122 protein-coding genes, 4 tRNA genes and 2 pseudogenes (2 of these 128 running past the window's edge) are annotated in these 109,031 nt (G+C 63.0%); 88 read left to right on the forward strand and 40 right to left on the reverse strand.

Translation table 11 applies throughout. The features are described from left to right. On the reverse strand, positions 1-819 hold the 5' portion of the coding sequence (locus tag ACVMIM_RS19965; protein ID WP_476114086.1) for an aldo/keto reductase family oxidoreductase. It extends 54 nt beyond the left edge of the window; the window shows 819 of its 873 coding nt (coding positions 1-819); the start codon lies at positions 817-819; the stop codon falls past the left edge of the window. Positions 820-914: 95 nt separating this feature from the next. On the opposite strand from ACVMIM_RS19965, the gene ACVMIM_RS19970 reads away from it, so the two are divergent. Continuing rightward, positions 915-1,820, forward strand: coding sequence for a LysR family transcriptional regulator (locus ACVMIM_RS19970; RefSeq protein WP_476114088.1), 906 nt, complete (start codon positions 915-917; stop codon positions 1,818-1,820). An 87-nt stretch (positions 1,821-1,907) separates the two neighbouring features. Here ACVMIM_RS19970 and rpsI read toward each other — a convergent pair whose 3' ends face one another. The 5 genes from rpsI to ACVMIM_RS19995 form a co-directional block, all read right to left on the reverse strand. Next, positions 1,908-2,378, reverse strand: a complete 471-nt coding sequence (gene rpsI, locus ACVMIM_RS19975; RefSeq protein ID WP_040999876.1) for a 30S ribosomal protein S9 — start codon at positions 2,376-2,378, stop codon at positions 1,908-1,910. After that, positions 2,378-2,842 carry a 50S ribosomal protein L13 gene (gene rplM / locus ACVMIM_RS19980; protein ID WP_040983169.1) on the reverse strand — a complete coding sequence of 155 codons (465 nt, stop codon included), beginning with the start codon at positions 2,840-2,842 and terminating at the stop codon, positions 2,378-2,380. The genes rpsI and rplM overlap by 1 nt, the downstream gene beginning before the upstream one ends. A 258-nt stretch (positions 2,843-3,100) precedes the next feature. Then, positions 3,101-3,274, reverse strand: coding sequence for a hypothetical protein (locus ACVMIM_RS19985; RefSeq protein ID WP_476114090.1), 174 nt, complete (start codon positions 3,272-3,274; stop codon positions 3,101-3,103). After that, positions 3,271-3,711 carry a LysE family translocator gene (locus ACVMIM_RS19990; protein ID WP_476114092.1) on the reverse strand — a complete coding sequence of 147 codons (441 nt, stop codon included), beginning with the start codon at positions 3,709-3,711 and terminating at the stop codon, positions 3,271-3,273. Before ACVMIM_RS19990 ends, ACVMIM_RS19985 begins: the two co-directional genes overlap by 4 nt. A gap of 80 nt (positions 3,712-3,791) precedes the next feature. Further along, positions 3,792-4,256, reverse strand: coding sequence for a PaaI family thioesterase (locus ACVMIM_RS19995; protein WP_476114093.1), 465 nt, complete (start codon positions 4,254-4,256; stop codon positions 3,792-3,794). Between the two features lie 151 nt (positions 4,257-4,407). Between ACVMIM_RS19995 and ACVMIM_RS20000 the strand changes: the two genes are divergently transcribed. The 6 genes from ACVMIM_RS20000 to ACVMIM_RS20025 all read left to right on the forward strand — a co-directional run bounded on the left by ACVMIM_RS20000 (position 4,408) and on the right by ACVMIM_RS20025 (position 9,122). After that, the gene (locus ACVMIM_RS20000) at positions 4,408-5,229 is read left to right on the forward strand and encodes an enoyl-CoA hydratase (protein ID WP_476114095.1); all 822 of its coding nucleotides are present in this window, start codon (positions 4,408-4,410) and stop codon (positions 5,227-5,229) included. A 44-nt stretch (positions 5,230-5,273) separates the two neighbouring features. After that, the gene (locus tag ACVMIM_RS20005; RefSeq protein WP_476114096.1) at positions 5,274-6,050 is read left to right on the forward strand and encodes an AAA family ATPase; all 777 of its coding nucleotides are present in this window, start codon (positions 5,274-5,276) and stop codon (positions 6,048-6,050) included. Between the two features lie 10 nt (positions 6,051-6,060). After that, positions 6,061-6,816, forward strand: coding sequence for an N-acetyltransferase family protein (locus ACVMIM_RS20010; protein ID WP_476114098.1), 756 nt, complete (start codon positions 6,061-6,063; stop codon positions 6,814-6,816). Continuing rightward, on the forward strand, positions 6,813-7,334 hold the full coding sequence (locus ACVMIM_RS20015) for a CoA-binding protein (protein WP_278050797.1): 522 nt from the start codon (positions 6,813-6,815) through the stop codon (positions 7,332-7,334). The genes ACVMIM_RS20010 and ACVMIM_RS20015 overlap by 4 nt, the downstream gene beginning before the upstream one ends. Positions 7,335-7,495: 161 nt before the next feature. After that, positions 7,496-8,776, forward strand: coding sequence for an O-acetylhomoserine aminocarboxypropyltransferase (locus tag ACVMIM_RS20020; RefSeq protein ID WP_476114100.1), 1,281 nt, complete (start codon positions 7,496-7,498; stop codon positions 8,774-8,776). Between the two features lies 1 nt (position 8,777). Next, entirely contained in the window at positions 8,778-9,122 is a 345-nt protein-coding gene (locus tag ACVMIM_RS20025; RefSeq protein ID WP_476114102.1) for a cupin domain-containing protein, read from the forward strand. Between the two features lie 14 nt (positions 9,123-9,136). Here the strand turns inward: ACVMIM_RS20025 and ACVMIM_RS20030 are convergent, their stop codons facing one another. The 3 genes from ACVMIM_RS20030 to ACVMIM_RS20040 all read right to left on the reverse strand — a co-directional run bounded on the left by ACVMIM_RS20030 (position 9,137) and on the right by ACVMIM_RS20040 (position 11,943). Beyond that, positions 9,137-9,844: a transporter substrate-binding domain-containing protein gene (locus ACVMIM_RS20030; RefSeq protein WP_476114104.1), complete on the reverse strand. Its 708-nt coding sequence runs from the start codon at positions 9,842-9,844 to the stop codon at positions 9,137-9,139. After that, the gene (locus tag ACVMIM_RS20035; protein ID WP_476114105.1) at positions 9,841-11,094 is read right to left on the reverse strand and encodes a cytochrome P450; all 1,254 of its coding nucleotides are present in this window, start codon (positions 11,092-11,094) and stop codon (positions 9,841-9,843) included. The genes ACVMIM_RS20030 and ACVMIM_RS20035 overlap by 4 nt, the downstream gene beginning before the upstream one ends. Positions 11,095-11,214: 120 nt before the next feature. Continuing rightward, on the reverse strand, positions 11,215-11,943 hold the full coding sequence (locus ACVMIM_RS20040; protein ID WP_476114106.1) for a hypothetical protein: 729 nt from the start codon (positions 11,941-11,943) through the stop codon (positions 11,215-11,217). Between the two features lie 122 nt (positions 11,944-12,065). Here ACVMIM_RS20040 and ACVMIM_RS20045 point away from each other — a divergent pair, with 122 nt between their 5' ends. Further along, positions 12,066-12,398 carry a DUF6949 family protein gene (locus ACVMIM_RS20045; protein ID WP_476114107.1) on the forward strand — a complete coding sequence of 111 codons (333 nt, stop codon included), beginning with the start codon at positions 12,066-12,068 and terminating at the stop codon, positions 12,396-12,398. 19 nt (positions 12,399-12,417) lie between these two features. After that, positions 12,418-12,945, forward strand: coding sequence for a gamma carbonic anhydrase family protein (locus ACVMIM_RS20050; RefSeq protein WP_476114109.1), 528 nt, complete (start codon positions 12,418-12,420; stop codon positions 12,943-12,945). 16 nt (positions 12,946-12,961) lie between these two features. Here ACVMIM_RS20050 and ACVMIM_RS20055 read toward each other — a convergent pair whose 3' ends face one another. From ACVMIM_RS20055 to ACVMIM_RS20070, 4 genes are all read right to left on the reverse strand, one after another. Next, positions 12,962-13,522 (reverse strand): ankyrin repeat domain-containing protein, encoded by a 561-nt coding sequence (locus tag ACVMIM_RS20055; protein WP_476114110.1) that lies wholly within the window; start codon positions 13,520-13,522, stop codon positions 12,962-12,964. A gap of 247 nt (positions 13,523-13,769) precedes the next feature. Beyond that, positions 13,770-14,375, reverse strand: a complete 606-nt coding sequence (locus ACVMIM_RS20060; RefSeq protein ID WP_476114112.1) for a transglutaminase-like cysteine peptidase — start codon at positions 14,373-14,375, stop codon at positions 13,770-13,772. 242 nt (positions 14,376-14,617) lie between these two features. Then, on the reverse strand, positions 14,618-15,235 hold the full coding sequence (locus ACVMIM_RS20065; protein ID WP_040999862.1) for a PilZ domain-containing protein: 618 nt from the start codon (positions 15,233-15,235) through the stop codon (positions 14,618-14,620). A 173-nt stretch (positions 15,236-15,408) separates the two neighbouring features. After that, on the reverse strand, positions 15,409-16,047 hold the full coding sequence (locus ACVMIM_RS20070) for a PAS domain-containing protein (RefSeq protein WP_476114114.1): 639 nt from the start codon (positions 16,045-16,047) through the stop codon (positions 15,409-15,411). A 426-nt stretch (positions 16,048-16,473) separates the two neighbouring features. Between ACVMIM_RS20070 and ACVMIM_RS20075 the strand changes: the two genes are divergently transcribed. Next, entirely contained in the window at positions 16,474-17,211 is a 738-nt protein-coding gene (locus tag ACVMIM_RS20075) for a rhomboid family intramembrane serine protease (protein ID WP_476114115.1), read from the forward strand. 232 nt (positions 17,212-17,443) lie between these two features. Continuing rightward, positions 17,444-17,875 (forward strand): CBS domain-containing protein, encoded by a 432-nt coding sequence (locus tag ACVMIM_RS20080; RefSeq protein WP_476114117.1) that lies wholly within the window; start codon positions 17,444-17,446, stop codon positions 17,873-17,875. 49 nt (positions 17,876-17,924) lie between these two features. Here the strand turns inward: ACVMIM_RS20080 and ACVMIM_RS20085 are convergent, their stop codons facing one another. Further along, the gene (locus tag ACVMIM_RS20085; RefSeq protein ID WP_476114119.1) at positions 17,925-18,182 is read right to left on the reverse strand and encodes a YjhX family toxin; all 258 of its coding nucleotides are present in this window, start codon (positions 18,180-18,182) and stop codon (positions 17,925-17,927) included. A gap of 281 nt (positions 18,183-18,463) precedes the next feature. Here ACVMIM_RS20085 and gatB point away from each other — a divergent pair, with 281 nt between their 5' ends. Together gatB and ACVMIM_RS20095 are read left to right on the forward strand one after the other, a co-directional pair. After that, complete coding sequence (gene gatB, locus ACVMIM_RS20090) at positions 18,464-19,966, forward strand: Asp-tRNA(Asn)/Glu-tRNA(Gln) amidotransferase subunit GatB (RefSeq protein ID WP_476114120.1); 1,503 nt, start codon at positions 18,464-18,466, stop codon at positions 19,964-19,966. 2 nt (positions 19,967-19,968) lie between these two features. Further along, positions 19,969-20,457: an N-acetyltransferase family protein gene (locus tag ACVMIM_RS20095; protein WP_476114121.1), complete on the forward strand. Its 489-nt coding sequence runs from the start codon at positions 19,969-19,971 to the stop codon at positions 20,455-20,457. Positions 20,458-20,759: 302 nt separating this feature from the next. On the opposite strand, the gene panC is transcribed toward ACVMIM_RS20095, so the two are convergent. Both panC and panB read right to left on the reverse strand, forming a co-directional pair. Next, positions 20,760-21,611: a pantoate--beta-alanine ligase gene (gene panC, locus ACVMIM_RS20100; RefSeq protein ID WP_476114122.1), complete on the reverse strand. Its 852-nt coding sequence runs from the start codon at positions 21,609-21,611 to the stop codon at positions 20,760-20,762. Then, positions 21,608-22,447, reverse strand: coding sequence for a 3-methyl-2-oxobutanoate hydroxymethyltransferase (gene panB, locus ACVMIM_RS20105; RefSeq protein WP_476114123.1), 840 nt, complete (start codon positions 22,445-22,447; stop codon positions 21,608-21,610). The genes panC and panB overlap by 4 nt, the downstream gene beginning before the upstream one ends. A gap of 324 nt (positions 22,448-22,771) precedes the next feature. Between panB and ACVMIM_RS20110 the strand changes: the two genes are divergently transcribed. The 3 genes from ACVMIM_RS20110 (at position 22,772) to ACVMIM_RS20120 (ending at position 24,394) form a co-directional block, all read left to right on the forward strand. Next, positions 22,772-23,170 carry an NADH:ubiquinone oxidoreductase subunit NDUFA12 gene (locus ACVMIM_RS20110; RefSeq protein ID WP_040999855.1) on the forward strand — a complete coding sequence of 133 codons (399 nt, stop codon included), beginning with the start codon at positions 22,772-22,774 and terminating at the stop codon, positions 23,168-23,170. A gap of 244 nt (positions 23,171-23,414) precedes the next feature. After that, entirely contained in the window at positions 23,415-23,954 is a 540-nt protein-coding gene (locus tag ACVMIM_RS20115) for a DUF2155 domain-containing protein (RefSeq protein WP_476117307.1), read from the forward strand. A 62-nt stretch (positions 23,955-24,016) separates the two neighbouring features. Continuing rightward, positions 24,017-24,394, forward strand: a complete 378-nt coding sequence (locus ACVMIM_RS20120; RefSeq protein ID WP_476114124.1) for a hypothetical protein — start codon at positions 24,017-24,019, stop codon at positions 24,392-24,394. 9 nt (positions 24,395-24,403) lie between these two features. On the opposite strand, the gene aat is transcribed toward ACVMIM_RS20120, so the two are convergent. The 6 genes from aat to ACVMIM_RS20150 all read right to left on the reverse strand — a co-directional run bounded on the left by aat (position 24,404) and on the right by ACVMIM_RS20150 (position 29,758). Beyond that, complete coding sequence (gene aat / locus ACVMIM_RS20125; protein WP_040999852.1) at positions 24,404-25,021, reverse strand: leucyl/phenylalanyl-tRNA--protein transferase; 618 nt, start codon at positions 25,019-25,021, stop codon at positions 24,404-24,406. A gap of 12 nt (positions 25,022-25,033) precedes the next feature. After that, the gene (gene accC / locus ACVMIM_RS20130) at positions 25,034-26,377 is read right to left on the reverse strand and encodes an acetyl-CoA carboxylase biotin carboxylase subunit (RefSeq protein WP_040999851.1); all 1,344 of its coding nucleotides are present in this window, start codon (positions 26,375-26,377) and stop codon (positions 25,034-25,036) included. Positions 26,378-26,396: 19 nt separating this feature from the next. Beyond that, positions 26,397-26,867, reverse strand: coding sequence for an acetyl-CoA carboxylase biotin carboxyl carrier protein (accB, locus tag ACVMIM_RS20135; RefSeq protein ID WP_278050818.1), 471 nt, complete (start codon positions 26,865-26,867; stop codon positions 26,397-26,399). Positions 26,868-26,893: 26 nt separating this feature from the next. Next, positions 26,894-27,328, reverse strand: a complete 435-nt coding sequence (aroQ, locus tag ACVMIM_RS20140) for a type II 3-dehydroquinate dehydratase (protein ID WP_278050819.1) — start codon at positions 27,326-27,328, stop codon at positions 26,894-26,896. Positions 27,329-27,458: 130 nt separating this feature from the next. Beyond that, a complete protein-coding gene (locus tag ACVMIM_RS20145) occupies positions 27,459-28,286 on the reverse strand; it encodes a DsbA family protein (RefSeq protein WP_476114126.1) in 828 nt (275 codons plus the stop codon). A 59-nt stretch (positions 28,287-28,345) separates the two neighbouring features. After that, the gene (locus tag ACVMIM_RS20150) at positions 28,346-29,758 is read right to left on the reverse strand and encodes a M48 family metalloprotease (protein ID WP_476114127.1); all 1,413 of its coding nucleotides are present in this window, start codon (positions 29,756-29,758) and stop codon (positions 28,346-28,348) included. 184 nt (positions 29,759-29,942) lie between these two features. Between ACVMIM_RS20150 and ACVMIM_RS20155 the strand changes: the two genes are divergently transcribed. Together ACVMIM_RS20155 and ACVMIM_RS20160 are read left to right on the forward strand one after the other, a co-directional pair. Beyond that, on the forward strand, positions 29,943-31,091 hold the full coding sequence (locus tag ACVMIM_RS20155; protein ID WP_476114128.1) for a pyridoxal phosphate-dependent aminotransferase: 1,149 nt from the start codon (positions 29,943-29,945) through the stop codon (positions 31,089-31,091). Between the two features lie 5 nt (positions 31,092-31,096). Then, complete coding sequence (locus ACVMIM_RS20160) at positions 31,097-32,026, forward strand: glutaminase (protein ID WP_476114130.1); 930 nt, start codon at positions 31,097-31,099, stop codon at positions 32,024-32,026. Positions 32,027-32,271: 245 nt separating this feature from the next. Here the strand turns inward: ACVMIM_RS20160 and ACVMIM_RS20165 are convergent, their stop codons facing one another. Further along, positions 32,272-35,262 (reverse strand): Rne/Rng family ribonuclease, encoded by a 2,991-nt coding sequence (locus ACVMIM_RS20165; RefSeq protein ID WP_476114131.1) that lies wholly within the window; start codon positions 35,260-35,262, stop codon positions 32,272-32,274. Positions 35,263-35,354: 92 nt separating this feature from the next. On the opposite strand from ACVMIM_RS20165, the gene ACVMIM_RS20170 reads away from it, so the two are divergent. The 9 genes from ACVMIM_RS20170 (at position 35,355) to ACVMIM_RS20210 (ending at position 44,395) form a co-directional block, all read left to right on the forward strand. Then, positions 35,355-35,492 carry a hypothetical protein gene (locus ACVMIM_RS20170; protein ID WP_476114132.1) on the forward strand — a complete coding sequence of 46 codons (138 nt, stop codon included), beginning with the start codon at positions 35,355-35,357 and terminating at the stop codon, positions 35,490-35,492. A 415-nt stretch (positions 35,493-35,907) separates the two neighbouring features. After that, complete coding sequence (locus ACVMIM_RS20175; protein ID WP_278050827.1) at positions 35,908-37,161, forward strand: N-acetylmuramoyl-L-alanine amidase; 1,254 nt, start codon at positions 35,908-35,910, stop codon at positions 37,159-37,161. A 233-nt stretch (positions 37,162-37,394) separates the two neighbouring features. Continuing rightward, the gene (locus ACVMIM_RS20180; RefSeq protein WP_476114134.1) at positions 37,395-39,851 is read left to right on the forward strand and encodes a penicillin-binding protein 1A; all 2,457 of its coding nucleotides are present in this window, start codon (positions 37,395-37,397) and stop codon (positions 39,849-39,851) included. A 125-nt stretch (positions 39,852-39,976) separates the two neighbouring features. After that, positions 39,977-41,108 (forward strand): peptide chain release factor 2 gene (gene prfB / locus ACVMIM_RS20185; RefSeq protein WP_476114135.1). Its coding sequence is split into 2 segments (ribosomal slippage): positions 39,977-40,042 and positions 40,044-41,108, totalling 1,131 coding nucleotides; the frame shifts between segments, so codons are not numbered across the junction. 39 nt (positions 41,109-41,147) lie between these two features. Beyond that, positions 41,148-41,543: a GFA family protein gene (locus ACVMIM_RS20190; protein ID WP_476117308.1), complete on the forward strand. Its 396-nt coding sequence runs from the start codon at positions 41,148-41,150 to the stop codon at positions 41,541-41,543. Positions 41,544-41,842: 299 nt separating this feature from the next. Then, the gene (locus ACVMIM_RS20195; RefSeq protein ID WP_476114137.1) at positions 41,843-42,220 is read left to right on the forward strand and encodes a hypothetical protein; all 378 of its coding nucleotides are present in this window, start codon (positions 41,843-41,845) and stop codon (positions 42,218-42,220) included. A 154-nt stretch (positions 42,221-42,374) separates the two neighbouring features. Continuing rightward, a complete protein-coding gene (locus ACVMIM_RS20200; RefSeq protein ID WP_071036034.1) occupies positions 42,375-42,743 on the forward strand; it encodes a GFA family protein in 369 nt (122 codons plus the stop codon). A 136-nt stretch (positions 42,744-42,879) separates the two neighbouring features. Further along, a complete protein-coding gene (locus tag ACVMIM_RS20205) occupies positions 42,880-43,530 on the forward strand; it encodes a YiaD family glycine zipper/OmpA-like lipoprotein (RefSeq protein ID WP_476114139.1) in 651 nt (216 codons plus the stop codon). Positions 43,531-43,786: 256 nt separating this feature from the next. Further along, positions 43,787-44,395 carry a hypothetical protein gene (locus tag ACVMIM_RS20210; RefSeq protein WP_476114140.1) on the forward strand — a complete coding sequence of 203 codons (609 nt, stop codon included), beginning with the start codon at positions 43,787-43,789 and terminating at the stop codon, positions 44,393-44,395. 79 nt (positions 44,396-44,474) lie between these two features. On the opposite strand, the gene ACVMIM_RS20215 is transcribed toward ACVMIM_RS20210, so the two are convergent. From ACVMIM_RS20215 to ACVMIM_RS20245, 7 genes are all read right to left on the reverse strand, one after another. Then, positions 44,475-46,016 (reverse strand): DEAD/DEAH box helicase, encoded by a 1,542-nt coding sequence (locus tag ACVMIM_RS20215; RefSeq protein WP_476114142.1) that lies wholly within the window; start codon positions 46,014-46,016, stop codon positions 44,475-44,477. Between the two features lie 267 nt (positions 46,017-46,283). Then, on the reverse strand, positions 46,284-47,057 hold the full coding sequence (locus tag ACVMIM_RS20220; RefSeq protein WP_476114143.1) for an NAD kinase: 774 nt from the start codon (positions 47,055-47,057) through the stop codon (positions 46,284-46,286). A 426-nt stretch (positions 47,058-47,483) separates the two neighbouring features. Next, positions 47,484-48,242, reverse strand: coding sequence for an MBL fold metallo-hydrolase (locus tag ACVMIM_RS20225; protein ID WP_476114145.1), 759 nt, complete (start codon positions 48,240-48,242; stop codon positions 47,484-47,486). Positions 48,243-48,245: 3 nt separating this feature from the next. After that, positions 48,246-49,310, reverse strand: a complete 1,065-nt coding sequence (locus ACVMIM_RS20230) for an ABC transporter ATP-binding protein (RefSeq protein ID WP_476114146.1) — start codon at positions 49,308-49,310, stop codon at positions 48,246-48,248. Continuing rightward, positions 49,307-50,089: an ABC transporter permease gene (locus ACVMIM_RS20235; RefSeq protein ID WP_476114148.1), complete on the reverse strand. Its 783-nt coding sequence runs from the start codon at positions 50,087-50,089 to the stop codon at positions 49,307-49,309. Before ACVMIM_RS20235 ends, ACVMIM_RS20230 begins: the two co-directional genes overlap by 4 nt. 2 nt (positions 50,090-50,091) lie before the next feature. Next, positions 50,092-50,937, reverse strand: coding sequence for an ABC transporter permease (locus tag ACVMIM_RS20240; protein WP_476114150.1), 846 nt, complete (start codon positions 50,935-50,937; stop codon positions 50,092-50,094). A gap of 8 nt (positions 50,938-50,945) precedes the next feature. Further along, positions 50,946-52,028, reverse strand: a complete 1,083-nt coding sequence (locus ACVMIM_RS20245) for a polyamine ABC transporter substrate-binding protein (RefSeq protein ID WP_476114152.1) — start codon at positions 52,026-52,028, stop codon at positions 50,946-50,948. A 92-nt stretch (positions 52,029-52,120) separates the two neighbouring features. Between ACVMIM_RS20245 and ACVMIM_RS20250 the strand changes: the two genes are divergently transcribed. After that, positions 52,121-52,735, forward strand: coding sequence for a TetR/AcrR family transcriptional regulator (locus ACVMIM_RS20250; protein WP_476114154.1), 615 nt, complete (start codon positions 52,121-52,123; stop codon positions 52,733-52,735). 178 nt (positions 52,736-52,913) lie between these two features. Here the strand turns inward: ACVMIM_RS20250 and ACVMIM_RS20255 are convergent, their stop codons facing one another. From ACVMIM_RS20255 to ACVMIM_RS20265, 3 genes are all read right to left on the reverse strand, one after another. Beyond that, positions 52,914-53,423 carry a hypothetical protein gene (locus ACVMIM_RS20255; protein WP_476114155.1) on the reverse strand — a complete coding sequence of 170 codons (510 nt, stop codon included), beginning with the start codon at positions 53,421-53,423 and terminating at the stop codon, positions 52,914-52,916. 282 nt (positions 53,424-53,705) lie between these two features. Further along, positions 53,706-53,918, reverse strand: coding sequence for a hypothetical protein (locus ACVMIM_RS20260; RefSeq protein WP_476114157.1), 213 nt, complete (start codon positions 53,916-53,918; stop codon positions 53,706-53,708). A gap of 301 nt (positions 53,919-54,219) precedes the next feature. Further along, positions 54,220-54,295, reverse strand: a tRNA-Thr gene (locus ACVMIM_RS20265). A 150-nt stretch (positions 54,296-54,445) separates the two neighbouring features. On the opposite strand from ACVMIM_RS20265, the gene ACVMIM_RS20270 reads away from it, so the two are divergent. The 3 genes from ACVMIM_RS20270 to ACVMIM_RS20280 all read left to right on the forward strand — a co-directional run bounded on the left by ACVMIM_RS20270 (position 54,446) and on the right by ACVMIM_RS20280 (position 55,462). Beyond that, positions 54,446-54,613: a hypothetical protein gene (locus ACVMIM_RS20270; RefSeq protein ID WP_476114158.1), complete on the forward strand. Its 168-nt coding sequence runs from the start codon at positions 54,446-54,448 to the stop codon at positions 54,611-54,613. Between the two features lie 157 nt (positions 54,614-54,770). Further along, on the forward strand, positions 54,771-54,956 hold the full coding sequence (locus ACVMIM_RS20275) for a hypothetical protein (protein ID WP_476114160.1): 186 nt from the start codon (positions 54,771-54,773) through the stop codon (positions 54,954-54,956). A gap of 197 nt (positions 54,957-55,153) precedes the next feature. After that, entirely contained in the window at positions 55,154-55,462 is a 309-nt protein-coding gene (locus ACVMIM_RS20280; RefSeq protein ID WP_040999828.1) for a BA14K family protein, read from the forward strand. 121 nt (positions 55,463-55,583) lie between these two features. On the opposite strand, the gene ACVMIM_RS20285 is transcribed toward ACVMIM_RS20280, so the two are convergent. Then, positions 55,584-56,039 (reverse strand): hypothetical protein, encoded by a 456-nt coding sequence (locus tag ACVMIM_RS20285; protein WP_476114162.1) that lies wholly within the window; start codon positions 56,037-56,039, stop codon positions 55,584-55,586. 111 nt (positions 56,040-56,150) lie between these two features. Here ACVMIM_RS20285 and ACVMIM_RS20290 point away from each other — a divergent pair, with 111 nt between their 5' ends. Beyond that, positions 56,151-56,510: a hypothetical protein gene (locus tag ACVMIM_RS20290; RefSeq protein WP_476114163.1), complete on the forward strand. Its 360-nt coding sequence runs from the start codon at positions 56,151-56,153 to the stop codon at positions 56,508-56,510. Here ACVMIM_RS20290 and bhcR read toward each other — a convergent pair. Then, the gene (gene bhcR / locus ACVMIM_RS20295; protein WP_476114164.1) at positions 56,507-57,328 is read right to left on the reverse strand and encodes an HTH-type transcriptional regulator BhcR; all 822 of its coding nucleotides are present in this window, start codon (positions 57,326-57,328) and stop codon (positions 56,507-56,509) included. The two genes, ACVMIM_RS20290 and bhcR, sit on opposite strands and share 4 nt — an antisense overlap. A 198-nt stretch (positions 57,329-57,526) precedes the next feature. Between bhcR and gcl the strand changes: the two genes are divergently transcribed. From gcl to ACVMIM_RS20310, 3 genes are all read left to right on the forward strand, one after another. Beyond that, positions 57,527-59,308 (forward strand): glyoxylate carboligase, encoded by a 1,782-nt coding sequence (gcl, locus tag ACVMIM_RS20300; protein ID WP_476114165.1) that lies wholly within the window; start codon positions 57,527-57,529, stop codon positions 59,306-59,308. 37 nt (positions 59,309-59,345) lie between these two features. Next, positions 59,346-60,143 carry a hydroxypyruvate isomerase gene (gene hyi / locus ACVMIM_RS20305; RefSeq protein WP_476114166.1) on the forward strand — a complete coding sequence of 266 codons (798 nt, stop codon included), beginning with the start codon at positions 59,346-59,348 and terminating at the stop codon, positions 60,141-60,143. 191 nt (positions 60,144-60,334) lie between these two features. Continuing rightward, positions 60,335-61,219 (forward strand): 2-hydroxy-3-oxopropionate reductase, encoded by an 885-nt coding sequence (locus ACVMIM_RS20310; RefSeq protein WP_476114168.1) that lies wholly within the window; start codon positions 60,335-60,337, stop codon positions 61,217-61,219. Positions 61,220-61,279: 60 nt separating this feature from the next. On the opposite strand, the gene ACVMIM_RS20315 is transcribed toward ACVMIM_RS20310, so the two are convergent. After that, positions 61,280-62,143: a TrmH family RNA methyltransferase gene (locus tag ACVMIM_RS20315; protein ID WP_476114169.1), complete on the reverse strand. Its 864-nt coding sequence runs from the start codon at positions 62,141-62,143 to the stop codon at positions 61,280-61,282. Positions 62,144-62,342: 199 nt separating this feature from the next. On the opposite strand from ACVMIM_RS20315, the gene ACVMIM_RS20320 reads away from it, so the two are divergent. Both ACVMIM_RS20320 and ACVMIM_RS20325 read left to right on the forward strand, forming a co-directional pair. Continuing rightward, positions 62,343-62,427: transfer RNA gene (locus ACVMIM_RS20320), tRNA-Tyr, on the forward strand. Between the two features lie 88 nt (positions 62,428-62,515). Then, a tRNA-Gly gene (locus tag ACVMIM_RS20325) sits at positions 62,516-62,589 on the forward strand. Between the two features lie 76 nt (positions 62,590-62,665). On the opposite strand, the gene ACVMIM_RS20330 is transcribed toward ACVMIM_RS20325, so the two are convergent. Next, the gene (locus ACVMIM_RS20330; RefSeq protein WP_476114171.1) at positions 62,666-63,121 is read right to left on the reverse strand and encodes a YidB family protein; all 456 of its coding nucleotides are present in this window, start codon (positions 63,119-63,121) and stop codon (positions 62,666-62,668) included. A 131-nt stretch (positions 63,122-63,252) separates the two neighbouring features. Between ACVMIM_RS20330 and ACVMIM_RS20335 the strand changes: the two genes are divergently transcribed. Next, a complete protein-coding gene (locus ACVMIM_RS20335; RefSeq protein ID WP_040999817.1) occupies positions 63,253-63,510 on the forward strand; it encodes a GlsB/YeaQ/YmgE family stress response membrane protein in 258 nt (85 codons plus the stop codon). A gap of 71 nt (positions 63,511-63,581) precedes the next feature. On the opposite strand, the gene ACVMIM_RS20340 is transcribed toward ACVMIM_RS20335, so the two are convergent. Beyond that, positions 63,582-64,469 carry a DMT family transporter gene (locus ACVMIM_RS20340; protein ID WP_476114172.1) on the reverse strand — a complete coding sequence of 296 codons (888 nt, stop codon included), beginning with the start codon at positions 64,467-64,469 and terminating at the stop codon, positions 63,582-63,584. A gap of 227 nt (positions 64,470-64,696) precedes the next feature. Between ACVMIM_RS20340 and tuf (ACVMIM_RS20345) the strand changes: the two genes are divergently transcribed. From tuf (ACVMIM_RS20345) to ACVMIM_RS20405, 13 genes and pseudogenes are all read left to right on the forward strand, one after another. Next, the gene (gene tuf / locus ACVMIM_RS20345) at positions 64,697-65,872 is read left to right on the forward strand and encodes an elongation factor Tu (RefSeq protein ID WP_040983039.1); all 1,176 of its coding nucleotides are present in this window, start codon (positions 64,697-64,699) and stop codon (positions 65,870-65,872) included. A gap of 233 nt (positions 65,873-66,105) precedes the next feature. Continuing rightward, on the forward strand, positions 66,106-67,704 hold the full coding sequence (locus tag ACVMIM_RS20350) for a COG3904 family protein (RefSeq protein WP_476114173.1): 1,599 nt from the start codon (positions 66,106-66,108) through the stop codon (positions 67,702-67,704). A gap of 88 nt (positions 67,705-67,792) precedes the next feature. Then, positions 67,793-68,272 (forward strand): annotated as a pseudogene (locus tag ACVMIM_RS20355) (group II truncated hemoglobin); the annotation flags it as partial. 143 nt (positions 68,273-68,415) lie between these two features. Beyond that, positions 68,416-68,491, forward strand: a tRNA-Trp gene (locus ACVMIM_RS20360). A gap of 351 nt (positions 68,492-68,842) precedes the next feature. Beyond that, on the forward strand, positions 68,843-69,046 hold the full coding sequence (gene secE, locus ACVMIM_RS20365; protein ID WP_027170383.1) for a preprotein translocase subunit SecE: 204 nt from the start codon (positions 68,843-68,845) through the stop codon (positions 69,044-69,046). A gap of 27 nt (positions 69,047-69,073) precedes the next feature. Then, positions 69,074-69,601, forward strand: a complete 528-nt coding sequence (gene nusG / locus ACVMIM_RS20370; protein ID WP_041003121.1) for a transcription termination/antitermination protein NusG — start codon at positions 69,074-69,076, stop codon at positions 69,599-69,601. A gap of 163 nt (positions 69,602-69,764) precedes the next feature. Beyond that, on the forward strand, positions 69,765-70,193 hold the full coding sequence (gene rplK, locus ACVMIM_RS20375) for a 50S ribosomal protein L11 (RefSeq protein ID WP_041003120.1): 429 nt from the start codon (positions 69,765-69,767) through the stop codon (positions 70,191-70,193). Positions 70,194-70,197: 4 nt separating this feature from the next. Continuing rightward, positions 70,198-70,896 (forward strand): 50S ribosomal protein L1, encoded by a 699-nt coding sequence (gene rplA / locus ACVMIM_RS20380; RefSeq protein WP_476114176.1) that lies wholly within the window; start codon positions 70,198-70,200, stop codon positions 70,894-70,896. 388 nt (positions 70,897-71,284) lie between these two features. Then, entirely contained in the window at positions 71,285-71,803 is a 519-nt protein-coding gene (gene rplJ, locus ACVMIM_RS20385) for a 50S ribosomal protein L10 (protein ID WP_041003118.1), read from the forward strand. A 54-nt stretch (positions 71,804-71,857) separates the two neighbouring features. After that, positions 71,858-72,238 carry a 50S ribosomal protein L7/L12 gene (gene rplL, locus ACVMIM_RS20390; protein ID WP_066989581.1) on the forward strand — a complete coding sequence of 127 codons (381 nt, stop codon included), beginning with the start codon at positions 71,858-71,860 and terminating at the stop codon, positions 72,236-72,238. A gap of 269 nt (positions 72,239-72,507) precedes the next feature. Beyond that, positions 72,508-76,645: pseudogene (gene rpoB / locus ACVMIM_RS20395) on the forward strand (DNA-directed RNA polymerase subunit beta). 189 nt (positions 76,646-76,834) lie between these two features. Beyond that, positions 76,835-81,031 carry a DNA-directed RNA polymerase subunit beta' gene (gene rpoC / locus ACVMIM_RS20400; protein ID WP_278052505.1) on the forward strand — a complete coding sequence of 1,399 codons (4,197 nt, stop codon included), beginning with the start codon at positions 76,835-76,837 and terminating at the stop codon, positions 81,029-81,031. A gap of 82 nt (positions 81,032-81,113) precedes the next feature. Next, positions 81,114-81,779 carry an O-methyltransferase gene (locus tag ACVMIM_RS20405; protein WP_476114178.1) on the forward strand — a complete coding sequence of 222 codons (666 nt, stop codon included), beginning with the start codon at positions 81,114-81,116 and terminating at the stop codon, positions 81,777-81,779. A gap of 30 nt (positions 81,780-81,809) precedes the next feature. On the opposite strand, the gene ACVMIM_RS20410 is transcribed toward ACVMIM_RS20405, so the two are convergent. Next, positions 81,810-82,739 (reverse strand): Gfo/Idh/MocA family protein, encoded by a 930-nt coding sequence (locus tag ACVMIM_RS20410; RefSeq protein ID WP_476114180.1) that lies wholly within the window; start codon positions 82,737-82,739, stop codon positions 81,810-81,812. A gap of 77 nt (positions 82,740-82,816) precedes the next feature. After that, positions 82,817-83,098, reverse strand: coding sequence for a transcriptional regulator (locus ACVMIM_RS20415; RefSeq protein WP_476117309.1), 282 nt, complete (start codon positions 83,096-83,098; stop codon positions 82,817-82,819). A 461-nt stretch (positions 83,099-83,559) separates the two neighbouring features. On the opposite strand from ACVMIM_RS20415, the gene rpsL reads away from it, so the two are divergent. From rpsL to ACVMIM_RS20600, 37 genes are all read left to right on the forward strand, one after another. Further along, positions 83,560-83,931 (forward strand): 30S ribosomal protein S12, encoded by a 372-nt coding sequence (gene rpsL / locus ACVMIM_RS20420; RefSeq protein WP_006202128.1) that lies wholly within the window; start codon positions 83,560-83,562, stop codon positions 83,929-83,931. A gap of 9 nt (positions 83,932-83,940) precedes the next feature. Further along, positions 83,941-84,411, forward strand: coding sequence for a 30S ribosomal protein S7 (rpsG, locus tag ACVMIM_RS20425; RefSeq protein WP_127229703.1), 471 nt, complete (start codon positions 83,941-83,943; stop codon positions 84,409-84,411). Positions 84,412-84,438: 27 nt separating this feature from the next. Next, positions 84,439-86,529 (forward strand): elongation factor G, encoded by a 2,091-nt coding sequence (fusA, locus tag ACVMIM_RS20430; RefSeq protein WP_041003104.1) that lies wholly within the window; start codon positions 84,439-84,441, stop codon positions 86,527-86,529. A gap of 65 nt (positions 86,530-86,594) precedes the next feature. Then, positions 86,595-87,770 (forward strand): elongation factor Tu, encoded by a 1,176-nt coding sequence (gene tuf / locus ACVMIM_RS20435; RefSeq protein ID WP_040983039.1) that lies wholly within the window; start codon positions 86,595-86,597, stop codon positions 87,768-87,770. A 68-nt stretch (positions 87,771-87,838) separates the two neighbouring features. Further along, complete coding sequence (rpsJ, locus tag ACVMIM_RS20440; protein WP_006205468.1) at positions 87,839-88,147, forward strand: 30S ribosomal protein S10; 309 nt, start codon at positions 87,839-87,841, stop codon at positions 88,145-88,147. A gap of 61 nt (positions 88,148-88,208) precedes the next feature. Then, positions 88,209-88,925: a 50S ribosomal protein L3 gene (gene rplC / locus ACVMIM_RS20445; protein WP_040994615.1), complete on the forward strand. Its 717-nt coding sequence runs from the start codon at positions 88,209-88,211 to the stop codon at positions 88,923-88,925. Next, positions 88,925-89,545 (forward strand): 50S ribosomal protein L4, encoded by a 621-nt coding sequence (gene rplD, locus ACVMIM_RS20450; protein ID WP_040983035.1) that lies wholly within the window; start codon positions 88,925-88,927, stop codon positions 89,543-89,545. The genes rplC and rplD overlap by 1 nt, the downstream gene beginning before the upstream one ends. Then, on the forward strand, positions 89,542-89,835 hold the full coding sequence (locus tag ACVMIM_RS20455; RefSeq protein WP_040983033.1) for a 50S ribosomal protein L23: 294 nt from the start codon (positions 89,542-89,544) through the stop codon (positions 89,833-89,835). The genes rplD and ACVMIM_RS20455 overlap by 4 nt, the downstream gene beginning before the upstream one ends. Before the next feature lie 22 nt (positions 89,836-89,857). Next, a complete protein-coding gene (gene rplB / locus ACVMIM_RS20460) occupies positions 89,858-90,691 on the forward strand; it encodes a 50S ribosomal protein L2 (protein ID WP_040970375.1) in 834 nt (277 codons plus the stop codon). Positions 90,692-90,707: 16 nt separating this feature from the next. After that, positions 90,708-90,986, forward strand: a complete 279-nt coding sequence (gene rpsS / locus ACVMIM_RS20465; protein WP_040994617.1) for a 30S ribosomal protein S19 — start codon at positions 90,708-90,710, stop codon at positions 90,984-90,986. Positions 90,987-90,988: 2 nt separating this feature from the next. Beyond that, positions 90,989-91,378, forward strand: coding sequence for a 50S ribosomal protein L22 (gene rplV, locus ACVMIM_RS20470; RefSeq protein WP_010909277.1), 390 nt, complete (start codon positions 90,989-90,991; stop codon positions 91,376-91,378). Continuing rightward, a complete protein-coding gene (rpsC, locus tag ACVMIM_RS20475) occupies positions 91,378-92,112 on the forward strand; it encodes a 30S ribosomal protein S3 (RefSeq protein ID WP_112129139.1) in 735 nt (244 codons plus the stop codon). Before rplV ends, rpsC begins: the two co-directional genes overlap by 1 nt. 27 nt (positions 92,113-92,139) lie before the next feature. Further along, the gene (gene rplP, locus ACVMIM_RS20480; protein ID WP_040994621.1) at positions 92,140-92,553 is read left to right on the forward strand and encodes a 50S ribosomal protein L16; all 414 of its coding nucleotides are present in this window, start codon (positions 92,140-92,142) and stop codon (positions 92,551-92,553) included. Positions 92,554-92,565: 12 nt separating this feature from the next. Next, positions 92,566-92,766 carry a 50S ribosomal protein L29 gene (gene rpmC / locus ACVMIM_RS20485; protein WP_040994623.1) on the forward strand — a complete coding sequence of 67 codons (201 nt, stop codon included), beginning with the start codon at positions 92,566-92,568 and terminating at the stop codon, positions 92,764-92,766. Between the two features lie 11 nt (positions 92,767-92,777). Further along, positions 92,778-93,017: a 30S ribosomal protein S17 gene (gene rpsQ / locus ACVMIM_RS20490; RefSeq protein WP_023675136.1), complete on the forward strand. Its 240-nt coding sequence runs from the start codon at positions 92,778-92,780 to the stop codon at positions 93,015-93,017. An 82-nt stretch (positions 93,018-93,099) separates the two neighbouring features. After that, entirely contained in the window at positions 93,100-93,468 is a 369-nt protein-coding gene (gene rplN / locus ACVMIM_RS20495; protein WP_006205457.1) for a 50S ribosomal protein L14, read from the forward strand. A 12-nt stretch (positions 93,469-93,480) separates the two neighbouring features. Next, on the forward strand, positions 93,481-93,795 hold the full coding sequence (rplX, locus tag ACVMIM_RS20500; protein WP_040983021.1) for a 50S ribosomal protein L24: 315 nt from the start codon (positions 93,481-93,483) through the stop codon (positions 93,793-93,795). After that, the gene (gene rplE / locus ACVMIM_RS20505) at positions 93,788-94,366 is read left to right on the forward strand and encodes a 50S ribosomal protein L5 (protein WP_476114185.1); all 579 of its coding nucleotides are present in this window, start codon (positions 93,788-93,790) and stop codon (positions 94,364-94,366) included. The genes rplX and rplE overlap by 8 nt, the downstream gene beginning before the upstream one ends. Before the next feature lie 26 nt (positions 94,367-94,392). After that, positions 94,393-94,698 carry a 30S ribosomal protein S14 gene (gene rpsN / locus ACVMIM_RS20510; RefSeq protein ID WP_476114187.1) on the forward strand — a complete coding sequence of 102 codons (306 nt, stop codon included), beginning with the start codon at positions 94,393-94,395 and terminating at the stop codon, positions 94,696-94,698. 12 nt (positions 94,699-94,710) lie between these two features. Beyond that, the gene (gene rpsH / locus ACVMIM_RS20515; RefSeq protein WP_040994628.1) at positions 94,711-95,109 is read left to right on the forward strand and encodes a 30S ribosomal protein S8; all 399 of its coding nucleotides are present in this window, start codon (positions 94,711-94,713) and stop codon (positions 95,107-95,109) included. 89 nt (positions 95,110-95,198) lie between these two features. Further along, a complete protein-coding gene (gene rplF / locus ACVMIM_RS20520; RefSeq protein ID WP_040994630.1) occupies positions 95,199-95,732 on the forward strand; it encodes a 50S ribosomal protein L6 in 534 nt (177 codons plus the stop codon). A gap of 137 nt (positions 95,733-95,869) precedes the next feature. Continuing rightward, positions 95,870-96,229 (forward strand): 50S ribosomal protein L18, encoded by a 360-nt coding sequence (gene rplR / locus ACVMIM_RS20525; RefSeq protein ID WP_040994632.1) that lies wholly within the window; start codon positions 95,870-95,872, stop codon positions 96,227-96,229. A gap of 75 nt (positions 96,230-96,304) precedes the next feature. After that, the gene (rpsE, locus tag ACVMIM_RS20530; RefSeq protein WP_027046810.1) at positions 96,305-96,874 is read left to right on the forward strand and encodes a 30S ribosomal protein S5; all 570 of its coding nucleotides are present in this window, start codon (positions 96,305-96,307) and stop codon (positions 96,872-96,874) included. Positions 96,875-96,899: 25 nt separating this feature from the next. Next, positions 96,900-97,097: a 50S ribosomal protein L30 gene (rpmD, locus tag ACVMIM_RS20535; RefSeq protein ID WP_027170355.1), complete on the forward strand. Its 198-nt coding sequence runs from the start codon at positions 96,900-96,902 to the stop codon at positions 97,095-97,097. Between the two features lie 22 nt (positions 97,098-97,119). Next, positions 97,120-97,593 carry a 50S ribosomal protein L15 gene (gene rplO, locus ACVMIM_RS20540; protein ID WP_040994634.1) on the forward strand — a complete coding sequence of 158 codons (474 nt, stop codon included), beginning with the start codon at positions 97,120-97,122 and terminating at the stop codon, positions 97,591-97,593. Positions 97,594-97,850: 257 nt separating this feature from the next. After that, positions 97,851-99,191, forward strand: coding sequence for a preprotein translocase subunit SecY (gene secY, locus ACVMIM_RS20545; RefSeq protein WP_040994636.1), 1,341 nt, complete (start codon positions 97,851-97,853; stop codon positions 99,189-99,191). Continuing rightward, positions 99,188-99,778 carry an adenylate kinase gene (locus tag ACVMIM_RS20550; protein WP_476114190.1) on the forward strand — a complete coding sequence of 197 codons (591 nt, stop codon included), beginning with the start codon at positions 99,188-99,190 and terminating at the stop codon, positions 99,776-99,778. Before secY ends, ACVMIM_RS20550 begins: the two co-directional genes overlap by 4 nt. A 226-nt stretch (positions 99,779-100,004) precedes the next feature. Then, the gene (rpsM, locus tag ACVMIM_RS20555) at positions 100,005-100,373 is read left to right on the forward strand and encodes a 30S ribosomal protein S13 (RefSeq protein ID WP_027170351.1); all 369 of its coding nucleotides are present in this window, start codon (positions 100,005-100,007) and stop codon (positions 100,371-100,373) included. Between the two features lie 140 nt (positions 100,374-100,513). Beyond that, entirely contained in the window at positions 100,514-100,903 is a 390-nt protein-coding gene (rpsK, locus tag ACVMIM_RS20560; RefSeq protein WP_006205444.1) for a 30S ribosomal protein S11, read from the forward strand. A gap of 97 nt (positions 100,904-101,000) precedes the next feature. Continuing rightward, a complete protein-coding gene (locus ACVMIM_RS20565; protein ID WP_040994640.1) occupies positions 101,001-102,011 on the forward strand; it encodes a DNA-directed RNA polymerase subunit alpha in 1,011 nt (336 codons plus the stop codon). A 104-nt stretch (positions 102,012-102,115) separates the two neighbouring features. Further along, the gene (rplQ, locus tag ACVMIM_RS20570) at positions 102,116-102,547 is read left to right on the forward strand and encodes a 50S ribosomal protein L17 (RefSeq protein WP_040994642.1); all 432 of its coding nucleotides are present in this window, start codon (positions 102,116-102,118) and stop codon (positions 102,545-102,547) included. Between the two features lie 192 nt (positions 102,548-102,739). Further along, positions 102,740-104,227, forward strand: a complete 1,488-nt coding sequence (locus tag ACVMIM_RS20575; RefSeq protein ID WP_476114193.1) for a DegQ family serine endoprotease — start codon at positions 102,740-102,742, stop codon at positions 104,225-104,227. A gap of 47 nt (positions 104,228-104,274) precedes the next feature. Then, positions 104,275-105,585 carry a replication-associated recombination protein A gene (locus ACVMIM_RS20580; protein WP_040994649.1) on the forward strand — a complete coding sequence of 437 codons (1,311 nt, stop codon included), beginning with the start codon at positions 104,275-104,277 and terminating at the stop codon, positions 105,583-105,585. 184 nt (positions 105,586-105,769) lie between these two features. Then, positions 105,770-106,597: an aspartyl/asparaginyl beta-hydroxylase domain-containing protein gene (locus ACVMIM_RS20585; protein ID WP_040995269.1), complete on the forward strand. Its 828-nt coding sequence runs from the start codon at positions 105,770-105,772 to the stop codon at positions 106,595-106,597. A 152-nt stretch (positions 106,598-106,749) separates the two neighbouring features. Beyond that, a complete protein-coding gene (locus ACVMIM_RS20590; RefSeq protein ID WP_040994651.1) occupies positions 106,750-107,730 on the forward strand; it encodes an RluA family pseudouridine synthase in 981 nt (326 codons plus the stop codon). 45 nt (positions 107,731-107,775) lie between these two features. After that, positions 107,776-108,651, forward strand: coding sequence for a DMT family transporter (locus ACVMIM_RS20595; RefSeq protein ID WP_476117311.1), 876 nt, complete (start codon positions 107,776-107,778; stop codon positions 108,649-108,651). 115 nt (positions 108,652-108,766) lie between these two features. Further along, positions 108,767-109,031 carry the 5' portion of an ATP12 family chaperone protein gene (locus ACVMIM_RS20600; RefSeq protein ID WP_476114195.1) on the forward strand. Its footprint extends 527 nt past the window's final position, so the window shows 265 of its 792 coding nt (coding positions 1-265); its start codon is at positions 108,767-108,769; the stop codon falls past the right edge of the window.

Here is a 109,031-nt window from a genome sequence, read left to right on the forward strand (position 1 = left end):
CAGTTCCGCCGCCGCCAGGTTCTCCCGCAGATGCTCGACGGACGAGGTGCCCGGGATCAGGAGGATGTTGGGCGAGCGCTGCAGCAGCCAGGCGAGGGCCACCTGCAGCGGCGTCGCGCCGAGCCGTTCCGCGACTCTCGAGAGCGTCGACGATTGCAACGGGCTGAAGCCGCCGAGCGGGAAGAACGGCACATAGGGGATGCCGTCGCGCGCCAGTTCATCGATCAGCCGGTCGTCGTCGCGGTGCGCGAGATTATACTGGTTCTGCACGCAGACGATGTCGCAGATCTTGCGGCCTTCCGCGATCTGCGCGCGGGTGACGTTGCTCAAGCCGATATGGCGCACCAGGCCCTTGCGCTGAAGCTCGGCAAGCTTGGTGACCTGCGCCTCGATGGAGCCCTCCGCTGGACCATGAACCCCGAACATGATGCGCAGATTGACGACGTCCATCACCTCGAGGCCAAGGTTGCGAAGATTGTCGTGCACGGCCTGTTCGAGCTCATCGGCTGTGAAGGCCGGCAGCCAGGAGGCGTCTTCGCCGCGGCGGGCGCCGATCTTAGTGACGATGGTGAGGTCGTCGGGGTACGGCGCCAGCGCCTCGCGGATCAGCTTGTTGGTGACGTACGGACCGTAATAGTCGCTGGTATCGATATGGTTCACGCCTTGCGCTATCGCCTCGCGCAGCACGGCGATGGCCGCGTCATGATCTTTCGGCGGACCGAACACGCCTTTACCGGCTAGCTGCATGGCGCCGTAGCCGAGGCGACGGACCGAGCGGTCCCCAAGTTTATAAGTGCCGGATTCGTCTACGCTGGACATCGTGGTTCTCCTTCGCGTCGACGACGGGAAATAGGGCATGGCCGCTGTCCCGATAACCGGCTATATTCGGCACGGCTTGTGCGGAATTAAGGACAATGGCGACTGACCTCAACGATCTTCAGGCGTTCATGGCCGTGGCGCGCGCGGGCGGCTTTCGCGAGGGTGCCCGCGCCACCGCCGGCAGCGCCTCAGCGCTCAGCGAAGCCATCCGCCGGCTGGAAACCCAGCTCGGTGTGCGGCTCTTCAACCGCACCACGCGCAGCGTCGCTTTGACCGAGGCTGGTGCAAGCCTGCTGGCGCGGCTTGGCCCGGCGCTTGGCGAGGTCGAGGCGGCGCTCGATGTGGTGAATGGCTTTCGCGACCGGCCCGCCGGCACCTTGCGGCTCAACGTGCCGATAAGCGCCTCGCGGCTGGTGCTGCCAAGAATCGTTCCGGGATTTCTCGCGGCCTATCCCGCCATTCGCCTGGAGGTGATTGCCGAAGAGAACTTTATCGATCTGCTGGTGGCCGGCTGCGATGCCGGCATCCGCTATGACGAGCGGCTGGAGCAGGACATGATCGCCGTGCCGATCGGACCGCGCACGCAGCGCTTCACCACCTCCGCTGCGCCGGCCTACTTTGACCGTCATGGTCGGCCGGAGCATCCCCGTGACCTGCTTGGTCATGCCTGCGTGCGCGGCCGCTTCCCGAGCGGGGTCATGACGCCCTGGGAGTTCGAGCGGGACGGTGAGGTGGTGCGGGTCGATACCACGGGACCATTGGTCGTCAGTATCGGCGGAGGCGTCGATCTCGCCATCGATGCGGCGATCGCCGGCGTCGGCGTTCTCTGGCTGTTCGAGGACTGGGTGCGTCCGCATTTCGAGAGCGGCGTGCTGGAACCTGTGCTGGAGCCGTGGTGGCAGGAATTTTCCGGGCCGTTCCTCTATTATCCCGGACGCCGTCTGGTGCCGGCGCCGCTACGTGCCTTCATCGACTACATAAAAACGGCAGGGCACTGGTGACGGTAGCAAAAAGGCCGCCCGGAGGCGGCCTTCGAGATCTGCTTCTCTTGGCGCTTAGCGCTTCGAGAACTCGGCCCCAAGCGCCTATTAGCGCTTCGAGAACTGGAACGAGCGGCGGGCCTTCGCCTTGCCGTACTTCTTGCGCTCGACCACGCGGCTGTCGCGGGTCAGGAAGCCGCCCTTCTTGAGCACCGAGCGTAGGCCCGGCTCGTAGTAGGTCAGCGCCTTGGAGATGCCGTGACGAACGGCGCCCGCCTGGCCCGAGAGGCCGCCGCCGATGACGGTGGCGACGATGTCGTACTGGCCGGCGCGGTTGGCCGCGACGATTGGCTGGTTGAGGATCATCTGCAGCACCGGACGCGCGAAATAGGTCGCGAATTCCTTGTCGTTGACGGTGATCTTGCCGGAGCCCGGCTTTACCCAGACGCGCGCGATGGCGTTCTTGCGCTTGCCGGTGGCATAGGCGCGGCCCGACTTGTCGAGCTTCTGGACATGCACGGGCGCGGCCGGCTGCGCGGCGACCGTGCCGAGTTCTGCGAGCGAGGAAAGCTCAGCCATTACGAGGCCCTCTTGTTCTTGGAGTTCAGCTTGGCCACGTCGAGCGTGACGGGCTGCTGGGCGGTGTGCGGATGCTCGGCGCCGGCATAGACGCGGAGATTCTTCATCTGGCGACGGCCAAGGGGGCCGCGCGGGATCATGCGCTCGACGGCCTTCTCGACGACGCGCTCGGGAAAACGACCCTCGAGCAGTTGGCGCGCGGTGCGCTCCTTGATGCCGCCGGGATGGCCGGTGTGCCAGTAATAGACCTTGTCGGTGTACTTCTTGCCGGTGAACACCACCTTGTCGGCATTGATGACGATGACGTTGTCGCCATCATCGACATGCGGGGTGAAGGTGGGCTTGTGCTTGCCGCGCAGATGGTTGGCGATGACAGTGGCCAGACGACCGACGACGAGACCCTCGGCGTCGATCAGCACCCACTTCTTCACCACATCCGCAGGCTTCTGCGAAAAGGTAGCCATGGTTTTCTCTCAGGTTGGACCTTCCAGACCCGAAGGAAAGAAAGGCGTTTTCTTGTTGCTTGGATTGACGGGAAAGCCGGAGCCACCGCCAATAACAAAACGGCGGCCTTTGTGGGCCGCTGCTTCGGGTCGGCTTATAGGCGAGGGTGTCTGACGCGTCAAGTGTCGACCGCGGTCTTCGATCGCGAAAAACTATTTAAATACAATGGCTAACAGGAGTGGTATTATTTTACCACATATCCGACAGCTTTCTCTTGTTCACCGCCGCCCGGTCACAGCGGCCAGGAAGAGCCTGACGCCGATACCGACCATTAGGGCTCCTGTCAGCCTTTCCTGCCAAACGAGGAACGCGCCTCGGCGCGCCAGCCAGCCGCCGACCGCGCCGGAGGTCAACGCGACCGCGCTAAGAATAACCAGTCCGGTCATTTTCATGGTCGCGCCGAGAATGATGAACTGCAGCGCAGGCGAACCGTTCCAGGGGTGAACGAATTGCGGCAGCACCGCCAGCATGAAAGCGAGCGTGGTCGATTGGTGAGATTGCAAATCATGCCTTGCCGGAAAGCGGCCGGAATGCTGCTCGTCTTGGCAAAGGTAGATACACCGCCATCTTCGCCCGCCCGACGCTTCAAAAGGAATTTGATCCCGATGGCGATCAGATAGATGGCGCCGACGATCTGAAGGAAGCTGTAAAGAGATGGGGAGGATGTGATCAGCGAGGCAAGCCCCATTGCCAGCAATGGAATCTGGACGACGCCGGCCGACACGCAGCCCGCTGCCGTAGCCAAGGCGTGGCGCCAGCCTTGCCCGACGCCGCGGCTGATCACCAGCATCATGTCGGGACCGACACCGGAAAGCTGATAGGCGAGCACGGCGCCGACAAAGGCAAGGTAGGTTGTAACATCGGGCATGCCGCAGAACGAACGTGTCGACTGGGAGTTCCGGCAACACGTCAGGCCGGCTTGTCGGTTATCCGCTTCCTCGGGATCGAATAGGTGCCGGTGGCGTGCGCTACCGTTTGCCCGTCCGGCCCCGCCACGATGTCGATGTCGAACACCATCAGGCTTTTGCCAAGCTTGAGGATGCGGCAATGGCCGTCGATCGGCCCGGCCGCGGCCTTGCGCATGAAATTGATGTCGAGGTTGACCGTCACCGAAAGCGCATCCGGTCCGGCGTGGCTGAGCACGCAGACATAGCCGCCGATGTCGGCCAGCGTGAACAGCGACGGACCCGAGACCGTTCCGCCGGGGCGCAGATGCCTCTCATCGGCGTTGAGCCGCACCGTGCAACCGCCGGGAAACACCTCGATCGCCTCATAGGAGGTGAAGCTGTCGTTGAGCTGCGGATAGACCCTTGCCATCAGCGCATTGACTTCCGCCGCGTTGAGCATTGGTTTCAGATCGCTTTGGGCGGGCATGATGGCGTCCTATATGAATGGCAAGCTCCAGGCGATAGGCCTGGACCAAACGGTGCGACGGAGAAAACACGTCTCTCGGCTTTTCTTCAACCGGCAGCGTGCTAGTTCTGTTGCTCCATGCGCCGCGAGCGCTGACCCCGAAAGGTTGGACATGGCTGAAGTCGTCGCCATCAAACCCGCCGTCCCCGACGGCCCCGTTCTTGTCAGCCAGGACAAGGGCGTCCTGCGCCTCACGCTTGCCAACCCGCCGGCCAATGCGCTGTCGCTGGCGACGATGGCGGCACTGCAGGCCGAGTTCGATCGCGTCAAGACCGACAAATCCGTGCGCGTCATCATTCTGGCGGCGTCGGGAAAAGTGTTCTGTGCCGGTCACGACCTTAAGGAAATGACGGCGCATCGCGCCGACGCGGATCGCGGCAAGGCCTTCTTCGCAACGACCTTCGCGGCCTGTGCAACGTTGATGCAGACGATCGTGCGCCACCCAAAACCGGTGATCGCCGAGGTCGACGGCCTGGCGACCGCCGCCGGTCTGCAACTGGTCGCGAGCTGCGACCTTGCGATCGCCTCGCACGAGGCCACCTTCTGCACGCCGGGCGTCAATATCGGCCTGTTCTGCTCGACGCCGATGGTGGCGCTGTCGCGCAACGTCTCGCGCAAGCAGGCGATGGAAATGCTGCTTACCGGCGAGACGATCGACGCCGCGACCGCCAAGGAATTCGGTCTGGTCAACCGCATCGTGCCGCGCGAGTATCTCAATCAAGTTGTCAACAAATACGCGCAAACAATTGCTTCCAAATCCTCTTCGGTGGTCAAGACCGGTAAGGAAGCCTTCTACACCCAGGCCGAAATGGGACTCGCCGACGCCTATGCCTATACCGGCCGCGTGATGGTCGAGAACATGTTGGCGCGCGACGCTGAGGAAGGCATCGGCGCCTTTATCGGCAAACGCAAGCCGGAATGGAGCGACGAGTAGCCGGTTTGAATGGAGCCGTGCCGTTCTATCGCTGAAGGTTCGATGTGGCTGCCCGCAAGCAACTGACACGGCTCAAAGCGCCCTATCTCAAGCGCATCCTGCTTGAGCCCTCGCGCGTTGCCGACTGGGAGCAATATCCCTGGAACCTGCCGATCTTTCGCGATCGCGGGTTCGAGTTCGAATTCCCCTCGGCCATAACCATCATCGTCGGCGAGAACGGCACCGGAAAATCGACACTGCTCGAAGCCATCGGCGCGCTTGCCGGCTATGACGAGGCGGACGGCGGCAAGGGCTATATGCCGGTCGACCATTCGCGTGCCGTCGACAAGAGCGGTGCTGCACTCGGCACCACACTTCGTGCCCACTGGCTTCCCAAAGTCACCGCTGGATGGTTCGTTCGCGCCGAATCCTTCTACTCCGTGTCGCGCTATCTCGACCAAGCCGCGCTGGATGTCGGGGCGGCGCCACCGGATTTCCTGTCATGGTCGCATGGCGAAGGCTTCATCCGCTTCTTCGAGGAGCGTTGCCGCAGGCAAGGCATCTATATCCTCGACGAGCCCGAAAGCGCGCTGTCGCCGACGCGCCAGATCGAGCTGCTGAAACTGCTTCAACGCATGGAGCAATCCGGCACTGCGCAGGTGATCATGGCGACGCACTCGCCGCTGCTGATGGCTTACCCGAATGCGCGGCTATTCCGCATCAGCCGCTTCGGCCTCGACCCGATCGATTTTCAGGATACCGATCATTTTCGCATGATGCGCGACTTCTGCAGCGATCCGCAGATGTTTATGGAGGAGGCGCTGCGGGACGACGATGAGTAGCGGTGGGCGCATGAACCGGGGCGATCTCAGTTGGGAAGTGGAACAAGCCTGTCGCGAGGCATGGCCTGCCGCGCTTGAGACTGTCGCTCTCGGATGGGTGTTTCGCCGCTCAGGCGGGCGGATAAGGCGGCCGAATTCCGCCAACCCCTTGCGTGGCCGGCGCGGCGCGCCTGAGGGAGTGATCGACGCCGCCGAGGCGTTCTACGCCGGCCATGGCCAGGCCCCGCTGTTTCGCGTTCCGGACATCGCGCCTGAACTGGAACTCGAACTCGACCGTCGGGATTACGGCCGCGAAGGCGGGACGCTACACCTTCATGCCGAGATCGATGCGCTTCAGGGGCACAGCGATGACGACATCACAGTCTCGGCAGCGCCAACGGAGAATTGGTTCGAGGCGCGTTTCCGTACCGGCGGCTACGACGATGCGGAGCGCCGCATTTTTCGCCATATGACGAGCTTGATCGCGGGCGACAGGGCATTCGTGTCGTGTGAGCGTGATGGCCAAATCGCGGCCTTTGCCTTTGGCGTCATCCGCAACCGGTTGCTCGTCCTCGAGGCGGTTGAAACCGAAGCCGGATTCAGGCAGCAGGGGCTCGGCCGCAGGACGGTCGGCAGGCTGATCGGCTGGGCCAGGTGGGCGGGCGCAAAGGCCGGGTGCCTGCAGGTGGTCGCCGACAACGCGCCCGCACGCGCGCTCTACGCTTCCCTCGGCTTCAGCCGCGAGCTCTATCGCTACCATTATCGCAGGAAGACCATCGCAGCATGAATCACGACGCATACGACAACGCCTACATCGCCGGCATCCTGAATTCGGTGAGGACGATCGCCATGGTCGGCGCCTCGCCCAACGACGTGCGGCCGAGCTATTTCGTGCTGAAATACCTTTTGGCCAAAGGCTTTTCGGTGCTGCCGATCAATCCCGGTCATGCCGGTAAGCAGATCCTCGGACAGACGGTCTATGCGAGCCTCGCCGATCTGCCGCGTCCGGTGGACATGGTCGACATTTTCCGCGGCTCCGCGGCGGTGCCCGGCATCATCGACCAGGTGCTGAAGCTCGACCCGCTGCCCAAGGTCGTCTGGATGCAGCTTGGCGTGCGTCATGACGAGGCGGCTGCCCGCGCCGAGGCCGCGGGCATCAAGGTGGTGATGAACCGCTGCCCGAAGATCGAATATGGCAAGCTGTCCGGCGAGATCGGCTGGACCGGTGTCAACTCCGGCGTGCTGTCGTCGAAGAAGCCTTTGATGAGACAGGGCTTCCAGAGCTTCGGCGTGCGGCAGAAGTAGGCCTCTGGCCTGGCTTGGAAAAATTATCCGGGAAGAATTGGATTTTCCCGGCGTTGGTCGCAGATCGCGCCCCGAAAGGTATTTTTCTTCTTTGCATTCCAACTCGGGGTTCGCCAAGAATGCCCGGCGATTTTCGAAAGATCAGGAGAGGTAGGTTTTCGATGACCCGTACGCCCGGTTTCAACACTTTAGCCGTTCATGCCGGCGCAAAGCCCGATCCGGCAACCGGCGCCCGCGCCACGCCGATCTACCAGACCACCTCCTATGTCTTCGACGATGCCGACCATGCCGCCTCGCTGTTCGGGCTGAAGGCCTTCGGCAACATCTACACCCGCATCATGAACCCGACGCAGGCGGTGCTCGAGGAGCGCCTTGCCGCGCTGGAAGGCGGCACCGCCGCGCTTGCCGTCGCCTCCGGCCATGCCGCCCAGGTGCTGGTCTTCCACAATCTGATGCAGCCGGGCGACAATTTCGTCGCCGCCAACAAGCTCTATGGCGGATCGATCAACCAGTTCGGTCATGCCTTCAAGAATTTCGGCTGGGAGGTGCGCTGGGCTGATCCGATCGATCCCTCGACCTTCGAGAGCCAGATCGACGACAGGACCAAGGCAATCTTCATCGAGAGCCTTGCCAATCCCGGCGGCGTCTTCGTCGACATCGAGAAAATCGGCGACATCGCCCGCAAGCACGGCCTGCCGCTGATCGTCGACAACACGTTGGCCTCGCCCTATCTGGTGCGGCCGATCGAGCACGGCGCCGACATCGTCGTGCATTCGTTGACCAAGTTCATCGGCGGCCACGGCAATTCGATCGGCGGCGGCATTATCGATGGCGGCACCTTTGACTGGTCGAAGTCGGGCAAATATCCGATGCTGTCGGAGCCCCGTCCCGAATATGGCGGTCTCGTCCTGCACGAAACCTTCGGCAACTTCGCCTTCGCGATTGCCGCGCGCGTGCTCGGCCTGCGCGACATCGGCGCCGCGATCTCGCCCTTCAACGCCTTCCTGCTTTTGACCGGCCTGGAAACGCTGCCGCTCAGGATGCAGCGCCACTGCGACAATGCGGCGAGCGTCGCGGGCTGGCTCTCCAATCATCCCAAGGTTGCCTGGGTGAATTATCCCGGCCTTCCCGGCGACAAGAACAATGCGCTGCAGAAGAAATACTCGCCGCAGGGCGCGGGCGCCGTCTTCACCTTCGGCCTCAAAGGCGGCTACGAGGCCGGCGTCAAATTCGTCGAGGCGCTTGAGCTTTTCTCCCACCTTGCCAATGTCGGCGACACTAAGTCGCTGGTTATCCATCCGGCCTCGACCACGCACCGTCAGCTTTCCGACGAGCAGAAGGTCAAGGCCGGCGCCGGACCGGACACGGTGCGGCTGTCGATCGGCATCGAGGACGTCAACGACATCGTCGCCGATCTCGAACAGGCGCTCGGCAAGGTCTGATATGTCGGCCTTTCTTGCGATCAATATCGAAAGCGTCGAACCGGAGGCCGGCGCGCCGGCCCTGGACCGGGTAATCTCGGGCGATCCGAAATTCCGCACCTGGAATGTCGAGGAGCGCGAGGGCGGCCTTTATGCCGGTGTCTGGGAAGCGACGCCGGGCAAATGGCGCATCGTCTATGACGAATGGGAATTCTGCCACATCCTGTCCGGCGTCTCCGTGATCGCCGAGGATGGCGGCGAGGCGCGCACCGTGCGGGCCGGCGACAGCTTCGTGTTGCGGCCGGGTTTCAAGGGCACCTGGGAAGTGCTGGAGACGACCCGTAAGGAATATGTGATCAAGCTCTGACGGCTTCGGCCGGCTCATAGCAGCCTATCGATATCACCGTCGGAAAAGCCGTATTCGCTCATCATCTTCCGGTGCCAGGGACCGCCAAGCAATTCATTCAGGCACCGATCCACTTTTTGACGTAGCGCGGGATTGCTCCTGGCCAACGCGAACGCGCCAGCGGCGGGCTGCTTCTCCAATGCGGGAACCTCGACGACATCGAGCCGCTCATCGGGTCGCTGGGCAATGTAGCCACTATGCGCCATGGCGACGCTGGCATAAGCCTGCACCGTACCCTTCGCCACGGCCTCTGCTGCCTGCGCCTGCGTCGCGAATATTCTGATCCGATCGGGCGGAACGCCGTTCTGCAACGCGGTTTGATGCTGAATCTGATCCGATATCACGGCGAGTATCGCTGAAGGGTGCCGGGCAAGCGAACGGTAGCCCTTCAGCCCTAACGGATTGTCCTTGGCGACCATCAGTCCGTCAGGCAACGACCAGATCGGCCGTGTAAACTCCACGAGCCTTTTGCGCTCGTCCGAGACGAACAGACCTGTCGTCATGTCCCAGCGACCGTTGGCCACTCCCGGCAGCAGTTCGGCGAACTCAGCCTCGATCGGCGAGAAATCCTCCAGGTCGAGCATCTGGCAAATTTTCGAGGCGAGCTTTGTGTCACAGCCACCGACCCTGCCGGAAACATCGGTGAAGCAGAAGGGAGGCTCCTGCAGGAACGCGAATCTCATTTCGTGTCGCCTCGAAGGGTGACCGTCAGTCTTTCCAGCCCATGGAAATGATAGCTGTCGCGGAAGCGTGGCGCTTCCGCCAGGCGTAGATCCGGCAACCGGTCGAACAGCGTTTTCAACGACATCTGCAGCTCAAGTCGCGCCAGCGGCGCGCCGATGCAGAAATGGATGCCGGCGCCGAAGGAGACGTTCTTCTGGTCCGTGCGGGCGGGATTGAACGTGCCGGGCTCGGCAAAGGCCAAGGGATCGTGGTTGGCCATGCCGAGCAGCAACGCGACCATCTCTCCGGGTTTGACGAGTATGCCCGGCGAAACCTCGATCTCCTCATAGGCATAGCGCAAGAACATATGCAGCGGCGCATCGTAGCGCAGGCATTCCTCGACCGCCGCGACATTTTTCTCCGGGGTTTCGAAGAAGCGGCGCGCATCGCCGCCTTGCGCGAGAATCGAGCGCACCGCATTGCCGGTCTGGTGCACGGTCGCCTCATGGCCGGCATTGAGGAGCAGGATGGCCGATGACACCAGTTCGTCTTCCGAAAGCTTCTGGCCGTTGTCCTGGGCTTCGATCAAGAGCGACAGCAGGTCGTCGCCGGGCTTCTTGCGCCGCTCGGTCACGTAACCGCGCATAAAGGCAGCGAAATCGCGCGCGGCGCGGTTGGCCGTGTCCTCGGTCTCGCGCGTGCGGCCATGCATGTACATGGCCACCATCTGGTGCGACCAGTCGAGCAGTTGCGGCCCCATCTCCACCGGAACGCCGAGCATCTCGGCGATCATGGTGATCGGCAAGGGCGAGGCGTAGGCCGGCAGGAGGTCGACGCGGTCCGGATGGAAACGGTCGATCAGCTCGTTCGCCAAAGCCTCGATCCGTGGCCTGAGCCGCTCAACCTGGCGCGAGACGAAGGCGCGATTGACCAGCGTTCTGAGCCTCGTATGCACCGGCGGCTCGAGCTCCAGCATGGAATTGGCCTCGATGGCATCGAAGGCGACGAGATGCGAGCGGTCGTCGCCCACGCCGCGGCTGTCCGGAATGCCGGCCGGGTTCTGCCGGCCGAAGCGGCGGTCGCGCAGCAGCCGGCTGACGTCGTCGAAACCGCCAAAACACCAGAAACCATAGTCTTCCCAGAAGAACGCGTTGGCAGCGCCATGCAGGAAGGCATAGGCCTCATAAGGATTCTGCACGAAGGCGGGTTCGTGCGGATCGAGCCGCAGACGGCGGCCGGCTGAGTCGAAGTCGAGATAGGCTGGCATCATGCCTGACCATTAGCGCGCCTTGTCAGCCCGATGCCAGACCGTATCTTGGCGCCCGTCGTGCCAATACATTGAGCCAGGTAAGGAGAGAGGGCGGCGTGCACGGGGCTCCGGCGCCGCGCTTCAGCGCCCGGTGTTGAGGATGCTCGCCACTTTCGTGGCGATTGCCGCGTCGAGCGCCGGCCAGTTCGCCAGCAGCTCGCGTGGAAAACGGTAGGTCAGGCTGAGATCGTCGCCGACCTGAATATCGCGTTCGCAGGGCGCCAAAGATTCTTCCGCGCTCGGGCCGCTCAGGCAGCGGGCGACGAACGGATCCTTGCCGGGACGTTCGGCGACGGCCAGTACTTCGTTCAGATAGCCTGACTTTTCCGTGAAGGTATAAATCGTCGTGCCGCCCGGGCCGGGCTTGCCCGGCTTTTCGATCAGGGCGCTGTAGATCGGCGCGAAACGGCCGCTCATGTCGCGCGACATCATCCGCGGCTCGAACGACAGGAAGATGATCTTCCTGGTCGTCGTGTGGTTGAAGTCGTCGCGCGCGGCCGTGCTGTAGCCGTCCATCTCGGGATAGCGCAGATAGAGATCAAGCCGCGAGGCGACACCGTCGCGCCTGGCCTGGTCGAAGCGGATGAAGTTTGCCGGCACGCTGATGAGATTGTTGCCCATGACGACCTGGCGCACCGTCGTGTCATCCGTATAGCCGGCCATGGCGATCGACCGTCCAAGCCATTTGCCGCCGACGCTGATCGCCACCGAAAGCAGCGCCAGCGCCGCGAAGATGTAGAAGACCCGCTTCATCAGGGCCGAATCGACGAGCTCGAAGTCCGGGCTCTCGGCAGCCGTTGCGTCTTTCATTTGCTCTTCCCCGATCCGTCCGCCTGTCCTTCGGCGGCACAGCCGGCGCGGCATGGCTCTTGCAGCGCGTTGGCACGACTGTGCGTTTTCATGGTAAACGGTTGGTAAACATGGATCCCGTTGTGCTTGTTCTTTACGCGTTTGCGGTTGGCGTCACGGCTTGCGGACTGGCCGGCTCGGCCATGGAACTGCTGTCCGGCCGGCGCCTGGCCTTTGCCGAACCCTATGTTTCGCCGGTCCATATTCTGCGTTCGCTCGCGGCAACGGCGTGCGCCGGGCCGTTCATGCTCACCAACGAGGCCTTGGCCGCCCGCCGCGAAGGCCGCATCGGCACGATGGCGCTCTTGTCCTGCGGCTGCACGGCCATCGCCTGGGCGCTGGCGCTTGGCGTCGTGCTTATCGCCATTGCTTCCTGGGCGACCGAGAATTTAGGGTCCTTCGAATTCGCAGGTTGAGACGATTCGGAGTGGAAAAATGCCGGTCTATGCGATCGATGGGAAAGCGCCTGAGTTCGAGGACGTCGATACGAACTGGATTGCGCCGGACGCCACGCTGATCGGCAATATCCGGATCGGCCGCAATGTCGGCTTCTGGTTCGGCGTCGCCATCCGCGGCGATGGCGAACCCATTACGATCGGCGCCTACACCAATGTGCAGGAACATACAATCATGCACACCGATCCCGGCTTTCCGCTGACCATCGGCGAAGGCTGCACGATCGGCCATAGAGCGCTGCTGCATGGCTGCACGATTGGCGACAACAGCCTGATCGGCATGGGTGCCATCGTGCTGAACGGCGCCAGGATCGGCAACAATTCGCTGGTCGGCGCCGGCGCGTTGGTGACGGAAAACAAGGTTTTTCCGGACAATTCGCTGATCGTCGGCTCGCCGGCCAAGGTGATCAGGACGCTGGACGAAGCGGCGATCGAGCGGTTGCGCGTCTCGGCGGCGCACTATGTGGCCAACGCAAAACGCTTCAAGGCCAAGCTCAAGGCAGTGTGACGGCGGCGGCCAGCCATCATGCGCGGCGATTGTTCAGCGCTTCACGCAGCAGAAAGATGCCGGCTTCGAAGCCGGCCTGCTCGGCGCCATCCAGTGCCGTTTCATAATCGTCGATACGGGTTCTCAGTGACGGATCCGCGCCTGCCAGCAGCAGGAGACGGATCGCCTCGGCGTCGCGCCGGGACACTGCATAGTGCAGCGGCGTCCAGTCGTTCACGCCGCGCATATCCGGATCGGCGCCGTGCTCGAGCAGGATGTGGAGGACATCCAGCCGGTCCGGCCGCTCCGTCGACAACGCCGCAATGAGCGAAGGAAAGCCGGCAGGATCTTCATAGTTCGGATCCGACCCAGCATCGAGAAGCGCGGCGATGAACGCGGCAGGGCTCCAATAGATCGCATATTCCAGCGGATGGCCAAGGCCGAGCTCGAACGGCATTCTTTCGTCGAACCAGCGCGCAGAGCCGCCGAGCGCAACACCCAGGGCCGCGAAATCCCCGGCCTTGAAGGCCTCGTCTATAGTCTTGAAGAGCAAGTAGCGGGCGCCGCGATCCTCAGGGACTTCCAGCATCGCCTTCATCCGCAATGAACGAGCTATATTGCTCCCATCCACCTCGATCGGAAAGAGCACCTCGGCCAGCGGCGCTCGGCAGGGCGTCGGTCGTCTGTTCCCGACGGGCGCAGCCCGAAATGGCGGAGCCGGCCCCGGGGACAGGGGCCGGCTCCTAAAACCCGGTCGTTGGGGACGGGGAGGGTGGGGACTCGACCGGGCTTTCTCCCTGGGCACGTCGCGCCTCGCGGGCGACGTACCCGATCGCTTTGGCGCCTTAGCGGACGCTGGCGACCGCGTCCTCGCGGCCGTCGTTGATCGTCACCCAAACGCCCGAATTCTCCGTCGATTGACGTTTGAGATAGGTGTAGACCGTGTCGTTCCAGGCGAGCACTTTCGGCTCGAGATTGTCGAGGATGAATTCGCCGAGGCTGGTGCGCACCGTCAGCACCGCATGGCCGTCGCCATTCGGCTGGCGCACCACCGTGATCAACAGATCGCCGGCCGGCACGCCGACGGCCATCAGTTCGCGGCGCTTCTCCAGCGCATAGTCCTCGCAGTCGCCATAGCCACCGTCGGGATAGGCCCAGTATTCCTCGACGCCGTAGATTTCCATATCGGTGCGCGGCTTGACGCGGATGTTGACCGAATTGTTGACGTTGACGATCGTCGCCCACAGCTTGCGCGTCAGCTCGACCGGGGGACCTTTCGGCGTCCGCTGGTTGCATTCGGCCGGAATGCGCTGGCAGAAATCATAGTGACCGACCGGCTGGGTGGTGCGGCCACCCGTATGCATGAAAGCCGGTCCTGCGCTTGCCGTGCCCCACGCGGAAAGCTGCATCGCCATTGCTAAGAGCAACAGCTTGCCCCTCGTCATTTTCATTGTGGTAGTCTCCCCGTTTGAGGAGACTGTGCCACGTTGGGATTTATTTGACGCAAAAACCCGAAGTAGACATTGAGTAAAACGCCAGTAGAATACGCATAAAATTTGAACTATCGCGTTCGAATGCTATTCAGACTTGCGAGGTTCTGATGGCATCGGGTGGCCCTGCCTCCGGAAGGCAAAATCTCGCAACAAAAAACCGGCCGCCGAGGGCCGGTTCTCTTTGTTTGCGGGAGCTTATATCAGGATCGCGGCGCGTTGAATTCCTGGTCGAGCGTCTCCGGCCGCTGGATGACCGCGAACTCGATGGCGACGCCGTCCTCGAAATGGCGCACCACCTGGCCGCGCATCGTGCCGAGCATGACCTGGACGCCAATGGCCGGCTTGACGTCGATCTCGATCGCAGCGCCGGAGAGCGACAGGTCGATGATGCGGCACTGATACTGGCGCCCGTCGGTGAGCTGCAGGACACTCATCGGATTGCGCGGCGCCACGCGCTCGTGGCGGCGGTCCTCGGGCAGGTCGAGCTCGTGCTTGTTGGCAAGCCAGGTGAGCTGAGCGGCAAGCTTGTCCTTCTTGCGGTCGGAGGCGATGACGGTCATGGCGAAGCCGTCCTGAGACGTGCGCGTCACGATGCCCTCGACACGACCGATATGGTCGATATAGGCGATGACCTTCTCGCCCGGCTTGCCGATACGATCCGTGCGCAACGCAACGTTGCCGGGCGACATGTCGATCACCTGGCATGGATGTTCGGTGCGGTCTTCCAGCATGAAACGTCCGTAGATCTTGACGCGGACACGCTGGAAATTGCGCCGCTCAGCTCGTGACGGCGCATATTCTACCGCCGCTGACCTCATGACTGCCTACACCCCGTTGGCATTCCGCGCGACGATGCGGGGAATTTCGCTCAAAAAAGCTACAGCAAGGCAGGTTAACAAACGGAAAAAATCGCCCGCGAAAGCCCGGGTCTGGAGGCATGCGGACGCGGAAAACTAACCGCGAGGGAAGGGCAAATCCCGCGCGGCAAGGTTCACTCGTGGCGCCCGCCGTCAAGGACGACGAGATGGCGGATGCGGCGCACGCGACCAAGCGCCGAAATGGTCTCCGGAGGATCGAATTCGGCCGGAACGAGCGAGGGGACGTCGATCGCCGGACGGTTCTTCAGGAACATCGGCTCCCTGTCGGGATCTATCACCCGGATCGTATCGATGAGGGCGTCGGCGATCGGATCGGCGCCAAGCCAAAAGGGCTTGTCGGCGGTGCTGATGATGCCGAGGCAGCGCGGGTTCTCGGCGCCTCCGTCCAGCGGTAGCGCCAGGAGCTCGAACTTGTTGGAGCGGCCGTTGCGGCTGAACCCCTCATAGGTCATGAGCAGGACCGACTTCTGATCGAAAACACCTTGCGTAAGCCGCGACATTAGTCGCTGGTCCTTCTCGCGCCAGAGCGAAGGGAAGGAGAAGCCCTTGAGCTCCCGGCCATAATAGGCGCAGAGCCTTGTGCCCGCGAGCCGGAACACCGCTTCGCCGCGCGTGTCGCGCTCGAGGATGAAAGTGTCGGCCAGAAGCGACTTGATGTCGGCCGGCTCCACCTCCGATCGCTTCGGGGCGAGGCGGCCATCACGCAGCCGGTTCCAATATTGGAACAGCGCGATCGATCCTTTTTCTTTCATGTCCATTCCGCTCCGCACAATCTGTCTTTTGATGTTCCATCGGCGAACAGACAGGGCGCCCTCCGATGACCTTCATGCGGTGCGGAGCAGGATGCGTGCCAGTATCGTTAACGTTTGTTCACGCCTCGGGGTCGTTAAGGTTAACAAGTGGTTTACATTGCGCGCCACTGAGGTCTGTGGCACACCAAAACCACTCCAAAACGGTCGTCTCGCAACGATCGGCAGCACTTCAGTCACGGGTTTATGGGGAGCAGGGGGACTCGACCGGCCGTTCAGGGAAATCCTGGACGGCCTTCTTTTTGATTCGCTGCTGTTCTGATTCGCCTCTTTTTCTGCGGCCGGCTGTGGCGAATAGCCGTTTGTGATTCGAAAGGACGTGATCTACATGCTCCTCGAATCCCTCGAGTCCCGGACCTGCAAGGGTGCATGAGCGAGCCCGCAAGCCCCACTGAAAACGAACCGTTGCCGGACGGGGCTTCCGACCCGCCGCGCCGCGAACCCGTGTTCAACCTGCCGCCTGCAGTGCTGGCGGTGATCGGCATCTGCGTGGCCGTCCACCTGGTGCGTATCTATCTGTTGACCGACGACCAGGATTTTGCCCTGCTCGTCCGCGCGGCCTTCGTCCCCATTCGCTATTCAGGCCGATACGACCTTGATTTCTATGCTTTTTCGAGTCCCTTTACCTATGCCTTCCTGCATGGCGGCGTGGCGCATCTGTTGATCAACATGATCTGGCTTGCCGCTTTTGGTTCGCCTTTGGCCAATCGATTTGGCACGGTGCGCTTCGCCTTGTTCTTCGCGGCAACGAGCCTCGCTTCGGTAGCGCTCTTCTGGGCGCTGCATCCGCTTGGCGAGGTGCCACTGGTCGGTGCGTCGGGCGCGATCTCCGGCATGATGGGGGCGGCGGCGCGCTATGGCTTTCGCGTCGACCGTTCGTCAGGCGGGGCGGCCTTCACCGGCGAGCCCTTGCCGATCACGGCGGTGTTGCGCTCGCGAGGCGTCATGACCTTTCTGGGGGTCTGGATGGTCATAAATCTCGCCACGGGCCTGCTCGGCTTCGCGCCGGGGATAGAAGGCCAGATCGCTTGGGAGGCGCATATAGGCGGCTTCGTCGCCGGCTTTTTCGGGCTGCGTTTCTTCGACCGTCCGCAGGTTGCCGTCTAGAGCAATTCCAGGAAAAGTGTGAGCGGTTTTCCGTCCGGAATTGCGTAAAAACAGATAGATAGGGCGTTTCGCCGTTTCCGTGAAACGGGGAAACGCACTAGCCCTTAGGCGCACTTGAAATGCAACCAATCACGGCGCACGATGTTGCCTGAGCACCCAGTGTCTTCCAGAGGGCGCCGGGGCTGAAAGCCGGTCAGGGCGGGAGCCGGCGTCAAAGGCTGTGGAGGACGCCATGACGGTTAAGGCAATTCTTGAAAGCAAGGGCCATGACGTGTTCACGCTCGGGCCCAATGAGAAACTCAGCGAGGCCATTCGGATGCTGGCCGAGCACAGGATCGGCGCGCTCGTCATCACCAATGGCGACCGAAAGATCGTCGGCATTCTCTCCGAGCGCGATATCGTCAGGGTGGTGGCCAAGGAGGGCGCCGCCGCGCTCGACATCCCCGTGCGTTCGGCAATGACCCCGAAGGTCAAGATCTGCAACGAAAATCACACGGTCAACGAGGTCATGGAGATCATGACGAGAGGCCGCTTCCGTCATCTGCCGGTGGAGAAAAACGGCTTGCTCGACGGCATCGTCTCCATCGGCGACGTGGTCAAGCGCCGCATCGAGGAGGTCGAGCGCGAGGCCGAGGAGATCAGGGCCTACATCGCCACCGCCTGAGCAGGCGGGGGCGGGGAAACCGCCGGCTGTTTCCAGCCGGCGGCCTGCTTTATCGGTTGTCGAGCTCGGCGCGGACGAGTTGGAGCCCGCGTCGGGTGATGCGGTAAGGGCCGCCATTTATCGACGAAACTGCTTTCTTGCGCCTCAGCTTCCGAAAGAGCTCCAGGTCGAAGCCCGGATAACGCCAGCCGTCACGGGTCAGGCACTGGACCGAGGCGATCTTCCTGCTCTCGTTCTTTTCGATTTCGATACGCCCGCCCTGCGCGAGCAGGTGCAGGATGCGCTGTTCGTTGCGCGATATGTCCATTGGAGAATTCCCGGGAAAAACAACAAAGCCGCCGCCGCGACACGTCGCGGCACGGGTTTCAGTTTTTCTGCCCTGCCTCGCTCAGGAGGTCAGGGCTTCACCGGGACTGAGCGTAAGTGGACATCCACTCTCCATTGGGATGGGTGTCCTATAGGCGAACGTGGCGGAAAAGGCCAGCGTGTGGGCTTTGCGCTTGTCTCGACGGGCTGTTTGCACTAGCGAAGTTGCGCAGCGATATGTGCATTAATGCAATTCCGAGAATTCTAAGTCCGCAGGCCTCCATGAGCATCATCGACACCCGCACCCCCGACGCAAAACGTCTGATCCCCGGCGCCACCGGCGACTGGGAGGTCATCATCGGGCTCGAAGTGCATGCGCAAGTGGTCTCGGAAGCAAAACTCTTTTCCGGCGCCTCGACCTCGTTCGGCGCCGCGCCCAACGCCAATGTCAGCCTGGTCGATGCGGCGATGCCCGGAATGCTGCCGGTCATCAACGAGGAATGCGTCAAGCAGGCGATCCGTACCGGGCTTGGGCTGAAGGCCGCGATCAACCACAAGTCGGTCTTCGACCGGAAGAACTATTTCTATCCGGACTTGCCGCAGGGCTACCAGATTTCGCAATACAAGCAGCCGATCGTCGGCGAGGGCAAGGTAATCGTCTCCGTCGGGCCCGACCGCCAGGGCGAGTTCGAGGATATCGAGGTCGGCATCGAGCGCCTGCATCTGGAACAGGATGCCGGCAAGTCGATGCACGACCAGCACCCGACCATGTCCTATGTCGACCTCAACCGTTCCGGCGTGGCGCTGATGGAGATCGTCTCCAAGCCCGATATCCGCTCGGCCGACGAGGCCAAGGCCTATGTCACCAAGCTGCGCTCGATCATGCGCTATCTCGGCACCTGCGACGGCAATATGGACGAGGGCTCGCTGCGCGCCGACGTCAACGTCTCGGTGCGCCGTCCCGGAGGTCCCTTCGGCACCCGCTGCGAGATCAAGAACGTCAACTCGATCCGCTTCATCGGCCAGGCCATAGAATCCGAGGCGCGCCGGCAGATCGCCATCCTAGAGGATGGCGGCAAGATCGATCAGGAGACGCGCCTGTTCGACCCGGCGAAGGGTGAAACGCGTTCCTTGCGCTCCAAGGAAGAGGCGCATGACTATCGCTATTTTCCCGATCCGGACCTTCTGCCTCTGGAATTCGACCAGGCCTATGTCGACGCGCTCGCCAAGGACCTGCCGGAACTGCCCGACGACAAGAAGGCACGGCTGATCTCATCGCTGGGCCTGTCGGCCTATGACGCTTCGGTGCTGGTCTCGGAAAAGCCGATCGCCGACTATTTCGAGAAGGTGGCCTCCGGCCGCGACGGCAAGCTCGCGGCCAACTGGGTCATCAACGATCTGCTGGGCGCCTTGAACAAAGCCGGAAAAGACATTGAAGATGCTCCGCTTTCGCCGGAGCAGCTTGGAGCAGTCATCGACCTGATCAAGGAAGGCACCATTTCCGGAAAGATTGCCAAGGACCTGTTCGAGATCGTCTGGAATGAGGGCGGAGATCCGCGTGAGCTCGTCGAGAGCCGAGGCATGAAGCAGGTCACGGACACCGGCGCCATCGAGAAGGCCGTCGACGAGGTCATCGCCGCCAATCCCGACAAGGCCGAACAGGCGCGCGCCAAGCCGACCATGGCCGGCTGGTTCGTCGGCCAGGTGATGAAGGCGACAGGCGGCAAGGCCAACCCGCAGGCGGTGAACGACCTCGTCAAGGCAAAGCTCGGCATCGAGGGCTAGCGATGTTCGTGCGGACGGCGAGCGAACGTGATCTCGCAGCCGTCCGTGCGTTGCTGGTCGAGACTTGGCATGCCACTTACGATGCCATCTATGGGGCCGAGCGGGTTGCGGCGATCACCGACGACTGGCATTCGATCGCCTCCCTCAGGGCGCGGCTGACCCGCCCGAATTCCGAGTTCCTGGTGGCTGACGATGGCAAGCGGCTCGGCGGCATGGCGTTCGCCGCCGCCACCACCGACCCGAAGATCGTCCTTTTGAACCAGCTTTATGTGCATCCGACCTGCCAGCGGCAGGGGATTGGCCAGTCGCTGCTCGACGAAGTCGAAGCCAGTTTTCCGGAGATGGACACGCTGCGCCTCGAAGTCGAGGAAGCAAATGCCGCGACGATCGCCTTCTACGAGGCGAATGGGTTCCGCCCGGCAGGCAGGACCGCCGATTGCGGCGGTAGTTCGGGATTGCCCGCCCTCATCATGGAGAAGCGGATCCGCTAGATCGGCGGCGAGCACGGCCATTCATCGCGCGGTTTTGATTTGATCGCGCCGATCCGCGCGATCAAGGCTGCTCGTCGCCAGGGTCGGGCCCTCCACTAAGGCAGAGGCGTCGCCAGTAAATGGGGGATTGCCATGCCGAGCCTGCCGGAACTGATGCCGACCGAAGTGTCGGATGAGACTTTTGGCGGCGTGACCTATCAGTATCTCCATATGCCGTCGGAAGAGTAGACGTCGCGCGATCAGGCCGAGCGCAGCGGCGGCGCGGTTGCACCGATGCACAGCCGCCGATCGGCAAGGATCGCTCAGGCGGAGGGAATTTCCACATTGTCGATCAGCCGGGTTGTGCCGAGCCATGCCGCCGCGAGCAGGCGTCCGTCTCGGCCCCGCTGCCAGGGTTCGAGCGTGACGCTCGCGCGGGCGGCGACATAGTCGACCTTTTGGAAGCCTGCCGAGACCAGCGCCTTTGCGGCATCTTCGGTCGCGGCGGCCTCATCCGCGCCGGCTGAAAGCGCCGCCGCCGTGCGGCAGAGGACCAAATTGAGCTTGCGCGCGATCTCGAGCTCTGTCGCGCCGAGATAGGCATTGCGCGACGACATGGCGAGGCCGTGCGCATCGCGCACGGTCGGCGCGCCGATAATCTCGACCGGCAAATCGAGATCGCGGCAGAGCTGCCTGACGACGCAGAGCTGCTGGTAGTCCTTTTCGCCGAACACGGCGCAATCGGGCGCCGCCTGCAGAAAGAGCTTGGCCACTACGGTCGCGACGCCGTCGAAGAAGCTCGGCCTGAAGTCTGTTTCCAGGCCGCGGGAGGGGCCGCCGACCGAGATCTTGATGGCGAAGCCAGAGGGGTACATTTCGCTCACGTCCGGCGTGAAGGCGAGATGCGCGCCTGCATCCCGCAACCGGTCGAGATCGCGCGCTAGCTGGCGCGGGTACTTGTCGAGATCTTCCGTCGGCGCGAATTGCGTCGGATTGACGAAGATCGAGACGACGCACCGCTCGGCCCGTTCGAGCGCGATCCTGACCAGCGAGATATGGCCGTCATGCAGCGCCCCCATCGTCGGCACCATGGCGACCTTAAGGCCGGCCTGCCGCCAGTCCCGGACCTGCGCCCGAAGGGCGGCGACGCTGTCGACGACGATTGGCGCGTTCATGTCTTGTCCTTGCCGGAGGCCGCCGTGAAGACGTGATCGGGACCGGGGAAAGTGCGGCTGCGCACTTCGGCGGCGTAGCGTGCCGCCGCATCCGTTATCGCGCCGCGCAAGTTGGCGAATTCCTTGACGAATTTCGGCACACGGTCGACGGTCATGCCGACCATGTCGTCGATCACCAGGATCTGGCCGTCGCATTCGGCGCTGGCGCCGATGCCAACGGTCGGTATGGAAATGTGATGGGTCAGCTTCGCGGCCACGGGCTCCATCGTGCCCTCGATGACGACCGCAAAAGCGCCGGCTTCTTCCACCGCTTCGGCATCGCTGAACAGGGCAGCGATGTTGTCCTCCGTCCGGCCCTTGATCTTGTAGCCGCCATCCTTCTCGACCGATTGCGGCTGCAGGCCGATATGGCCGATGACCGGTATCCCTTCGGCGACGATCGCCGCGATCCGCGAAGCCATGTCGACGCCGCCTTCGAGCTTCACGGCCTGGCAGCCCGTTTCCTCGACAATGCGCTTCGCCGCCGCCACGGCCTGCGCCGGCGAGGCCTCGTAGCTGCCCGCCGGCATGTCGACCACCACGCAGGCCTTGGCCGAGCCGCGCATCACGGCCTGTCCGTGTGCGATCATCATCTCCAGCGAGGCGCCGAGCGTGGTGGCATGGCCATGCAGGACCATGGCGACGCTGTCCCCGACCAGGAGCAGGTCGACATGTGGATCGAGCAGGCGGGCGACGGGATAGGTATAGGCGGTGAGGCAGACGATCGGCACGCCGCCCTTGCGGCGGCGAATGTCTTCGGCGCTGATCCGGCTGTCGGAGGACGGATCCCGGGTCAATCGTCACCTCCCTAGAGCATGATGCCGAAAAGTGTGTAGCGGTTTTCGGACGACATCATGCTCTATCTCTTCGATTCAGACCCGGATGATTTCAGGTCGATTCGACCTGAAATCATCCGGGTCTGGGCGCGCCCGAAACGGGGCGGGCCGAGCTTTAGAAAGACAGGCAACGCTTGGCAAGCCGCGTTGCCACCGGCAGGACAACTGCATCGATTTAGCGCACGAAGCATTTGCGTTCGGCGTATGGCAAAGCCCTTGCCTTCGCGGTGACGTGACGCCATAAGCAGGGGAAAGGCAGGAGCCGCTGCCGCCGCGAGGATCTGGATGAAAACTTTCCTGCTGCAGTTTTTCACCTGGTGGAACAGCCAGACGCTCGGCACCCGCTTCCACACCTGGCGCTTCGGCAAGAGGGTGGGCGAGGACGAAGCAGGCAACGTCTATTACGAGGGCGGGGTCGATTCGGAAGGCCGCACGCGCCGCTGGGTCATCTATCGCGACTATTCGGAAGCTTCGAAGATCCCGCCCGGCTGGCATGGCTGGATCCATCACCGCGTCGACACCGCTCCCACCAGCGAGAACTACAAGCCGCGCGAATGGCAGAAGCCGCATCAGGCGAATCCGACCGGAACGCCGTCGGCCTATCGTCCGAAGGGCTCGATCCTGACCAACCAGCATCGCCCGCAGGTGACCGGCGACTACGACGCCTGGACGCCCGGATCGTAATCCGCGTCCAGGACGCCGCTTCGGTCCTTTGTCGCCACAATTGGCGTTTAGCTGCTTGCTGATAGCGCGGCCTCGATTAGCCTTGGGCATTGAAGAATCACCCGGGCGCAACCACCGGTATTTTTGCATGAGCGATCCAGAGCAATTCCAGGGAAAGTGCGCAGCGGTTAGGCCCGGTGCCTCCGCCGTGGCCTTCCGTCCGGAATTGCGTTCCCGGATTCGAAGCCATTCCTCAAGGGCGCTGATCGCGGCGATCTCTCTTCTGGTTGCTTCGACCGGCGCATTCGCCGCCGCGCAGGCGCCGGCCCCTGCGCCTGCGGTCTCCGACCGCATCACCAATCCGGTGGCCGAGTTCGCCGGCATAGACAAGATCACCGGCCGCATCATCACCTTCGACGTCTATATCGACGAGACCGTGCAGTTCGGCGCTTTGCAGGTGACGCCTCGCGTCTGCTATTCGCGGCCGGATACGGAGCAGCCGAAGACCGATTCCTTCGTCGAGGTCGACGAGATCACGCTCGACCGCAAGATCCGTCGCATCTTCACCGGCTGGATGTTTGCCGAAAGCCCCGGCCTCAACGCCGTCGAGCACGCCGTTTATGACGTCTGGCTCAAGGGCTGCAAGCAGAAGTCGGATGTGCCGCCGCCGACCGCGGCCAAGGCCGACACGGCCAAGCCGAAGGCCCAGGCGGCCAAGCCCAAGGCTGCAGCGCAACCGGCCGACGCAGCGTCGGAGCCGGCAGACGCAGCGCCGGAGCCGGACGACACGACCAACACCAACTGATCTCGGAACCTGCCCGCCCGTGAGCCGTTGCAAATCGGCGACGAGGCGAGAAGGATTCCGCGATGACCACCAAGAAGCCGATCACCGCCAACAAGCAGGAGCTTCTCGATATAGAGAAGGGCTTTTGGTCAGGCGGTTCCGCCTATTATGAAGCTAACGCCGATATGGAATGCCTGGTCGCCTTTCCGCAAATGGCCAAGGCGATGACCAATGCTGAATTGGCTGCGACGGCCAGCAAGCCCAACCGCTGGCGCGACCTCGACATCACGCTGAAGGGCATGGTCGAGCCGGGCAGCGATATCGTCATGCTGACTTACGAGGCGCGCGCAACGCGCGACAACGGCGAATCCTATGCGGCGCTCGTCAGCACCGGCTATGTCCACCGCGCCGACGGTTGGAAGATGATGTTCCATGCGCAGACGCCGATCGACGCGGCATAGGACTGATCCTCAGGGATAGAAGACAGCCTCGCCCTTCAGCGCCTCGGCGAGCATTTTCTCGTACTGGCCGCGCGGCACGTCGACGGCGCCGAAGCGCTTCAAATGCTCGGTCGTGAACTGGGTGTCGAGCAACTCGAAGCCGCGCGCCTTCAGCCGTTCGACGAGATAGTAGAGACACGTCTTCGACGCATCGGTCTCCCTGGCGAACATGCTTTCGCCGAAGAACACGCGTCCGAGCGAAACGCCATAGAGGCCGCCCACCAACCGGCCCTCACGCCACGCCTCGACCGAATGGCAATGCCCAAGTCGATACAATTCGACATAGGCTTCGCGGATCGGCGCGTTGATCCAGGTCGAGCGGCGCTCCTCGCGCCTTTCGGCGCAGCCGTCGATCGTCGCCTCGAAATCGAAATCGTAGCGGATCTCGAACGGATGCTTGCGGATCGTCTTCTTGAGGCTGCGCGGTATATGGAAACCGTCCAGCGGAATGATGCCGCGCGTTTCCGGCCGCACCCAGAACACTTCCGGGTCGTCGGCGCTCTCGGCCATCGGGAAGACGCCAGAGGCATAGGCCCGAAGCAGCAGGTCGGTCGGAATGCGATAGCCTGGCGCGTAGGGGCGGGTCATCGCATCCCCGAGCTATTCACCCTTAGCCAGGTATTTTTCCAGCCAGTGGATGTCGTAGTCGCCATTGGCGATGTCCGGGTTGCCGACAAGGTCGCGGAACAGCGGCAGCGTCGTCTTGATGCCGTCCACGACGAATTCGTCGAGCGCGCGGCGCAGCCGCATCATGCATTCGACGCGGTTGCGGCCATGCACGATCAGCTTGCCGATCAGGCTGTCGTAATAGGGCGGGATCTTATAACCGGAATAGACACCGGAATCGACGCGGACTCCGAGCCCGCCGGGCGTGTGGAAATGTGTGATCGTGCCGGGCGAGGGCGCGAAGGTGCGCGGGTCCTCGGCGTTGATGCGGCACTCGATGGCATGGCCGGTGAACTTGATTTCCTCTTGCCGGACCGACAGCCCGCCGCCCGAAGCGACACGGATCTGCTCGTGCACGAGGTCGATGCCGGTGATCGCCTCGGTCACCGGGTGCTCGACCTGCAGGCGCGTGTTCATCTCGATGAAATAGAACTCGCCATTCTCGTAGAGGAATTCGATCGTGCCGGCGCCGGAATAGCCGAGATCGGCGATCGCCTTGGCGCAGATGTCGCCGATGCGCGAACGTTCCTCGGCATTGAGCGCCGGCGAATTGGCTTCCTCCCAGACTTTCTGGTGCCGCCGCTGCAGCGAGCAGTCGCGCTCGCCGAAATGCACGCCGCGGCCGGCCCCGTCGCCGAACACCTGCACCTCGATATGGCGCGGCTTCTCCAGATATTTCTCGATGTAGACGGCGTCGTCGCCGAAGGCCGCTCCCGCTTCCGACTTGGCTGTCTGCAGCGCGACTTCGAGGTCCGCTTCGGTATGCGCCACCTTCATGCCGCGGCCGCCGCCGCCGGCCGAGGCCTTGATGATCACCGGATAGCCGATCTCGGCGGCGATGCGCTTGGCTTCCTTGTCGTCGCTGATCGCGCCGTCGGAACCGGGGACGACGGGAATGCCGAGGCGTTTTGCCGTGCGCTTGGCCTCGATCTTGTCGCCCATGATGCGGATATGGTCGCCCGACGGGCCGATGAAGGTGATGTTGTGGGCCGCCAGGATGTCGGCGAACTTGGCGTTCTCCGACAGGAAGCCGTAGCCCGGATGCACCGCGTCGGCGCCGGTGATCTCGCAGGCAGCCACGATCTGGTGGATGTTGAGATAGCTTTCGCGCGAGGGCGGCGGGCCGATGCACACGCTCTCGTCGGCAAGCCGCACATGCATGGCATCGGAATCCGCGGTGGAATGGACCACCACCGTCTGGATGCCGAGCTCCTTGCAGGCGCGCAGCACCCGGAGCGCGATTTCGCCGCGATTGGCGATGAGGATCTTCTGGAACATCTCTTGGCTGTTCCCGACTCTACTCGAGGACCACCAGCGGCATTCCATACTCGACCGGCTGAGCGTCCTCGATGAGGATCGCGGTCACCGTGCCGGCGCGCGGCGAGGGGATCTGGTTCATCGTCTTCATCGCTTCGATGATGAGCAGGGTCTGGCCTTCCTTCACCTTCTGGCCGATCTCGACGAACGGCTTGGCGTCGGGCGAGGGCGCCAGATAGGCCGTGCCGACCATCGGCGAGGGCACGGCGTTCTTCGACGGATCGGCGGGCGCCGCGGCGGCGGCCGCGGCAGGCTGAGCCGGTGCAGGCGCCGGAGCCGCAGCGACCGCGGGCAGTGGCGCTGCAACCGCGTGGACGGCCTGCGACTGGCGCGACACGCGCACCTTCAGATCGCCGAGCTCGACCTCGATCTCGGTCAGATTGGTGTCGTTCAGAATGCCCGCCAGGTCGCGGATCAGCTGCTGGTCAACACCGTTCTTTTTTATCGACATTTTCGGGCCTTCTGTTTGGGGGTCGGTCACAGGCGTGCCGCCAGTGCCTGCAGCGCGAGCGTGTAGCCGAGCGGCCCGAACCCGCAGATCATGCCGACAGCGACCGGCGCGACCATGGAGACGTGGCGGAAGGGCTCCCGCGCGTGGATGTTGGAAAGGTGGACTTCCGCGACGGGCAGCGGCGCGATAGAGCGGATGGCGTCGTGGATGGCGATCGAGGTGTGGCTGTAGGCGCCGGGATTGATGACGATTCCGGAAGCCTTGTCGCCGGCTTCCTGGATCCAGTCGACCAGATCGCCCTCATGGTTGGACTGGCGAAAATCGATCTCGAGTCCGAGCGCGGCGCCCGCCGCCTTGCAATCCTCGGCGATGGCTGCAAGCGTTTTGCCGCCATAAATTCCCGGCTCGCGCTTGCCGAGCGCATTGAGATTGGGACCGTTGAGGACGAAAATCGTTTTCAATATGGCGACCTTGTTCTACGCCGGCCCCGAGCCGGCGCACTGGCCTCTATAATGGGCATAGCCGCCCGCGAAAAGAGCGCAAGTGCGTTCTTGCGCTGTCCACAGCGGCCGGTTTTACATCCGCAAGCGCTTACAGCGCGCTCTTGGCCTGTTCGATCTTTTCCGCCAGAACCTGCTGGCCGAGCGCTCCGAAGATCACCTCGTTGCCGACCACGTAGGACGGCGTGCCGGTGATCGACAGTTTCGTCGCAAGGTCATAGGTGCGCGACAGCGTTTCGGCGATGCGCGGATCCTTCATCTTTTCACGCAGCGCAGCCTCGTCAGCGCCGAGCGAAAGCGCCACCTTGATGGCGGTCGCTTCGGTGGCGCGGCCTTGGCCACCCAGCAGCGCGGTGTGGAATTCGCCGTATTTCTCCGGATGCATCAGGTGGAACGCCATGGAAACGACGCTGGCCTTCTGCGAATCCGGGCTGAGGATCGGGAATTCCTTGAGTACGAAACGCAGGTCCGGATCGGACTTGGTCAGCGCCTGCATGTCCTCGATGGCGCGTTTGCAGAAGCCGCAATTGTAGTCGTAGAACTCGACGATCGTGACCTTGCCCTTCGGATTGCCGACGACGCCGTCGAAGGTGGAGTTGAAGATCTCGTCCTTGGCATCCTTGATGACGCCGAGTGCCGCGAGCCGCTGCTCTTCCTTCTGCTTGGCCTCGAGCGCGTCCTGCACCTCGAGCAGAACCTCCGGGTTCTTCAAGAGATAGTCGCGAATGATGCCCTCGACCTCCTTCCGATCGATCTTGGTGTCGGCGGAGCCCTTGCTATCGATGGAGGACGTGACCTGCGCCACTTGCGCGGTGTCGGCCTTCGCGGTCTGGGGGTTCCCCGCGACGAAGCCGAAGGCCAGCATGCCGAGCGCTACCGTCAGACCGCCAGCACTGCCAAGCAGGATTGCCTTGTTCATGATCGTCGATCCTTTTGCCTATCCTGGTGCGCCTTGGTCGCGGCCAGCGCCCCGGAGGTTCATTTGAGTTTGTTCGATGGCGTGTAGTTTATAATATCCTGAGCGCGGACCCAGCGGGGTTCGCCGTGCTTCAATTTCTGTTGAGCGCGCATGGCGAAGATCTTCGCGTTCTTGTAGTCGCCCGAGTAGTAATGGCCCTCGGCGGTGGCGAGATCTGCGGCCGGAACGTCGCCGAGTTCGCCATAGGCTTGCGCCAGAAAGCGATAAGCATCGGAATTCTCTCTGTCGCGCCCGACGCCGTTGTTGAGCTGGGTGACGGCCTTCTTGAGCGAATCGGGTGTGCCGACCGCCATCAGCGCCTGTCCGAGGGAGATCAACAGCAAGCCGGAGCGTGCGGGATCGAGGCTGACCGCCTTGGCATAGGCGTCCGCCGCATCCTTCGGCTTGTTGATCTTCATCAGGATGTCGCCGCGCAACTCCTGGAAATACGGGTTCTTCGGCTGTTCCTTGATCAGCGCCGCCGTCTTGGTCAGCGCCGCGCCCGGATTGCCGTAGAGATAAGTCTGCTGCGCATCGCCGTAGCGCGAGGCGAGGCTGGTCGGGTTCTTGCGCATCAGCCGCGCGACGGCCGCCTGGCCCTGCATATAGGCGGCGATCTTGATGCGCATCATGTCGTGCCGCTGCTGCAGCGCCGGCGGGTCGACAACGCTGACGAACGGACTTTGCTTGACGAGCACTTCGAGGTTGGCGATGCGCTCCTGCGGCATCGGATGGCTGATCCGATAGGGGTCGACCTGGGTGCCGGCCAGCGACAGCGCACTCTGGAAGCGGCCGAAGGTCTTAAGCATGCCCGTGCCGGACTGGCCGGTGGCGTTGAGATAGGTGATCGCCGAGCGGTCGGCGGTGATCTCTTCGGTGCGCTGATAGGCAAGGATCGAGCGCTGCGCCATCTCACCGCCGCCGGCCGCGACGCCCATGCCGGCGCCGGCAAGGCCGCGGCTGTTGGTGGTGGCCCCGGCAACCATGGCGCCGGCGCCGAGCAGCGTGGCGATGATGGCCATGGTCTTGGCCCGGTCGAGTTGGTCGCGCAGTTTCTGCTGGTGCCCGCCGGCGATATGGCCGGCCTCGTGCGCGATGACGCCGATGATCTCGTTCGGCGTCTCGGCGGTCACCAGCGCGCCGGTGTTGATGAACAGGCGCCGTCCTGTGACGAAGGCGTTGAAGCTCGAATCATTGACGAGGACGATGTCGATGCCGTCATTGGCGAGCCCCGCCGCCTTGAAGATCGGCCGGGCATAGTCGCGCACCAGCGCCTCGATTTCGGCGTCCCGCACCACCGGCACGCCTTGCGCCAAGGCGCTGACCGAGCTCGACACGGCAACGGCGGCGGCAAGCATAAGCGTCGCGAAACCGCGCGCGGTTCGGCTGAGGGAGGTCGATTCGCCAATCGATGGTCGGGGTCGGCTCAACATAGGTCCACTGGTAGACGAGCGGGCGAAAGATGAAAAGTCGGCACCGGCAACTTCCTGCGCGCTTGTGATCCCCACATCAATCGGGCATTTGTGCGGCGCTGTCCCGTAACTAGGGCAGTTCAAAGGCAAGTCTGCGCTCCTTGCATCCAGAATTCGCCGGAATAGGCAGGTTGGAAGAGGTAAAATGGTCGTTTCGCTTTCGTGCCGGGGGGAAGTCGAGCCCTTCCACGCCATGGACATCCTGGCCGAAGCCAACCGGCTGAAAGCCACCGGCGTGCCCGTCGTGTCGATGGCCGTCGGCCAGCCGTCGGATCCGGCGCCGGTCGGCGTCCGCGAGGCGGCGGCCGCGGCGCTCAGGCACGGCCGCATCGGCTACACCGACGCCTTGGGCCTTGCCGACCTGCGCAAGGCGATCGCGGCGCATTATGGCGAGCATTACGGGATCGACGTCGCGCCGTCGCGCATTGCCGTCACGACCGGTTCGTCGGCCGCCTTCAACCTCGCCTTCCTGGCCATGTTCGATCCGGGCGACCGCGTCGCCATCGCCGCGCCCGGCTATCCTGCCTACCGCAACATCATGGCCGCGCTCGGCATCGAAATCGTCGAGATCGAACTCGGCGCGGACGCCTATCTGCACGCCGAGCATCTGAAGGCCGCCCATCGCGAGAAGCCGCTGAGGGGTGTGCTGTTCGCCAGCCCCGCCAATCCGACCGGCGCGGTGATTCCGGCGGACGAGCTCGCTGCGCTGGTCAGAACGGCCGAGGAACTCGGCATCGCCGTGATCTCGGACGAGATCTATCACCGGCTGGCCTATACGGCGCCCGATCGCACCGCGCTGGCGCATGGCGCCGGCGTCACCGTGATCAACTCCTTCTCGAAATATTATTGCATGACCGGCTGGCGCATCGGCTGGATGGTGCTGCCGGAAGAACTGGTGCGGCCGATCGAGCGTGTCGCCCAGAGCCTCTACATCTCGCCGCCGGAACTGTCGCAGATCGCGGCGATCGAGGCCTTCAAGGCGACCGAGGAGTTGGAAAAGGTGAAGGCGCGTTATGCCTGGAACCGGGACCTTCTGATGAAGCGTCTGCCGGAACTCGGCTTCGCGCTCGCCGCCCCAATGGACGGCGCCTTCTACGCTTTCTGCGATATCACCCGCCACACCAATGACAGCATGGCCTTTGCACGCAAGATGTTGGCCGAAGCGCATGTCGCGGCGACGCCCGGCCGCGATTTCGACCCGCTGCAGGGCCACCGCACCATGCGCTTTTCCTATGCCGGCAGCCATGACGACATGGTCGAGGCGCTGGCGCGCATCGAACGCTGGCTGAAATAGAAGCCATGCCGGAACTCGATCAGGCACTGGCGGAAGTTGCCGCCGACATGGCGGAGCGCACCGATCGCGGCGAGGTGGCGACCTACATCCCGCAGCTCGGCAAGGTGGATCCGAAGAAATTCGGCATCGCCGCGGTGACCAATGACGGGCGGGTCCTTCTTGCCGGCGATGCCGATCAGCCCTTTTCGATCCAGAGCGTCTCGAAAGTCTTCACGCTCACGCTGGCGCTTGGCAAGGTGGGCGATGCGCTCTGGCATCGCGTCGGCCGCGAGCCGTCCGGCAATCCGTTCAATTCGATCGTCCAGCTCGAGCACGAGAACGGCATACCGCGCAATCCGTTCATCAATGCCGGCGCCATCGTCGTGTCCGACGTCCTGCTCGCCGGCCATCAGCCGCGCGAGGCGATCGGCGAAATCCTGCGCTTCATCCAGTTCCTCGCCGACGACGAGACGATCATCGTCGACCGCGAAGTGGCCGCATCCGAACGGGCCACCGGCTACCGCAACTTCGCTCTGGCCAACTACATGAAGTCTTTCGGCAATCTCCATCATGAGCCGGAGCTGGCGCTGGGTGTCTATTTCCACCATTGCGCGATCGCCATGAGCTGCCGCCAGCTCGCCATGGCCGGCCGCTTTCTGGCCAATGGCGGCAGGAACCCGGCGACAGGGCATTCTGTCGTGTCGGCCGAGCGGGCCCGCCGCATCGGCGCGCTGATGCTGACCTGCGGCCATTATGACGGTTCCGGCGATTTCGCCTTCCGCGTCGGCATTCCCGGCAAAAGCGGTGTGGGCGGCGGCATTCTCGGCATCGTGCCGGGGGTTGCTTCGCTGGCGGTGTGGTCGCCCGGCCTCAACGAGAACGGCAACTCCAAGCTCGGCTCCATCGCGCTCGAGAAGCTCGCCCGAATGATGAACTGGTCGATTTTTGCGCCTTAAAAGCAATTCCAGGAAAAGTGCGCAGCGGTTTTCCGTTCGAAATTGCGTGAACAAAAAAAACAGCAATTCCAGGAAAAGTGCGCAGCGGTTTTCCGTTCGGGGTTTCGTCAACAAAACAGCAATTCCAGGAGAAGTGCGCAGCGGCTTTCCGTCCTGCTCGGAAAGAGTTGTCGGCGAAACGAAAAATCCCGCGCCAGGCCAGGCGCGGGATTTTTTTAAAAGATCGGTCTAACAACCGGAAAGGTTTAGAAAAAACCCTTGCGCTGCCACCAGCCGGCGCGCTTCGGCTTGTCCTCGGCCTTGGCCTCGTCGGACACGTTCGAGGACACGACGGGAACAACCGGCGCGTCGATCGACTGCGGCTTGCGCCGCGTCGGATGCGCGTTGGCGGCGGGCTCCGCCTCGGCCGCCGCGGGTGCGGCAGCCGCCGGCTCCGGCTCCGGCTCGGGCTCGACTGTCACTGGCGCGGCCTGGGCTTCCGCCACAGGCTCCGACACCGTCTCGGCGACGGTTTCCTCGGCCGCCTTTTTGGCTCGTGAACGGCGCGGTTTCTTCGGCTTTTCGGCCGTCTCGGCATCTTCATTGGCGGCGGCGGGAGCGGCAGGCTGCTCGGGTGCGGCTGCAACAACCGGCTCGCCGGCGGTTTCCTCACCCTCCGCCGCTTCGTCCTCGGTGTCGCCGGCAGTCTCGCCGGCAATTGCCTCCGAAGCCTCGTCTTCACGGCGGTTGCGCTTGCCGCCGCGTTTGCCCCGCCGGCGCTTCTTGGCCGCGCCCTCCTCCGTTGTCGCTGCCACGGCCTCGCCGCCGGCGGTCACCTCCTGAGCTGCTTCTTCGGCCGCATCCGTGGCGTCACCGGTTGCTTCCCCGGTTTGGGCCGGCGCGGCTGCGACATCCGCATTGTGCTCACGGTCGCGATCCCTGCCGCCGCGCCGCCGCCGGCGCTTGCGGCGTCTGCGGCCTTCGCCATCCTCGGAGCGCTGCTGGTGCTGGCCCTGCTGCTGCGGGTGGCGCGGCTGTTCGGCCTGGACCGTAACCTCTTCTTCCTCCTCCTCGACGACGATCTCGTCCTCGGGCTCTTCCGGCTCGACATAGGCCGGCAGGCTGCGCACTTCGACAAAGCCTTCCGGCTTTTCGGCGATGGCGCCACGGAAGATCGCGTAATGCTGGGTGCCGAGCGTCTCGTCGGCCTCGATCGTGATGGTCAGGCCGAAACGGGCTTCAAGCTCCACCAGATTGGCGCGCTTGTGGTTGAGCACATAGAGCGCGGTCGCGGCCGGTGTGCGCACGATGATGTGGCTGCGGGAATCCTTGAGCAGGAATTCCTCGATCGCCCGCACCACCATCAGCGCCACGGAAGAATCGGAGCGCACGTGACCGGTACCGCCGCAATGCGGGCAGGGCTTCATGGTCGATTCCAGCACGCTGGCGCGGATGCGCTGGCGCGACATCTCCATCAGGCCGAAATGCGAGATGCGGCCGACCTGGATGCGGGCGCGATCGTTCTTGAGGTGATCCTTCAGCCGCTTCTCGACGGCGCGGTTGTTGCGGTTCTCCTCCATGTCGATGAAGTCGATGACGATGAGACCGGCAAGGTCGCGCAGTCTCAACTGGCGTGCGACTTCCTCGGCCGCTTCCAGATTGGTATGGAGCGCGGTCTCCTCGATCGAATGCTCCTTGGTGGAGCGGCCGGAGTTGACGTCGATCGAAACCAGCGCCTCGGTCTGGTTGATGATGATGTAGCCGCCGCTCTTCAGCGTCACCTGCGGCTGCAGCATGCGGTCGAGCTGCGCCTCGATGCCGTTGCGCACGAAGATGGGGGTCGTGTCGCGGTAGGGCTGAACCACCTTGGCATGGCTCGGCATCAGCATGCGCATGAAGTCCTTGGCCTCGCGATAGCCGTCCTCGCCGGAGACCAGGATCTCGTCGATATCCTTGTTGTAGAGGTCGCGCACCGAGCGCTTGATCAGGCTGCCTTCCTCATAGACCAGGGCAGGGGCGGTGGATTGCAGCGTGAGGTTGCGGACATTCTCCCACAGCCGCATCAGATATTCGTAATCGCGCTTGATCTCGGCCTTGGTGCGGCTTTCGCCGGCGGTGCGCAGGATGACGCCCATGCCCTGCGGCACTTCGAGGTCGGCCACGACCTCCTTCAGGCGCTTGCGGTCCTGCGCGTTGGTGATCTTGCGCGAGATGCCGCCGCCGCGCGCCGTGTTGGGCATCAGCACCGAATAGCGGCCGGCAAGCGAGAGATACGTGGTGAGAGCCGCGCCCTTGTTGCCGCGCTCTTCCTTGACCACCTGCACCAGAAGGATCTGCCGGCGCTTGATGACTTCCTGGATCTTGTACTGGCGACGTACCGGCTTGCGGCGGTTGCGGATCTCCTCGAGCGCGTCTTCGGCGCCGACCGATTCGACCTCGTGCTCGTCCGAATGCGAGGACGAGACATCCTCCAGCATGCCGCGATCAGTGTCGCTGGCGGCGGCTTCGCCGCTCTGCTCGGACTGATCCGTCTGCGGGACGGCTTCGGAAATCACGTCGGCGTCGACGCTCGCGGCGATCGATGTGGGCCCGCCTTCGGACGGTTTCCCGTCCTCGTCGTCGGCATCTTCGGCCGCTACGGCGTCGCCGCCAGTCTCAGCGGCAGGCCCTTCAGGCGTTTCCGGCACGGCCTCGGCGGCCTCGGAGACCATCTCGGCATTTTCCGCCCGGGCATCGCCGGTCTCGCCGCCGGCATCTTCGTTATTCACCGCCTCGGCAGCGGTTTCCTCGGCCGCTATGCCCTCAGCCGGGCTTTCCCCGCTTTCAGGGGAAGCGGCGACTTCGGCATCGTGCTTGTGCTCGCCGCGGTCGCGGTTCTTGCCGCCGCGACGCCGGTTGCGCCGGCCGCCGCGATCGCGCGCCTGCTGCTCTTCGCCGCTCTCGGCCTCCTCGTCGTCCTCGTCCTCGGCTTCCTGCGCTTCGGCGCGCAGCAGAGCCTGACGGTCGGCGACCGGGATCTGGTAATAATCGGGATGGATTTCACTGAAGGCGAGGAAACCGTGACGGTTGCCGCCATACTCGACAAAGGCTGCCTGGAGGGAAGGTTCGACGCGCGTTACGCGGGCGAGGTAGATGTTTCCTTTGAGCTGCTTCTTGTCCTGGGATTCAAAGTCAAATTCTTCGATGCGGTTACCGCGAACGACGACAACGCGTGTTTCCTCCGGGTGGGAGGCGTCTATCAGCATCTTGTTGGGCATTATCTTGTTTCCTGCCGGCAGCCGACGGCCGCAGCTGGCGTGGCAACGCCCGCCGCTGTGCGCCTGTATCTGTGTGCATGCCGGATAATTGAATGTCCGCTAGCCGCCGCTTCAGCGCGATGGCGGTGCCGCCCGCAGCCACTATGGCGCGGTTTGATGCGGACCTTTCCATGATTGCGCTTGAAGCCATCGGCACCCAGCAGAACCTTTTGAACCAAAGCCCGGGCTGAGCCGGACCAGCTTGTTGCTCACGAAGAGCCGGCGCGGGCAACCCCGGCCGTTTTCCTCACGCAAGCGATTCCCCCGCCACGGGAGCACGCTTGCGAAAATCGTCGCGACCACCTGAGCCTGGAAGGATAACGGAGCCGCCTTTGCATCCGGCCTTTGGCAGGAAACCGCTGAGGCGAGCGGTTCCAGGATTGCAGTGATCCAACGTCGCTTTTATGATTTGGCGGGATGGAAGGCAACCCCGATTTCGGATGCCGGCAAAAAGCGCTTCCGCAGGGGAAGGTGCCTTTCGTCGCGCTCCATGAAAGGCTTGGTTAACCTTCTCTGAATACCAATCGTTAATCGAATTGGTGGCCTGACGGGCACTCTGCAGGAAGACCGGACGCAAGGCGTCAAACCGGGAGCGGCGGATAAGAGATGGGATCGGCGGGCACCGCGGACAAGAGGGGTAGGGCCGCCGGGCATGTCCTGCGCCTGGCTTGGCTCGCCTTGCTGGTGACCATCCTGTCCTGTTTCGCGGCCGCGCACGCCGATACCCTGCTTGGCGCAACCGGCTACAAGATGGCCGGCGACGCCGCAAAGATGCGCATCGTCTTGAACTTCGACCGCGAACCGGACATCAAATGGTTCCTGCTGCGCGGCCCCTATCGCCTGGTCGTCGACCTGCCGCGCACGCGATTCGCTCTCGACGCCAAGGATGTGAAGCCGCGAGGCCTCGTGCGGGCCGTCCGCTACGGCGATCAGGGGCACGGTTCGCGCCTGATCCTCACTGGCAAGGGACCTTTCGCCGTCGACAAGCTCGACGTGCTCAAGAATGACGACGGCAGCGGCTATCGCATCGCCATCGACATGTCGGCCGCTTCCGAACGGGAGTTCGACGAAGCACTTGCCAACCAGGCGCTGACGACCGGTTCGACCGTTTCCGCCGGAAAGGGCGAGCGGGTCGGCACCGGACCGATCTCGGCGCCCGGCCATCGCTTCACGGTGGTTATCGACCCTGGTCATGGCGGCGTCGATGGCGGGGCTGAAAGCTCCGCCGGGACGGTCGAGAAGGACGTTACGCTCGCCTTTGCCAAGGAACTGCGCGACAAGCTGGCCGCGGTCGGCAAATACGATGTCTATATGACGCGCGACAATGACGTGTACCTGGCGCTGGACGAACGCGTGCGCATCGCGCGCCAGCATGAGGCCGACCTTCTGATCTCCATTCATGCCGATACGATCGCCGTCAAAGGGCTTCGCGGCGCCACGGTCTACACGCTGTCGGACAAGGCTTCCGATCCGGAGGCCCAGGCGCTCGCCGATCGCGAGAACCTCTCCGACCAGTTTGCCGGGATGAAGATCGAGGACGACAACAAGGAAGTCACGGACATCCTGATCGATCTGATCCGCCGTGAAACCCATAGTTTCTCGATGAGCTTCGCCCATACGCTGGTCGGTCAGCTGTCGACCAGCGTCGGCTTGATCAACAATCCGCAGCGTTCGGCAGGCTTCAGGGTGCTCAAGGCCCCGGACGTGCCGTCGGTTCTGGTTGAGCTTGGCTACCTGTCCAACGTCAAGGACGAGGCGCAACTGCTCAGCGCCGACTGGCGCGGCAAGGCGGCGCAAAGCATAACAAACGCTGTCGCCCTGTTTGCCGCCGCCAAGGCCGGAACCGCGACGGGCGGCTGAGCCCGGCCGCACCCTGCCCACAACCGCCGGGGCGCCTGCAACCACAAGCGGCGTTGCACGAGGACAACACCCGGCGTTATTATTTGGCAACCGAGTCCTCAAATTTCGCGCTGCCGTATTTTGTCCACATGGTCGCGACATGGGTTTTTGATTGCGGATTGGGACCGCCCCGGGAAGCTTGCGCGACTGTCGGCTTCGTTTAGGAAATTCCCGAATCTCGGACTGGAGCGGGCATGATTCGTCTCATCGGCTATTTCTTCGGCATCGGCACGACGCTGGCGCTGCTGGTGGCGGCCGCCCTTGCCGTCTATATCAGCCATCTGACGAAGGACCTGCCCGACTACGAGGTTCTGGCCAAATACGAACCGCCGGTGACGACGCGCATTCACGCTTCCGACGGTTCGCTGATGGCCGAATATGCGCGCGAACGGCGTCTCTATCTGCCGATCCAGGCCATCCCGGACCGCGTCAAGGCCGCCTTCATGTCGGCCGAGGATAAGAACTTCTACAACCATCCCGGCATCGACATCACCGGCCTGGGGCGCGCCATCATCGTCAACCTGCAGAATCTCGGCTCCGGCAGGCGGCAGGTCGGCGCCTCGACGATCACGCAGCAGGTGGCGAAAAACTTCCTGCTCACCTCCGACCAGACCTATGAGCGTAAGATCAAGGAGATGATCCTGGCCTTCCGCATCGAGCAGGCCTATTCGAAGGACCGCATCCTCGAGCTCTATCTCAACGAAATCTTCTTCGGTTTCGGCGCCTACGGCGTCGCGGGTGCTGCGCTCACCTATTTCGACAAGTCGGTCAACGAACTGACGGTCGCGGAAGCCGCCTATCTCGCCTCGTTGCCGAAGGGCCCGAACAACTATCACCCCTTCAAGCACGCCGATCGCGCGCTGGAGCGCCGCAACTGGGTCATCGATCAGATGGTGGAGAACGGCTACGTCACCCGCGAGGAGGGCGACAAGGCCAAGGCCGAACCGCTCGGCGTGACGCCGCGCCGCAACGGCTCCTATCTGTTCGCCGGCGAGTACTTCACCGAGGAGGTTCGCCGCCAGATCATCGCGCGCTACGGCGAGAACGCGCTTTACGAGGGCGGCCTGTCGGTGCGCACCACGCTCGATCCGAAGATCCAGCTCATCGCGCGCAAGTCGATGCAGAACGGCCTGCTCAAATACGACATGCTGCGCGGCTATCGCGGTCCGGTGACGCATATCGACATCTCCGGCGACTGGGGCGTGCCGCTCGGCAATGTGAAGGGTCTGGAGGACGTGCCGGAATGGACGCTGGCCGTCGTGCTCGATAGTTCGGCGAGCGGCCTCACCATCGGCCTTCAGCCGGCGCGGCAGGTTTCCGGCGATCTGGTCAAGGAACGTGTCCAGGGCACCGTCAGCAAGGAAGACATGGGCTTCGCCATGCGCCACTTCGTCAAAGGCAAGTCCGTCAGGGCGAAGTCTCCGGCAGAGGTGCTGGAACCCGGCGACGTGATCTTCGTGCAGAAGAACGAGGGCTCCGACAACACCTATATGCTGCGCCAGGTGCCGGAGGTCGAGGGTGGCCTCGTCGCCATGGATCCGCACACCGGCCGCGTGCTCGCCATGGTAGGCGGTTTCTCTTACGCGCAGTCCGAATTCAACCGAGCGACCCAGGCGATGCGCCAGCCCGGCTCCTCGTTCAAGCCGATCGTCTATTCGGCTGCGCTCGACAACGGCTACACGCCCGCCTCGGTGATCATGGACGGCCCCATCACCATCCAGAGCGGCAACACCACCTGGACGCCGAAGAACTATGACGGCACGGTCGCGGGCCCGGCCACCTTGCGCTCCGGCATCGAGAAGTCGCGCAACCTGATGACGGTGCGGCTCGCCAACGACATGGGCATGAAGCTGGTCGTGGAATATGCCGAGCGCTTCGGCGTCTACGATCATCTGGCGCCCTATCTGCCGATGGCGTTGGGCTCGGGCGAGACGACCGTCATGCGCATGGTGTCGGCCTATTCGATCATGGCCAATGGCGGCAAATCGATCAAACCCTCGCTCATCGACCGTATTCAGGACCGTTACGGCAAGACGGTGTTCAAGCAGGACGAGCGCGGCTGCGAGGGCTGCAACGCCACCGAATGGAAGAACCAGCCCGAGCCCGAGCTGGTCGACAATTCCGAGCAGGTGCTCGACCCGATGACCGCCTACCAGATCACCTCGATGATGGAAGGCGTGGTCCAGCGCGGCACCGGCGCCACCATTGGCGAGCTCGGCCGCCATATCGCCGGCAAGACCGGCACGACCAATGACGAGAAGGACGCCTGGTTCATCGGCTACACGCCCAACCTCGTCGTCGGCCTTTACATGGGCTACGACACGCCGCGCGGCCTTGGCCATGGCGCCACCGGCGGCGGTCTAGCGGCGCCGATCTTCAAGGACTTCATGCGCGTCGCGCTCGACGGCAAGCCGAACACCGATTTCCAGGTTCCGGACGGCATGAAGCTGATCGCCATCAACCGCAAGACCGGCATGCGCGCCGCCGAAGGCGACCCCAACACCATCGTCGAGGCGTTCAAGCCCGGCACCGGCCCGGCCGATAGCTACTGGGTGATCGGCATGGGCGCCGACGGCTCGAACGGCTCGGGCGGAGCGCTGTCGCCTCAGGCCAACCAGGCCATCCAGGACGGCGGCGGCGGTCTCTACTGACCTCTGCATTTTAGAATGGGCCGGCGAGAAACCGCCGGCCCATTTCGCTTTACAGGCGGCGATGCCGTGCCTATGTATCGCGCCTATTCCAAAAAGACCGAAAAGAACAGGACCGAACGAAAGCCATGCGCGCGGAAACGGAAAACATTGTCGACGAGATCAGGCAGGCGATAACCCTGCTGAGGAGGCATCTTTGACTGGGATCAGGCTGTAAAGCGGCTTGAGTACCTGAATTCGCGCGCCGAGGATTCCAGCCTCTGGAACGATCCGATCGAAGCGCAGAAGCTGATGCGCGAGCGCCAGGAGCTCGAGGACGGCATCGCCGCCGTCAAGGGACTGACCCAGGCGCTGGAAGACAATATCGGCCTGATCGAGCTTGGCGAGGAAGAGGGCGACGATAGCATCATCGCCGAGGCGGAGGCGGCGCTGCGCTCGATGCAGGGCGAGGCGAAGGCCCGTCAGGTCGAGACGCTGCTCTCCGGCGAGGCCGACGCGAACGACACCTATCTGGAAATCCATGCCGGCGCCGGCGGCACCGAGAGCCAGGACTGGGCCTCGATGCTCCTGCGCATGTATACGCGCTGGGCCGAGCGCCGCCGTTTCAAGGTCGAGGTGCTGGAAGTCCATGACGGCGAAGAGGCGGGCATCAAGTCGGCCACCGTGCTGATCAAGGGCCACAATGCCTATGGCTGGCTGAAGACCGAGTCCGGCGTCCACCGCCTGGTGCGCATCTCCCCCTACGACAGCAACGCGCGGCGCCACACCTCCTTCGCCAGCGTCTGGGTCTATCCGGTCATCGATGACTCGATCGAGATCAATGTTTCCGAATCCGATGTGCGCATCGACACCTATCGTTCCTCAGGTTCAGGCGGCCAGCACGTCAACACCACCGACTCGGCGGTGCGTATTACCCATCTGGCGACCGGCATAGCGGTCGCCTGCCAGGCCGAGCGCTCGCAGCACAAGAACCGCGCCAAGGCCTGGGAAATGCTACGCTCGCGCCTCTACGAGGAAGAGTTGAAGAAGCGCGAGGCGGTCGCCAACGCCACGGAGGCGTCGAAGAGCGACATCGGCTGGGGGCATCAGATCCGCTCCTACGTGCTGCAGCCCTATCAGCTCGTGAAGGATCTGCGCACGGGCGTCGAAAGCACCTCGCCGTCGAGCGTGCTCGATGGCGACCTCGACGAATTCATGGAAGCCTCGCTCTCTCATCGCATCGAGGGTGGCGCGGGCGAAGCAGTGGCGGACCTGGACTAAAGCTGCGCGTCACATCGGAGGACGAGGCCGTTGACTCGGATGCTTGCGGGGAAATGCTTCTGCGGCGCCGTCCACTATGAAGTGGCGGACGAATTCGCTTACGGCGCCAACTGCCATTGCTCCAACTGCCGGCGCACGACCGGGTCGGCGTTCAAACCCTTCGCCGGCATCGAGCGCGGCAAGTTCCGTCTCAGCGCCGGCGAGGACAGACTGCTGATCTTCGGCGACGAGAGCGGCCATGACGCGCATTGCGGCCGATGCGGCTCGCTGCTCTATTCGCTGGTCCGCGATGGCGCCTATGTCCATGTCGCCATGGGGACGTTGTTGGACGATCCAGGCATTCGCCCGAGCGCACATATCTTCGTCGATTCAAAGGCGCCGTGGTTCACGATTGCAGACGATCTGCCGCAATATCGTGAACATGTCGACGCCTGAGCACCGGGAACCTCCGTCAGCGGAACTTCGTTCTTAGGCACCCTGGGCGCAGCCCTGCCGTCTGGTTCTTGCCAGCCAAGTCTGCGCATCTTTCCGTCGCCGAAGCTTGAAGCTCGGCGCGCCGCCACGGTGCGTCCACTTCTTGCGCTGGCTATGGAATCGGCTCAGCATTCGGGCTGTGGGATAGAAGCATTTATGGCCGGACGCGGCAATAACTGCGACTGACGATCCGGCCGCTGGGAAGATACGTTCCGGGAACGGGCAAGCGAAAACGCTTGATGCTCGAAAGGAACGTTTCGATGTCTGCTGCCATATCAAGATCGGCCCAAGCCGTTCGACCGGCTGGCCGACTGTTGTTTTCCCTCTTCGCTGTTGGAGCCATTGCGGTGCTGGCGCCTCCGGCCATAGCGCACGACGCCCAACCCACGGCGGCCATGCCGCAAGGCTGGAAATACCCCTTTGCATGCTGTGCCAACTTCGACTGCAAGGAGGTGCCGCAGTCGTCCATCAGCGAGCGGCCGGAAGGCTATGTCATAATGGGCACGGGCGAGGTGGTGGCCTACAGTGACAAGAGGATCAAGAACTCGCCCGACGGCGAATACCACTGGTGCGCGCACCAGGCAGGGCTCGACGCCGGCAAGACCATTTGTCTGTTCGTGCCGCCGCCCTCCTATTAAGGCTCGAACCTGCCGCGGGAGGCGAGGCGCAAACCTCCACCCGCGGCAGGAGATGCTTGCCAACCCTGCTGACAGACGGTTGTCAGGACGGCTTCTTTATGTTGCCTTGCCACCGAGCAATATGGGCGTGGCGGACAACGGGAGAGGTAAGTTTATGACCATCAAAGGCAGCTGCCACTGCAAGGCGACAACCTTCGAGGTTGCCGAGGCGCCGCAGACAGTGACGCAATGCACATGCTCGTTCTGCTCGAAACGCGGGTCGCTATGGGCCTACTATGTGCCGTCGCAATTCAAGCTCACGAGCCCGCCGGAGAACGTCTCCTTCTATCGCTGGGGCTCGAAGACCGTGAAGCATGGCTTTTGCGCCATTTGCGGTTGCGGCACCTTCACCGAAACACCTGACTGGTCGACCGGGAAGCCGGATTTTGACAATCCGAAGATCAGCGTCAATTCGCGCCTGTTCGACGATTTCGACTTGGACAAGGTCGAGGTTGTGGTCATCGACGGCAAGAATTTGTGGTAGAGGCGAAGCGGGAACGACCACCGTGTTTTGCGGCCGCATTCCCGTTCCGTTTTTCGCCGCATTTCATGCTACAAGGCTGCGGAAGGGCTGATTTGGCGCGGCCGCAAGGGCCGCGAATTGGAGAGGGACCAATCTTATGAAGAAGACCGTGCTCGTCGTCGTGGCGACGGCTGTGCTGGTGAGCGCCTGCACCACCACCGATCCGTATACCGGCGACCAGAAGATTTCCAACAAGGCGGCCGGTGCCGGCCTTGGCGCGCTGGCAGGCGCCAGCCTTGGTCTGCTTGCTGGCGGTAATGACCGCCGCAACGCCTTGATCGGCGCCGGCATCGGCGCTCTTGCCGGCGGCGCGATCGGCGCGACCATGGACCAGAACGAGGCCGAGCTTCGCCGCCAGCTGCAAGGCACCGGCGTCAGCGTCACCCGCAGCGGCGACCAGATCATCCTCAACATGCCGTCCGATATCACCTTCAATGTCGACCAGGATGCGGTGAAGCCGGGCTTCTATCCGGTGCTGAATTCGGTCGCGCTGGTGCTGAAGAAGTTCCGTCAGACCACGGTGGATGTCTTCGGCCACACCGATTCGACCGGCAGTGACCAGCACAATTTCGACCTGTCGCAGCGGCGCGCGCTTGCCGTCGCCAATTATCTGGCCGGCCAAGGCGTCGATTCCCGCCGCTTCGCCGTCACCGGTTTCGGCAAGACACGCCCGATCGCATCCAATGCGACGGCTCAGGGCCGCGAACAGAACCGGCGCGTCGAAATCCAGCTGTCGCCGCTCACCTGAGAGACATCGCGCCCGGCGGCGCCACCCATCGAAGCAGAACGGCCCCACACGGGGCCGTTTTCGTTCGGGCAAGGTCCAAAGACCGGTCATAGGATATAAGTTTATTCTAATTTTCTAATTGACGCTTTTCCAGAACCGGGGAAAGGACTACCATCGTGCTGTTCCAGAGGGGATGGGGCGGTCCAAACCGGCCGCGCAATCAGCATCTGCCGCCCCGGTCTTGCACGGCCAGATCACGGGAATCTGGGAGGAATGCATGACAAGAACAGCTCGCCTCGGGCGCTGCGGCGTCCTCATTTTGACTGGGCTATTGGGCGCATGGCTCGGAGCCGCCACGGCTCGGGCAGAGGATGCCAACAAGGCCGATATCGAAGCCCTGAAGAAGTCGCTTGCCAAATATGAGGACTACACCGCCGCAGTCCGCGACCTGTATTTATCGACCGTCGGCTGCGTCCACTACGCTGGCGAAAAGATAGACGGCGCGATGTATTATCCGAAGGGTGCCATGGGCATCCATTTCGTCAACGTGCCGAGCGTCGGCAAGCCGCTCGACCCGATGAAGCCCAATGTCCTGATCTATGAGCCGACCAAGAAAGGCTTGAAACTGGTCGGCGTGGAATGGCTGGTGCCGCTGACGCCGGATACGAAGGAGGTTCCGACCCTGTTCGGCCAGAAATTCATGGGACCGATGGAAGGACACTATCCGCTCATTCCGAGGGAGTTCGTCCATTACGATCTTCACGCCTGGCTGTTCAGTGACAATCCGAACGGCATGTTCAGCCCGACCAACCCGAACGTGAAATGCAACAAGGCCGATTTCCCCATGCTGGAGAAGCCGACCAAGATGATGCCCGGGCCAATGTAGGGCAGGGCGCGCCGGACTTGCAAAACGAAACGGCCCCGCTCGGGGCCGTTTTTCATGTCTGCTTCTGCCGGTCTGGAGCTCAGACTTTCGCGACGATCCGCATGAAGGCTGGCACGTCGTCGCCGAAGCCGACGGTCGCGTCGTCTTCCTCTTGGCGGTGGCGGCCGGGGCGGTCGCGCTGCGGTCGGGCGTCGCCGCGCTGCTCGTGGCGGTTGCCCGATCCCTTGCGCTCGTTCTCGGAACGGATCGCATCCTTGCGGGCGCGGCGTTCGGCGATATCGGCCACTTCGGCGACCGGCTGCTCTTCGCGCGCGGTATCGGGCGTCTCGTCGCGCTTGGCGTGACGATCCTTCTTGCGCTCGCCCCGGTCCTTGCGATCTTCGTCCTTGCGGCCGGCCCGGCGCGGCACGCCGCGGCCACGGCGGGGCGCATCCTCGCCCTCGCTCTCGGTCACGGTCGAAAGGTCGCCGTCATGCCATTCGATCTTGGTTCCGATCAGCCTCTCGATGGCGTCGACATATTTGGTGTCGGCACGCGTGGCGATGGTGAAGGATTTGCCGGAGCGCCCGGCCCGGCCGGTGCGGCCGATACGGTGAACGTAGTCCTCGGCATGGATCGGCACGTCGTAGTTGAAGACGTGGCTGACATCGGGAATGTCCAGGCCGCGCGCGGCGACGTCCGAGGCGACGAGGTAGCGCAGCTTGCCGTCGCGGAAATTGTTGAGCATCTGCATGCGGGCGCGCTGGTCCATGTCGCCATGCAACGCGCCGGCATCGAAATCATGCTTCAAGAGCGAGCGGAACAGTTCCGACACTTCGACCTTGCGGTTGCAGAAGATGATGGCGTTCTTCAGCTCGTCGCTTTCGGCCCGCATCAGATTGCGCAGCGTCTCGCGCTTCTCCCACGGCTTCGTGCCGGACTTCACCAGCCGCTGCGTGATGCTGGTCGCGGTGGAGGCGGCGCGCGAGACCTCGACGCGCACCGGCGCGTGCAGGAATTTCTCGGTGAGCTTGGTAATTTCCGGCGGCATCGTCGCCGAGAAGAACAGCGTCTGGCGCGTGAACGGGATCATCTCGCAAATGCGCTCGATATCGGGGATGAAACCCATGTCGAGCATGCGGTCGGCCTCGTCGATGACGAGGATCTCGACGCCGTTGAGCAGGAGCTTGCCGCGCTCGCGGTGGTCGAGCAGACGGCCGGGCGTCGCGATAAGCACGTCGGCGCCGCGCTCGAGCTTCTTGTCCTGCTCGTCGAAGGAGACGCCGCCGATCAGAAGCGCGATATTGAGCTTGTGGTTCTTGCCGTATTTGACGAAGTTTTCCTCGACCTGCGCGGCGAGCTCGCGCGTGGGCTCGAGGATGAGCGTGCGCGGCATGCGGGCCCGCGCCCGGCCCTTTTCCAGCCGCGTCAGCATCGGCAGCACGAAGGAAGCGGTCTTGCCGGTTCCCGTCTGGGCTATGCCCAGCACGTCCTTGCCGAGCAGCGCATGCGGGATGGCGCCGGCCTGGATCGGAGTCGGCTTGGTATAGCCGGCATCTGAGACTGCGGAGAGGACCTTCGGCGAAAGGCCAAGGTCTGAGAATGTCAACGCTTCTTGAGCGGTCTGAGTGTCTGCGGACAAGTGGTGGCTGTCTTTGGCTGGTTCGGAAAAAAATCGCAACACGCGTTGCGGCAGGCGCCGCGCGCCTGCAAGATCGCGGTTGCAGTTAGGCGCAAGTCCGCGATTTGTCAACAGAAACAGCCGGGAATCCGGCGATTGTGAAGACGTAACCTTAATTCACGATGCTTAAGGCGCGTCGTATCGAACCGAATCAGGCTACGCGCTTTAAATCTTTGCTCGATGCATTGAGCGACATGCATTGATCGGAAACAATATCGTTGCGCCGGCTCAGTAGCGGAACTGCTCGGCAAGGATACGTTCGTTCCAGGAATGGTTCGGATCGAAGAGTAAAGTTGCCGTCGCTGTCGGCGATTCCCGCACCGTGACGGAGGCCACCGCCTTGACCTCGGTGTGGTCGGCGGCGGCATTCACCGGGCGCTTTTCGGCTTCCAGGATGTCGAAGCGCACCGTCGCCTTGTTGGAGAGCAGCGCGCCACGCCAGCGGCGCGGCCGGAAAGGACTGACCGGCGTTAGCGCCAGCAGCGGCGCGTCGAGCGGCAGGATAGGCCCATGCGCCGACAGATTGTAGGCGGTGGAGCCGGCAGGCGTCGCAATCATCACGCCGTCGCAGTTCAGCTCCTCAAGCCGCACCTGGCCGTCGACGGTGATGCGGATCTTCGCGGTCTGGTAGGACTGGCGCCACAGCGCGACCTCGTTGATGGCCGGCGCCGAAACGGATTCGCCGTCATGCGTCACGGCGACCATTTCCAGCGGCCGGATCGTCTCGGCAACCGCGTTGGCGATGCGATCCTCAAGTCCGCCGGCGCGATATTCGTTCATCAGAAAGCCGATGGTGCCACGGTTCATGCCGTAGACCTTCTTGCCCGTGCTCATCGTCTCGCGCAGCGTCTGCAGAAGAAAACCGTCGCCGCCGAGCGCGACAATGATCTCGGCCTCCGCGACAGGCACCTGCCCATAACGCGCCGACAGGCTTTCCCGCGCCGCGCGGGCGTCGTCGGTGTCGGAAGAGACGAAGGCGAAACGGCTGGCGGCTTTGCTCATGGCTCCCGGAGGGCGACCGTCTGGGAGGCCGCGCCGGCGACGGCGTAGCATGCACTGCCCGTATCTGTGAAGGGCGCTGAGGCCGGCGGGTCACACCGACAATCGCGCTTCATGACAGGGGCGACATGAATGTGATGGCCGCAATGGTTAAGACGAGGCTTAAACACTCGTAAAGCCGGATCGATCATGTTAGCCGACAGTGGATGGGTTGGCGGGGGCTGGCCAGTCGAGAGACCTGTCTATTGCCGGTAACGCGTCTGATTATAGTCTTCCTGATGATGGGAAGTTTCGCGCTGATGTTCGCCGAACTCGTGCGTCATTCGGAAGAGATGAGCCAGCGGCCGCAGCCGACGGCTTCCCGCTGCGGGGACGCCACGGGAATGCCTTGCCCGCAAAGGGCGCTGTAGGCCTCGCTTTTCCGCTCGCTCAGCCACCTTGCAGGTGACAGCCCGGCTTGTGTCTGCCCGCGACATATTCGTCGATGAGTTGCCGGAAGCGCACCTTGCCGAAGCTCGGAAAATGGCCGCCATGCACGACCGAGACGTCGAGCTCGCGCAGGGAAAGCAGAGACTCGACATAGTCATCGATGTCCGAGTGGTAGACGTCGTCGATCAGCGGCCCGTCATAGACGATGTCGCCGGACAAGAGGATGCCGGTCTTTTTCTCGTAAAGCGCGATGCCGCCCGGCGAATGACCCGGTGTGTGGATGACCTCGAAGGCGCGGTCGCCGAGGTCGACGACATCGCCATGCTCGAGCAGCCGGCCGGCTGGCGCGGGCGGGATGCGGTAGCGCGCCGTGTCCCAGCCTTCCGGCGCGCTGTCGAACATCTCTTCATTGGCGTAACGGTCCGCCACCGTCCATTCGTTGCGCGGATCGGCCAGAATTGCGGCTTCGGCCGAGTGCACGCAGCGGTCCGGGAATTCGTGGTGGCAGCCGATATGGTCGAAATGCGTGTGGCTGGCCACGCAAGTAAGCCTGCGCTCGGTCACCAACGGCACATGGCGCCGCAGGCTGAAATGGCCAAGGCCTGTATCGAACAACAGGTCGCGGTCGCGCCCGCGCACATGCCAGATGTTGCAGCGGAAGAATGGCTTTATCCACGGCTCATGGACGAGCGTGACGTCGTCGCCCATGCGGATGGTTTCATACCAGTCCGGAGCCTCGATGACTGGAAGCGTGCTCATGGATCAGTCCGCCAGCAGGATAATGTCTTGAGCGTCGCATGAAACCGGGATCGTGTCGCCTGCCTGAACGGTGGCGGAAGCGGGAGCCTTGGCGATGAATTGCAGCGCGGCATCCAGCGTCGAGGTGGCCAGCACGCGCTTGAAACTGCCCTGGAAGACGACATCGTCGATCGTGGCCATGCCCAGCGCGACGTCGCCCTTCGCTTCGCCGAGGACAATGTGCTCGGGTCTGATGGCGAGCGCGACTGGGGAGCCGGCTGTCAACGCGCCAGGCAGTGAAATCGGCCCGACCGGGGTCGAGGCCGTGACGATCCCGTTCCTCGCCTCGGCCACGGTGCCGGCAAGAATCGTGCTCTCGCCCATGAAGGTCGCGGAAAAGCGCGTCGCCGGCCGCGCATAGACACGCTCGGGCGGGCCTTCGTCCTCGATGCGGCCGTCATTCATCACCACGCAATGGTCGGCCAGCGCCATCGCTTCTTCCTGGTCGTGCGTGACGTGGATGAAGGCGGTGCCGACACGCTTCTGGATCGCCTTCAACTCGTCCTGCATCTGCCGGCGCAGCTTGAGATCGAGCGCGCCGAGCGGCTCGTCGAGGAGCAGCACTGCCGGTTCGATGACCAGCGCACGAGCCAGCGCCACACGCTGGCGCTGGCCGCCGGAGAGCTGATGCGGCTTCTTGTCGAAGGCGGCTGCCAGCCCGACGAGGGCCAACGCATCGCGCGCCTTCGCCGCCCGCGTCGCGCCGTCGACGCCTTGCATGCGCAGCCCGAAACCGACATTGCCGCCGACGCTCATATGCGGAAACAGCGCATAGTCCTGAAACACGGTCGTCGTCGGGCGTTTGGCCGGCGGCACGGCGGTGCAATCCACGCCGCGGATGAAGACCTTACCTTCGCTGGGCGTGACGAAGCCGCCGAGGATCGAAAGCAGCGTCGTCTTGCCGGAGCCCGATGGCCCGAGCAGGATCGTGTAGCTGCCGGGCTCGATGGCGAGCGAGACGTTCTTGAGCACCGGAAGCTGGCCGAAGCGATGCGAGACGTAGCGGATATCGACCAAGGGCGCGCTCATGCCGGCTTCCTCCGCAACAGGGTCAGCTCGAAAAACACCACAAGGACGATGGAGACGGCAAAGACCAGCGAGCCGACGGCATTGGTCTTGGGATTGAGGCCGGAACGCAAGAGGTTCCAGATTTCCACGGGCAGCGTCGTCTCGAAGCGGGTGAGCAGGAAGGAGATGACGAACTCGTCCCAGGAGAAGGTCATCGACAGGAAGAAGCCGGCGAAGATCGCCGGCGCCATGACCGGCACGGTGATCATGAGCAGCACCTTCCATTCGGCGGCGCCCAGATCGCGCGCGGCGCGCTCGATGTTGATCTGGTGGTCGCCCATCTGGCTGTAGATGATGGCGAAGCAGAGCGGCAGATTGATCACCACATGGCCGATCCCGGCTGCAAGCAGCGATTTCGGCACGCCGGCCCAGTTGAACAGCACCAAAAGCCCCATGCCGATAATCAGATAGCTGACCGTGAGCGGCAGCGTGATCAGCCCGCGCAGCAAGGCCGAGCCCGGCAGGACGAAACGCGCGAAACCCCAAGCGGAGAGAAAGCCGAGCGCGACCGAAGCGAGCGAGGAGAGCACCGCAACGAGCAGCGAATTGACCAGCGCCGAGGTGAGCCTCGTGTCGGACAAAACCGCCTGATACCAGCGCAGCGATGGGCCGGTGAAAGGCGGGATCGGGAAGGACGTCGCCTGGAGCGAAAACAGCACCAGCACGACCACGGGCAGGAAGATAAAGCCGTAGACGGCGACGGCGTAGACCCAGGCGGCGAGGCGGACGGCGGCGCGCATCTTCAGGCCCGCTCAATCTTCAGCCAGCGTGCGCAGGCGAGATAGGCGATGGTCACCACCGCCATGAGGATGATCGACAGCGCCGAGGCCAGCGGAAAATCGCCGCGCCGGCCGATCTGCATCATCACCAACTGCGGCATGACCAGCTCGTTGTTGCCGCCGAGGATCTGCGGCGTGATGTAGTCGCCGATGCAGAGCACGAAGGTGAGGAAGGCGCCGACCATGATGCCTGGTAAGGTGAGCGGCAGTACGACATGCAAAAAGGTGCGCACCGGCCCCGCGCCGAGATCGGCGGCGGCCTTGCGATAGCTCGGGCTGAGCTGCTTGAGATTGGCGAAGATCGTCAGCGTCAGAAGCATGACGAAGAAATGCACGAAACCGGTGGCGGTGGCGAAACGCGTGTTGGCAAGCTGCAGCGGCTTGCCGATCAGGCCGATGCCGGTCAGCGTCCGGTTGACGACGCCGTTCTGCGCCAGCACCAGCAGCCAGGAATAGGAGCGCACGACATAGGAGGTCCAGAACGGCAGCACGGCCAGCATCAGCGCCAGCCGTTGCCAGCGTTCCGGCACCTGTTCCGCAAGGATCCAGGCAAAGGGATAGGCAAGCAGGATCGAGATCACGGTGACGATCGCGGTGACCTCCAGCGAGTTCACCATCGCTCGCCAATAGGACGGATCGGTGAAGAACTGGCTGTAATTGGCGAAAGTGAACCCGCCGCCTTCATGCGCCGTGAGGCTGGAAAACCCCATGGCAATGAAGGGCAGCACGAAGAACAAAAGCGTCCACGCCAGCGCCGGCGTGACCAGCGCCCAGGGCAGGGCACGCGAATTGTTTCCTGTGAACGCCATCGATCGATTTACTGCGCCTGCAGCATCTCGGTCCACATGTCCTGCATCTTCTTGTCAAGGTCGGCGTTCGGCGCCGGATAGGCCTGGGCGCGGGCAAGGAAGCCTGGCTGCTCGTCGAAGCGCAGGATCTTCTTCTGCTCGTCGGTCAGCGCCGCCTTGGTGTTGGACGGCATGCCCCAATAGCAGGAGGAGGTGGCAAGCCGCGCCTGGCCTTCGGGGCTCAGGATGTATTGGATGAATTTCAGCGCCATGTCCTTGTTCTTGGAATCCTTGAACATGGCGAGCGACTGCGACCACAGCACCGCGCCTTCCTTCGGGATCGAGAAATCGAGCGCCGGGTTTTCCTTGGCAAGGCCCGCCGTCACCCATTCGCCGCCGCCGACCAATATGTCGACTTCGCCGGTTGCAAGCGCGGTCTGGCTGGCGGTGACTTCGCCGACCAGCTTGGCGTTGGCCTTCATCTTGAGCAGTTCGGCCTTGAGGGCAGGGAGGTCAGCCTCGGTGAGATCGGCGGTCTTCTTGCCGATGGCCAGAGCGGCCATGCCGATCACCGGCAGGTAATAATCGTAGATCGCGACCTTGCCCTTGTATTTGTCGCTGGTGAGCGAGGCCAGCGACTGCATGTCGGCCGGGTCGACCTTGCTCTTGTTGAAGCCTATCGTGTTGTAGCCGAATTTCTCGGTGATGCCGTAACGCTTGCCATCGACAATGGTTGACTTGTCCATCTTCACTTCGGGGAAGAGGTCGGCGAAGGGCAGTTTGTCCTCCGGCAGCGGTTCGAACAGGCCTTCCTCGACGCCACGCGGCACGTCGATGCTATCGATCACCATCACGTCCCAGTCGCCGGGCTGCGACTGCTCGACGATGGCCAGCCCCGCGCCGGTGCCTTCGAATTCCTTGACGTTGACCTTGACGTTGTTGGCCTGCTCGAAGGGCTGCAGCAGCGCCGGGTCGGAATGATCGCACCAGATCAGCGCGTTGAGATCGGCGGCCTGAGCACTGCCCGCCGCGACGAGCAGCGCCGCGGCCGCGCAAGCGGCTGCGAGATGAGACTTCAGGGTGGAAAGTGGAGTCCGGGCATTGACGGTCATCGAGTGTTCTCCCTGCCTTGCTGGCTTGTTGGAAGAAAAGTTGAACCAATTCCAAAATTGAGTCAATTATGATTTGTGGCAGAGAGACCGATATGAGCGGATTGCGCGAACGGCAGAAGGCGGAGCGGCACCGCCGCATTATCGATGCGGCCACAGCGCTGTTTCGCGAGGCGGGCTATGAAGGCGCCAAGATCGAGGCGATCGCGGCGCAGGCCGAGGTCTCGATCGGCACCATCTACAATTACTACCAGAACAAGGGCGACATTCTCGGCGCCATCGTCTCCATGGAGGTCAACGAGGTGCTGAATGCCGGGCGAGGGGTGGTCGCTAGCCCGCCCGCCAATGTTGGCGACGCGCTCGACACGCTGATCGGCATCTATATCGAGCACTCGCTCAACTATCTCAGCAAGGAGATGTGGCGCCAGGCGATGGCGATCTCGACGCAACTGCCCGACAGCCCCTTCGGCCAGGCCTACACCGCGCTCGACAGGGAACTGACCAAGCAGATCAGTGCCCTCGTAGTCCGCCTGCAGGAGATTGGCATTGTGCGCTCGGACATAGACGGACCGGCGGTCGGCGAGCTGATCTTCAACAACATGAACATGATGTTCATCGAGTTCGTGAAGCGCGACGAGGCGAAGATACCGGACCTGCGTGCGGCGATACGAAGGCAGAATGGGGTGCTGGTGACGGCGATCGGGGTATGAGGATGTCAGGAGCGGACAAGAAAGTTGTCGTTTCAACGGCAAACAAGCTGCCGCCGCCGCTGACCCGATGGACGACGAGTGAGGCTAAGAGATGACATCATACAGCCGGCAAACGCCCCTGCTGCTTGGGACCGGCAAATCGTAGGACGAAGGTTTTCTACCGATCGATGCTGCTGAATCAACGCGGAATGATATGCGCCGGCTTTCCCGCCGGCGGATGGGCGACCGAAGGCGTGCCGCGTTTGTATCTCGCCAAGATCTCTTCTTCGATTTCATCGATCGTCAGCGTTAGTGGACGGTGATTGTTGGCGTCGACGTCAATGATCGACCGCCCCCGCGCCGTCAGCAACTCGCATACGCGCGCGACTATAGCGGCCGACTGCAGCCTTATGTTCAAGTCAGTTTCGAACAGACGATCGGCAAAGCTATGGCTCTTCTGTCTCCGATCAAGGCGCTCGATGAGGAGTTGCTCACAAGCGTTGATTCTAACCACCACGTCTGGCTCGGGTATAGAGTCCAACGCGTGAGCAAGACACGTCTCATCTACTGTTCCATTGAAACAGGCGAGCATCGAAACCGCCTGAAGGAACGCTTCGTCGAAAATAAGAATTTCCTCGCTTGCGACAGATTTACGCCATGCGCGGGCAAGGCGGAGAACGTATTGACTTAGCCTGATGCGCCAGATCACGTTCCTGGGAGGCAATGTGTGAAGCAAGTTTGCGCGAATGCTGAAGTCGACGGCGTTTGCGGATGGGCGACAGGCCATGCCAATCCAGCGTAGAGCCGCACGAACGACTCGATCCGTCGCAGCTACAATGCCGCCGGGATCCATTATGGATTGATGAACCCCCCGCCGGTCAGTGAGAACAATCCTGGCAGGGTGCCCGTGAGTCCGCAACTGTTCATGGAGCGCATGCGCAATTGTCGTTTTGCCTGATCCAGCCGGACCTACGAATTCAACAATCATGCGCTAGGAACCTTGCGGCTGGCCTGGCCACATGTCATGTCGGGCGATCATCTTCGGTGACCGCAGGTCCTGCGCCATTTTCGCCGCTTGGAAGATTGTCATAAGAACGTAAGTCGTATCGCCTTCGGTCGAGTTCATACCGAAGGCCACGCGTCCGATCTCGTCAGTCATCGCGCAAGACCAATCGTTGGCTGCAATCGCCCTTTTCTCCGCCATGTGCCCCTGCCTTCCCCTCAGCACAAAATATTGGAATAATGAAAACCGGCAATTTGGACTGAATGCCCGATCTCCGTTGGGTCTAACGTCCTCATTTTGCTTCGCCTTCCGTAGGCGGACTGATCATCCCGGGTGGGCGGTGACGACAAGCGGGAGCAGCCCGACCACTCGACGCAATGCCCGACAGCCCCCTTCGGCCAGGCCTATACCGGCCTCGACCGCACGCTGACCGGACAAACAAGTGTGTTGATAGCGCGCTTGCGGGAACTTGGCCTGACACCGAAGCTCGAAGAGCGAAGGATGGTGCCCCCGGCAGGGATCGAACCCGCGACCTTCGGTTTACAAAACCGCTGCTCTACCAGCTGAGCTACAAGGGCACGACGCTCCGGTAGCACATTTCGTGCGCCAGTAAAGACAAAACTCCGTTTCGGGTTGCTAATGGACGCGGTGGCCCTGCCAGCATGGTGAAAAGTGGCGCGCCGCTTCCTACATCTTTGTCAGGTGCAATCGCATCGAACGGGTGCCGCATGATCAGATTCGTCATCATCCTGCCACTCATCGTTGTGACTTGGCTTCTTTTGGTGAAGGCCATCAGCGATCTGAAGAAGGCTAATATCGACTGGACCGGCGTCGCCACTTTCGTCGGCTTCATCGTGCTTGCCTTCTGGCTGAGGCATGTCACGGGGATGGGGTAAAAAGAGTGAGTGGGGATTAGGCAGTAGGCAGTAGGCAGTAGTAAAACTTCAATCTCTCTACTGCCTAATCCCTCAAACCTTCGAACCTTTGCCGCTCTGCCACGACTGATCTCCGAGAGGCGAATGGTCGCCTCGATCAAGTATCCAGGAGATCATCATGTTGAAGCGTACCTTACCTCAGGCCTGGTCGCCTTCCTCGCCCACCGGCGCGCTTGCCGCCACGGTCGAGACGTCCTCGGCGCACGGCAACCACAACCATCATCACCACCATCACCACAAGAAGTTCTGGTGGTGGCACCATCACAAGCATCACCACCACGGCAAGGTGATCATCTTCCTCTGACGAGAAGACCATTCGTCTCCAAGGGCGGCCTCGGGCCGCCCTTTTTCATTCCGGCGACCGGGACTTCAAAATGGAAAAAAGGCCGGAAGAATCGTCGACGAAAAAAAATTCCAAAACCTTCGAACCATTTTCCGGTCCGCCGCGACCCATGATCAAGAGGCGGATGGTTCGCCTCTCCACTGAAACAGGAGATCGTTATGTTCAAGCGCACCATCGTTTCCGGCCTCATCGCCACCACCGTCGCCGCCGGCTCGCTCGTCGGCACCGTCCAGCCTTCGGCCGCCCACGATCATCATCACCGCCGCGAACTCGGCATCGGCATTGCCGCCGGCGTCGGTGGTTTCGTTCTCGGCAGCCTGCTCGCTCAGCAGCCCCGCACGGTCTATGTCGAGGACGACGGCTACGACTCCATCCACGTCCGCCGCTGCTACGCCCGCTACGCCAGCTATGACGAGCGCACCGACACCTATATGAGCTACAACGGCCCGCGCTACTGCCGCCTCTAAGGTTGGGCAAAGTCAACGACGGGAAAAGAGGGCTGTCCGCAGCCCCTTTTCTCGCATTTGAGCATTGCGCATCCGCCTGATCGGCTTGACTTGAAACGAACGATGTTGCTGCTCGACCAATTCAGGAATTGGGCTTCAGCTCCGGCATCGCCAATCCAGCCATCCTGCATGCGCCGCTGACCGAAACATCATTTAACGCGACGAGCTCGAAGCTGTTTTCGGCATCGGGATAGATCTTGCCGATGAAAGGCTCGTTGCCGCCTGGAGAGCCCTTGTCGTCGACATAGCCGCACACCACGATCTCGTGGCGGCCGTCTAACCTGCGCTCGCCGGCGAGCATCGTTCCGAACTTGGCGGCGATAGGATTCTTCAAATGCTGGCGGACACCGGCGGTGATGATCTCTTCCATCGCCAGCGAGATCGGGACGGGCTCGACGAGCGAGTTGCCGCCGGGGCCGGCGACCGGCGGCGGTGCCGCCGCCACGCATCCGCAAAGTGAAGCGGCGGATAGGAGGTAAACTGTTTTCCGCATCCGTGCCCTTTCGCATGTATGCCGACGCCCCGGCAAGACGGTCAAGTCCGGCGTCCGGGCCGGCTATGCCCGGTCGGCTCTGCCAGGCGACCAGCGATGTACAGCGATTTCGCAAGCGTTTAGTCTGGCTTTGACGCCAATCGAGGGGAGGGTAGCTTGGACGAGCAGGATCCCAAGGAAGAACGGGGCGAACCGGTTTTCCGCAACGGCACCATCACCATTGTCGGCATCCTGCTTGCGTTTTCGCTAGGCTTCATCACTCATTGGGCGGCCAACCCGATCCCATGGCAGACCTACCATCTGGTTGCCGTCCTGCCGATCTTGGTCGGTATTGTGCTGCAGATGCGGGCGCTTGCCATTCTGCTCGACATCAAATCCCTGCAGCGAAGCATCCATGACCGCGCCAGTCGCATATTCATTGCCGGCCTCATCTTGGCGGCCTGCGGTGTAGGCCTGGCTATCCTGCTCGATTTCTTCGAGATATCGGCAAAGAGCGCCTTGCCGGGCGCGTCCTAATACGCTTTCCCGCCGCCGATCATCTGCGTCACCTCGACCGCGGCGTCGCGAACCAGCGGACCGATCTCGGCCAGGCGCTCGGGCGTGACCCGCACCGTCGGGCCGGATACCGAAACGCCGCCGATCGGCTCGCCATACTCGTTGAAGATGGCGGCCGCCACGCAGCGCATGCCGGGGTGGCGTTCCTCGTCGTCGACCGACCAGCCGCGATGCTTGATGGTCGCGAGATCATGGGCGAGCGCCGAAATGTCGGAGAGCGTCTTGTCGGTGTAGCGCTGCAGGCCCGCCTTGCGCAGGATCGCGGCGACCCGCTCCGGCTCGAGATGCGCCAGCACCGCCTTGCCGATGCCCGACGCATGAAAGGGGCTGCGCGTGCCCGGCCGGAAGAAGGCGCGGATTGCCTGATGCGTCTCGACCTGGCTGACGAAGACGACGCAATCGTCCTCGGCGACGCCGAGATTGGCCGTTTCGCCGGTCTTCTCCATCAATTCCTGCATGACGATGCGGGCGCGGTCGACCAGCTTGCGCCGACGCAGGAAGGACGCGCCCATGCGGTAGGTCTCGACTCCGACCGACCAGAGCTGGTCGGTCGTATCGAATTCGACCATGCCGTGGTTTTGCAGCGTCGTCAGCATGCGATAGGCGGTGGAGGCGGCAATGCCGCTTTGCGCTGCAATCTCGCTGAGCGACAGGCCGCTGGCCTCGGCGACGATCGCCAGAATCCGCAGTGCCCGGTCGAGCGACTGCACCGACGCCGCTTCGGACGGACCATTGAAGGCGCGCGGCCGGCCGCGCTGGCGTTTTTCCGTGGTTTCCATGCGCGCCATTCTCGCCGATCTGACGTTGGATGCAATGAAAAAGTTTTTCAATCATCGCTCAACGGATTTTCTGGAAAACGAAAAGTGCTGTGAAATCAGTCTATAAGGGCCATTCCCTAGAAATGAAAAAATATTCTGAAAAAATTGAAAAATCAAAGGCGCGCTGTCACTATCAAGCCAACGAAATGGAGGCTTGTCATGGCCAGGATGCGCGCTGTCGACGCAGCGGTTCTCGTTCTCGAAAAGGAAGGTATTACCAACGCCTTCGGCGTGCCGGGCGCGGCGATCAACCCGCTCTATTCGGCGCTGAAGGCCCGCAGCACCATCCGCCACGTGCTTGCCCGCCATGTCGAGGGCGCCTCGCACATGGCCGAAGGCTATACCCGGGCCAAGGCCGGCAATATCGGGCTCTGCATCGGAACGTCCGGCCCGGCCGGCACTGACATGATCACCGGGCTCTATTCGGCCTCAGCGGATTCCATTCCCATCCTCTGCATCACCGGTCAGGCCCCGCGTTCGCGCCTCACCAAGGAGGATTTCCAGGCCGTCGACATCGCTTCGATCGCCTCGCCCGTCGCCAAATGGGCGGTCACCGTCATGGAGCCTTACCTGGTGCCGATGGCGCTGCAGAAGGCATTCCACCTGATGCGCTCCTCGCGCCCGGGTCCTGTGCTGGTCGACCTGCCGCTCGACGTGCAGCTTGCCGAGATCGAATTCGACATCGACGCCTATGAGCCGCTCGTTCCCTTCAAGCCGGCGATGACGCGCGCCCAGGCCGAGAAGGCGCTGGCGATGCTCAACGAAGCGGAAAAGCCGCTGATCGTCGCCGGCGGCGGCATCATTAACGCCGATGCATCCGACCTCCTGATCGAGTTCGCCGAAGTCACCGGCGTCCCGGTCATCCCGACGCTGATGGGCTGGGGCTCGATTCCCGACGACCATCGGCTGATGGCCGGCATGTGCGGCCTGCAGACCTCGCACCGCTACGGCAATGCGACGATGCTTGCCGCCGACTTCGTCTTCGGCATCGGCAACCGCTGGGCCAACCGTCACACCGGTTCCGTCGACGTCTACACCAAGGGCAAGAAATTCATCCATGTCGACATCGAGCCCACCCAGATCGGCCGCGTCTTCGCGCCGGATCTCGGCCTCGTCTCGGATGCGGGCGCGGCGCTGAAGATGCTGCTCGACGTCGCCACCGAGTGGCGCACGGCAGGCAAGCTGCGCGACTGGTCGGGCTGGGCCAAGGAATGCCAGCAGCGCAAGAAGACCATGAAGCGCAAGACGCATTTCGAGCAGGTGCCGCTGAAGCCGCAGCGCGTCTATGAGGAGATGAACAAGGCTTTTGCGCGCGACACCACCTATGTCACCACGATCGGCCTGTCGCAGATCGCCGGCGCGCAATTCCTGCATGTCTATAAGCCGCGCAACTGGATCAATTGCGGCCAGGCCGGCCCGCTCGGCTGGACGCTGCCGGCGGCCCTCGGCGTTCGCGCCGCCGATCCGGACCGGGATATCGTCGCGCTCTCCGGCGATTATGACTTCCAGTTCATGATCGAGGAGCTGGCGGTCGGCGCGCAGCACAAGCTGCCCTACATCCACGTCGTCGTGAACAACGCCTATCTCGGCCTCATCCGCCAGGCGCAGCGCGGTTTTTCGATGGATTACGAGGTGAGCCTCGCCTTCGAGAACGTCAACCGGAAGGACGACCCCGAGGCCGGCTACGGCGTCGACCATGTGGCGGTTGCCGAGGCGATGGGCTGCAAGGCGGTAAGGGTGAGGAAGCCGGAAGAGTTCGCCGGCGCCTTCAAGGAGGCGCAGCGGCTGATGAAGGAGCACCAGGTGCCGGTGGTGCTGGAATTCATCCTCGAGCGCGTCACCAACATTTCCATGGGCACGGAAATCGACAAGATCACCGAATTCGAAGAGCTTGCGGAACGCAACGAGGATGCGCCGACCGCCATCATGATGTTGGACTAGGCGAGCCTGGGCAGGCAGGGAAAGAAGGAGAAAAAGAATGCTGCGTTTTTCAGCCAATCTCTCGATGCTCTTCGGCGAGCATGATTTCCTCGATCGCTTCGACGCCGCGGCCCGCATGGGCTTCAAGGGCGTCGAATATATCGGCCCTTATGACTATGCGCCCGAGGTCGTCGCCGCGCGTCTCAACAAGAATGGCCTCAGCCAGGTTCTCTTCAACCTGCCGGCCGGTGAGTGGGCGAAGGGCGAGCGCGGCATTGCCGTGCTGCCCGATCGCGTGCCGGAGTTCCGCCAGGGCGTCGCCAAGGCGATCACCTACGCCCATGCGCTGGGCTGCGAGCAGATCAACTGCCTGGCCGGTATCGCGCCGCAGGGCGCCGACCGGGCCGTGTTGGAAAACGTCTTTGCCGAAAACCTGGCCTTTGCGGCGGAGAAGCTGGAGCAGGCGGGCATCAAGCTGCTGATCGAACCGATCAACACCCGCGACATTCCGGGCTTCTTCTTGAATTACTCCGACCAGGCCCTGGCACTGATCGACCGCATCGGCTCGAAGAACCTGTTCCTGCAATATGACATCTATCACATGCAGATCATGGAGGGGGATCTCGCCCGTACCATCGAAGCGAACCTTCCCCGCATCGCGCATATCCAGCTTGCGGACAATCCCGGCCGTCACGAGCCGGGGACGGGCGAGATCAACTATCCTTTCCTCTACGACCACATCGACCGCCTCGGCTATTCCGGCTGGGTCGGCGCCGAATACAAGCCGAAGGCCGGCACCGAAGCCGGGCTCGGCTGGTTCAGCGAATTCGCCGGGCAGGGGAGCGCGGCGGCTTAAGAGCGGTTCCAACCAGCGTCGGCGCTGCCCCTCACCCTTACCCTCTCCCCGTGAAGAACGGGGAGAGGGGGACGCCGGCGCTGGAGCTTGTCCCTTCTCCCCGTCCCTTACGGGGAGAAGGTGGCGGCAGCCGGATGAGGGGCAGCGCCGACCTGTGACAGGTTAGAACAAGACGTTCAGGAGACTGCAAAATGGAAACCATCGGTTTCATAGGCCTCGGCATCATGGGCGCGCCGATGGCAGGACATCTGCTCGACGCCGGCTATAAGGTCGTCGCCAGCGACCATCGCTCCAAGCCGCCAGCCGAGCTCGTCGTCAAGGGCCTGAAGACTGTCTCGGGCCACGACGCCGTCGCCAAGGCCGCCGACATCATCATCACCATGGTGCCCGACACGCCCCAGGTCGCGGAGGTTCTCTTCGGCGAAAACGGCGTCGCCTCCGGTCTCACCAAGGGCAAGCTCGTCATCGACATGAGCTCGATCTCGCCGATCGCCACCAAGGAATTCGCCAACAAGATCGACGGCCTCGGCTGCGACTATCTCGATGCGCCGGTGTCGGGCGGCGAGGTCGGCGCCAAGGCGGCCTCGCTCACCATCATGGTCGGCGGCGGGGAAAAGGCATTCGAGCGCGCCCGACCGGTCTTTGAGAAGATGGGCAAGAACATCACCCTGGTCGGCCCGAACGGCGTCGGCCAGACCACCAAGGTCGCCAACCAGATCGTCGTGGCGTTGACCATCGAGGCGGTCGGTGAAGCGCTGGTCTTCGCCGCGAAGGCCGGCGCCGATCCGGCCAAGGTCAGACAGGCACTGATGGGCGGGCTCGCCGCCTCGCGCATCCTCGAAGTGCATGGCGAGCGCATGATCAAACGCACCTTCGCGCCGGGCTTCCGCATCGAACTGCACCAGAAGGACCTCAACCTGGCGCTGGAAGGCGCGAAGGCGCTGGGCGTGTCGCTGCCCAACACCTCGACGACCCAGCAGCTCTTCAATTCCTGCGCAGCCAACGGCGGCGCCAAGGAGGATCACTCCGCGCTGGTGAGGGCCCTGGAGCGGATGGCCGGCCACGAAGTGGCTTAGAGAAGCGAATAGCGAATAGTGAGTAGCGAATAGGGATTGCAGGTCAGCACGGTGTTCCTCCTATTCGCTATTCGCTAGGAATTTTCTCGCCGCATATAGGCTGACCGCCGCCGCATTCGACACGTTGAGCGAGCGGATGGCGCCGGGCATGTCGAGGCGGGCGAGCGCGGCCACCGTCTCGCGCGTCTTCTGGCGCAGGCCCTTGCCTTCGGCGCCCAGCACCAGCGCGATCTTCTCGCCGTCGAAGGTCTTTTCAAGCTCGGCCGGTCCTTCCGAATCGAGCCCGATCGTCTGGAAGCCGGCCTCGAGCAATTGTCCCAGCGCATCGGCGAGGTTCTTCACCTCGATCTGGTCGATATGCTCCAACGCGCCGGACGCGGATTTGGCCAGAACGCCGGATTCCTGGGGGCTGTGGCGGGCCGTGGTGATAAGCGCGCCGGCGCCGAAGGCGACCGCGGAGCGCAGGATCGCGCCGATATTGTGCGGGTCCGTCACCTGATCGAGCACCAGCACCAGCTTTGTGTCGCCGAGCGCATCGAGACGCTTCGGCTTGAGCGGCTCGGCCTCGATCAGCACGCCCTGGTGCACCGCATCCGATCCGGTGACCCTGTCGATATCCTTTGGCTCGACCAGCTCGGCCTTGAAGGGCAGGGCGGCAAGCTCGCCGATCGAAAGCCGCTCCGCGGCATTGCGCGTCACCAGCATCTTCCTGATCTTGCGGCGCGGATTGTCGAGCGCGGCCCGCACCGTGTGCAGGCCGTAAAGCCGCACCAGTCCATCGCTTGGCGCTTCGCCCGGCGGCACCGGCTGCCGCGGCCGGAATGCCGGCGCGCCGCCCGCCTTTTGGTCGCGATGCGCCCGCCTCAGCTTGGCATAATGGGTGTCCTTGCGCGTACCAGGCTTGTTGCTTTTCTCGTCGCTCATGCCGGCCTCTATAGCGGTCCCGTTCACTCAAGGATATGGCCTGCGGCAATGAATGCCGAACATCCTCGAAAAACCCTCGCCGCGCCGGTTGACACCCACCGGCCTTGCCGCCATAAGGCGCATCGCTGATTTCGGAGAAGATCTTACTCGGGCTCCGGATCGGCGCGAATGCCTCGTTGCATGGCTCCGGCGGCAGACTGGAGAGGTGCCCGAGTGGTTAAAGGGGACGGACTGTAAATCCGTTGGCTTAGCCTACGTTGGTTCGAATCCAACCCTCTCCACCACTGCCGGCCCGGAAGCCCTGAAACGAAAAGTCTCGGACCGAAAAGTGCATGGCGCTTTTCGGGTGAATCCGGTACCTCAGTGCAAGGCGCGGGTATAGCTCAGTGGTAGAGCAGCAGCCTTCCAAGCTGAATATGCGGGTTCGATTCCCGCTACCCGCTCCAGATCTCCTCCTCGCTCCAAAGAAAACGCCGCGCACCGTGGCGCGCAGCGTTTCCAGTCTATTCAGCCGTTTGGCTGTTAGCTGTTGAAGGCCGAAGCGACCTGATGGTGCTGCGGGATCTGGCCGTTCGGCGTCAGCTTGTCGACGATACCGGGCAGCGCCGTGGAGAGTTGCTGCAGCAGTTCCTGTTCGTTCATGCCCGTGCGCTGCGCGATCTCGCGGATCACCGCCGGTCCGAGCGCCGAGCCGAGATCACCCGGGTTGATCGGCTGGTTCTGGCCCGTGCCGACCCAGGAATCGGCGACGTTGCCGTGTCCGGCATCCCTCAGCTTGTCGAGCAGGCCGCTGAGGCCGCCGAGCAGGCCGCCATCGGCGGACGCGTCGGTACCCGCAGACGTCGGCGCCGGCGCTTGCGGCGCGGCTGCCTCTTCGCTTCTGCCGCTCAGCATCTTGCCGACCAGCAGCGCGCCGAGGGCGATCATCAGAGGTTTGGTGATGTTGCCGCCCGGAACGGCATTGTCAAAAAGGCCCATAACGGATCTCCTTATCCAGCCAAGTCCGCCCGGTTCCAGAATGGCGCAAACGAGCGGAATTTCAAGCTGACTTGAGCTTTTGACAATCATATGAACATGATTGGCGCGGCGGGGGGATTTTGGAGGGAATTATGGGCATCATCAGCTGGATCATTCTCGGCCTTATCGCCGGCTTCATCGGCAGCAAGATCGTCAACAAGACCGGCCAGGGCATGATCATGGATATCGTGCTCGGCATTGTCGGCGCCATCGTCGGCGGACTGATCTTCAGCGCCTTTGGCTCGGCGGGGGTCACCGGTCTCAACATCTGGAGCCTGATCGTTGCCGTCATCGGCTCGGTCGTCGTGCTTTGGGCCTATCACCAGTTTTCCGGCAAGCGCACGCTGTAAGGGCACGGTCGCCGCATTGATCGGCTGTGAAGGCCGACCCGAACGGGTCGGCCTGCTTTGAATTCATGTCGTCAGGCGACCATCGCCAGTCGGCGCCTTCTTTCGTCGAGTGAGACGATCGCCAGGCCGCTGGCCATGACCAGGAGGATGCCGCAGACGGCGAGCGCGTTGGGAAACTGTCCGAACACCAGCAAGCCCGAAATGACCGCCCAGACGGTGAAGCAGTAATAGAACGGCGCGACCGCGCTTGTCGGTCCGACCCGGTAGGCCATGAAGATGAAGAAATGGCCGAAGATCAGAAACAGGCCCGCTCCGGCGATCAGCAGAAGATGGCGTCCCTCCGGCATCACCCATTGCTCTGTCGCCAGATGCGCCGCGCCGGAGCCGGCCAGCACCACCAAGACAGCTGAGATGGCGACGATCATGCCCGGCACCTCGGCGCCCACCTTGCGGCCGGCTATATCGCGCACCGCCGCGAAGGCGGCGTTGCCGAGCGCCAGCAGCGCATAGACCGAAATTCCCTGCATGGTCGGCTGCGCCACCATGAGAGCCCCGACAAAGCCAATGCCGATCAGCGCCATGCGCGTGGCGCCGATCTTTTCGCCGAACAGTATCGAGGAGCCGACCAGCACGATGAGCGGCGTGATCTGCCCGAGCGCCGTGGAATCCGCGATCTGCATGTTCGCAAGGGCGACGACGTAGCAGAGGATCGCCAAGAGCTCGAACAGGTTGCGGCGCAGCACCTTGCGTTCGAAGAGCAGCGGGATCTGCCTGGCATAGCCCAGCATCAGAAGCAGCGGCACGCCCCACAGGGTCGCGGCGGCACCCCGCAGCAAGAGCACTTCATAGGGCGGCAGCCCGGCGGTCGCGAGCTTCATCATCGTGTCGTTGACGAGGTAGGATCCCGTCGAGACGACCATGAACAGCGGACCGCGGATATTGGATGGAATGAACTGCATCCGCCGACAAAATCAGAGCGGCATCGCGGCGGCAATGGGCCAGTCCGTAGCCTTTGATTTTACACACGGCACCCCTATATCCGTGCCACATCCCCCTGAATTCGACCATTGGTTCGGGTCGAGCGGGAATCCGCTCAGCCACAAGGCACTTGTGTTTTTCGGCCGTTGTCGCTAATCGCCCCGCATTCGACTGAACTGAAGGTCAAGGCCGTCCAAGGAAAGAGACTATGGCAAAAGGTAAATTCGAGCGCACCAAGCCGCATGTGAACATTGGCACGATCGGTCACGTCGATCATGGCAAGACGTCGCTGACGGCGGCGATCACGAAGTATTTTGGCGAATACAAGCGCTATGATCAGATCGACGCGGCCCCGGAAGAGAAGGCGCGCGGCATCACCATCTCGACGGCGCATGTCGAGTATGAGACGGCCAATCGTCACTATGCCCATGTCGACTGCCCCGGCCACGCCGACTATGTGAAGAACATGATCACCGGTGCCGCGCAGATGGACGGCGCGATCCTGGTTGTGTCGGCCGCCGACGGCCCGATGCCGCAGACCCGCGAGCACATCCTCTTGGCCCGCCAGGTCGGCGTGCCTTCGATCGTGGTGTTCCTGAACAAGGTCGACCAGGTCGACGACGCCGAGCTGCTCGAGCTGGTCGAGCTCGAGGTTCGCGAGCTTCTGTCGAAGAACGAGTTCCCCGGCGACGACATTCCGATCGTCAAGGGCTCGGCGCTGGCAGCGTTGGAAGATTCCAACAAGACCATCGGCGAGGACGCCATCCGCGAGCTGATGGCTCAGGTCGACGCCTACATCCCGACGCCGGTTCGTCCGCTGGACAAGCCGTTCCTGATGCCGATCGAGGACGTGTTCTCGATCTCGGGCCGCGGCACGGTGGTGACCGGCCGCGTCGAGCGCGGCGTGGTCAAGGTCGGCGAGGAACTGGAGATCGTCGGCATCCGTCCGACCGCCAAGACGACCTGCACGGGCGTTGAGATGTTCCGCAAGCTGCTCGACCAGGGTCAGGCCGGCGACAACATCGGCGCGCTCCTGCGCGGCATCGACCGTGAGGGCGTCGAGCGCGGCCAGGTTCTGGCCAAGCCGGGTTCGGTGAAGCCGCACAAGAAGTTCGTGGCCGAGGCCTATATCCTGACCAAGGACGAGGGCGGCCGTCACACCCCGTTCTTCACCAACTACCGTCCGCAGTTCTACTTCCGCACGACCGACGTGACGGGCATCGTGACGCTGCCGGCCGGCACCGAGATGGTGATGCCCGGCGACAACATCACCGTCGACGTCGAGCTGATCGTGCCGATCGCGATGGAAGAGAAGCTGCGCTTCGCCATCCGTGAAGGCGGCCGCACCGTCGGTGCCGGCATCGTCGTCACCATCAAGGAATAATCGATCCGGCACTTGCCGGCTCGACAGGGAAAGGGCGGTCTTCGGATCGCCCTTTTGCTTTGGAAGCGGTATTGGGGAAGCAGTATTGGGCCGCACTGTTCAATCCTATTGCAAGCACCGTCGCTGTCACTAGTATGGCTGGATCCTTGGGCCTGCCAGACGTGGTTTCCGCATTCCGTTCAAAGATGATACGGCGCTGGCGCGGATTGGTCCGACACGGGTTGGCCGCTGCCATGACGCTGGCCGCCCTCAGCGCCGCCGCGAAGGAAGCGCCGCCGGACTACGGTCCGGCGATGCGCTTCGTCGTCGTGCGCAGCAGCGCGCCGGGCTGCGAGCCTAACTGCCCAGAATGGATTTCCGCCGCAGGCACGATCGAGGCCGGCACGCCGGCGCTGCTGAGACGCCTGCTGAAGACGCTCGACGGGCGGCAATTGCCGATCGTCGTCAATTCACCCGGCGGCAATGTCGATGCCGCGCTGCAGCTTGGCCGCATGGTTCGCAAGAACAAGCTCGATATCGCGGTCGGCATTACCGAATTTTCCGGCTGCTCGCCGGGGATGAAGAACTGCCGGGACGATGACGCCAAGGGCCAGCCCTATTCCGGCGTCGCTTACGACAGGGGTGCCATGTGCAATTCGGCCTGTCCGCTGATGTTTGCCGGCGGCATCCGCCGCGTGGTCGGCGAATGGGCCTATCTCGGCGTCCATCAGATCACCACCACCTACCAGCGCGAGAAGCTGCTCTACCGCACGACCTATCGGATCGTGAACGGCAAGAAAAAGATCATCAGCACCAGGGTCGTCAGCCGCAAGAATGCCGGCAGCTACAAGACCTATGAGATGAGCAAGGCGGTCGAGAAGCGGCTGTCGGCCTATCTGAAGGAGATGGGTGTCGAACAGGGCGTGCTCGGCGTGATGAAGGCGACGCCCGCGAGCGATATCAGGCAGATCGAACCCGAGGACATGCTGGAGATGAAGCTCGTCACCAGTCTCGATTCGCTCGATTTGCTGATCGAGGGCACCATCTGTCAGCATCAGCCGGCGCCGGCGAATTGCCGCGAGATACCGGCGAACGGCAAGCCGGTGGCGGTCGCAGCCGTTGAAACCGGACTTTCGACCATTGCGCCGGTTCCCGCGCCGGCGCCGCAGGGCCACGAACAGGAGATGCGCTTCGCTCTTGTTCGCGGCAGCAATCCGCTTTGCAATCCTGATTGTCCGGAATGGATTTCGGCGGAAGGCACGATCGCGGCGGGCACCGCCGACAAGCTGCGCCAGCTGCTCGATACGATCCGGGAGCGCCGGTTGCCCATCATCGTCGACTCTCCCGGTGGAGATGTGCAGGCTGCGCTTGCCGCAGGCCGGCTGATCCGCGAGCGCGGGTTGGATGTCGCGATCGCGCGAACGGATTTTCTCGATTGCGATCCGGGCGCGGTGGGGTGCGTCGCACCCGATGGTCTCCATACCGGCCTCACCATCGATGCAGGCGCCGAATGCGACGCGGCTTGCGCGGTGATGATCGCCGGCGGCGTCCGGCGTTTGGTCGGCGCCAATGCGCATTTCCTCGTGCATTCCATGGCCATGGAAGACAAAGTCAGGACCTATCTTGACGAGATGGCGATCGGTTCAGGCTTTTTCGTCGCCATGCAGTCGGCCGAATATGCAAAGCACAGGGAACTCAGCCGGGACGAATTGAAGACATTCGGACTGACGACCGAGCCGCAATCGGTGGACGCGCTGACCGGCGCCACCATCTGCAGATCCACGCCCAGGCCGGATAATTGCCGAGTTCTTCCGGCCGCCGACGCCGAGGCGAAAGCGCCGGCGAAGCTCTGATGCCTTGTACTGGCCATGGAGCCAGGTTGAGCCGGGCAGGGCGCTGCCGCTATCTTGCCTTTGCGGTGTGCACAGTGGAGGAGCGGCGATGAGCGAGGACGTCCCGACTTTATACGAATGGGCCGGCGGCAGCGAGGCGCTGAACCGGCTGACCCGGACCTTTTACGACAATGTGGCTGCGGATCCGGTCGTCGGGCCGGTGTTCAGACATATGTCGCCGGATCACCCGGCGCATGTCGCCGCCTTCATCGGCGAAGTCTTTGGCGGGCCGAAGACCTATAGCGAGGAGCATGGCGGCCATCGCGAAATGGTGATGCATCACCTTGGCAAGCACCTGACCGAGGAACAGCGCCGCCGCTGGATCAATCTTCTTGCCGATGCGGCGGACGAGGTCGGCCTGCCGGACGACCCCGAATTCCGCTCCGCCTTCATGGGCTATGTCGAGTGGGGATCGCGGCTGGCGAAGATGAATTCCAATCTCGGCGAGACCTGCGATCCCCAAACTGAGCCGATGCCGGCCTGGGGCTGGGGCGTGCCGGGCGGACCCTACATGCCGCCGGCCGGGAAATCCCAGACTCCTGCGCGGCCGCGATCGGTTGCCGCCAGGTCCGCAATTCAGATTTCTTACAAAGGCTCCAAAACGGCATTGCAGTGCTCTTTACAGAGCGCGCGGAAGCTTTTAGGAAGCGCCTGCGCCGAACAAGCGCATGCACGGGCATAGCTCAGTTGGTAGAGCGGCGGTCTCCAAAACCGCAGGTCGTAGGTTCGAGCCCTGCTGCCCGTGCCATCTTCTCAAAAATGGCCGATCGATGCCTCCGGCGTTGAAAACCGACGGACGGCTTGCCATATGGCGGAAATTGGGGCATAAGCCCCGCATAGCCGGGACGGGACGACTGGATGGTTTCGAGGCGGCGCTAGGACATAAAGCGGACCCTTACCACTTGCGTGGATTAAGAATCGGTTTTATGTAGACAAGACAGACACGCGACGCGTGGAGCTGGGAAGCCGGCTTTACGCGTCTGATTTGCGTGGGTGAAATAGCGGCGCTGATTCGCGTCGCTTAGAGCCCAAGCGGCACGTCCCGGCCAGCGGGATCATCCAGGAGGCCCGGCCAACGGGTCTTGAACACAGGCGGCACATGGCTTCGAAAACCACTAATCCCTTCACCTTTCTCCAGCAGGTTCGTGCGGAGACGGCCAAGGTGACATGGCCTTCGCGGCGCGAAACCATGATCTCGACCGTGATGGTCCTGGTGTTCGCGGTGATCGCGATGCTGTTCTTCTTCGCTGCCGATATTCTGATGGGCTATGCGATCGAGTGGATCCTGGGTCTCGGGCATTAATTCGGCGGTTTACGGAGAGGTCGTGAAATGACTGCGCGGTGGTATATCGTCCACGCCTATTCGAACTTCGAGAAGAAGGTCGCCGAGGATATCGAAAACAAGGCCAAGCAGAAGGGCTTGTCCGGCGAGATCGAGCAGATCGTGGTGCCGACCGAGAAGGTCGTCGAGATTCGCCGCGGCCGCAAGGTCGATGCCGAGCGCAAGTTCTTCCCGGGCTATGTGCTTCTGAAGGCCAATCTGACCGACGCTGTTTTCTCGCTGGTCAAGAACACGCCGAAGGTCACCGGCTTCCTGGGCGACTCCAAGCCGGTGCCGATCACCGAGACCGAGGCGCAGCGCATCCTTAACCAGGTCCAGGAAGGCGTCGAGCGGCCGAAGCCGTCGGTCACTTTCGAGATCGGCGAGGCGATCCGCGTTTCGGACGGTCCTTTCGCGTCTTTCAACGGCGTTGTGCAGGAAGTGGACGAGGAGCGTGCCCGCCTCAAGGTGGAAGTTTCGATCTTCGGGCGCGCCGTGCCGGTCGATCTGGAATTCGGACAGGTCGAAAAGGGCTGATCCGCATATCCGCGCCGAAAGGCGTCGGGGCGGTGCTTGAAGCGCCGCGTGAACGGGTGGGAGGCGATGGCGGCATAGCCGGCCGTCGGAGCCGCACCACCAGACTGCAACCGCCGGCGTTCCCCGGATGATGGGGTCGGCATAAGAAAAGGCAGGAATAGAGATGGCTAAGAAAGTTGCAGGCCAGCTCAAGCTCCAGGTTGCCGCGGGCTCGGCCACGCCGTCGCCCCCGATCGGCCCGGCGCTTGGTCAGCGCGGCATTAACATCATGGAGTTCTGCAAGGCGTTCAACGCGCAGACCCAGGAGATGGAGAAGGGGTCGCCGATCCCGGTCGTCATCACCTACTACCAGGACAAGTCGTTCACCTTCGTCATGAAGACGCCGCCGGTGAGCTACTTCCTGAAGAAGGCCGCCAACCTGAAGTCGGGCTCCAAGGAGCCGGGCAAGTCCAAGGTCGGCACGATCAGCCGCGACAAGGTGCGCGCGATCGCCGAGCAGAAGATGAAGGACCTGAACGCAAACGACGTCGAGGCGGCCATGCGCATGGTCGAGGGCTCCGCCCGCTCGATGGGCCTGGAAGTGGTGGGCTAAGATCATGGCAAAGATTGCAAAGCGTGTTGCCAAGAGCCGCGAAGGCATCGATCCGAACAAGGCTTACGCCCTCAACGAGGCGCTGCAGCTGCTCAAGGACCGGTCCACGGTGAAGTTCGACGAGACCGTCGAGATCTCGATGAATCTGGGCGTCGATCCGCGCCATGCCGACCAGATGGTCCGCGGCGTGGTCAACCTGCCGAACGGCACCGGCCGCTCGGTACGCGTCGCGGTGTTTGCCCGTGGCGACAAGGCCGAGGAAGCCAAGGCCGCCGGCGCCGATGTGGTTGGCGCCGAGGACCTGGTCGACATCGTCCAGAAGGGCACGATCGATTTCGATCGCTGCATCGCCACCCCGGACATGATGCCGCTGGTCGGCCGTCTGGGTAAGGTGCTCGGCCCGCGCGGCATGATGCCGAACCCGAAGGTCGGCACCGTGGCCACCGATGTCGCCGCCGCCGTCAAGGCTTCGAAGGGCGGCGCCGTCGAGTTCCGCGTCGAGAAGGCCGGCATCGTCCAGGCCGGCGTCGGCAAGGTCTCGTTCGACGTCAAGGCGCTGGAAGAAAACGTCCGCGCCTTCGCCGATGCGGTGAACAAGGCAAAGCCCGCGGGCGCCAAGGGCAACTACGTCAAGAAGGTGTCGGTCACCTCGACGATGGGCCCCGGCCTCAAGCTCGACATCGCGACGCTCGCCGCGTCGTAAGTGTCGTCCGGTCGGCCTTGAGCTGATCGTAACAAGAATTCCGGACCGCCGATCCGTCGGCGGCCCGGTACCCCGGAAGCCGAAAGGTTTCCGGATATCCTGTCCGAGATTGCAGGCGGCCCAAAAGCCTTAATTCGATTGGGCCTGCATGAGACGGGTGAAGACCCGACAAAGGAGCGAAAAGCTCCAATGAAAGGTTCGAACCGTGTTTGCCTTTTGTCAGCACACCGCCGGCTCGCCGTCGGTGGGCGAAAAGGGGGCAGGATCCTCGAGCGCCGTTCGGGAGATCCAGGATTTGGATGGCCCGGCCGGCAAAAGGCAACCCGACTTCTGACCTCGAAATGGGAATGCTCCCATTGTTGAGGCAGGGGTCAACTGGAGATAGGCAGTGGACAGAGCGGAAAAGCGCGAACTCGTCACGGGCCTGAACGAAGCGTTCTCGAGCGCGGGTTCAGTCGTCGTGGCCCACTACGCCGGTATCACCGTGGCGCAAATGAACGACCTCCGGTCGAAGATGCGCGCCGCTGGCGGCACCGTCAAAGTCGCGAAGAACCGTCTCGCCAAGATCGCTCTTCAGGGCACGGACTCCGCATCGATCGTCGATCTGTTCAAGGGACAGACGCTGGTCGCTTATTCGGAGGATCCGGTTGCGGCGCCGAAGGTCACGTCCGATTTCGCCAAGGGGAATGACAAGCTGATCATTCTCGGCGGCGCGATGGGCTCGACCTCGCTCAACGCCGATGGTGTCAAGGCGCTCGCCACGATGCCGTCGCTCGACGAGCTGCGCGCCAAGCTGGTTGGCATGATCGCCACGCCGGCTACCCGGATCGCCCAGATCGTCAATGCGCCCGCGGCTTCGGTCGCGCGCGTCATCGGCGCTTACGCCCGGAAGGACGAGGCGGCATGAGGCCGTTCCTCGCTGTCAACAACACACGTTCGAACCAACCAAAGGAATATCAAAATGGCTGATCTCGCGAAGATCGTAGACGACCTTTCGAAACTGACCGTCCTCGAGGCGGCCGAGCTGTCGAAGCTCCTGGAAGAGAAGTGGGGCGTTTCGGCCGCTGCTCCGGTGGCTGTTGCCGCCGCTGGCGGTGGTGCTGCCGCTGCCGCTGCTCCGGCTGAAGAGAAGACGGAATTCGACGTCGTTCTCGCCGACGCCGGCGCCCAGAAGATCAACGTCATCAAGGAAGTCCGCGCCATCACCGGCCTTGGCCTCAAGGAAGCCAAGGACCTGGTCGAAGCGGCTCCGAAGCCGGTCAAGGAAGGCGTTTCCAAGGCCGACGCCGACAAGTTCAAGGCTCAGCTGGAAGCAGCTGGCGCCAAGGTCGAGCTGAAGTAAGCCGGTCAGGCGAGGGCGGACGGTCTCGCGCCGTCCGCCCCCTCCCTTAACTTGAGGGAGGGCTTTGTTGCGCGAGGCGTTTGAAAACCTCTTTCCTGAGGGCCGAAAAGCGGCCTTCCGGAAACGGGTTTTCTCCCGTTTTAGCCGGCAGCCGCCAAGCGATTGGAGAAGGCCGCCGGAAAACAGATAGGGGCAGCCGCCGAGGCCGCCCATTGGTGCAAGGCGAGCCGCGGCGAGGTTCGTCCCGAGTTTAGAGCTAAGGAGCGACGATGGCCCAGACCCAGACTTTCAATGGCCGCAGACGCGTACGCAAGTTCTTCGGAAAGATCCCGGAAGTTGCGGAGATGCCGAACCTCATCGAGGTTCAGAAGGCATCCTATGACCAGTTCCTGATGGTGGACGAGCCGAAGGGCGGCCGTCCGGACGAAGGACTGCAGGCCGTTTTCAAGTCGGTCTTCCCGATCTCCGACTTTTCCGGCTCCTCCATGCTGGAGTTCGTGAAGTATGAGTTCGAGGCACCGAAATTCGACGTTGACGAGTGCCGTCAGCGCGACCTGACCTATGCCGCGCCGCTGAAGGTGACGCTGCGCCTCATCGTGTTCGATATCGACGAGGATACCGGCGCGAAGTCGATCAAGGACATCAAGGAGCAGGACGTCTATATGGGCGACATGCCGCTCATGACGTCGAACGGCACCTTCATCGTCAACGGCACCGAGCGCGTTATCGTTTCGCAGATGCACCGCTCGCCGGGCGTCTTCTTCGACCATGACAAGGGCAAGTCGCACTCGTCGGGCAAGCTTCTGTTTGCCGCGCGCGTCATTCCCTATCGCGGCTCGTGGCTCGACATCGAGTTCGATTCCAAGGACGTCGTGCACGCCCGCATCGACCGCCGCCGCAAGATCCCGGTGACGTCGCTCTTGATGGCGCTCGGCATGGACGGCGAAGAGATCCTGTCGACCTTCTACAACAAGATCACCTACAAGCGCTCCGGCGACCATTGGCGCATTCCGTTCAATGTCGAGCGGTTCCGCGGCCTCAAGGCCGTCGGCGATCTGGTCGATGCCGATACCGGTGAGGTCGTTGTCGAGGCCGGCAAGAAGATCACCGCCCGCCAGGCCCGCCAGCTTGGCGAGAAGGGTCTCAAGGCCATCAAGGCGACCGACGAGGACCTGCTTGGCAACTATCTCGCCGAGGACATCGTCAACTACGCCACCGGCGAGATCTTCCTCGAGGCCGGCGACGAGATCGACGACAAGACGCTGAAGGTGCTGCTCGGCACCGGCGAGGAAGAGATCCAGATCCTGGACATCGACCACGTCAATGTCGGCGCCTACATCCGCAACACCTTGGCCGTCGACAAGAACGAGAGCCGCCAGGACGCGCTGTTCGACATCTACCGCGTCATGCGCCCGGGCGAGCCGCCGACGCTCGAGACCGCCGAAGCCATGTTCAACTCGCTGTTCTTCGACAGCGAGCGCTATGACCTGTCGGCCGTCGGCCGCGTCAAGATGAACATGCGCCTCGAGCTCAAGGCCGAGGACACCGTGCGCGTGCTGCGCAAGGAAGACATCCTGGCCGTGGTCAAGACGCTGGTGGAATTGCGCGACGGCAAGGGCGAGATCGACGACATCGACAATCTCGGCAACCGCCGCGTGCGTTCGGTCGGCGAGCTCATGGAGAACCAGTACCGCGTCGGCCTGCTGCGCATGGAGCGCGCGATCAAGGAACGCATGTCCTCGATCGAGATCGACACGGTCATGCCGCAGGACCTGATCAACGCCAAGCCGGCCGCCGCCGCCGTTCGCGAGTTCTTCGGTTCCTCGCAGCTGTCGCAGTTCATGGACCAGACCAACCCGCTGTCGGAAATCACCCACAAGCGCCGCCTGTCGGCGCTTGGACCGGGCGGCCTGACCCGCGAGCGCGCCGGCTTCGAGGTGCGCGACGTGCATCCGACGCATTACGGCCGCATCTGCCCGATCGAGACGCCGGAAGGCCCGAATATCGGCCTGATCAACTCTCTGGCCACCTTCGCGCGCGTCAACAAGTACGGCTTCATCGAAAGCCCGTACCGCAAGATCGTGAATGGCAAGCTGACCAACGAGGTCGTCTACCTGTCGGCGATGGAAGAGGCCAAGCACTATGTCGCGCAGGCCAACGCCGAGCTCGACAAGAACGGCAGCTTCGTCGACGAGTTCGTCATTTGCCGCAACGCCGGTGAAGTGATGATGGCGCCGCGCGAGAACGTCGACCTGATGGACGTCTCGCCGAAGCAGATGGTGTCGGTCGCGGCAGCGCTCATCCCGTTCCTCGAGAACGACGACGCCAACCGCGCGCTGATGGGGTCGAACATGCAGCGTCAGGCCGTGCCGCTGGTGCGTGCCGAGGCGCCATTCGTCGGCACCGGCATGGAGCCGATCGTCGCCCGTGACTCGGGCGCGGCCATCGGCGCCCGCCGTGGCGGCGTGGTCGACCAGGTGGACGCCACCCGTATCGTCATCCGCGCCACGGAGGATCTCGATCCTGGCAAGTCGGGCGTCGACATCTACCGGCTGATGAAGTTCCAGCGTTCGAACCAGAACACCTGCATCAACCAGCGTCCGCTGGTGCGCATGGGCGACCGGGTCAACAAGGGCGACATCATTGCCGACGGTCCGTCGACCGAGCTCGGCGATCTGGCGCTCGGCCGCAACGTGCTGGTCGCGTTCATGCCGTGGAACGGCTACAACTACGAGGACTCGATCCTGCTCTCCGAGCGCATTGTGGCCGACGACGTCTTCACCTCGATCCACATCGAGGAGTTTGAGGTCATGGCGCGCGACACCAAGCTCGGGCCGGAGGAAATCACGCGCGACATTCCGAACGTTTCGGAAGAGGCGTTGAAGAACCTCGACGAGGCCGGCATCGTCTATATCGGTGCCGAGGTGCAGCCGGGCGACATCCTGGTCGGCAAGATCACCCCGAAGGGCGAAAGCCCGATGACGCCGGAAGAGAAGCTTCTGCGCGCCATCTTCGGCGAGAAGGCCTCGGACGTCCGCGACACTTCCATGCGCATGCCTCCGGGCACCTTCGGCACGGTCGTCGAAGTGCGCGTCTTCAACCGCCACGGCGTGGAGAAGGACGAGCGCGCGATGGCGATCGAGCGCGAGGAGATCGAGCGTCTGGCCAAGGACCGCGACGACGAACAGGCGATCCTCGATCGCAACGTCTATGCGCGTCTTTCCGACATGCTGACCGGCAAGGAGGCGATCGCCGGACCGAAGGGCTTCAAGAAGGGCTCGAAGCTCTCGAAGGACACGCTGGACGAGTATCCGCGTTCGCAGTGGTGGCAATTCGCCGTCGAGAACGAGAAGCTCCAGGGCGAGCTCGAGGCTCTGCGCGGCCAGTACGACGAGTCCAAGAAGGCGCTCGAGCAGCGCTTCATGGACAAGGTCGAGAAGGTGCAGCGCGGCGACGAAATGCCTCCGGGTGTCATGAAGATGGTCAAGGTCTTCGTGGCGGTGAAGCGCAAGATGCAGCCGGGCGACAAGATGGCCGGCCGTCACGGCAACAAGGGTGTCGTGTCGCGCATCGTTCCGGTCGAGGACATGCCTTTCCTCGAGGACGGCACGCATGCCGATATCGTGCTCAACCCGCTGGGCGTGCCGAGCCGCATGAATGTCGGCCAGATCCTGGAAACGCATCTGGGCTGGGCTTGCGCAGGCATGGGCAGGAAGATCGGCGAGCTGATCGACGCGTATAAGGCGGGCGGCGACATCAAGCCGCTGCGCAAGACGCTGGAAAGCTTCATGCCGGCCAACGACCGCAACGAACCGATCCGCGACTATGACGACGAGAGCATCGTTCGCCTGAGCGAGCAGATGCGCCGCGGCGTCTCTATCGCAACCCCGGTGTTCGACGGCGCGCAACGAGGCCGACATCAACACCATGCTGGAGCAGGCTGGCCTGCATACCAGCGGTCAGTCGCAGCTCTATGACGGCCGCACCGGCGAGCCGTTCGATCGCAAGGTGACGATGGGCTATATCTACATGCTCAAGTTGCACCACCTGGTGGACGACAAGATCCACGCGCGTTCGATCGGTCCGTACTCGCTGGTCACCCAGCAGCCGCTGGGCGGCAAGGCGCAGTTCGGCGGCCAGCGCTTCGGCGAAATGGAGGTTTGGGCGCTCGAGGCATACGGCGCCGCCTACACGCTGCAGGAAATGCTGACGGTGAAGTCGGACGACGTCGCCGGCCGCACCAAGGTGTACGAAGCGATCGTGCGCGGCGACGACACCTTCGAGGCGGGCATTCCGGAGAGCTTCAACGTTCTCGTCAAGGAAATGCGTTCGCTCGGTCTCAATGTCGAGCTGGAGAACACCCAGCTCGAAGAGGTCCCGACGCGTCTGCCAGATGCTGCCGAGTAAAGGCCATGGCGCGCCGCTCTTTGAAGATTGCGGCGCGCCCCGAGCATGACCCCGAAAAGTGGACCGCCGGTTTTCGGACAAGGTCATGCTCAACTACGAAATCTGCGGTCGGTTTGACCGGCCAGTCTGCGGACAAATCGTCCGCGATCGATTGAAGGGGTTATCGAGGACCCCGAAAAGGAGAACGGCATGAACCAAGAGGTCATGAATCTCTTCAACCCGCAGGCGCCTGCGCAGGTGTTCGATTCCATCCGGATCTCGCTTGCCAGCCCAGAGAAGATTCTGTCCTGGTCGTTCGGCGAGATCAAGAAGCCGGAGACCATCAACTACCGCACCTTCAAGCCGGAGCGTGACGGCCTGTTCTGCGCGCGCATTTTTGGCCCGATCAAGGATTATGAGTGCCTGTGCGGCAAGTACAAGCGCATGAAGTATAAGGGTGTCATCTGCGAAAAGTGCGGCGTCGAAGTCACGCTGTCGCGCGTTCGCCGCGAGCGCATGGGCCATATCGAGCTCGCCGCGCCCGTCGCCCATATCTGGTTCCTGAAATCGCTGCCTTCGCGCATCGGCACGCTGCTCGACATGACCCTCAAGGACATCGAGCGCGTGCTCTACTTCGAGAACTACATCGTCACCGAGCCGGGCCTCACCGCGCTGAAGGAGAACCAGCTCCTCAGCGAGGAGGAGTACATGCTTGCCGTCGACGAGTATGGCGAGGATAGCTTCACCGCCATGATCGGCGCCGAAGCCATCCATGACCTGCTTGCCGGCATGGACCTGGAGAAGATCGCCGGCGACCTGCGTACGGAGCTGGCTTCGACCACGTCCGAGCTCAAGCAGAAGAAGTACCTGAAGCGGCTCAAGGTCGTCGAAAACTTCATGGAATCCGGCAACCGTCCGGAATGGATGATCATGAAGGTGGTGCCGGTGATCCCGCCGGACCTGCGCCCGCTCGTCCCGCTGGACGGCGGCCGTTTCGCCACCTCCGACCTTAACGATCTCTATCGCCGCGTCATCAACCGCAACAACCGCCTGAAGCGGCTGATCGAGCTGCGCGCGCCCGGCATCATCGTGCGCAACGAGAAGCGCATGCTGCAGGAAGCCGTCGACGCGCTGTTCGACAACGGCCGGCGCGGCCGCGTCATCACCGGCGCCAACAAGCGCCCGCTGAAGTCGCTGTCCGACATGCTCAAGGGCAAGCAGGGCCGGTTCCGCCAGAACCTGCTCGGCAAGCGCGTGGACTATTCCGGCCGCTCGGTCATCGTGACCGGTCCGGAGCTGAAGCTGCATCAGTGCGGCCTGCCGAAGAAGATGGCGCTCGAGCTCTTCAAGCCCTTCATCTACGCCCGTCTCGACGCCAAGGGTTTCTCCTCGACCGTCAAGCAGGCGAAGAAGCTGGTCGAGAAGGAGCGTCCGGAGGTTTGGGATATCCTCGACGAGGTCATCCGCGAGCATCCGGTGCTGTTGAACCGCGCGCCGACGCTGCATCGCCTCGGCATCCAGGCGTTCGAGCCGACCCTGATCGAAGGCAAGGCGATCCAGCTGCATCCGCTGGTCTGCACTGCCTTCAACGCCGACTTCGACGGCGACCAGATGGCGGTCCACGTGCCGCTGTCCTTGGAAGCGCAGCTCGAAGCCCGCGTGCTGATGATGTCGACCAACAACATCCTGCACCCGGCCTCGGGCGCGCCGATCATCGTGCCGTCGCAGGACATGGTTCTCGGTCTCTACTATCTCTCGATCGTCAACCAGAACGAGCCGGGCGAAGGCATGGTGTTTGCCGACATGGGCGAGCTCCAGCATGCGCTGGAGACCAAGGCCGTGACGCTGCACGCCAAGATCAAGGGCCGCTTCCGCACCGTCGACGCCGAAGGCAACGTCGTGTCGAAGATCTACGACACCACGCCTGGCCGCATGATCATCGGTGAGCTTCTGCCGAAGAACGTCAACGTTCCGTATGACATCGCCAACCAGGAGATGACCAAGAAGAACATCTCCAAGATGATCGACACCGTCTACCGCCACTGCGGTCAGAAGGAGACGGTTATCTTCTGCGACCGCATCATGGCGCTCGGCTTTGCCCATGCCTGCCGTGCCGGCATTTCGTTCGGCAAGGACGACATGGTCATTCCGGACACCAAGCTGAAGCTTGTTTCCGACACTGAGGCTTTGGCCAAGGAATATGAGCAGCAGTACAATGACGGCCTGATCACGCAGGGCGAGAAATACAACAAGGTCGTCGACGCCTGGGCCAAGTGCTCGGAAAAGGTCGCCGACGAGATGATGGCGCGCATCAAGGCGGTGGAATTCGAGGAAAACGGCCGTCAGAAGCCGATGAACTCGATCTACATGATGTCGCATTCGGGTGCGCGTGGTTCGCCCACCCAGATGCGTCAGCTCGCCGGCATGCGCGGCCTGATGGCCAAGCCCTCGGGTGAAATCATCGAGACGCCCATCATCTCGAACTTCAAGGAAGGCCTCACCGTGCTCGAGTACTTCAACTCGACCCACGGCGCCCGCAAGGGTCTGGCCGACACCGCCTTGAAGACGGCGAACTCGGGTTACCTTACCCGCCGCCTCGTCGACGTGGCGCAGGACTGCATCGTCAACTCGCTGGATTGCGGCACCGACAAGGGCCTCACCATGCAGCCGATCGTCGATGCCGGCCAGATCGTCGCCTCGGTCGGCCAGCGCGTGCTGGGCCGCACCGCGCTCGACGACATCAACCATCCGGTGACCGGCGAGGTGCTGGTCAAGGCCGGCAAGCTGATGGACGAGCGCGATGTGGAGCAGATCGAAAAGGCCGGCGTGCAGTCGGTCCGCATCCGTTCGGCGCTGACCTGCGAGGTCAGGACCGGCGTGTGCGCCGTCTGCTACGGACGCGACCTGGCCCGCGGTACCCCCGTCAACCAGGGCGAGGCCGTCGGCGTCATCGCGGCGCAGTCGATCGGCGAGCCGGGCACCCAGCTCACCATGCGTACCTTCCATATGGGTGGCACGGCGCAGGTGGTGGATTCTTCGTTCCTTGAAGCCTCCTATGAGGGCAAGGTCCAGATCCGCAACCGCAACGTGGTGCGCAACTCGGAAGGCCAGCAGATGGTCATGGGCCGCAACATGGCGGTTCTCATCCTCGATGAGACCGGCAAGGAGCGCGCCACGCATCGCGTCGCCTATGGTTCGCGTATCTTCGTGGACGACGGCGACAAGGTGAAGCGCGGCCAGCGTATCGCCGAGTGGGATCCCTACACCCGCCCGATCCTGACCGAAATCGAGGGTCGCGTGGCGTTCGAGGACCTGGTTGACGGCATCTCCGTCCAGGAAACGGCCGACGAGTCGACCGGCATCACCAAGCGTGAGGTCATCGACTGGCGTTCGACGCCGCGCGGCAGCGACCTGAAGCCCGCGATCGTCATCCAGGACGCCAAGGGCAAGGTCGGCAAGCTGTCGAAGGGCGGTGATGCGCGCTTCCTGCTCTCCGTCGAGGCCATCCTCTCGGTCGAGCCTGGCGCGCATGTGAAGCCTGGCGACGTGCTTGCGCGTATCCCGATGGAAAGCGCCAAGACAAAGGACATCACCGGTGGTCTGCCGCGTGTTGCGGAACTGTTCGAGGCTCGCCGTCCGAAGGATCACGCCATCATCGCCGAGATCGATGGCACGGTCCGCTTCGGCCGCGACTACAAGAACAAGCGCCGCATCATCATCGAGCCGCATGACTCGACGCTGGAGCCGGTGGAGTACCTGATCCCGAAGGGCAAGCCGTTCCATCTCCAGGACGGCGACGTCATCGAGAAGGGCGACTACATCCTCGACGGCAACCCGGCGCCGCACGACATCCTGGCGATCAAGGGCGTGGAGGCGCTGGCCTCTTACCTCGTCAACGAGATCCAGGAGGTCTACCGTCTGCAGGGCGTGTCGATCAACGACAAGCACATCGAGGTGATCGTTCGCCAGATGCTGCAGAAGGTCGAGATCACCGCGCAGGGCGACTCGACCTACATCCCGGGCGACCATGTCGACGTGATCGAGCTGGAAGAGGTCAACGAGCGCCTGATCGAGGACGGCAAGAAGCCGGCCGAAGGTCAGCCGGTGCTGCTCGGCATCACCAAGGCCTCGCTGCAGACGCCGTCCTTCATCTCGGCCGCCTCCTTCCAGGAGACGACCAGGGTGCTCACCGAGGCGGCGGTTGCCGGCAAGACCGACATGCTGCAGGGCCTGAAGGAAAACGTCATCGTCGGCCGTCTGATTCCGGCCGGCACCGGCGGCACGATGAGCCAGATCCGGCGCATCGCCACCTCGCGCGACGAGCTCATCATCGACGAGCGCCGCAAGGCCTCCGGTGTCGAGGTCGCCGAGCCGATGCTGACCGACATGGTTAACGCCGCGCAGTAAGCGGCATGGATATGAGAAACGAAGAGAAGGGGCCCGCGCGGGCCCCTTTTTTGCATTTCGGCTTCATCAACGAGGAAGAGCTATGAGCAGCAAGACCTGGACGGCTGTCGACGACTACATCGTTTCCTCTCTTTTCGGCGAGGACCGCGTGCTGGACGCAGTGCTCAAGGCCAACCGCGACGAGGGCCTGCCGGCGATCGACGTCTCGGCCACGCAGGGCAAATTCCTGTCGCTGCTGGTGCGCATCCGCGGCGCGAAAAAGGTGCTGGAGGTCGGCACGCTCGGCGGCTATTCGACCATCTGCATGGCGAGGGGATTGCCGGCGGATGGCAAGGTGGTGACGCTGGAGCTCGACCCGCACCATGCCAAAGTCGCGCGCTCGAATTTCGAGCGGGCAGGGGTTTCCGACAAGATCGACCTGCGAGTCGGTCCGGCGCTTCAATCGCTCGCCGTGCTGGCGGACGAGAATGCCGGTGCGTTCGACCTGATCTTCATCGACGCCGACAAGCCCAACAACCCGAATTATCTGAACTGGGCGATGAAGCTGTCGCGCCCCGGCACCGTCATCGTCTGCGACAACGTCATCCGCGACGGCGCGGTCCTGAAAAAGAACAGCGGCGACGCCAATGTCGAAGGCGCTCGCGCCGCGTTTTCCTTCATCGGCGGCGAGAAGCGGCTGGACGGCACGGCCATCCAGACCGTTGGCGCCAAGGGCTATGACGGCTTTGCCATCGCAATCGTCGAGTGAGGGTACCGTTCGCTCAACCTTTCCGCCGCCTCAGTCGAAAAACGCCTCGACCACGTTGCGCTTGCCAAGCATGAATGCGTCGGCCACGTGCTGCAGCGGCGCGAGGTCGACATCGGAAGTCCCAGCGCGGACGATCTCAGCGAACCGCTTGTAGAGCATCGGATACTCGGCTTCCGGTTCGTCGTGGATGATCTTGCCGTCGACGGCGAGCTTCGCGCCGCCGCCCGAAAGCACCATCCTGCCCTTGTCAGTTTCGGCGACGATGTCCCAGCTCTGCGGACCGGTCTGCAGCCAGTCGAGCTCCATCGTCACCGGCAAGCCGTTGGAGGTGCGGAAGGCGACATGAGCCGCGACCGGTGCCGAACGGTTTTCGGGAAAGTCGAGCACGGCCGAGGTGATGAACATCGGCGGCAGGATGTGGGTGGCGATCGACAGTGCGTTGATGCCCGGGTCGAAGACGCCGAAGCCGCCCGGTTCCCAGATCCATTCCTGGTTCGGATGCCAGCGGCGCACGTCTTCCTTCCAATTGATGGCGGCCGAGGTCAGCTTGGCCGAGGCGAGGAAGGCGCGCGCGGCCTCGACCGCCGGCGCGTAACGGGAATGCCAGCTGGCAAAGAGTGAGACGCCGTTCTTTTCAGCCAGCGCCTTGAGATGCTCGACCTCGCTGACCGTGGCGCCCGGCGGCTTTTCGAGGAAAACATGCTTCTTTGCTTCCAGCGCGGTACGCGCGGCGTCGTAGCGGAACTGCGGCGGCATGCAGAGCGAGACGGCCTCCAGGCCGGGTTCGGCCGCAAGCATCGCTTCGATCGTCGGGTAGTTCGCAATGCCGTCGACCTTGCCGTGGCGGCTCGCCGCGGCGGCAAGCCGGTAACCGCTGTCCTTGGCGACCGCCGGCAGATGCTGGTCGCGCACGATCTTGCCCACGCCGACGATGCCGAGCTGGATGGGATTGCTGGTCATGGGAACTCCGGAAGAAATGGCTTTCTAGGTAGGGGATCGTTGGCGGATGGACAGGGACGTTGCGCCGGACAGCGAGCTCAGGATGGCTCGTCAAAGGTGACGATCGAGACCTCGCCCTCAATCGCGCCCTGATAGGCCGACAGATGCGGCTCCTCGTCGGGCTCGCCTTCCATGTCGCCGATCTGGTCGAGCTCGGCCTCCGCGAATCCTTCCGCGGCCAGCGATTCGAGCGCGCGGCGCACGGCGGAATCATCGTCGGGCGCCACCAGCATCACATGCACGCCTTCCGGCTTGCCGCCTTTCTTGCGCCAGACCCGTCCGGTGATGATGGTGACCGGCCGTTCTTCATTGTCGTTCACAGGCTGATTCCTCATTTGCCGGGAGATTGTCCGGTTCAAGCCGCCTTTTGGCACGAAGCCGGCCGGGAAGACAGCCGCAAGCCGGTCACTTTCTTCCTTGCCCTTGAAAAAAGACGCAAGAAAATTACATGCGCTTTTCGCATGGCTGCCCAGCCCCGAATTGACCGCAATATTTGCCGTTGCGGGGTTGACGGACATCGGCCTTGCGAGTAGAAGCCGGCCCGTCAGAACCGATGTGAGACTTGCCTTTCCGAGGCGACGCGCTTTGGAGTTTGTCTCAAACAGGGTTCGTTTTACGAGCGAAAAGACATCTCCGGCGCGCATGAAGCGGGTTCCGCTTCCTCTGCAATTTGTTCGGGCAGGACCGCGAGACGCGGTGTGTTGCCCGAATTTGCGTATGGAAATGACGCTTTGAGCGGCCCTGACAGGGCAGACACGGAATTGAGAGACAAGAGGGTTTAATGCCTACCGTCAACCAGCTGATCCGCAAGCCGCGCCTGGCGCCGGTGAAGCGCAACAAGGTCCCGGCCATGCAGCAGAACCCGCAGAAGCGGGGCGTCTGCACGCGCGTCTACACCACGACGCCGAAGAAGCCGAACTCGGCGCTGCGCAAGGTGGCCAAGATTCGCCTGACCAACGGCTTTGAAGTGATCGGCTATATCCCGGGCGAAGGGCACAACCTTCAGGAGCACTCGGTGGTCATGATCCGCGGCGGCCGCGTCAAGGATCTGCCGGGCGTCCGCTACCACATCATCCGCGGCGTGCTCGACACGCAGGGAGTGAAGAACCGCAAGCAGCGCCGTTCGAAATACGGCGCCAAGCGTCCGAAGTAAGGGTTTCCCATGTCCCGTCGTCACAGTGCAGAAAAGCGTGAGATCAATCCGGACCCCAAGTTCGGCGATCTGGTCGTCACCAAGTTCATGAACGCCGTCATGTATGACGGCAAGAAGTCGGTTGCTGAGACCATCGTCTACGGCGCCCTGGACCAGGTCCAGGCCAAGACCAAGCAGGAGCCGGTCACCGTCTTCCATCAGGCGCTCGACAATGTCGCGCCGCATGTGGAAGTGCGCTCGCGTCGCGTCGGCGGCGCCACCTACCAGGTTCCGGTCGACGTGCGCCCCGAGCGCCGTCAGGCGCTGGCCATCCGCTGGCTGATCGCCGCGGCCCGCAACCGCAACGAGACCACCATGGTCGACCGCCTCTCGGGCGAGCTGATGGACGCGGCCAACAACCGCGGCACCGCCGTCAAGAAGCGTGAAGATACCCACAAGATGGCGGAAGCCAACCGCGCCTTCGCGCATTACCGCTGGTAACGCGAAAGAGACTGAGAGGCACCTCCCATGGCCCGCGAATACAAAATCGAAGACTACCGCAATTTCGGTATCATGGCGCATATCGACGCCGGCAAGACGACGACGACCGAGCGCGTCCTGTACTACACGGGCAAGTCGCACAAGATCGGCGAAGTCCATGACGGCGCTGCCACCATGGACTGGATGGAGCAGGAGCAGGAACGCGGCATCACCATCACGTCGGCCGCGACCACGACCTTCTGGAAGGGTCGCGACGGCAAGATGCGCCGCTTCAACATCATCGACACCCCCGGACACGTCGACTTCACCATCGAGGTCGAGCGTTCGCTGCGCGTGCTCGACGGCGCCATCGCGCTGCTCGACGCCAATGCCGGTGTTGAGCCGCAGACCGAGACCGTGTGGCGCCAGGCCGACAAGTACCACGTGCCGCGCATGATCTTCTGCAACAAGATGGACAAGATCGGTGCCGACTTCTACCGCTCGGTGGACATGATCGGCTCGCGCCTCGGTGCGCAGGCCGTCGTCATGCAGTTGCCGATCGGCGCCGAGACCGAGTTCAAGGGCGTCGTCGACCTCGTCGAGATGAACGCGCTTGTGTGGCGTGACGAGACCCTGGGCGCCGCCTGGGATGTCGTCGAGATCCCGGCCGACCTCAAGGAAAAGGCCGCGCAGTATCGCGAGAAGATGATCGAAGCCGCCGTCGAAATGGACGAGACCGCGCTCGAGAACTACCTCGAAGGCAACATGCCGTCGAATGACGAGATCCGCGCGCTGATCCGCAAGGGCACCATCGCGGTCAAGTTCTTCCCGATGTTCTGCGGCTCGGCCTTCAAGAACAAGGGCGTGCAGCCGCTGCTCGACGCGGTCGTTGAATACCTGCCGTCGCCGATCGACGTGCCGGCCATCAAGGGCGTCGACGCCAAGACCGACGCCGAGATCGAGCGCCATGCCGATGACAACGAGCCGCTGTCGATGCTGGCGTTCAAGATCATGAACGACCCGTTCGTCGGTTCGCTGACCTTCGCCCGCATCTATTCGGGCAAGCTCACCAAGGGCACCTCGCTCGACAATACGGTGAAGGGCAAGAAGGAGCGCATCGGCCGCATGCTGCAGATGCATGCGAACTCGCGCGCCGACATCGAGGAAGCCTATGCCGGCGACATCGTTGCGCTGGCCGGCCTCAAGGACACGACCACCGGCGATACGCTCTGCGATCCGCTGCACCCGGTCATCCTCGAGCGCATGGAATTCCCCGATCCGGTCATCCAGATCGCCATCGAGCCGAAGACCAAGAACGACCAGGAAAAGATGGGCCTCGCGCTGCATCGCCTGGCGGCCGAGGATCCATCCTTCCGCGTCAAGACCGACGAGGAATCGGGCCAGACCATCATCGCCGGCATGGGCGAGCTGCATCTCGACATCATCGTCGACCGCATGCGCCGCGAGTTCAAGGTGGAAGCCAATGTCGGCGCGCCGCAGGTGGCCTATCGCGAGACGATCACCCGCACGCACGAGCAGGACTACACGCACAAGAAGCAGACGGGCGGTACCGGCCAGTTCGCCCGCGTCAAGATCCTGTTCGAGCCGAACACCGAGAGCGAAGAATTCGTGTTCGAGTCCAAGATCGTCGGCGGTGCGGTTCCGAAGGAATACATCCCGGGCGTCGAGAAGGGCATCCAGAGCGTCATGGGTTCCGGCCCGTTCGCCGGCTTCCCGATGATCGGCGTCAAGGCGACCCTCATCGATGGCGCTTTCCACGACGTCGACTCCTCGGTGCTGGCGTTCGAAATCGCCTCCCGCGCCTGCTTCAAGGAAGCCGCTCCGCGCCTCGGCGTGCAGCTGCTGGAGCCGATCATGAAGGTCGAGGTCGTGACGCCGGAAGATTATGTCGGCGGCGTCATCGGCGACCTCAACGGCCGCCGTGGCCAGATCCAGGGTCAGGAAGCGCGCGGCGTTGCCGTCGTCATCAACGCGATGGTGCCGCTCGCGAACATGTTCAAGTACGTCGACAATCTGCGTTCGATGTCGCAGGGCCGCGCCCAGTACACGATGCAGTTCGACCACTACGAACCGGTTCCGACCGCGGTCGCCCAGGAAGTTCAGAAGAAATACGCGTAACTCGAGCGGGTTGCACGAGACCTTAATTCAAGGCCCGCACGGGCAGGCAGGAATGGAGAGATCACATGGCAAAAGGTAAATTCGAGCGCACCAAGCCGCATGTGAACATTGGCACGATCGGTCACGTCGATCATGGCAAGACGTCGCTGACGGCGGCGATCACGAAGTATTTTGGCGAATACAAGCGCTATGATCAGATCGACGCGGCCCCGGAAGAGAAGGCGCGCGGCATCACCATCTCGACGGCGCATGTCGAGTATGAGACGGCCAATCGTCACTATGCCCATGTCGACTGCCCCGGCCACGCCGACTATGTGAAGAACATGATCACCGGTGCCGCGCAGATGGACGGCGCGATCCTGGTTGTGTCGGCCGCCGACGGCCCGATGCCGCAGACCCGCGAGCACATCCTGCTTGCCCGCCAGGTCGGCGTGCCTTCGATCGTGGTGTTTTTGAACAAGGTCGACCAGGTCGACGACGCCGAGCTGCTCGAGCTGGTCGAGCTCGAGGTTCGCGAGCTTCTGTCGAAGAACGAGTTCCCCGGCGACGACATTCCGATCGTCAAGGGCTCGGCGCTGGCAGCGTTGGAAGATTCCAACAAGACCATCGGCGAGGACGCCATCCGCGAGCTGATGGCTCAGGTCGACGCCTACATCCCGACGCCGGTTCGTCCGCTGGACAAGCCGTTCCTGATGCCGATCGAGGACGTGTTCTCGATCTCGGGCCGCGGCACGGTGGTGACCGGCCGCGTCGAGCGCGGCGTGGTCAAGGTCGGCGAGGAACTGGAGATCGTCGGCATCCGTCCGACCGCCAAGACGACCTGCACGGGCGTTGAGATGTTCCGCAAGCTGCTCGACCAGGGTCAGGCCGGCGACAACATCGGCGCGCTCCTGCGCGGCATCGACCGCGAGGGTGTGGAGCGCGGCCAGGTTCTGGCCAAGCCGGGCTCGGTGAAGCCGCACAAGAAGTTCGTGGCCGAGGCCTACATCCTGACCAAGGACGAGGGCGGCCGTCACACGCCGTTCTTCACCAACTACCGTCCGCAGTTCTACTTCCGCACGACCGACGTGACGGGCATCGTGACGCTGCCGGCCGGCACCGAGATGGTGATGCCCGGCGACAACATCACCGTCGACGTCGAGCTGATCGTGCCGATCGCGATGGAAGAGAAGCTGCGCTTCGCCATCCGTGAAGGCGGCCGCACCGTCGGTGCCGGCATCGTCGTCACCATCAAGGAATAATTGGACTGAAACGGATCTGTCGCGGGCGCGGGAGCTGCCCGCGCCGCGCCAGAACAAGGAATTGACGCATGAACGGACAGAATATCCGCATCCGCCTTAAAGCGTTTGACCACCGGGTGCTCGACGCCTCGACGCGCGAAATCGTGTCGACCGCCAAGCGCACCGGCGCCAACGTCCGCGGCCCCATTCCGCTGCCGACGCGGATCGAAAAATTCACGGTCAACCGGTCGCCCCACGTCGACAAGAAGAGCCGTGAGCAGTTCGAAATGCGCACGCACAAGCGGCTGCTCGACATCGTCGATCCGACCCCGCAGACGGTTGATGCTTTGATGAAGCTCGATCTGGCGGCCGGTGTCGACGTCGAGATCAAGCTCTAAGGGAACGAGAGCGCGGTAAGGGGCGCTGCCCCTGGCCCGGAACTCTAAAGGAATTGAACCGATGCGTTCAGGTGTGATTGCAAAGAAGGTGGGAATGACCCGCATCTATAACGATGCCGGGGAGCACGTTCCCGTCACCGTTCTCCAGATGGAGAACTGCCAGGTCGTGGCTCAGCGCACGCAGGAGAAGAACGGCTACACCGCCGTCCAGCTCGGCGTTGGCCTTGCCAAGGTGAAGAACACGTCGAAGGCGATGCGCGGCCATTTCGCCGCCGCTTCCGTCGAGCCGAAGGCCAAGCTCGCCGAATTCCGTGTCTCGGCCGACAACATGATCGACGTCGGCGCCGAGCTGACGGTCGAGCATTTCGTTGCCGGCCAGAAGGTGGACGTGACCGGCACCTCGACCGGTAAGGGTTTCCAGGGCGTGATCAAGCGGCACAACATGGGTGGTGGCCGCGCCACGCACGGTAACTCGGTCTCGCACCGCACGCACGGTTCGACCGGTCAGCGCCAGGACCCCGGCAAGGTGTTCAAGGGCAAGAAGATGGCCGGCCACATGGGCGACACGCGCGTCACCACGCAGAATGTCGAGGTCGTCTCGACCGACGCCGACCGCGGCCTGATCCTGATCCGCGGCGCGGTTCCCGGCGTCAAGGGCGCCTGGATCCTGGTTCGCGATGCTGCCAAGGCGGCGCTGCCGGCCAACGCGCCGAAGCCCGCCGCGATCCGTGCCGCTGCCGCCAAGAACGAAGCCCCGGCCACTGAGGGAGCGGAATAATGGACCTCAAGATCACAACGCTCGGCGGCAAGGACGCCGGCAAGGTGAAACTCTCCGAGGAGATTTTCGGCCTTGATCCGCGCGAAGACATCCTGCAGCGCGTCGTGCGCTGGCAGCTCGCCAAGAAGCAGCAGGGCACGCACAAGGCCAAGGGCCGCGCCGAGATCGCGCGCACCGGCGCCAAGATGTACAAGCAGAAGGGTACGGGCCGCGCCCGTCACCATTCGGCTCGCGCTCCGCAGTTCCGCGGCGGCGGCAAGGCGCACGGCCCGGTCGTGCGCAGCCACGAGCACGAGCTGCCGAAGAAGGTGCGCGCGCTGGGTTTGAAGCACGCTCTCTCGGCCAAGGCCAAGAGCGCTTCGCTCATCATCGTCGACGAGCTGAAGCTCGCCGAGGCCAAGACAAAGGCGCTGGCGGCGAACCTCGAGACGCTTGGGCTGACCAACGCCCTGGTGATCGGCGGCGCCGAGCTTGACCAGAACTTCAAGCTGGCCGCGACCAACATTCCGAACATCGACGTGCTGCCCATTCAGGGCATCAACGTCTACGACATTCTGCGCCGCGGCACGCTGGTCCTTTCGAAGGCCGCCGTCGAGGCTCTCGAGGAGCGCTTTAAATGACCGACCTCCGTCACTACGACGTGATCGTCTCGCCGGCGATCACCGAAAAGTCGACCATGGCTTCCGAGCAGAACCAGGTCGTCTTCAACGTCGCCAAGAAGGCGTCGAAGCCGGAAATCAAGGCTGCCGTGGAAGCTCTCTTCGGCGTCAAGGTGACGGCTGTGAACACGCTCGTCCGCAAGGGCAAGATCAAGCGCTTCCGCGGCACGGTTGGCCGCCAGGGCGACGTCAAGAAGGCGGTTGTGACGCTGGCCGACGGCCAGTCGATCGACGTCGCGACGGGTCTCTGAGCAAGGCCGCGAGGACAGGACAATGGCACTTAAGAAATTCAACCCGGTAACGCCGAGCACCCGCCAGTTGGTCATCGTCGACCGCTCGGGCCTCTACAAGGGCAAGCCCGTCAAGGGTCTGACCGAAGGCCTGACCAAGTCGGGCGGCCGCAACAATTACGGCCGCATCACGGCCCGCTTCATCGGCGGCGGTCACAAGCGTTCGTACCGCATCATCGACTTCAAGCGTAAGAAGTACGACGTCGTCGGCACGGTCGAGCGTATCGAATACGATCCGAACCGCACCGCCTTCATCGCGCTGATCAAGTATGACGACGGCGAGCTGTCCTACATCCTGGCCCCGCAGCGCCTTGCTGCCGGCGACAAGATCGTGGCCGGCGAAGCGGTCGACGTGAAGCCGGGCAATGCGATGCCGCTGGCTTCGATGCCGGTCGGCACCATCGTCCACAACATCGAGCTGAAGCCGGGCAAGGGCGGCCAGGTCGCCCGTTCGGCCGGCGGTTACGCCCAGCTCGTCGGCCGCGACCAGGGCATGGCGATCCTGCGCCTCAACTCGGGCGAGCAGCGCGTCGTGCACGGCTCCTGCATGGCCACCGTCGGTGCGGTGTCGAACCCCGACCACGGCAACATCAATGACGGCAAGGCCGGTCGCACCGTGTGGCGCGGCAAGCGCCCGCACAATCGCGGCGTGGCCATGAACCCGGTCGACCATCCGCATGGCGGCGGCGAGGGCCGCACCTCGGGTGGCCGCCATCCGGTTTCGCCCTGGGGCAAGCCGACCAAGGGCAAGAAGACGCGGTCCAACAAGGCGACCGACAAGTTCATCGTGCGCTCGCGCCATCAGCGCAAGAGCTAAGAAGAGGTAACGCCAAGTGACTCGTTCGATTTGGAAAGGCCCCTTCGTCGACGGCTACCTTCTCAAGAAGGTGGACAAGGTTCGCGAGGGTGGTCGCAATGAGGTGATCAAGATGTGGAGCCGTCGCTCCACCATCCTGCCACAGTTCGTCGGCTTCACCTTCGGTGTCTACAACGGCCAGAAGCACGTCCCGGTCTCGGTGAACGAGGACATGGTCGGCCACAAGTTCGGTGAATTCGCTCCGACCCGGACCTATTACGGTCACGGCGCGGATAAGAAGGCGAAGAGGAAATAATCATGGGCAAGGCCAAAGCTCCGCGCAGGCTTGCTGATAACGAGGCGCGTGCCGTTCTGCGCACGATCCGCATCAGCCCGCAGAAGCTCAACCTGGTTGCTGCGCTGATCCGCGGCAAGAAGGTCGCGACCGCGCTTTCCGACCTCGAATTCTCGGCCAAGCGGATTTCCGGCACGGTCAAGAAGACGCTGGAATCGGCGATCGCCAACGCGGAAAACAACCACGACCTCGACGTCGACGCGCTGGTCGTGGCGGAAGCCTATGTCGGCAAGTCGATCGTCATGAAGCGCTTCCACGCTCGTGGCCGCGGTCGCGCCAGCCGTATCGAAAAGCCGTTCTCGCACCTCACGATCGTCGTTCGTGAAGTCGAGGAAAAAGGGGAGGCCGCATAATGGGCCAGAAAGTCAATCCGATCGGGCTGCGTCTCGGCATCAACCGCACCTGGGATTCGCGCTGGTTCGCGAACACCGGCGAGTACGGCCAGCTGCTGCACGAGGACCTCAAGATCCGCAAGTATCTCGAGAAGGAACTCAAGCAGGCCGCGATCTCGAAGGTCGTGATCGAGCGCCCGCACAAGAAGTGCCGCGTCACCATCCACGCCGCGCGTCCGGGCCTCATCATTGGCAAGAAGGGCGCCGACATCGAGAAGCTTCGCAAGAAGCTGACCGAGATGACGAAGTCCGAAACGCATCTCAACATCGTTGAAGTGCGCAAGCCGGAAATCGACGCCACGCTGATCGCCCAGTCGATCGCTCAGCAGCTCGAGCGCCGCATCGCGTTCCGCCGCGCCATGAAGCGCGCCGTTCAGTCGGCCATGCGTCTCGGCGCTGAAGGCATCCGCATCAACTGCTCCGGCCGTCTCGGCGGCGCCGAAATCGCGCGCATGGAGTGGTACCGCGAAGGCCGCGTGCCGCTGCATACGCTGCGCGCCGATGTCGACTACGGCACGGCCGAGGCGAACACGGCCTACGGCATCTGCGGCGTCAAGGTGTGGGTGTTCAAGGGCGAGATCCTCGAGCACGACCCGATGGCTTCCGAGCGCCGTGCAACCGAGGGCGATGCCGCGCATGGCGGCGGTGGTGCTGGTGGCGAGCGCGAACGCGGCCGTCGTCGCGAGAACGCCTGAGACATTTGAGAATTTGGAGTTAGAACGATGCTGCAGCCAAAGCGCACAAAGTTCCGCAAGCAGTTCAAGGGCCGTATCCACGGTGCCGCCAAGGGCGGGACCAACCTGGATTTCGGCGGTTTCGGGCTGAAGGCGCTTGAGCCGAACCGCGTCACCGCGCGCGAGATCGAGGCGGCCCGCCGCGCGATCACCCGCGAGATGAAGCGCGCCGGCCGCGTCTGGATCCGGGTGTTCCCGGATCTGCCGGTCACCTCGAAGCCGACCGAAGTCCGCATGGGTAAGGGCAAGGGCGGCGTCGACTATTGGGCGGCGCGCGTCAAGCCCGGCCGCATCATGTTCGAGATCGACGGTGTGAGCGAGGAGACCGCGCGTGAGGCGCTGCGTCTCGGCGCCGCCAAGCTCTCGGTCAAGACGCGCTTCGTGCAGCGCATCGCAGAATAAGGACAGGCGATCATGAAAGCCGAAGACATCCGGACCAAGACCCAGGATCAGCTGGCCGACGACCTGGCCGCCCTCAAGAAGGAGCAGTTCAACCTGCGCTTCCAGAAGGCCACCGGTCAGCTCGAGAAGACCGCGCGCGTGAAGCAGGTCCGCAAGGACATCGCGCGCATCAAGACCATCGCCGCGGAAAAAGCCGCGGCCAAGAAGGCTTAAGGACGAGAACCATGCCAAAGCGCATCCTGCAGGGCACCGTCGTCAGCGACAAGAACGAGAAGACGGTCGTGGTCAAGGTCGAGCGTCGCTTCACCCATCCGGTGATGAAGAAGACCGTGCGCATGACCAAGAAGTACAAGGCGCACGACGAAAACAACGCTCACAAGGTCGGCGACCAGGTGTTCATCCAGGAATCGAAGCCGATTTCGAAGGACAAGCGCTGGGTTGTCGTCTCTTCGGATCAGGCTTGATCCGGGCGAACGAACCGAATTTTGGACAGACCGGGGAGGGGTGAAGAACCCGTCCCGTTAGAAAAGAAGAAGGCGGCCAGTCATGATTCAGATGCAAACAAACCTCGACGTCGCGGACAATTCCGGCGCGCGTCGTGTCATGTGCATCAAGGTGCTGGGCGGCTCGAAGCGGAAGTATGCCTCCGTCGGCGACATCATCGTGGTGTCGATCAAGGAAGCCATTCCGCGCGGCCGCGTTAAGAAGGGCGACGTGATGAAGGCGGTCGTGGTTCGCACGGCCAAGGACATCCGCCGTCCGGACGGCAGCGTGATCCGTTTCGACAAGAACGCGGCCGTTCTCGTCGACAATAAGAAAGAGCCGATCGGCACCCGTATCTTCGGGCCGGTTCCGCGCGAGCTGCGCGCCAAGAACCACATGAAGATCATCTCGCTCGCGCCTGAAGTGCTGTAAGGAGCCGGACCAATGCAAAAAATCAGAAAAGGCGACAAGGTCGTCGTGCTTGCCGGCAAGGACAAGGGCCGTTCGGGCGAAGTTCTGTCGGTGCAGCCGAAGGAAGACACCGCGGTCGTCCGCGGCGTGAACCTCATTCGCCGCCACCAGAAGCAGACCCAGTCCCAAGAGGGCGGGATCATCACCAAGGAAGCGCCGATCCACCTGTCGAACATCGCGCTGGCCGACCCCAAGGACGGCAAGCCGACCCGCGTCGGCTTCACCATCCAGAAGGACGGCAAAAAGGTGCGCGTCGCCAAGCGCTCGGGAGAAGTCATCAATGGCTAAGGCTGAAACCAAGCAGGCGGCTGCCAAGAGCGAGCCGCGCCTCAAGAAGGTCTATCAGGAGACCATCCGCAAGGCGCTGCAGGAGCAGTTCGGCTACGAGAACGACATGCAGGTTCCGCGCATCGACAAGATCGTGCTGAACATGGGTGTCGGCGAAGCAACCGCCGATTCCAAGAAGCCCTCGGTCGCGGCCGAGGATCTCGCGCTGATCGCCGGCCAGAAGGCCGTCGTCACCCGCTCGCGCAAGTCGATCGCCGGCTTCAAGGTGCGCGAGAATATGCCGATCGGCGCCAAGGTCACGCTGCGCAAGGAACGCATGTACGAGTTCCTCGACCGCCTCGTGAACATCGCGCTGCCGCGCGTTCGCGACTTCCGCGGACTGAACCCGAAGAGCTTTGACGGCCGTGGCAACTACGCCATGGGCATCAAGGAGCACATCGTGTTCCCGGAGATCAACTACGACAAGGTCGATCAGGTCTGGGGCATGGACGTCATCGTTTGTACGACGGCGAAGACGGATGACGAGGCCAGAGCGCTGCTCAAGGCCTTCAACTTCCCCTTCCGCCAGTAACGGCAGCGAAAAAGGAAAAATCTGAAATGGCAAAGACCAGCTCAGTCGAGAAGAACAACCGGCGCCGCAAGCTTGCCGGTCAGTACGCCGCCAAGCGTGCGGCGCTCAAGGCCATCGTCATGGATCACTCCAAGCCGATGGAAGAGCGTTTCCGCGCCCAGTTGAAGCTTTCGGCGCTGCCGCGCAACTCGGCCAAGATCCGCATCCGCAACCGCTGCGAAGTCACGGGCCGTCCGCGCGCCTACTATCGCAAGCTCAAGCTTTCGCGTATCGCGCTTCGCGATCTGGGCAACACCGGCCAGATCCCGGGCCTGGTCAAGTCGAGCTGGTAAGGAGACACTGAGATGTCATTGAGCGATCCTCTCGGCGATATGCTGACCCGCATCCGCAACGCCTATGGCCGCAAGAAGTCGAGCGTTTCGACTCCGGCCTCGCGTCTGCGCGCCCGCGTCCTCGACGTGCTGAAGTCGGAAGGCTATATCCGCGACTACAGCCAGACCGACTTCGAAAACGGCAAGTCGGAAATCGAGATCGAGCTGAAGTATTTCGACGGCGCCCCGGTCGTGCGCGAAATCGAGCGCGTCTCGAAGCCCGGCCGCCGCGTCTATGTCTCGGCCAAGTCGATCCCGCAGGTCGCCAACGGCCTCGGCATCGCCATCCTTTCGACGCCGAAGGGCGTCATGGCCGACCATGAAGCGCGCGAGCAGAATGTCGGCGGCGAGATCCTCTGCCAGATCTTCTGATCGGCCAAGAGATTGATGAATGGGCTTCGGTTCTCGGGATCGCGCCCGGGAACTGGACCTGAAACGAAAGAAATGACGAGGACAACAAAATGTCTCGTATCGGAAAGAAACCCGTTTCGCTGCCCCAGGGCGTGACCGCGACCGTCAACGGCCAGACCGTGACGGCGAAGGGCCCGAAGGGCGAGCTGAAGTTCGTGGTGAACGACGAAGTGCTGGTGAAGATGGAGAACAACGAGATCTCCGTCCAGCCGCGCGACCAGACCAAGACCGCCCGCTCCAAGTGGGGCATGTCGCGCACGCAGATCGTCAACATCCTGCAGGGCGTGAAGGACGGCTTCGAGAAGAAGCTTGAGATCACCGGCGTTGGCTATCGCGCCGCCATGCAGGGCAAGAACCTGCAACTCGCGCTGGGCTTCAGCCACGACGTGATCTATGAGACGCCGCAGGGCATCACCATTTCGGTGCCGAAGCCGACTGAAATCACGGTCTCGGGCATCGATAAGCAGCAGGTCGGCCAGGTCGCCGCCGAGATCCGCGAATATCGCGGTCCGGAGCCGTACAAGGGCAAGGGCGTGCGCTATGCCGACGAGCGCATCGTGCGCAAGGAAGGCAAGAAGAAGTAACAGGCTTGCCCCGAAAAGTTTCGGACTTTTCGCAAAGGGTTAAGGTAGAGACGTGTAACGCCGCGGGGAGCGGCCGCGGGAGGCTTGGCCTACCGCAAAGGGTTGCCCCCGTTTTCTGAAGGCAGGGAACTGATAGTATGAGCACGAAAGAAGCCACCCAGCGCCGCGCGCAGCGCATCCGCCGCCAGATCAAGAAGGTCGCCGGCGAGCGTCCGCGTCTGTCGGTGCATCGCACCTCGAAGAACATCTATGTCCAGGTGATCGACGACGCCAAGGGCCACACGCTGGCCGCCGCCTCGACGCTTGAGAAGGACCTCAAGGGTTCGCTCAAGACCGGCGCCGACACCGCTGCCGCCGCTGCCGTCGGCAAGCTGATCGCCGAGCGCGCCGCCAAGGCGGGCGTCAAGGAAGTCGTCTTCGACCGCGGCCCGTATATCTATCATGGCCGCGTCAAGGCGCTGGCCGAAGCTGCCCGCGAAGGCGGTCTCAGCTTCTGATTTCGCCGCTGGCGGCCCAAAAGCGGCGTCAGTAATTAGCAACCCGTGCTTCCGGAAAAGAACAAGGACTAGGATATGGCACAGGAACGTAGGGAAGGCGGCCGCGGCCGCGAGCGTGAACGCGAAGAGCGTGACGACGGCATGGTGGACAAGCTCGTCCACATCAACCGCGTCGCCAAGGTGGTGAAGGGTGGCCGTCGTTTTGGCTTTGCCGCTCTCGTCGTGGTCGGCGACCAGAAGGGCCGCGTCGGCTTCGGGCACGGCAAGGCGCGCGAAGTGCCGGAAGCCATCCGCAAGGCGACCGAATCGGCCAAGCGCGACATGATCTTCGTGCCGCTGCGTTCGGGCCGCACGCTGCATCACGACGTCGAGGGCCGTTGGGGCGCCGGACGCGTTCTGCTGCGCGCCGCCAAGCAAGGTACCGGCATCATCGCCGGCGGTCCGATGCGCGCCGTCTTCGAGACGCTCGGCATGCATGACGTGGTCGCCAAGTCGATGGGCTCGTCGAACCCCTACAACATGGTTCGCGCCACCTTCGACGCGCTGAAGAGCCAGATGCATCCGAAGGATGTGGCTGCCGCGCGCGGCATCAAGTACTCGACCCTTCAGGCCCGCCGCGGCACCGCCGTTGCGGCTGAAGAATAGTCGACGCTGACCAGGGATTTCGACCATGGCCAAGAAAGCTACCAAGACCATCACCGTGGAGCAGATCGGCTCCCCGATCCGCCGGCCGAAGGAGCAGCGCGCGACGCTGGTCGGCCTCGGCCTGAACAAGATGCACAAGCGGCGCACGCTGGAAGATACTCCTTCCGTGCGCGGCATGATCGCCGCCGTCCAGCACCTCGTCCGCGTCGTGGACGAGGCGTGAACGGAAGCGCAGGAGAAGAATGATGAAACTCAACGATCTGCGTGACAAGGACGGCGCCACGCATTCCAGGAAGCGCCTCGGTCGCGGCATCGGCTCCGGCTCGGGCAAGACCGCCGGTCGCGGCGTCAAGGGTCAGAAGGCCCGGTCGGGTGTTGCCATCAACGGCTTCGAGGGCGGCCAGATGCCGCTCTATCGGCGCCTGCCGAAGCGCGGCTTCAACAACCTGTTCGGCAAGAGCTTCGCGATTGTGTCGCTCGCCAAGATACAGGCGGCGATCGACGCCAAGAAGCTCGACGCCAAGGCGGCCGTGACTGCAGAGGCCCTCGTTGCCGCGGGCGTCATCCGCCGCGCCAAGGACGGCGTGCGCGTGCTGTCCGACGGCGAGCTCAAGGCCAAGCTCTCCTTCGACGTCGCCGGCGCCTCCAAGGCCGCGATCGAGAAGATCGAGAAGGCCGGCGGTTCGGTGAAGCTGCCGGAAGCGGCCGCCGCCGAGTAACGGCGATTTGAAGCACGGCCGACCGGGATGACTTCGCATTTTCCGTCGAACCGCGCTTTGACCGGATGAATTGGGCGGCCGCGTCAACGCGGCCGCTTGCATGTTTACGGTCCGGAGCTTATCTCGTGAGCTTCGGTGACACGCGCCGCCTGAGCTGCGGGCATTGAGCGTGACACGGAAATCAATGAAGTAGAGCATGATATCGTCCGGAAACCGCCCCACACTTTTCGGCATCATGCTCTAGCGGAGAATCAGGCATGGCTTCGGCTGCTGAACAACTAGCCTCCAATCTGAATTTCGCGGCCTTCGCCAAGGCCGAGGATCTCAAGAAGCGTATCTGGTTCACCATCGGCGCGCTGCTCGTCTACCGCCTCGGCACCTATATCCCGCTTCCCGGCATCAATCCCGATGCTTTCGCCCAGGCCTTCTCCTCGCAGAGCAAGGGCGTGCTCGGCATGTTCAACATGTTCGCCGGCGGCGCCGTGCAGCGCATGGCGATCTTTGCGCTGGGCATCATGCCCTACATCTCCGCCTCCATCATCATGCAGCTGATGACCTCGGTCATCCCGTCGCTGGAAGCGCTGAAGAAGGAAGGCGAGCAGGGCCGCAAGATCATCAACCAGTACACGCGCTACGGCACCGTGCTTCTGGCGCTGATCCAGGCCTACGGCATTTCTATCGGCCTCGAAGGCGGCAACGGCATCGTCAACGATCCGGGCATGTTCTTCCGCATCTCGACCGTCGTCACGCTGGTCGGCGGCACCATGTTCCTGATGTGGCTCGGCGAGCAGATCACCGCGCGCGGCATCGGCAACGGCATTTCGCTGATCATCTTCTCCGGCATCGTTGCCGGCTTGCCGCGGGCGATCTCCGGCACGCTGGAACTCGGCCGCACCGGCGCGCTGTCGACGAGCCTCATTCTGGCGATCATCGTGCTGGCCATCGTCGTCATCGCGCTGATCGTCTTCTTCGAGCGCGCGCAGCGCCGCCTGCTCATACAGTATCCGAAGCGCCAGGTCGGCAACCGCATGTTCCAGGGCGATACCTCGCATTTGCCGCTGAAGCTCAACACCTCGGGCGTCATCCCGCCGATCTTCGCGTCCTCGCTGCTGCTTCTGCCGGCGACCGTCGCGGGCTTCTCGCAGACGACGAACCTGCCGGCCTGGGCAAGCACGATCCTGGCCTCGCTCGGCCATGGCCAGCCGCTCTACATGATCTTCTATGCGGGCATGATCGTCTTCTTCGCCTTCTTCTACACGGCGATCGTCTTCAATCCGAAGGACACGGCCGACCAGCTCAAGAAGCATTCCGGCTTCATTCCGGGCTATCGTCCGGGCGAGCGCACGGCCGAATATATCGACTATGTTCTGACGCGTATCACCGTCGTCGGCGCCATCTACCTGGTGCTGGTGTGTCTGCTGCCGGAGTTTCTGATTTCGGCGACTGGCGTACCTTTCTATCTCGGTGGCACATCGCTTCTGATCGTGGTCAGTGTCACGCTCGACACGGTGGCGCAGATTCAAGGCCACCTGATCGCGCACCAGTATGAGGGCCTGATCAAGAAGTCGAAGTTGCGCGGGGGTAAGAGGAGCAGATGAGGCTGATATTGCTTGGGCCGCCAGGAGCGGGCAAGGGGACGCAAGCACAAAGACTGGTAGAAAAACACGGCATTCCGCAACTCTCGACGGGTGATATGCTGCGTGCCGCCGTCCAGGCCGGAACCGAGGTCGGCAAGCGTGCCAAGGCGGTGATGGATGCGGGTGAGCTGGTCTCGGATGAGATCGTCAACGCCATCGTCGCAGAACGCATCGATCAGCCGGATTGCGCCAAGGGTTTCATCCTCGACGGCTATCCGCGCACGCTGGTCCAGGCCGACGCGGTCGAGGCCATGCTTGCCGAGCGCGGCATTGCGCTCGACACCGTCATCGAGCTTGTCGTCGACGACAAGGCGCTGGTTGGCCGAATCGTCAAACGCGCCGAGGACGCCAAGGCCGCCGGCCAGCCGGTGCGCAAGGACGACAACCCGGCGGTATTCGAGGAACGCCTGCGCGAATATTACAAGAAGACGGCGCCGCTGACCGGCTACTACTACGCCAAAGGCAAGCTCAAGACCGTCGACGGCATGGCCAGTATCGATGCCGTGACCACCGAGATCGGCAAGGTTCTCGCGGCCGCGGCGAAGTAGGCCGCGCCGGCAATTGAAGATTGCGCTTGGCGACAATTGAAGATTGCGCTTGACTGGAGTGGACCGTTGGGGTATGGCGGCCCGTCTTCCTATCAGGCATGGACTTTGCTTGCCCTTGCGGGCAAGGCATCGGCTTTGAACCAGGAAACTCCCGCAAGGGCCGGCCTCCACCGGACGCGGGGCAACAGCGCCGGCTTATCCGGCCCACATGGAGAAAGAGAAGAAAATGGCTCGTATAGCCGGCGTCAACATTCCGACCAACAAGCGCGTCGTCATTGCGCTTCAGTACATTCACGGCATCGGCAAGAAGTTTGCCCAGGAGATCGTCGACAAGGTCGGCATCCCGGCGGACCGCCGCGTCAACCAGCTGACCGACGCGGAAGTGCTGCAGATCCGCGAGACGATCGACCGCGACTACCAGGTCGAAGGCGACCTGCGCCGCGAAGTCTCGATGAACATCAAGCGGCTCATGGACCTCGGCTGCTACCGCGGCCTGCGTCACCGCCGCTCGCTGCCGGTTCGCGGCCAGCGCACGCACACCAATGCGCGCACCCGCAAGGGCCCGGCCAAGGCGATCGCCGGCAAGAAGAAGTAATTAAGGGAGTAAGGGAGTAGGGCAGTAAGGCAATAGGGATAGCGTTTTCCCTACTCCCTTACTGCCCTATTCCCCTACTGCCTTCCCAAGGTGGAGCCGCTGGCATTACGGCGGTGTAGAGATCAACTGAAAGGACTACCATGGCCAAGGAAGCCGCTCGTGTTCGCCGTCGCGAACGCAAGAACATCTCGTCGGGCGTTGCCCACGTCAATTCGACCTTCAACAACACCATGATCACCATCACCGACGCGCAGGGCAATTCGATTGCCTGGTCGTCGGCTGGTGCCCAGGGCTTCAAGGGTTCGCGCAAGTCGACCCCCTTCGCCGCCCAGATGGCTGCCGAGGACGTCGCCAAGAAGGCGCAGGAACATGGCATGCGCATGCTCGAGGTCGAGGTCTGCGGACCCGGCTCCGGCCGTGAATCGGCCCTTCGCGCGCTGCAGGCAGCAGGCTTCACCATCACCTCGATCCGCGACGTGACGCCGATCCCGCACAATGGCTGCCGTCCGCGCAAGAAGCGCCGCGTCTGATTTTTAAGCGCCGCGCGAACGCCACGGCGTTCCTCCGCGGTTTTCCGTGTCGCCCGCCACGATTGGATGGTGGCGGGGCAAAGGAAGGAAGACATTTATGATCCAGAAAAACTGGCAGGAACTGATCAAGCCGAACAAGATCGAGTTCTCGTCGAAGAAGAAGACGCTGACCACGCTGGTGGCTGAGCCGCTTGAGCGCGGCTTTGGCCTGACGCTGGGCAACGCGCTGCGGCGCGTGCTTTTGTCTTCGCTGCGCGGCGCGGCTGTGACCGCCGTGCAGATCGACGGCGTGCTGCATGAATTCTCGTCCATCGCCGGCGTGCGCGAGGACGTGACCGATATCGTGCTCAACATCAAGGAAATCGCCATCCGCATGGAAGGCGATGGTCCCAAGCGCATGGTCGTTCGCAAGCAGGGCCCGGGTGCGGTGCTCGCAGGCGACATCCAGACCGTCGGCGACGTCGAGATCCTCAACCCCGACCACGTCATCTGCACGTTGGACGAGGGCGCCGAGATCCGCATGGAATTCACCGTCGACACCGGCAAGGGCTATGTGCCGGCCGAGCGCAACCGCGCCGAGGACGCGCCGATTGGCCTGATCCCGGTCGACAGCCTCTACTCGCCGGTCAAGAAGGTCTCCTACAAGGTCGAGAACACCCGCGAGGGCCAGGTGCTCGACTATGACAAGCTGACCATGACCATCGAGACCAACGGCTCGATCTCCGGCGAGGACGCAGTGGCTTTCGCCGCTCGCATCCTGCAGGACCAGCTCGCGCTGTTCGTCAACTTCGACGAGCCGCAGAAGGAAGTCGCCACCGAAGCCGTCACCGAGCTCGCTTTCAATCCGGCGCTGCTCAAGAAGGTCGACGAGCTCGAGCTTTCGGTGCGTTCGGCCAACTGCCTGAAGAACGACAACATCGTCTATATCGGCGACCTGATCCAGAAGACCGAAGCCGAGATGCTGCGCACCCCGAACTTCGGCCGCAAGTCGCTGAACGAGATCAAGGAAGTGCTGGCGGCCATGGGCCTGCATCTCGGCATGGAAGTGCCGGACTGGCCGCCGGAAAACATCGAAGATCTCGCCAAGCGTTACGAAGACCAATATTGAGCATGAATTCCAAGGATCGGCGGCGAAAGCCGCTCGATCCGACGGTCATGCGGAAAACCATCAGAGGCCGTGGCCTCTTGAACAACTGAAGAAGGAAAAGAGCCATGCGCCACGGTTTCAAAGGCCGTCGCTTCGCCCGCAGCGTAAGCCACCGCAAGTCGATGTTCGCCAACCTCGCCGTGTCTCTGATCGAGCACGAGCAGATCGTCACCACGCTGCCGAAGGCGAAGGACCTGCGTCCGATCGTCGAGAAGCTCGTCACGCTCGGCAAGCGCGGCGACCTGCACGCCCGTCGTCAGGTCATCGCCCAGATCGGCAACGAGCCGATCGTGAAGCGCCTGTTCGACACGATTGCGCCGCGTTACGCGCAGCGCAACGGTGGCTATCTGCGCATCATGAAGGCGGGCTTCCGCAAGGGCGACAACGCCGCGATGGCGGTCATCGAATTCGTCGATCGCGACACCTCGGCCAAGGGCGCCGCCGACCGCGCCCGCATCGAGGCGGAAGGCGCCAATGAGGAAGCCGCGGCCGCCTGAGGCCTGGCTTTTCATCGATGACTTCAAGGGGCCTGCGGGCCCCTTTTGCATTTGGAGCAGGTTTGAGCCGGGCGAGCGAAATTTCGTGCCCAGGCTCAAGCTTTTGCGCGACAAGTGTCGCATTTGTGTGCATTAGCCTTTCATTCTGCACATTCGTCGGGACAATGGCGCCCGATTTGGAGGGATTCGAAAATGCGCCTCAGACGACTGTTTCTTGTTGCCGCGCTGGCCGTCTTCGCCGCTGCACCGGCCGCAAGACAGGCTTTTGCCGAGAATGCCGCCAAGCCGGCCGATCCGGGCCTCTCCGATGTGCTGACCGATCTGCTGCATGGGGTCGAAGGCGAGAACGGCACGTCCGGCCCCGACAAGCGCGTGCCGTTCGGCCGTGAGGAGGTGCAGCTCTCCTTTGCGCCGCTGGTCAAGCAGACGGCCCCGGCCGTCGTCAACGTCTATGCCTCGCAAACCGCAAAGGTGACGTCGCCTTTCGAAGGCGATCCCTTCTTCGAGGAGTTCTTCGGCCGCGCCCAGCCGCGCGCGCAGTCCTCGCTGGGCTCAGGTGTGCTCGTCGATCCGAGCGGCGTCATTGTCACCAACTTCCACGTCATCAAGGACGCCGACGAGGTGAAGGTCGCGACCGCCGACGGACGTGAATTCACGTCCAAGGTCATGCTTAAGGACGAGACGCTTGATCTCGCCGTCCTCAAGATCTCGGCCGACAAGCCTTTCCCGGTGATTGCCATCGGCGATTCCGACGCGCTCGAGGTCGGCGACCTGGTGCTCGCCATCGGCAACCCGTTCGGCGTCGGCCAGACCACCACCAGCGGCATTGTCTCGGCACTCGCCCGCAGCCATATCGGCGTCTCGGATTCGGGCTATTTCATCCAGACCGATGCGGCCATCAATCCCGGCAATTCGGGCGGCGCGCTGATCAACATGGGCGGCCAGCTGGTCGGCATCAATACGGCGATCTATAGCCGCAGCGGCGGCTCGATTGGCATCGGCTTCGCCATTCCCTCGAACATGGTGCGCGCCTTCGCCGACGCCGCCAAGGCCGGGCTGGACTTCTTCGAGCGTCCCTATATCGGCGCGGAATTCGAACTGGTGACCCCGCAGATCGCCGAATCGCTCGGCATGGAGAAGCCGACCGGCGCCCTGGTGTCGTCCGTTGAGGCGGCCGGGCCTGCCGGCAAGGCCGGCCTGAAGCCCGGCGACGTCATCCTGTCGCTCAACAACACGCCGGTCGAAAGCATCGAGGCGCTCGACTACCGCATGGCGACGCTGTCGATCGGCACCAAGGCGACGTTCGCCGTGCTGAGCAAGGGGCAGCAGGTGACGCTCGAAATCCCGCTGGAGCGCGCGCCTGAAGGCGCCAAGCCCAGCGAGGTCACCCTGCGTGGCCGCAGTCCCTTTTCCGGCGCCAAGGTCGCGGAGCTGTCGCCCAGGCTTGCCCAGCGGCTTGGCCTTCGCACCGATCTCAAGGGCGTCACCGTCATCGATATCAGCCACGATTCGCCGGCCGCCGATTTCGGCTTCCAGCCCGGCGATATCGTGCGCGAGGTGAACGGCACCACCATCGACACCGCGGCGACGCTGGCGCAGGTTGCCCAGCAGGACACGCGCTGGTGGCGCTTTACGGTGGAGCGCGGTGGGCAGATACTGCGCCAGGTGTTGCGCTATTGAGGCGGTCTTCCCATCTCTGAAGATCGCGTTTCAAACAAAAGACTTGCATGGCCGATCTGTTCAGTTCCGATGAGCCGGAAAAGGCGCCGCCCGGGCGGCCGCTGGCCGACCGGCTGCGCCCAAAAAACCTCGGCGAGGTCGTTGGCCAGGAGCATCTGACCGGCCCCGACGGCGCGCTGACCAGGTTGATCGATTCCGGCTCGCTCGGCTCGATGATCTTCTGGGGTCCGCCCGGCACCGGCAAGACGACGGTCGCGCGGCTGCTGGCCGGCGAAACTAACCTTGCCTTCGAGCAGATCTCTGCCGTGTTCTCCGGCGTCGCGGACCTCAAGAAAGTGTTCGAGGCGGCGAAGCTCAGGCGCGCCAACGGCCGCCAGACGCTGCTCTTCGTCGACGAGATCCATCGCTTCAACCGCGCCCAGCAGGACGGGTTTTTGCCGGTGATGGAAGATGGCACCGTGGTGCTGGTCGGCGCCACCACGGAGAACCCGTCCTTTGAACTGAATGCAGCGCTTCTGTCGCGAGCGCGCGTGCTGGTGTTCCGTTCGCTGGGCGAGGAAAGCATCGCCAAGCTTCTGGCGCGGGCGGAAGAAGCCGAGGGCAGGGCGCTGCCGCTCGACGACGAGGCGCGCGCGATGCTGATCCGCATGGCGGACGGCGATGGCCGCGCCTCGCTGACCCTGGCCGAGGAAGTGTGGCGCGCCGCCAAGAAAGGCGAGGTGTTCGGCCCGGAAGGACTGCAGCGCGTCATCCAGCGCCGCGCACCGATCTACGACAAGGGCCAGGATGGCCATTACAATCTGATCTCGGCGCTCCACAAATCGGTGCGCGGCTCCGATCCGGATGCGGCGCTCTATTATCTTGCCCGCATGTTCGATGCCGGCGAGGATCCACTCTATCTCGGCCGCCGGCTGGTGCGCATGGCGGTGGAGGATATCGGGCTCGCCGATCCTCAGGCGCTTGTCGTCGCCAATGCGGCCAAGGACGCCTATGACTATCTTGGCTCGCCCGAGGGCGAGCTCGCCTTCGCCCAGGCCGCCGTCTATCTCGCCACCGCGCCGAAATCGAATGCGGTCTACACGGCCTTCAAGGCTGCGACCGCGGCGGCCAAGGAGTTCGGTTCGCTGCTGCCGCCCAAGCACATCCTCAATGCGCCGACCAAGCTGATGAAGCAGGAGGATTACGGCGCCGGCTACCGCTACGACCATGACGAGCCGGACGCGTTTTCCGGCCAGGATTATTTTCCGGAAAAGATGGGCCGGCACACTTTCTACGATCCGCCGGAACGCGGGTTCGAACGCGATATCCGCAAGCGGCTGGAATATTGGGCGAAGCTGCGCAGCGAACGGAACAGCTGACTTGCGCGGCCCGGTGGTCGGCATGCTTCGAGCCTTCTAATTCCGAATATTTATGTTGGCCGGCCGGTGGGCCTGCGCGACGGCATTGTGCCGGGAAATAAAAAATCCTATCAAGACGCACGGCTGGCGGGGGTCGCCGTGATTTTGTCCCATGGAACAGGATCGCGCTCCCGCGCGAATGACAATGAAAAAGCAAACCGTCAAGTCGCTCCGCAAGGCCGCCGTCGCGGTCGTGGTTCTCGCGCTCGCCTTCTACTTCATCCCGATCCTGACCGCGATCTGGGTCGTCTGCGGCCTGATCGATGTCATGCGCAACGACCAGAAGGACTGGAAGCTTTTCGACCGCTACTTCCTCGGCAATGGCCTGTTCACCTGGCTGCTGTCGCCGTTCAACCTGATCGTCGACCTTCTCTGCTACCGCAACCCCGGCGTATGGAAGCCCGAGCAGTTCCCTGAGGACTACCAGCGCGAGATCAACGAGGTCCTGGGCGTCTTCAAGGCCCGCAAGGACGAGATCATCGCCGACATCGACGCCAATTTCGGCGCCGGCCGGCGCGGCATGTATGTCTACCAGTGGTACGGCAAGCACAAGATCGACAACGTTCCCGAGTTCAACAAGGACTACAAATACATCAAGACGATCGCGGTATCCGTTTTCAGCAAGCGTGAATCCACGTCCTGGCATTTCGGTCCGCTTCGTCTCAGCCTGCGCATTCTCTACAATCTGATCCCGGTGCAGGCGGAGATCTTCGTCCAGTGCGGCAGCAAGAAGAACTATTGGTACGACAATCCTTTGTTCATCTTCGACGACACACTGTTCCATCGTTCGGTCAACGAATATGACGGCCGCCGCTACTGCGTCTTCGTCGACATCATCCGCCCGTCTCCATTCCCAAAACTGATCGCTGGCCTCCTCTCCATCGTCTCGGTCAGCGTGGAGCGCATCAATTCGGTCTTCTACAAGAACTGGAAGATGATCGGCTCGTCCAAGCCGAAGGCCGCCGCCAACTGATCACGACGCCTCTTCAATCTCGTGGCCTGGCCGGATTGGGCCGAGCCTCGGATGTCTGCTCTTGGGGTAATCGTCCGGCTTTGTTGGGTCTTTGGCTCGCAACATCCTCGCCTTAGTGCTATGGCGCCGCTTTCAAACGGAAAAGCGTATCCATGGCAGGTGTTGAACAGATCACGGTTGAGGCCGGCGAGGCGGGCATGCGGCTCGACCGCTGGTTCAAGGTCCATTACCCGGGCCTCGGCTTCGGCCACCTGCAAAAGCTCTTGCGTTCGGGCCAGATTCGCGTCGATGGCGGCCGGGTGAAGGCCGATACGCGCGTCGAGCCCGGCCAATCCGTGCGCATCCCGCCGCTCGACGTCGACAAGAAGGGCGATGCGCCGCTCACCGGCCACTCGATCCGCAACCAGGGCGATGCCGACGTGCTCGCCAAGATGCTTTTGCACGAGGACCCGAAAGTCTTCGTCTTCAACAAGCCGGCGGGGCTCGCCGTGCAGGGCGGTTCCGGCGTCACCCGCAATGTCGATGACATGCTGGAGGCTTGGCGGAACCAGAAGGGTGAGAAGCCCCGTCTGGTCCACCGCCTCGACCGGGACACGTCCGGCGTGCTGGTGGTGGCCCGCACCCGTCTCGCCGCGATGAAGCTTTCGGAAGCGTTCCGCGCGCGAGAAACCAAGAAGACCTATTGGGCGCTGGTCAAGGGCGTGCCGGCGAAGCGCGAGGACAAGATCTCGACCTGGCTGGTCAAGGAGGCGACGCCGGACGGCGACCGCGTACGCATCGCCAAGCATGGCGAGAAGGGCGCCGATCATGCCGTCTCCTATTACCGTGTCGTCGAGCAGGCGGCGCAGTCGTTGTCATGGCTGGAAATGGAGCCTTACACCGGCCGCACCCATCAGCTTCGCGTCCACGCCGCCCATATCGGCTGCCCGATCATCGGCGATCCCAAATATTTCGAAGCCGACACCAATTGGGAATTCCCAGGCGGCATCCAGAACCGTCTGCATCTCCATGCCCGCCGCATCGTCATCCCGCATCCCGACCAGGGCGTGATTGACGTCACGGCGCCGATGCCGCCACACATGCGCCAGAGCTGGAACCTGCTCGGCTTCGACGAACAGAGCGCGGAGGACTGAGATTTGACTGCTGCGTCCGTACTGGATCGCCGCGATGCGGTCGACATGGCGGCGGCGGCCATCATGGTCGGGCTGACCTTCTCCTGGGGGCTGAACTACGTCGCCGCCAAGGTCTCCTATGCAGGCTACGACCCTGTCTTCGTCTCGATCGCCCGTTCGCTCATCGGGGGAGCTTGCGTCTTCGCGTGGTGCCGGCTACGCGGCATCAAGCTGTTCGAAGCGGATGGCACGCTGGTCGCCGGCATCGTCGTCGGCGTGCTCTTCGGCGTCGAGTTCCTGTGCCTCTATATCGGGCTCGAATACACGACCGTTGCCCGCAACACGCTCCTGGTCAACACCATGCCCTTCTGGGTGCTGATCGGCGGCCATTTCCTGCTTGGCGAGCGCATCAACGCGCGCAAGCTCGGCGGTCTTGTTCTCGCCTTCTGCGGCCTGGCGGCGGTTTTCTCCGACGGCATCGTTGCCGGCAGCGACGCGACACTGACCGGCGATCTGCTCAGTCTCGGCTCGGGAATTCTCTGGGCGGCGACCAGCATCGTCATCAAGCGATCGAAGCTGGTCGAGACGCGCGCGGAGAAACTGCTGCTCTATCAACTGGCCGGCGCCGCCGTCGTCGGCGTCCTGGTGATGCCTTTCGCGGGCCCGCCAATCCGCGCAGTGGCAGCCTTGCCGACACTGGCACTGCTGTTCCAGTCTTTCTATATCGTCGCCTTCACCTATGTGTTGTGGTTCTGGCTGCTCACGCGCTATCCGGCGGCCGGCCTGTCGAGCTTCGCCTTCCTCTCGCCGGTGTTCGGCGTTCTGTGCGGCGCGGTGCTGTTGGGCGAGCCGCCGACGGTCAGGATCATCCTGGCACTCGGCCTGATCGCGGCCGGGCTGATCATCGTCAACCGACCGGCACGCAGGCAGCCAGCACCCTAAGTCAGCTCGCCGCTTCGCGGAAACGGCAAGCTGCCTTATCTCTTTGTTGTTTTGGAGCAATTCCGGACGGAAAACCGCTTCACACTTTTCGCGGAATTGCTCTAAGGAGTTCGGCATGCGCGACATTCTCGAAGACCTCGAAGCCGGAAAATTGCTTTCCGATCCCGATCCGGTGCGGCGCGCCCAGATCCAGATGAAGACACCGCTGCCGAAGCGTTTCTACAAGGCCGTTTCGGTTGTCCCGGTGGAAAACGGTTTTGCGGTGCATCTCGACGGCCGGCCCGTGCGCACGCCGGGCAAGGCCGTGATGGTGCTGCCGACCGAAAAGGCTGCAGCACTGGTGGCCGATGAATTCAGCGCCCAGACCGAGGTCATCGATC

The organism is Mesorhizobium sp. USDA 4413, from assembly GCF_056280365.1.

Excerpts from the sequence above, each read along its gene's own strand:
- ACVMIM_RS19970 (WP_476114088.1), top strand. The coding sequence starts at position 915 with ATGGCGACTGACCTCAACGATCTTCAGGCGTTCATGGCCGTGGCGCGC.
- rpsI (WP_040999876.1), bottom strand. The coding sequence starts at position 2,378 with ATGGCTGAGCTTTCCTCGCTCGCAGAACTCGGCACGGTCGCCGCGCAG.
- rplM (WP_040983169.1), bottom strand. The coding sequence starts at position 2,842 with ATGGCTACCTTTTCGCAGAAGCCTGCGGATGTGGTGAAGAAGTGGGTG.
- ACVMIM_RS19985 (WP_476114090.1), bottom strand. The coding sequence starts at position 3,274 with ATGAAAATGACCGGACTGGTTATTCTTAGCGCGGTCGCGTTGACCTCC.
- ACVMIM_RS19995 (WP_476114093.1), bottom strand. The coding sequence starts at position 4,256 with ATGCCCGCCCAAAGCGATCTGAAACCAATGCTCAACGCGGCGGAAGTC.
- ACVMIM_RS20000 (WP_476114095.1), top strand. The coding sequence starts at position 4,408 with ATGGCTGAAGTCGTCGCCATCAAACCCGCCGTCCCCGACGGCCCCGTT.
- ACVMIM_RS20010 (WP_476114098.1), top strand. The coding sequence starts at position 6,061 with ATGAACCGGGGCGATCTCAGTTGGGAAGTGGAACAAGCCTGTCGCGAG.
- ACVMIM_RS20015 (WP_278050797.1), top strand. The coding sequence starts at position 6,813 with ATGAATCACGACGCATACGACAACGCCTACATCGCCGGCATCCTGAAT.
- ACVMIM_RS20020 (WP_476114100.1), top strand. The coding sequence starts at position 7,496 with ATGACCCGTACGCCCGGTTTCAACACTTTAGCCGTTCATGCCGGCGCA.
- ACVMIM_RS20025 (WP_476114102.1), top strand. The coding sequence starts at position 8,778 with ATGTCGGCCTTTCTTGCGATCAATATCGAAAGCGTCGAACCGGAGGCC.
- ACVMIM_RS20030 (WP_476114104.1), bottom strand. The coding sequence starts at position 9,844 with ATGAGATTCGCGTTCCTGCAGGAGCCTCCCTTCTGCTTCACCGATGTT.
- ACVMIM_RS20035 (WP_476114105.1), bottom strand. The coding sequence starts at position 11,094 with ATGATGCCAGCCTATCTCGACTTCGACTCAGCCGGCCGCCGTCTGCGG.
- ACVMIM_RS20040 (WP_476114106.1), bottom strand. The coding sequence starts at position 11,943 with ATGAAAGACGCAACGGCTGCCGAGAGCCCGGACTTCGAGCTCGTCGAT.
- ACVMIM_RS20050 (WP_476114109.1), top strand. The coding sequence starts at position 12,418 with ATGCCGGTCTATGCGATCGATGGGAAAGCGCCTGAGTTCGAGGACGTC.
- ACVMIM_RS20055 (WP_476114110.1), bottom strand. The coding sequence starts at position 13,522 with ATGAAGGCGATGCTGGAAGTCCCTGAGGATCGCGGCGCCCGCTACTTG.
- ACVMIM_RS20060 (WP_476114112.1), bottom strand. The coding sequence starts at position 14,375 with ATGAAAATGACGAGGGGCAAGCTGTTGCTCTTAGCAATGGCGATGCAG.
- ACVMIM_RS20065 (WP_040999862.1), bottom strand. The coding sequence starts at position 15,235 with ATGAGGTCAGCGGCGGTAGAATATGCGCCGTCACGAGCTGAGCGGCGC.
- ACVMIM_RS20070 (WP_476114114.1), bottom strand. The coding sequence starts at position 16,047 with ATGAAAGAAAAAGGATCGATCGCGCTGTTCCAATATTGGAACCGGCTG.
- ACVMIM_RS20075 (WP_476114115.1), top strand. The coding sequence starts at position 16,474 with ATGAGCGAGCCCGCAAGCCCCACTGAAAACGAACCGTTGCCGGACGGG.
- ACVMIM_RS20080 (WP_476114117.1), top strand. The coding sequence starts at position 17,444 with ATGACGGTTAAGGCAATTCTTGAAAGCAAGGGCCATGACGTGTTCACG.
- ACVMIM_RS20085 (WP_476114119.1), bottom strand. The coding sequence starts at position 18,182 with ATGGACATATCGCGCAACGAACAGCGCATCCTGCACCTGCTCGCGCAG.
- gatB (WP_476114120.1), top strand. The coding sequence starts at position 18,464 with ATGAGCATCATCGACACCCGCACCCCCGACGCAAAACGTCTGATCCCC.
- ACVMIM_RS20095 (WP_476114121.1), top strand. The coding sequence starts at position 19,969 with ATGTTCGTGCGGACGGCGAGCGAACGTGATCTCGCAGCCGTCCGTGCG.
- panC (WP_476114122.1), bottom strand. The coding sequence starts at position 21,611 with ATGAACGCGCCAATCGTCGTCGACAGCGTCGCCGCCCTTCGGGCGCAG.
- ACVMIM_RS20110 (WP_040999855.1), top strand. The coding sequence starts at position 22,772 with ATGAAAACTTTCCTGCTGCAGTTTTTCACCTGGTGGAACAGCCAGACG.
- ACVMIM_RS20120 (WP_476114124.1), top strand. The coding sequence starts at position 24,017 with ATGACCACCAAGAAGCCGATCACCGCCAACAAGCAGGAGCTTCTCGAT.
- aat (WP_040999852.1), bottom strand. The coding sequence starts at position 25,021 with ATGACCCGCCCCTACGCGCCAGGCTATCGCATTCCGACCGACCTGCTG.
- accC (WP_040999851.1), bottom strand. The coding sequence starts at position 26,377 with ATGTTCCAGAAGATCCTCATCGCCAATCGCGGCGAAATCGCGCTCCGG.
- accB (WP_278050818.1), bottom strand. The coding sequence starts at position 26,867 with ATGTCGATAAAAAAGAACGGTGTTGACCAGCAGCTGATCCGCGACCTG.
- ACVMIM_RS20145 (WP_476114126.1), bottom strand. The coding sequence starts at position 28,286 with ATGAACAAGGCAATCCTGCTTGGCAGTGCTGGCGGTCTGACGGTAGCG.
- ACVMIM_RS20150 (WP_476114127.1), bottom strand. The coding sequence starts at position 29,758 with ATGTTGAGCCGACCCCGACCATCGATTGGCGAATCGACCTCCCTCAGC.
- ACVMIM_RS20155 (WP_476114128.1), top strand. The coding sequence starts at position 29,943 with ATGGTCGTTTCGCTTTCGTGCCGGGGGGAAGTCGAGCCCTTCCACGCC.
- ACVMIM_RS20160 (WP_476114130.1), top strand. The coding sequence starts at position 31,097 with ATGCCGGAACTCGATCAGGCACTGGCGGAAGTTGCCGCCGACATGGCG.
- ACVMIM_RS20165 (WP_476114131.1), bottom strand. The coding sequence starts at position 35,262 with ATGCCCAACAAGATGCTGATAGACGCCTCCCACCCGGAGGAAACACGC.
- ACVMIM_RS20170 (WP_476114132.1), top strand. The coding sequence starts at position 35,355 with ATGTCCGCTAGCCGCCGCTTCAGCGCGATGGCGGTGCCGCCCGCAGCC.
- ACVMIM_RS20175 (WP_278050827.1), top strand. The coding sequence starts at position 35,908 with ATGGGATCGGCGGGCACCGCGGACAAGAGGGGTAGGGCCGCCGGGCAT.
- ACVMIM_RS20180 (WP_476114134.1), top strand. The coding sequence starts at position 37,395 with ATGATTCGTCTCATCGGCTATTTCTTCGGCATCGGCACGACGCTGGCG.
- ACVMIM_RS20190 (WP_476117308.1), top strand. The coding sequence starts at position 41,148 with ATGCTTGCGGGGAAATGCTTCTGCGGCGCCGTCCACTATGAAGTGGCG.
- ACVMIM_RS20195 (WP_476114137.1), top strand. The coding sequence starts at position 41,843 with ATGTCTGCTGCCATATCAAGATCGGCCCAAGCCGTTCGACCGGCTGGC.
- ACVMIM_RS20200 (WP_071036034.1), top strand. The coding sequence starts at position 42,375 with ATGACCATCAAAGGCAGCTGCCACTGCAAGGCGACAACCTTCGAGGTT.
- ACVMIM_RS20205 (WP_476114139.1), top strand. The coding sequence starts at position 42,880 with ATGAAGAAGACCGTGCTCGTCGTCGTGGCGACGGCTGTGCTGGTGAGC.
- ACVMIM_RS20210 (WP_476114140.1), top strand. The coding sequence starts at position 43,787 with ATGACAAGAACAGCTCGCCTCGGGCGCTGCGGCGTCCTCATTTTGACT.
- ACVMIM_RS20220 (WP_476114143.1), bottom strand. The coding sequence starts at position 47,057 with ATGAGCAAAGCCGCCAGCCGTTTCGCCTTCGTCTCTTCCGACACCGAC.
- ACVMIM_RS20225 (WP_476114145.1), bottom strand. The coding sequence starts at position 48,242 with ATGAGCACGCTTCCAGTCATCGAGGCTCCGGACTGGTATGAAACCATC.
- ACVMIM_RS20230 (WP_476114146.1), bottom strand. The coding sequence starts at position 49,310 with ATGAGCGCGCCCTTGGTCGATATCCGCTACGTCTCGCATCGCTTCGGC.
- ACVMIM_RS20235 (WP_476114148.1), bottom strand. The coding sequence starts at position 50,089 with ATGCGCGCCGCCGTCCGCCTCGCCGCCTGGGTCTACGCCGTCGCCGTC.
- ACVMIM_RS20240 (WP_476114150.1), bottom strand. The coding sequence starts at position 50,937 with ATGGCGTTCACAGGAAACAATTCGCGTGCCCTGCCCTGGGCGCTGGTC.
- ACVMIM_RS20245 (WP_476114152.1), bottom strand. The coding sequence starts at position 52,028 with ATGACCGTCAATGCCCGGACTCCACTTTCCACCCTGAAGTCTCATCTC.
- ACVMIM_RS20250 (WP_476114154.1), top strand. The coding sequence starts at position 52,121 with ATGAGCGGATTGCGCGAACGGCAGAAGGCGGAGCGGCACCGCCGCATT.
- ACVMIM_RS20260 (WP_476114157.1), bottom strand. The coding sequence starts at position 53,918 with ATGGCGGAGAAAAGGGCGATTGCAGCCAACGATTGGTCTTGCGCGATG.
- ACVMIM_RS20270 (WP_476114158.1), top strand. The coding sequence starts at position 54,446 with ATGATCAGATTCGTCATCATCCTGCCACTCATCGTTGTGACTTGGCTT.
- ACVMIM_RS20275 (WP_476114160.1), top strand. The coding sequence starts at position 54,771 with ATGTTGAAGCGTACCTTACCTCAGGCCTGGTCGCCTTCCTCGCCCACC.
- ACVMIM_RS20280 (WP_040999828.1), top strand. The coding sequence starts at position 55,154 with ATGTTCAAGCGCACCATCGTTTCCGGCCTCATCGCCACCACCGTCGCC.
- bhcR (WP_476114164.1), bottom strand. The coding sequence starts at position 57,328 with ATGGAAACCACGGAAAAACGCCAGCGCGGCCGGCCGCGCGCCTTCAAT.
- gcl (WP_476114165.1), top strand. The coding sequence starts at position 57,527 with ATGGCCAGGATGCGCGCTGTCGACGCAGCGGTTCTCGTTCTCGAAAAG.
- hyi (WP_476114166.1), top strand. The coding sequence starts at position 59,346 with ATGCTGCGTTTTTCAGCCAATCTCTCGATGCTCTTCGGCGAGCATGAT.
- ACVMIM_RS20310 (WP_476114168.1), top strand. The coding sequence starts at position 60,335 with ATGGAAACCATCGGTTTCATAGGCCTCGGCATCATGGGCGCGCCGATG.
- ACVMIM_RS20315 (WP_476114169.1), bottom strand. The coding sequence starts at position 62,143 with ATGAGCGACGAGAAAAGCAACAAGCCTGGTACGCGCAAGGACACCCAT.
- ACVMIM_RS20330 (WP_476114171.1), bottom strand. The coding sequence starts at position 63,121 with ATGGGCCTTTTTGACAATGCCGTTCCGGGCGGCAACATCACCAAACCT.
- ACVMIM_RS20335 (WP_040999817.1), top strand. The coding sequence starts at position 63,253 with ATGGGCATCATCAGCTGGATCATTCTCGGCCTTATCGCCGGCTTCATC.
- ACVMIM_RS20340 (WP_476114172.1), bottom strand. The coding sequence starts at position 64,469 with ATGCAGTTCATTCCATCCAATATCCGCGGTCCGCTGTTCATGGTCGTC.
- tuf (WP_040983039.1), top strand. The coding sequence starts at position 64,697 with ATGGCAAAAGGTAAATTCGAGCGCACCAAGCCGCATGTGAACATTGGC.
- ACVMIM_RS20350 (WP_476114173.1), top strand. The coding sequence starts at position 66,106 with ATGACGCTGGCCGCCCTCAGCGCCGCCGCGAAGGAAGCGCCGCCGGAC.
- secE (WP_027170383.1), top strand. The coding sequence starts at position 68,843 with ATGGCTTCGAAAACCACTAATCCCTTCACCTTTCTCCAGCAGGTTCGT.
- nusG (WP_041003121.1), top strand. The coding sequence starts at position 69,074 with ATGACTGCGCGGTGGTATATCGTCCACGCCTATTCGAACTTCGAGAAG.
- rplK (WP_041003120.1), top strand. The coding sequence starts at position 69,765 with ATGGCTAAGAAAGTTGCAGGCCAGCTCAAGCTCCAGGTTGCCGCGGGC.
- rplA (WP_476114176.1), top strand. The coding sequence starts at position 70,198 with ATGGCAAAGATTGCAAAGCGTGTTGCCAAGAGCCGCGAAGGCATCGAT.
- rplL (WP_066989581.1), top strand. The coding sequence starts at position 71,858 with ATGGCTGATCTCGCGAAGATCGTAGACGACCTTTCGAAACTGACCGTC.
- rpoC (WP_278052505.1), top strand. The coding sequence starts at position 76,835 with ATGAACCAAGAGGTCATGAATCTCTTCAACCCGCAGGCGCCTGCGCAG.
- ACVMIM_RS20405 (WP_476114178.1), top strand. The coding sequence starts at position 81,114 with ATGAGCAGCAAGACCTGGACGGCTGTCGACGACTACATCGTTTCCTCT.
- ACVMIM_RS20410 (WP_476114180.1), bottom strand. The coding sequence starts at position 82,739 with ATGACCAGCAATCCCATCCAGCTCGGCATCGTCGGCGTGGGCAAGATC.
- rpsL (WP_006202128.1), top strand. The coding sequence starts at position 83,560 with ATGCCTACCGTCAACCAGCTGATCCGCAAGCCGCGCCTGGCGCCGGTG.
- rpsG (WP_127229703.1), top strand. The coding sequence starts at position 83,941 with ATGTCCCGTCGTCACAGTGCAGAAAAGCGTGAGATCAATCCGGACCCC.
- fusA (WP_041003104.1), top strand. The coding sequence starts at position 84,439 with ATGGCCCGCGAATACAAAATCGAAGACTACCGCAATTTCGGTATCATG.
- tuf (WP_040983039.1), top strand. The coding sequence starts at position 86,595 with ATGGCAAAAGGTAAATTCGAGCGCACCAAGCCGCATGTGAACATTGGC.
- rpsJ (WP_006205468.1), top strand. The coding sequence starts at position 87,839 with ATGAACGGACAGAATATCCGCATCCGCCTTAAAGCGTTTGACCACCGG.
- rplC (WP_040994615.1), top strand. The coding sequence starts at position 88,209 with ATGCGTTCAGGTGTGATTGCAAAGAAGGTGGGAATGACCCGCATCTAT.
- rplD (WP_040983035.1), top strand. The coding sequence starts at position 88,925 with ATGGACCTCAAGATCACAACGCTCGGCGGCAAGGACGCCGGCAAGGTG.
- ACVMIM_RS20455 (WP_040983033.1), top strand. The coding sequence starts at position 89,542 with ATGACCGACCTCCGTCACTACGACGTGATCGTCTCGCCGGCGATCACC.
- rplB (WP_040970375.1), top strand. The coding sequence starts at position 89,858 with ATGGCACTTAAGAAATTCAACCCGGTAACGCCGAGCACCCGCCAGTTG.
- rplV (WP_010909277.1), top strand. The coding sequence starts at position 90,989 with ATGGGCAAGGCCAAAGCTCCGCGCAGGCTTGCTGATAACGAGGCGCGT.
- rpsC (WP_112129139.1), top strand. The coding sequence starts at position 91,378 with ATGGGCCAGAAAGTCAATCCGATCGGGCTGCGTCTCGGCATCAACCGC.
- rplP (WP_040994621.1), top strand. The coding sequence starts at position 92,140 with ATGCTGCAGCCAAAGCGCACAAAGTTCCGCAAGCAGTTCAAGGGCCGT.
- rpmC (WP_040994623.1), top strand. The coding sequence starts at position 92,566 with ATGAAAGCCGAAGACATCCGGACCAAGACCCAGGATCAGCTGGCCGAC.
- rpsQ (WP_023675136.1), top strand. The coding sequence starts at position 92,778 with ATGCCAAAGCGCATCCTGCAGGGCACCGTCGTCAGCGACAAGAACGAG.
- rplN (WP_006205457.1), top strand. The coding sequence starts at position 93,100 with ATGATTCAGATGCAAACAAACCTCGACGTCGCGGACAATTCCGGCGCG.
- rplX (WP_040983021.1), top strand. The coding sequence starts at position 93,481 with ATGCAAAAAATCAGAAAAGGCGACAAGGTCGTCGTGCTTGCCGGCAAG.
- rplE (WP_476114185.1), top strand. The coding sequence starts at position 93,788 with ATGGCTAAGGCTGAAACCAAGCAGGCGGCTGCCAAGAGCGAGCCGCGC.
- rpsN (WP_476114187.1), top strand. The coding sequence starts at position 94,393 with ATGGCAAAGACCAGCTCAGTCGAGAAGAACAACCGGCGCCGCAAGCTT.
- rpsH (WP_040994628.1), top strand. The coding sequence starts at position 94,711 with ATGTCATTGAGCGATCCTCTCGGCGATATGCTGACCCGCATCCGCAAC.
- rplF (WP_040994630.1), top strand. The coding sequence starts at position 95,199 with ATGTCTCGTATCGGAAAGAAACCCGTTTCGCTGCCCCAGGGCGTGACC.
- rplR (WP_040994632.1), top strand. The coding sequence starts at position 95,870 with ATGAGCACGAAAGAAGCCACCCAGCGCCGCGCGCAGCGCATCCGCCGC.
- rpsE (WP_027046810.1), top strand. The coding sequence starts at position 96,305 with ATGGCACAGGAACGTAGGGAAGGCGGCCGCGGCCGCGAGCGTGAACGC.
- rpmD (WP_027170355.1), top strand. The coding sequence starts at position 96,900 with ATGGCCAAGAAAGCTACCAAGACCATCACCGTGGAGCAGATCGGCTCC.
- rplO (WP_040994634.1), top strand. The coding sequence starts at position 97,120 with ATGAAACTCAACGATCTGCGTGACAAGGACGGCGCCACGCATTCCAGG.
- secY (WP_040994636.1), top strand. The coding sequence starts at position 97,851 with ATGGCTTCGGCTGCTGAACAACTAGCCTCCAATCTGAATTTCGCGGCC.
- ACVMIM_RS20550 (WP_476114190.1), top strand. The coding sequence starts at position 99,188 with ATGAGGCTGATATTGCTTGGGCCGCCAGGAGCGGGCAAGGGGACGCAA.
- rpsM (WP_027170351.1), top strand. The coding sequence starts at position 100,005 with ATGGCTCGTATAGCCGGCGTCAACATTCCGACCAACAAGCGCGTCGTC.
- rpsK (WP_006205444.1), top strand. The coding sequence starts at position 100,514 with ATGGCCAAGGAAGCCGCTCGTGTTCGCCGTCGCGAACGCAAGAACATC.
- ACVMIM_RS20565 (WP_040994640.1), top strand. The coding sequence starts at position 101,001 with ATGATCCAGAAAAACTGGCAGGAACTGATCAAGCCGAACAAGATCGAG.
- rplQ (WP_040994642.1), top strand. The coding sequence starts at position 102,116 with ATGCGCCACGGTTTCAAAGGCCGTCGCTTCGCCCGCAGCGTAAGCCAC.
- ACVMIM_RS20575 (WP_476114193.1), top strand. The coding sequence starts at position 102,740 with ATGCGCCTCAGACGACTGTTTCTTGTTGCCGCGCTGGCCGTCTTCGCC.
- ACVMIM_RS20580 (WP_040994649.1), top strand. The coding sequence starts at position 104,275 with ATGGCCGATCTGTTCAGTTCCGATGAGCCGGAAAAGGCGCCGCCCGGG.
- ACVMIM_RS20585 (WP_040995269.1), top strand. The coding sequence starts at position 105,770 with ATGAAAAAGCAAACCGTCAAGTCGCTCCGCAAGGCCGCCGTCGCGGTC.
- ACVMIM_RS20590 (WP_040994651.1), top strand. The coding sequence starts at position 106,750 with ATGGCAGGTGTTGAACAGATCACGGTTGAGGCCGGCGAGGCGGGCATG.
- ACVMIM_RS20595 (WP_476117311.1), top strand. The coding sequence starts at position 107,776 with ATGGCGGCGGCGGCCATCATGGTCGGGCTGACCTTCTCCTGGGGGCTG.